Origin of the sequence: Streptosporangium sp. NPDC000509 (assembly GCF_042898365.1) — a bacterium.
GTDB lineage: Bacteria > Actinomycetota > Actinomycetes > Streptosporangiales > Streptosporangiaceae > Streptosporangium.
The window spans coordinates 1-114839 of sequence record NZ_JBIAYX010000014.1 but is presented as its reverse complement, the minus strand read 5'-3'; the positions used below and the strand labels follow the sequence as shown (position 1 = coordinate 114839).

Sequence of the window (114839 nt, the reverse complement as noted above, 5' to 3'; positions counted from 1 at the left end):
GGAATCCGGCTCGGCACCCCAGATGGCGGAGAAGATCAGGTAGAACACCGTGGGGAATCCCACCACGAAGATGATGTAACGCCTGTTGCGCAACATCCGCAGAACCTCGATCTTGACGTAGTTCGGCATCAGGGCTCCCGGGTGAGGGCGAGGAAGGCGTCTTCGAGGTCGGCGCCGATGATCCTGAGGTCGCGGATCTCCAGCGAGGTGCTCCGGTACAGGGCCGCCACGGTGGCGTCGGGGTCGGCGGTGCGCATCGTGGCGACCCCCTGGGAGATCTCCGCGGCGAGGACACCCGGCAGGCCGTCCAGCCCCGCGACCGGCTGCCCGCCCAGGGTGAAGCGGACGACGTGCTCGCCGATCCCCGACGTGATCTGGGCGGCGGTGCCGTCGGCCACCACCCGGCCCCGGGTGATCACGATGACCCGGTCGGAGTTCTCCTCGGCCTCCTCCAGGTAGTGGGTGGCGAACAGGATCGTCCGGCCCTCGGCGGCGTAGTCGCGCGTGCTCTTCCAGAAACGCAGCCGTGACTCCACGTCCATGGCCGCGGTGGGCTCGTCCAGCACCAGCAGTTTGGGCGCGCCCGCGATGGCCAGGGCGAACCTGACCCGCTGGGCCTGCCCGCCGGACAGCCTGCCGGCGCGCCGGCGCGCCAGTTCGGTGAGGTCGGCCACCCGCAGGATGTCGTCGAGGGCGAGCGGCTCGGGGTAGAGCCGCCGGACGAAGTCGACGAGTTCCCTGACCGTGAGCTCACCGATGAGCTCGCCGCTCTGCGGCATGGCCCCGATCTCCCCCCGGGCGACGGCCGCCTCGGGGGAGCCTCCCAGGATCTCGACCCGGCCGCCGCTCGGGCGGGTCAGACCCAGCATCATGTTGATCGAGGTCGACTTGCCGGCCCCGTTGGGGCCGAGCAGGGCGACGGTGTGGCCCACCTCGACGGAGAGGTTCAGGCCCGCTACGGCGAGCACGTCGCCGTAGCTCTTGCTCACGTCTGTGAGGGCGATGGCGTCCATGCCCCAACGCTAGGAGCGTCCGGCGGGAAACCTCAGTGCCGCTCCTCCTGGTTTGGGGATGACACTTGTCAGGTACGCCGGCACCGCCACCGGGTGGGCGTCCCGGTGGCGCGGAAGATCACGGACGACGGGTCAGAGACGGCAGGCGAAGATGGCGGTCACCAGGATGGCCTTGGCGCCCATCTCCCAGAGCTGGTCCATGATCTGCTGGTGTCCTCGGCGGGGGACCATGGCCCGGACCGCGACCCAGCCCTCCCGGTGCAGCGGGGAGACCGTCGGCCCCTCCATGCCCGGGGTGAGGGCGATGGCCTCCTCGATCCGCTCGGCGCGGATGTCGTAGTCCATCATCACGTAGTCGCGCGCCACCAGCACGCCCTGCAGGCGGCGAACCAGCTGCCGCAGGCCCGCGCTCTCCTCGGTGCCGATCCCCTTGATCAGCACGCCCTCGGAGCGGGTGATCGGCTCGCCGAACACCTCCAGGCCGATGTTGCGCAGCGTGGTGCCCGTCTCCACGACGTCGGCCACCGCGTCGGCCACGCCCAGCCGGATCGCGGTCTCGACCGCGCCGTCCAGCTTGATCACCCGGGCCTCGACGCCCTGCTCGGCGAGGTACGCCTCCAGCAGGCCCGCGTAGGCGGTGGCGATGCGCCTGCCCTTGAGATCGGCGACGGCGTCGAAGTCACCGGGGTTGGCGGCGAAGCGGAAGGTGGAGCGGCCGAAGCCGAGCGGGATGATCTCCTCGACCCGTGCCCCGGAGTCGTGGAGCATGTCGCGGCCGGTGATCCCGGCGTCCAGGGTGCCCTCGCCGACGTAGACGGCGATGTCCTTGGGCCGCAGGAAGAACAGCTCGCAGGAGTTCTCGGGGTCGACGACCACGAGCTCCTTGCTGTCCTTGCGGACGCGGTATCCGGCTTCCTTGAGGATCGTCTGGGCCCCCTCGGCGAGGGCGCCCTTGTTGGGTACGGCGAGACGCAGCATGGCGGGATTTCCTTACGTGTGGACGAGACTGCCTACGAGACCGGGAGCCGGGCGCACCGGCTCACAGATGCTTGTAGACCTCGTCCAGCCCGATCCCTTTGGCGATCATGAGGACCTGCACGTGGTAGAGGAGCTGGGAGATCTCCTCGGCCGTCCGCTCGTTCGACTCGTGCTCGGCCGCCATCCAGCTCTCGGCGGCCTCCTCCACGACCTTCTTTCCGATGGCATGGACCCCGGCGTCCAGCGCGGCCACGGTGCCCGAGCCCTCGGGCCGGGTGCGCGCCTTGTCGGACAGCTCGGCGTACAGCTCTTCGAAGGTCTTCATGATCTCTCTCGGAATCGTCGGATGTGCGCGTCAAGCCTAATGGTCCACCGGCCCCGACGCGCGCAGGTCCACTCTCTGGGACACGCGCCGCCCGCGCTCAGTCGTTGACGCAGCGCAGCACCGGGCGGGTGACGAGGGCGGCGGGGTCGGGCGAGCCGGTGACGTGCAGGGTGACGCTCTCGCCGGGCAGCAGGGTGATCAGCATGTCGTCGACCGAGGAGGCCGGATCGAGGCGGTCGGGGAAGAGGGCGAGGTCGCGCAGGAGGGTGCGGGCGGTGACGGTGACGTCCAGGCCGCCGCCCTCGTGGGGGGTCACCTCGGTGTCGTAGACGGCCGCAGGGAAGGCGACCCGCGGATCCTCGGCGAAGAAGCGGAGCGCGCGGTGCCCGTCCAGCCGTACGGACAGCAGCTCGGCCGACGGGTCGCGAGGGACGGCCACCGGGTCCGGGAGGGGGATCCTCGCCACCGAGCGGGGCGCCACCTCGACCTGGACGCTCTCCCTGGCCAGCGGCTCCCCGTCCAGGGCGAGTCGCCGAAGCTCCAGCTCACCCGTCCAGGGCTGCGGGCCGTCGTTGACCACGGCCACCGCGCCGTCCTGGACGGTGAGCAGGCGGTCGGCGTAGACGCGGCGCAGCGCGTACCACAGCGGCTTGCGCCGTCCGCGCCCGTCGACGGCCGACCAGGAGACGACCGGCCAGCAGTCGTTGAGCTGCCAGACGATCGTGCCCGCGCAGTAGGGCGCCAGGGAGCGGAAACGCTCGATGCCGAAGGTGATGGCCCTGGCCTGGTTGAGCTGGGTCAGGTAGTGCCAGTCGTCGTAGGTCCGCGGGGCGGGCAGATGCTCGCCGAGACCGCGCAGCAGCTTGGCGTTGCCCTCGTGCGCCTTCTGGTGGTGCAGGACCAGGGGCGCGTCGGGGGTGAGTTCGCCGCCGACGGCGTCGCGCAGGGTGGTGTGGGCGGGCGGGCCCTGGAAGCCGAACTCGGCGACGAAACGGGGGCGGTAGGCGCCGTAGCGGGTGTAGTCCTCACGGTTCCACACGTCCCAGATGTGCGTGGTACCGCGCGAGGGGTCGTTGGGCGCCAGGTCGGGGCTCCCCGAATAGGGGCTGCCCGGCCAGTAGGGACGGGTGGGATCCAGCTCGGCCACCAGGGCGGGCAGCAGCTCGTAGTAGAAGCCCGCTCCCCAGGTGCGTCCTTCCAGGCCGTCCTGCCAGCCCCAGTCGGCGTGGCCCTCGATGTTCTCGTTGTTGCCGCACCACAGCACCAGCGAGGGACGCCAGGACAGCCGGGTGACGTTCTCGCGCGCCTCGGCCTCCACCTCCGCGGCGAACGGCTCCTCCTCCGGATAGGCCGCGCAGGCGAACGGGAAGTCCTGCCACACCAGCATGCCGAGCTCGTCGGCCAGGTCGTAGAAGTCCTCGCTCTCGTACAGGCCGCCGCCCCAGACGCGCAGCAGGTTGACGTTCGCGTCGGCGGCCTGGCCGAAGCGCTCGGCCAGCCGCTCACGGGTCACCCTGGCGGGGAAGCAGTCGTCGGGGATCCAGTTGGCGCCGCGCACGAAGACCGGCACGCCGTTCACGACCACGGTGAAGGCCTCGTCGGTGCGGTCGAGACGGACGTCGCGAAAGCCGATCCGCCGCGTCCACGGCTCCCCCAGCGCCTCGCCGGTCCGCTCGGACAGGCGTACGGCCAGCTCGTAGCGGTCCTGACCGCCGTAACCGCGCGGCCACCACAGCCGGGGGCCGGGCACCCGCAGCGCCAGCACGGCCTCGCACTCGCCGGGGGCCAGCACCGTCCGCACCGGGACCCCGGCCACCTCCGCGGTCAGCGTGAGGGGCACGTCACGGTCGGCGCGCTCGACCGTGACGTGCACCTCGACCCGTCCGTCCCCGCTCACCAGCGGGCGCACCGACGCGAGCCTGGCCACGCTCCAGCCCTCCAGGCCGATGGGGCGCCAGATGCCGGAGGTGACGACGGCCGGTCCCCAGTCCCAGCCGAAGTTGCAGGCCATCTTGCGGATGAACTGGTAGGGCGCCTCGTAGGCGCCCGGCCGGTCGCCCAGTTCGGCCCTGCGCGCCTCGGCGTACTCCACCGGGGAGGCGAAGCGCACCCGCAGCGAGTTCTCGCCCTCGCGTAAGAGCTCCCGCACCGCGAAGCGATAGGAGCGGTGCTGGTTGGCGACGCGGGCGACCTCCACGCCGTTCAGCTCGATCGCGGCGACGGTGTCGAGGCCCTCGCAGACCAGGTCGGTGCGGTCGTGCCGGTCTGCGTGCCAGGCGAAGACCGTCTCGTAGTCCCAGGCCGAGCGGCCTATCCAGGTCAGCCGGTTCTCGTTGTCGTCCAGGTACGGGTCCTCGGCGAGCCCGGCCGCCAGCAGATCGGTGTGCACGCACCCCGGCACCGTGGCCGGGACGCCCGAGAGGTCCCCGCCCACCTGGTGAAGGGTCCAGCCGTCGTGTAGTGCCCTCAACTCACGCTCCCGCGGATGCCGTGGATGTGTCCTCGCCCCGCCGGACGAGGTGACCGGGTTCGGCCTCCACCAGCGTGGAGGGTCCCTCTCCTGTGTCCCCCGCGGGGGCGGTGGTGGGTTCGCCGTCCCACCGGGCGGTGAGTCTCGGCACCGACGACAGCAATTTGATCGTGTACGGGTGGAGGGGGTTGCCGAACACCAGGTCGGTGGGACCGGACTCGACCACCTGTCCCCGGTACAGGACCACGGCCCGCTCGCTGATGTAGTTGCCCAGCGACAGGTCGTGGGTGACGAACAGCACCCCGAGGCCGCGCGACTTCAGGTCGGCGAGCAGGTTGAGGACGTCGATCCTGGTGGAGGCGTCGAGCATGCTGGTGATCTCGTCGGCGACGAGGTATCTGAGGTCGAGCAGGAGCGCTCTGGCGATCAGCAGGCGCTGCAGCTGGCCGCCGCTGAGCTGGTGCGGGTAGCGGCCCAGGATCTGCCCGGGGTCGAGGCCGACGTCCTTGAGTGAGGTGTCGATCCTGCCGGCCCACTCGGAGTCGGCGACGCCGGGGAAGTACTCGTTCCTGATCATCTGGAGCACCCGGTCGGCCTTGAAGACCGGGTTGTAGCAGCTGAACGGATCCTGGAACACCCCCTGCACGTGCCGGTAGTAGGCCTTGCCCGGCCTGGCCGGCTCGCCGTCGAGGGTGATCCGGCCCTTCGTGGGGCGGACCAGCCCGAGTACGGTCTTGCCGAGGGTCGTCTTGCCGCTTCCGCTCTCACCGATGAGGGAGACCACCTCCCCCGGTGCCAGGTCGAGGCTCACGTCGTCCACGGCGGTGAGGGTCGCGGTGCCGAAGGCACCCACCCGGTAGGTCTTGGTGACCCCTTCGAGGCTCAACATCGTCCGAATCCTTCGGGTCAGGCCTTCCAGCAGGCGACGTGATGGCCGGGGGTGACCTCGACCGGCGGTGGGTCCTCCGCGCACCGCTCGAAGGCGAGCGGGCAGCGGTCCCTGAAGCGGCAGCCCGAGGGCGGGTCGAGCAGTGAGGGCGGTCTGCCGGGGATGCCCGACAGCCTGCGCTCGGCGTGGCGGACACCGACCTCGGGCAGCGAGGAGATCAGCATCCGGGTGTACGGATGGCGCGGCTCACCGACGATCACACCCGCCGGCGCCTTCTCGGCCAGCCTTCCCGCGTACATGACCATGATCGTGTCGGCGATCTGGTAGGTGAGCGAGATGTCGTGGGTGATGAAGATCATGCTGCGCACGAAGCCCCGGTCCCTGAACTCCACCAGGGTCCTGGCCACGGCCTTCTGGGTCGACACGTCGAGCGCGGAGGTGATCTCGTCGGCGATGAGCAGGGACGGGTCGAGCAGGGTGGAGACGACCATCACCATCCGCTGCTTCATCCCGCCCGACAGCTCGATCGGGTAGCGATCCAGGACGTCGCGGGGCAGCTCGACCAGGTCCAGGCGTCGCTCCAGCTCGGCGACGTCGAGGCGTTCGCCCCGGGAGGCGAGCAGCTCGGTGACCATCCGGCCGATCTTCCTGGTGGGGTTCAGCGCGCTCATGGAGTACTGCGGGATGAGGGAGACCCGGCTGAAGCGGAAGGGGTTCATCCGGCGGTCGTCACCGATCGGCAGCTCCTCGCCGTCCAGCTCGACCCCGCCCCCGGCCAGCCGCATCCGCCCGTCCATCCTGATGAGGCTCTTGCCGAGGGTCGTCTTGCCGCAGCCGGACTCGCCCGCCAGGCCGAGGATCTCGCCGTCGCCGACGTCGAAGCTGACGCCGTCGAGCGCCTTCACCTCGCCGCGCAGGGTCCTGTAGTGGACCCGCAGGTCGTTCACACGCAGAGTCATCTACAGCTCCCGCAGTTTCGGGTTGAACACCTCGTCGAGGCCGACGTTCATCACGTAGAGGGCTCCGACGATGGCGGTGATCCCGGCCCCCGGCGGGATGAACCACCACCACATGCCCAGGTGAAGGGCGCTCCAGCGAGCCGCGTTGTTGAGCATCAGGCCGAGCGAGACGCCCTCGCTCGGGCCGAGCCCGATGAAGTCGAGCGAGGCGGCGATCAGGATCGACCCGCCGAACAGCAGGATGAAGGTCATGAAGAGGTAGGAGCTCATGTTGGGGGCGATCTCCCTGGCGATGATCTTCCAGGTGCGCACGCCGCTGAGCCTGGCCAGGTCCACGAAGTCGCGCGAGCGCAGCGAGAAGGTCTGGGCCCTGATCGCCCTCGCCGCCCAGGGCCAGGAGGTGAGCCCGATGAAGAGCGCCTGCACGCCGACGCTGCGCACACCGAGGTAGGCGTTGACGATCAGCAGCACCGCCAGCGCGGGCAGGACCAGGACGATGTTGGTGATCATGTTCAGCACCTCGTCGACCAGCCCGCCCCGGTATCCGGCGGTGAAACCGACCGCCATGCCGATGATCGCGGCCAGCCCGCCGCCGAGCACCCCCACCTGGAAGGTGAGGCTGAGTCCGTAGACGAACTGGGCGAAGATGTCCTGGCCGAACATGGTGGTGCCGAACCAGTGCTCGGCCGAGGGCGGCGAGGCGGGGGCGGCGACGTAGGCGTTGGGGTCGCCCCCGACGATCACGGGGGCGGCCACGGCCAGGACGAGCAGCGGGAGCAGCACGGCGAGCCCCGCCAGCAGTTTTCCGTTGCGCATCGCGAAGTACAGACCCTCGCGGCGCCTGGCGGGCACGGCCGTCACGACGGCCTTCCCCTCCTGGCGCGGGTCCGCGGGCACGGCGGTCACGCGGCCTCCCCTCCCATCCCGGTCCTGGTACGCGGGTCGACCAGGACGTAGACGATGTCGATGATGAAGTTGGCGATCAGCACTCCCACGACGATGAACAGGAAGGTCCCCTGCAGCAGGAAGAAGTCCTGGTTCTGGATCGCCTTGAGGATGAGGTGCCCCAGTCCCGGATAGGAGAAGACGATCTCGGTGACGAGTGCCCCGGCCACGAGCACGCCGAGTTGCAGCGCCAGGCCGGTGATCTGCGGCAGGACCGCGTTCCTGAACGCGTAGCGCCGGATGAGCCGCTGGGAGGCCCCGAGCGAGGACAGGTAGGTGGAGTAGTCGGCCTCCAGCTCATAGATGATCATGTTGCGCATCCCGATCGCCCAGCCGCCGAACGCGACGAGGAAGAGCGAGACGAACGGCAGGAACCAGTGCAGCGCCAGGCTCCCGAGAAACTCCCACGACCAGTTGGGCCGCATGGAGAAGCTGTAACCGCCGGAGACGGGGAAGATCCCGGCCACGATGCCCAGTCCCCAGGCCATCAGGATGGCGAGCCACATGTAGGGCGTGGCGGTGAGCACGTACCCGATCGGCAGGGCCGTGTTGTCCAGCCACTTGCGTCTGGCCGCGAAGGCGCCGAACCTGTTGCCCGCCCACCAGCTGAGCAGGATGGAGGGGATGAGCAACGCCAGCGTGTACGGCACCGCCCGCACGATGACGTCGGTCACCGGGGTGGGGAACAGCCAGATGCTGGTCCCCAGGTCGCCCCGGAAGAGCGCCGCCCAGAAGTTGGCGTACTGCTCCCAGAGCGGCAGGTCGAGCCCGAACAGGTTCGAGTAGTGGGCCCGCATCGCCTCCACGGCGGCGGGCTGTGACACGTTCGCCCTGGCCAGCATGCTCTGGACCGGGTCGCCAGGCATGAAGCGCGGGATCATCCAGTTGATCGTGACGGCCACGAGGAAGGTGAGCCCGTACACGAGCAGCTTCCGGCCGAAATAGCGTCGCACGCGATCCTCCAGAATCGGCGAGATGGGCCCCTCCCCGCGCGGCCACGGAACCTGGCCGGCCGGTCGTCCCGCCCCGAGTGGGGCGAGGGCCGGGCGGGCGGCGCGGGAAGGGGGGTGAGGATCGCGGGGATCAGCCTCCGGCGGGCTTCAGCTCGGTCAGGGTGAGCACCCCGCCCAGCTCAAGCCAGTTGCGCCACATGGTCGGCGGGCTCTTGGGCGTCGCGGCGTCGGAGGAGGGCCAGTTGGTCCAGACCGCGTTGCTGGTCTGCGCCCACAGGCCGTTGTACCAGAGCGGGATCACCGGCAGATCGTCCAGCTGGATCTTCTGGATCTCCGAGGCGACCTGCTTCATGCCCTCGAGGTCGTCGGCCTTCTTGCCGTCGAGATCCTGGACCAGGTCCCAGACCTTCTTGTTCTCGTAGCGGCCGAAGTTGACGGTGTTCTGCTGCTTGTTGATCGGCAGCCGGAACATGTAGTCGTAGTACATCCAGGGGGTGTTGGACAGCTGCCGCTCGTTGTTGAGCAGCAGGTCGAACTTGCCGGACGCGCGCTGGTCGACGAGCGCGTTGTAGTCGGGGAACTCGGGGGTGAGGTCGATCCCGGCCGCCTTGGCGCCCTCGGCGATCACCCGGCTCGCCTCCATCCAGTCGGTCCACCCCGCCGGGACGATGACCTTCAGCGAGACCTTGGAGCCGTCCTTGTTCTCCACGAACCCGTCGCCGTCGCCGTCCTTGTATCCGGCGTCGGCCAGCAGCTTCTTCGCCTTCTTGGTGTCGAAGGAGAAGCCCTTCTCGCTCACCACGGCCTGGTCGACGTACTTGTCCCACTGGGGCAGCAGCCCGGTGGGGCCGGCCGCCTTGACCAGGTTGCCGTAGACACCCTCGACGATCTTCTTGGTGTCGACGGAGTTGGCGATCGCCTTGCGGAAGGCGGGATCGTCCAGCGGCTTCTTCTTGGTGTTGGGCACCAGGAAGGCGGTGTTGGCCGAGAGCATGTAGGGCGGTTCCGGATAGTAGGTCTTGATACCGAAGTTGCCCTTGACCAGGTTGGCCACCCCGGGCAGGAAGTTGTTGCTGAGGTCCAGGCCCTTCTGCAGCAGCAGGCCCATCGCGACCTCGTTGCTGGAGTTGACGATGTCGACGACGTACTTGGGCTTGACGTCCTTGCCCAGCGCGGCGGTGGCCCACCAGCCGTCCCGCTTGACCAGGGCCATCCGGTCCTGGTCGTGGCTGTGGTAGGCGTACGGCCCGGTGCCGACCGGCTTCTCGTTGACGCCGTTCAGCACCTCCTCCTCGGAGCGGCCCTCCCAGATGTGCTTGGGGACGATCGCGTTGCCGTAGACCCAGTTGGCCCACTGCTGGTAGTTGGCCTTGGAGAAGGTGAACCTGACCGTGCTCTGGTCGACCGCCTCGACCTTCTCCAGCCAGTCCCACAGGTTGGCGTAGGGGATGGTCTTCATCTTGCCGAGCTCGACCGTGAAGACCACGTCGTCGACGGTGAACGGCTTGCCGTCGGCCCAGGTGACCCCCTGCCTGATCTTGAGGTCGTAGGTCTTGTCGTCCGTCCAGGTGCCGCTCTCGGCCAGCCAGGGGGTGAACTCGTCCGTCTGGGGGTCGTACAGGAACAGGGTCTCGTAGATGAGCCCCTTGGTGCCGACGGCCGAGTCCCAGGTCCGCAACGGGTTCCAGTTCGCGGGGGGACCCCACTGGGTGCCACTGGTGTACAGGGTCTCGTTGCGGGGGAACGCGGCGTTCGCGTCGCCCGCACCACCCGCACCGCCGGACGGGGCCGCGGCGCCGGAACCCTGCGGCGCCGCGCTCGGGGCGGACGGCGTCGTGGATCCTCCGGTGCACCCGGTCGCGACCATGCAGGCCGCCATCCCGAGGATCGCGAACCTTCGTCGAATCCGCATCGACAGTCTCCTCTCCAGCATGGGAGCGCTCCCAACCGATCTAGACGCGACCGCATGCGCTGGCTGAACCGGATAAGTAACGTGACCGTAAAGTCAATGTGTCGGCACTGTCAATAGGCGACTGGACCGGTTCAGTTACAATCACCCCGATCGGGGGGAGTGACATGAGAAGACCGACGATCACGGATGTCGCCAGACAGGCCGGGGTCTCCAAGGGCGCGGTCTCGTACGCCCTCAACGGGCAGCCCGGCGTCTCGGAGAGCACCCGCGCCAGGATCCTGGCGATCGCCGAGGAGATCGGCTGGCGCCCCAACAGCGCGGCCCGCGCCCTGAACGGTGCGCGGGCCCACACCGTGGGCCTCGCCCTGTGCCGCCCGGCCCGCACCCTCGGCATGGAGCCCTTCTTCATGGAGCTGATCAGCGGCATCGAGAGCGAACTGTCGGCCCGTTCTTACGCGCTCACGCTGCAGGTGGTCACCGACCACAGGCAGGAGGTCTCGATCTACCGGCGCTGGTGGGCGGAAGGCCGCATCGACGGCGCCATCCTGGTCGACCTGCACGTGGACGACCCGCGCGTCCCCGAGTTCGAGGCGCTGGACCTGCCCTCCGTGGTGGTCGGTCATCCGTCGGGGGCCGGGTCGCTGGTCTCCGTCTGGTCCGACGACGACGGCGCCGTTCACGAGACGGTGGGATATCTCGTCGCGCTCGGCCACCGCAGGATCGCGAGGGTCGCCGGGCTGCCACGCCTGCTCCACACCGTGCTACGCGACCGTGCCTTCGCCCAGGCCTGCGAAGGCGTCGCCGAGCACGTGACCGTGCACACCGACTACACCGGCGAGGAGGGAGCCCGCGCCACCCGGCGACTGCTCAGCTCCGCCGACCGGCCCACCGCGATCGTCTACGACAACGACATCATGGCCGTCGCCGGGCTGTCGGCCGCCCAGGACCTGCGCCTGGATGTGCCGGACGACCTGTCCATCGTCGCCTGGGACGACTCCCCCCTCTCCCGCGTCGTCCGCCCGCCGCTCACCGCCCTGAGCCGGGACATCTCCGCCTACGGCGCCCACGCCGCCCGCAGGCTCCTCGCCCTCGTCACCGGGGAGGCCGGGGAGGAGGAGGGCCCGTACGAGGACGAGACCGCCCGCCTCACCCCCAGGGCCAGCACCGCTCCCCCGCCCTCCGAGGCCCGCTGAGCGACCTCCACGTCGGGGCCGCGAGCTCTTCTCAGCGCCTGGTCAGCATGACGAGCGGCGCCGGACGCTCCATACCTCGACATACCTCGGCGCGTTCGAAGCCCGTGCTCGCCGCGAAGACACGCCCGTCGCCCTTCCCGCACAGGATCCAGCGGCGCCACCCCGCCCGGCGACAGGGAAAGGGCCGGTACGACGGATGTCGTACCGGCCCTTCAGGGGCTCGCGGTGAAGCCCTCAGGTGCTACTTGATGATCAGCGCCCGTAGCGGCCGCGTGCGGAGGAGCCGCGACCGTCGGCGCGGAACTCCCCGCCGCGGAAGCCGCCCTGGCGCTCGCCGCGGAACGACTCGCGCTCGCCGGCCGGACGCTCGGAACGGTGACCGCCGGCCGAAGCCGGACGGTCGGCGCGGAACGGCTCGCGCCGCTCGCCACCGCGGTAGCCGCCGGCGGGACGCTCGGAGCGGAAACCGCCGCCCGAGGGACGCTCGGAACGGTAGCCGCCACCGGCGGGGCGCTCGGAACGGTACTGGCCGCCGCCGGAGGCACCACGGTTGTCGTCACCGAAGGAACGCTCACGGGACGACTGGCCCTCGCCACCGTGGGCGGGACGGTCGGAGCGGAAGCGGCGCGGGCCACGCCCACCACCGTTGCCACCGAAGCCACCGCGTCCCTGACGCTGCTTGGCGGCCGGTGCCGAGGGCTCCCAGACCGGGATCGGCTCGCCGCTGGGCATCCGCGCGCCGGCGACCTCCTCCAGGCGCGGGTGGCCCGGGGTCGCCTTGAGACGGAACGGCTTGATGCCCGCGCGGCGGGTCATCGCGTCGGTGGAGCGGCGCTCGTTGGGGAGCACCAGCGTCATGACGGTGCCCTTCTCCCCGGCGCGGGCGGTACGGCCACCGCGGTGCAGGTAGCTCTTGTGGTCCTGGGGCGGGTCGACGTGCAGCACGAGGCTGATGTTGTCGACGTGGATGCCTCGGGCCGCGACGTCCGTGCAGACCAGGACGTTGATCGCGCCTTCCTTGAACTCGGCAAGGATGCGGGTGCGCTGGTTCTGGCGCTTGCCGCCGTGCAGGCCGCCGGCGCGGATGCCGACCTGGGCGAGCTGCTTGCACAGCCGGTCGACCCCGTGCTGGGTGCGCACGAAGATGATGGTCCGGCCCTCGCGGTTCGCGATCTCGGCGGTCACCGGGAACTTGTCGTCGCGGTGCACCTCCAGCACGTGGTGCTCCATGGTGTCGACCGAGGAGGCGGCCGGAGCCATGGAGTGGGTCACCGGGTTGGTGAGGAAGCGGCGGACCAGCTTGTCGACGTCGCCGTCGAGGGTGGCCGAGAACAGCAGGCGCTGGCTGTCTGCCGGGGTCTGCTGCAGGATCGCGCTGACGACCGGGAAGAAACCGAGGTCGCACATGTGGTCGGCCTCGTCGAGGATCGTCACCTGGACCTCGTCCAGCATGCACTCACCCTGCTGCATGAGGTCGGTGAGACGGCCCGGCGTGGCGACGATGACCTCGACGCCGCGGCGCAGTGCCTCGATCTGGCGGCCCATGGACATGCCGCCGACAACGGTCTTCATCCGCAGCGACAGGCCGCGGCCGAGCGGCTCGAGGGCGTCGGTCACCTGCATGGCGAGCTCGCGGGTCGGCACCAGGACGACGGCGAGGGGGTGGCCCGGACGGGCCTTGGCGCCGGCGATGCGGGACATCATGGGCAGACCGAAGGCGAGCGTCTTGCCGGAGCCGGTCTGGCCACGGCCGAGAACGTCGTGACCGGCGAGAATGTCGGGGATCGTGGCCCGCTGGATGGGGAAGGGACTGTCGATGCCCGCACGGGAGAGACCGGTCACCAGCGGCTTCGGCAGACCGAGGAGGGTGAACTCGGACGGACCTGCGGGGGCCTGGGAAATCTCGGTGATGTCGGTGATTTCGGGCAGAACAGCGTCAAGCATGGTCACGAAGACTCGTGCCTTTCGATAGAAGAACGGGGCACGTCACTTCTGCGAAAGGACGAGCCTGGAACGCACGGCCTGAGGCCGCGCTGGATCAACACCCACATGAAGGGCGGTAGTGCGGTGCAAGTCGAGGCGCACCGCACGGGGCGGGTCTAGCTTACCCGCACGCAGTCAAACCACGATCAAGCATACCCGGCGTTCGCAGTGCCGGGTTCGGTCGGGGCGTCCGGCATGGGCCGGCCGCTTGTCCGTCGGTTGGAGTCAACACTCCGAGGCCGGGTTTTTCTTCCCGGCCTCGGAAATCCTCTCACACAATTGGCCACAGCCCGAACCGAGGGGGTGCGAGCCGTGCCACGAAGCGCCGCTCAGACGTTGAAACCCAGCATGCGGAGCTGCTCGCGACCCTCATCGCTGATCTTGTCAGGGCCCCACGGCGGGAGCCACACCCAGTTGATCTTGACGTCGGAGACCATGCCCTCCAGGGCCGAGTGCGCCTGGTCCTCGATGACGTCGGTCAGCGGGCAGGCCGCGCTGGTCAGCGTCATGTCGATGGTGGCGACCGGCAGGGCGGCCCCCTCGCCGCCCTCGGCGCCCTCACCGGCCCCCTCGGCGGCGTCCAGGTGGAGCCCGTAGATCAGGCCCAGGTCGACGACGTTGATGCCGAGCTCGGGGTCCACGACGTCCTTGAGCGCCTCCATGACCTCGTCATGGGTGGCGTCACCGTCGTACGCCGTGGTGGGGGTCTCTACAGCCTTGCTCATTTGGTGCTCCTCACGACCGCGTCCTTGTAGGCCATCCACGCCAGTAGCGCGCACTTCACCCGGGCGGGGAACTTGGCGACCCCGGCGAAGGCGACGGCGTCGCCCAGCACGTCCTCGTCCGCCTCGATCTTTCCCCTGCCCTGCATGAGCCGGGTGAACTCCTCCACGACACCGAGGGTCTCGTCGACGGTCGAGCCGGTGGCCAGCTCGTGCAGCACGGAGGCCGCGGCCTGGCTGATGGAACAGCCCTGCCCGTCGTAGGAGACGTCCTCGACCTTGCCGCCGTCGCCCAGCTTCACGCGCATGGTGATCTCGTCACCGCACGTCGGGTTCACGTGGTGGACCTCGGCGTCGTACGGATCGCGGAGCCCCCTCCCCTGCGGGTGCTTGTAGTGCTCCAGGATCAACTCCTGGTACATGGACTCGGCGATCATAGGGTCGTGCTCACCTTCTCGTTCGCTGCGCCGTGCGCTCGTGCGTCGCCGGACGCCGTGCGGCGGGCGTCCGCCGCCCGCCGTCCGCCCGGACGCCGTCTCGACTGCTCGGGCATGGCTAGGCGAACACCTTCCGCACGTGGTGGAGGCCGCGGACCAGTGCGTCGATCTCGGCCGGTGTGTTGTAGAGGTAGAAGGACGCCCGCGTGGTCGCGGGAATCCCGAACCTGAGGTGGAGCGGGCGGGCGCAGTGGTGTCCCACCCGCACGGCCACCCCGAAGTTGTCATCCAAGATCTGCCCGACGTCGTGCGGGTGAATCCCCTCCAGGGTGAAGGAGACCGTACCGCCCCGGTCGGCGAGGTCCAACGGGCCGACCACCCGCAGCCCGGGGATCTCCCCCAGCGCGCCGAGCGCGTACGCGGTGAGCTCGCGCTCGTGGCGCACGACGGCGTCCATCCCGATCTCCGACAGGTAGTCGACCGCGGCGCCGAGGCCGACGGCCTCGACGATCGGCGGGGTGCCCGCCTCGAACTTGTGCGGCGCGGGCGCGTAGGTCGAGCGGTCCATCCAGACCGCCTCGATCATCTCGCCGCCGCCCATGAACGGGGGCATCGCCTCGAGCAACTCGCCGCGGGCCCACAGCACGCCGATCCCCGAGGGGCCGACGACCTTGTGACCAGTGAAGGCGAGGAAGTCGACGCCCAGCGCGGCCACGTCCACCTGCTGGTGGGGCACCGACTGGGAGGCGTCGAGCATCATCAGCGCGCCGACCTCGCGGACCCTGGCGAGCACCGGGGCGACCGGGTTCACCGTGCCCAGCACGTTCGACTGGTGCACGATCGAGACGATCTTCGTGCGTTCGGTGACGAGCTCGTCGAGGTTGGACAGGTCAAGGCGGCCCGAGTCGGTGACGGAGAACCACCGCAGGGTCGCACCGGTGCGCTGCGCGAGCATCTGCCACGGCACGATGTTGGAGTGGTGCTCCATCTCCGAGACGACGATCTCGTCGCCGGGGCCGAGCCGGAAGCGGGGGTCCTCGCCGACGGGGTTGCCGAAGGCGTACGCCACCAGGTTGATCGCCTCGGAGGCGTTCTTGGTGAAGACGACCTCGTCGCGGTCGGGCGCGCCGATGAAGGCGGCGACCTTGTCGCGGGCGTTCTCGTACGCCTCGGTGGACTCCGCGCCCAGCACGTGCATGGCCCGGCCGACGTTGCTGTAGTGCATCGCCATGTGCTCGCGCATCGCCTCGACCACCTGGGTCGGCTTCTGCGCGGAGTTTCCCGAGTCGAGGTAGATCAGCGGCCTGCCGCCGGGAAGCTCACGGGAGAGGACGGGGAAATCCTTCCTGATCCTCTCCACGTCAAGGCCGGTGTCCATCAGGCGGACGCCTTCGTGTAGGCCTCGTAGCCCTCCGCCTCGAGCTTCTCCGCGAGCTCGGGGCCGCCCTGCTCCACGATCCGCCCGGCGGAGAAGACGTGGACGAAGTCCGGCTTCACATAGCGCAGGATGCGGGTGTAGTGGGTGATGAGCAGCACACCGGTCTCGCCGGAGCGGAAGCGGTTGATGCCCTCGGAGACCACGCGCAGCGCGTCGACGTCGAGGCCCGAGTCGGTCTCGTCCAGGACGGCGATCTTCGGCTTGAGCAGCTCCAGCTGAAGGATCTCGTGGCGCTTCTTCTCACCGCCGGAGAAGCCCTCGTTCACGTTGCGCTGGGCGAAGGCCGCGTCGATGGACAGGGCGTCCATGCCGGACTTGAGGTCCTTGGCGAACTCGCGGAGCTTGGGAGCCTCGCCGCGGATGGAGGTGACGGCGGTGCGCAGGAAGTTGGAAACGCTGACGCCGGGGACCTCGACCGGATACTGCATCGCGAGGAACAGACCGGCGCGGGCGCGCTCGTCGACCGTGAGCTCCAGCAGGTCGACCCCGTCGAGCAGGACCTGGCCGCTCGTGATGGTGTACTTGGGGTGGCCCGCGATCGCGTACGCGAGCGTGGACTTGCCCGAGCCGTTGGGACCCATGATGGCGTGGGTCTCGCCGGCCCGCACGGTCAGGTTCACGCCGCGCAGGATCTCCTTGTCGGCGACGGTGACGTGCAGGTCGCGGATCTCCAGGGTGGACCCCGAGGGGACTCGGCTCGTGTCAGACACTTTATGACTCCTTCGAGAGCGAGACGAGGACGTCATCGCCGTCGATCTTCACTCGGTATACGGGAACGGGCTTGTTGGCGGGCGGGCCGGTGGGCTTGCCCGAGCGCAGGTCGAAGCACGAGCCGTGCAGCCAGCACTCCAGGGTGCCGTCGTAGACCTCCCCCTCGCTGAGTTTCACCTCGGCGTGGGAGCACACGTCGTGCAGCGCGTGGACCTCCTCGCCCTGGCGGACCAGGGCGACGGGGGTGCCGTCGACCTCAAGGCCGATGACTCCCTCGTCGGGGATGTCCGCGAGCTTGCAGACCTTCTCGAACGTCACTTCTCAAGCTCCGCCTCGACCCGGGCGAGCACCCGCTCGCGAAGCTCGGGAACCTCGATCTTCTCCAGCAGCTGCGCGAAGAAGCCCCTGATGACGAGCCGGCGCGCGTCCTCGAAGGGGATGCCGCGGGCCTGGAGGTAGAAGATGTGCTCGTCGTCGAGACGGCCCGAGGCGCTGGCGTGGCCGGCCCCGGCGACCTCGCCGGTGAGGATCTCCAGGTTGGGCACCGAGTCGGCGCGGGCGCCGTCGGTGAGCAGCAGGTTGCGGTTGAGCTCATAGGTGTCGGTGCCCTCGGCCTCGACCCGGATGATGACGTCGCCGATCCAGACCGCGTGGGCGTCGGTGCCCTGCAGCGCGCCGCGGTAGTCGACGTTGCTGCGGCAGCCGGGCCTGGAGTGGTCGACGAGCAGGCGGTGCTCCAGGTGCTGGCCGGCGTCGACGAAGTAGAGGCCGTTCAGCTCGGCGTCGCCGCCGGGGCCGGAGTAGGCGACCGACGGTGACAGCCTGACCAGGTCGCCGCCGAGGGTGACCACGAAGCCGCGGAAGGTCGCGTCCTTGGCCAGCAGGGCGTGGTGGTGGGAGACGTGCACGGCGTCGTCGGCCCAGTCCTGCAGGCTGACGACCTTGAGCGTGGCGCCCTCGCCCACGACGAACTCGACGTTGTCGGCGTAGACGGCACTGCCCTGGTGGTCGAGCACGACCACGGCCTCGGCCATCGGCTCCAGCCGCACGACCGTGTGGCCGTACGCGGTGCCCTCGCCGGAGCCGAGGAAGGTGATCACGGTCGGCTTTGAGGCGACCGCCTCGCGCGAGACCGTGAGCACGGTGGCCTTCTCGAAGGAGGAGTAGGCCTGGGCGCTCACCCGGTCGGCGGGCACGTAGGCCTTACCGACCCGCTCGTCGTCGCGGCCGACGGTCTCCACGGTGACCTCGGGGGCGGCGTCGACGTGCACGACCACGTTCGCCGAGGCCGCGGCGCCCTCGTGCAGACCCTTGAGCCGGGAGAGCGGGGTGAAGCGCCACTCCTCCTCCCTGCCGGTCGGTACCTCGAAGTCGGCCACGTCGTACGAGGCCTTCTCGTGGAGGGTCGACAGGGGCTTTCCTGTGTCGAGACCCATCAGCCGACGGCCCCTTCCATCTGCAGCTCGATCAGGCGGTTCAGCTCCAGGGCGTACTCCATCGGGAGCTCGCGGGCGATCGGCTCCACGAAGCCCCGGACGATCATCGCCATCGCCTCGTCCTCGCCCAGACCGCGGCTCATCAGGTAGAAGAGCTGGTCGTCGGAGACCTTGGAGACGGTGGCCTCGTGCCCCATGGAGACGTCGTCCTCGCGCACGTCCACGTAGGGGTAGGTGTCGGAGCGGCTGATCTGGTCGACGAGGAGCGCGTCGCACTTGACGGTGCTGGCGCTGCCGTGAGCGCCCTCCTCGATCTGGACCAGGCCGCGGTAGGAGGTGCGGCCGCCGCCGCGGGCGACGGACTTGGAGATCACCGAGGAGCTGGTGTTCGGCGCGAGGTGCACCATCTTGGCCCCGGCGTCCTGGTGCTGGCCCTCACCGGCGAAGGCGACGCTGAGGGTCTCGCCCTTGGCGTGCTCACCCATGAGGTAGACGGCCGGGTACTTCATGGTGACCTTGGAGCCGATGTTGCCGTCGACCCACTCCATGGTCGCGCCCTCGTACGCCACGGCGCGCTTGGTGACGAGGTTGTAGACGTTGTTCGACCAGTTCTGGATGGTCGTGTAACGGCAGCGCGCGCCCTTCTTCACGATGATCTCCACGACGGCGCTGTGAAGCGAGTCGGAGGAGTAGATCGGCGCGGTGCAGCCCTCGACGTAGTGGACGTAGGAGTTCTCGTCCACGATGATCAGGGTCCGCTCGAACTGGCCCATGTTCTCGGTGTTGATCCGGAAGTAGGCCTGGAGCGGGATCTCCACGTTGACGTTCGGCGGCACGTAGATGAAGCTGCCGCCGCTCCAGGTGGCCGTGTTCAGCGCGGCGAACTTGTTGTCGCCGACGGGGATCACGGTCCCGAAGTACTCCTTGAAGATCTCCTCGTGCTCCTTGAGGGCGGTGTCGGTGTCGACGAAGATGACACCCTTCTCCTCAAGGTCCTCACGGATCTTGTGGTAGACCACCTCGGACTCGTACTGGGCGGCGACGCCGGCGACCAGGCGCTGCTTCTCCGCCTCGGGGATGCCGAGCTTGTCGTAGGTGCTCTTGATGTCTTCCGGCAGGTCCTCCCAGGAGGCGGCCTGCTTCTCCGTCGAGCGCACGAAGTACTTGATGTTGTCGAAGTCGATGCCGCTGAGGTCGGAACCCCAGTTGGGCATGGGCTTCTTGCCGAAAAGGCGCAGCCCCTTCAGACGAAGGTCCAGCATCCACTCCGGCTCGCTCTTCAGCGCGGAGATGTTGCGGACGACCTCTTCGGACAGGCCACGCCGGGCCGTCGCTCCCGCGGCGTCCGAGTCGGCCCAGCCGAACTTGTAATTCCCGAGGCCTTCCAGCTCCGGGCGGTCGGTGACAGTCACCTTCCGGTCTCCTTGCTCGATGTGTCGATCGTTTCGTGGATTGCCGGCGATCGCGCCGGATCGGGTGCCGGGGAGTCTCCTGCGCCCGGCCCCGGTGCTCTGTGAGGGCTGACGTGCGTGGTGCACACGCCGTCGCCGTGGGCGATGGTCGCGAGCCGCTGCACGGGGGTGCCGAGGATGCGCGCGAACGCCTCCGTCTCGGCCTCGCACAGCTGCGGGAACTCCGCGGCCACGTGCGCGACCGGGCAGTGGTGCTGGCACAGCTGCTCGCCGCCGAGGCTCGCCTTGCTCGCCGAGGCGGCGTAGCCGTCGGCCGACAGCGCCTCGGCGAGGACACGGACCCGCTGGTCGGCGGGGACCTCGCTCATCCTCGGTCTCAGGCGGTCGACCAGGCCGACCACCTGGGAGTGGGCGAACTCGGCCACGGCCTCGGGACCCACGCGCTCGGCCAGGAAGCGCAGCGCGCTCCCGGCGAGGCCGTCGTAGGCGTGCTCGAAGGCGCTGCGGCCGGCGTCGGTTATCGCGAACAGCTTCGCCGGTCGCCCGCGCCCGCGCTGACCTCGCGGCCTCGCGGTGCGGGCCTCGGCCATCCCCTCGGCCAGCAGGGCGTCGAGATGCCTGCGGACGGCGGCGGGGGTGAGGCCGAGCCGCTCGCCGAGGGCGGCGGCGGTGATGGGCCCGTGTTCCAGGATGAGCCGGGCGACACGCGCTCGCGTGCTGCGCTCGGCGGACACGCCGGAGGGCCGCGCGACGGCGGCTCCCTCGGTGTCCTGCATCCCGGTCACGTATTTCACAACATCAGTGTGCCGTAATTGCTTCCCGAGTTACAAACCCGATGTACGGTCGTCCGGAATGTGGTTCATCACGCAGGTAAGGCTTACCTAAGCTGGAGAAACGCTCCGCGCGGTCCCACGCAGCCCGGCGAAGGCGGCGAGCGCGGCGAGGGTGAAACCGGCCAGCACGACGGCCATCGGCAGTGCGGATCCCTCCCCGCCCAGCCCCACCAGCGGTGCGGCGACGGCGCCGAGCGCGAACTGCAGCACGCCCGTCAGCGCGGCCGCGCTCCCGGCGATCCGCGCGGGCTGACCGGCCAGGGCGAGCGCGCCGCTGCCCGGCAGGACGAGGCCCGCCCCGCACATCATCGTGAACAGCGCGGTGACCAGCACCGGCAGCGGCAGGTGGAACAGGGCCGCGGCGAGCACCCCGGCGGCTCCGGCCACGCCCAGGAACAGCCCGGCGAGGATGAGCCGGGCCGGGTCCAGGCGCCCGGCGAGGCGCCCGCCGACCTGGGCGGCGATGGTCAGGCCCAGCGCGTTCAGCCCGAACACCAGCGAGAAGGTCTGCGCCGAGGTGCCGTAGACGTCCTGGAGCACGAAGGGCGACCCGGAGATGTAGGCGAACATGGCCGCGAAGTTCAGCCCTCCGGCGAGGGTCGCGGCCATGAAGGGGCGGTCGCGGAGCAGGTGCCAGAAGGTGGTGAGGGTGTGCCTGAGCCCGCCCCTCTCACGCCGCTCGGCGGGAAGCGTCTCGCGTACCCCGGACAGCGCGAAGACCAGCAGCAGCAGGCCCGCGACGCTCAACGCGACGAACACCCCCCGCCAGGAGGTGTGGGCGAGCAGTTGCGCGCCCGCGATCGGGGCGAGGATCGGGGCGAGGCCGGTCACCAGCATGAGGGTGGCGAAGATGCGGGCGATGGCCGCCCCCTCGTACAGGTCGCGGACGATCGCGCGGACGATCACCAGCGCGGCGCCGCCCGCGATGCCCTGGAGCAGGCGGAAGCCGACCAGCCCGTACACCGAGGGCGAGAAGGCGCACAGCAGGGAGGCCGCGGCGTAGGCGGCGATGCCGATCAGGAGCGGACCCCGGCGTCCGCGCGTGTCGCTGATCGGGCCCGCGATGACCTGCCCGACCGAGAATCCGATGAGGCAGGCGGTGAGGGTGAGCTGCACCTGTGCCTGCCCGCTGCCCAGGTCGGCGGCGATGGAGGGGAAGGCGGGAAGGTACATGTCGATCGCGAGAGGGCCGACCGCCGACAGCGCTCCCAGGATGGCGAGCAACAGTCCCCTGCGCCGTACGATCGGCGCCACCTCCGGCTCGACGGCGGCCGCGGTCATACCCGTATCCCCTTTTTCGCAGGCTACGCCCCCACTGACGGGCGATGACGGCCCACAGGGGCCGAAGCGTCCCAACCAACAACCGGTCATCCGAATTCCTGCTTTTCGGAAATTTCCTCGAAAAAACCTTTAGGTGTGAACGGAGGCCGGCCGGGCGCCGCGCGGGAAACGGGTTCCCGGCGGCCGCGGACGCGTGGTCCGGGAGCGTGACCGGCGGGCACGGTCCCTAAACTCGTGGCCATGGACTCCCCAGCCGTCGAGATCGTCGACCTGGTCAAAAGATACGGCGGGACGACCGCGATCGACGGCCTGACCTTCAACGCCGCCCGCGGCGCGGTCACCGCGGTGCTGGGCCCCAACGGGGCCGGCAAGACCTCCACCCTGGAGATCTGCGAGGGGTTCCGCCGGGCCGACGGCGGCACCGTGCGGGTGCTCGGGCTCGACCCGTCGAGGCCGGAACTGCGGGCCAGGGTCGGGGTGATGCTCCAGGCGGGCGGCGTTCCCCCCGCGTCCCGCTGCGGGCAGTGGCTGCGGCTGATGGCCCGCTTCCACGCCCACCCGCTCGACCCCGCGGCGCTGCTGGAACGGCTGGGGCTGAGCGAGCACGCCCGCACCCCGTACCGCAGGCTCTCCGGCGGCCAGCAGCAGCGCCTGTCGCTGGCCGGAGCGGTCATCGGCCGCCCGGAGCTGGTCTTCCTCGACGAGCCGACCGCGGGCCTGGACCCGCAGGCCAGGCACGCCTGCTGGGAGCTGGTGAAGGACCTGCGTTCCAGCGGGGTCTCGGTGGTGCTCACCACCCACCACATGGACGAGGCGGAGAGACTCTCCGACCAGATCGTGATCATCGACCGCGGCAGGGTCGTCGCCGAGGGCACGCCCTCCTCCCTCACCGGCGCCGAGCGGCAGCTGCGCTTCCGCGCCCGCCCCGGCCTCTGCCTGGACGAGTTGCTCGCCGCCCTGCCCGCCGGCAGCACGGCCAAGGAGTCGCCGGCCGGGCACTACATCATCGAGGGGCAGGTCGTACCCGGTCTCCTGGCCACGGTGACGACCTGGTGCGCCGCCGAGGGCGTGACCGCCGACGACCTCAGCATCGAGCGGCGCACCCTGGAGGACGTCTTCCTGGAGCTGACCGGGCGTGAGCTCCGGTGACGCCCTCGAAACCCACCGTCGAACGCACCGTCGGAACCACCGTCCCGGCGACGCCCCCGGAGCCCTCCGCCCCGGTGACACCTTCACACCCCCTTCGCCACCCCTCACGCGTCCGGGCGCGGCCCGAACCTGAGCGCGCACCAGACCGCAGGAGAGCCCCATGACGACCCTGGACCTCACGCCGGCCCCCGGAGCCGCGCCGCTGGGCCGGATGGTGGCGGCCCAGGCGGGAGCGGAGATCCGGGCGATGCTCCGCAACGGCGAGCAGCTGCTGCTCACGATGATCATCCCGGTGCTGCTGCTCGTCGGCCTCTCCTCCGCCCCGATCATCGACGTGGGCGGCGGTTCCCGGATCGACTTCATGACCCCCGGCGTGCTCGCGCTCGCCGTGATGTCCACCGCCTTCACCGGGCAGGCCATCGCGACGGGCTTCGAGCGCCGCTACGGCGTGCTGAAGCGGCTGGGCGCGACCCCGCTGTCGCGGACCGGGCTGATGCTGTCCAAGACGCTCGCGGTGATCGCGGTGGAGGTCGTCCAGGTGACGGTCATCTGCGCGGTGGCGCTCGCCCTGGGCTGGCACCCCACGGGCTCGCCGCTCGCGGTCCTGGCGCTCATCGTGCTGGGCACCGCCGCGTTCAGCGGGCTCGGCCTGCTGATGGCGGGGACGCTGCGCGCCGAGGCCACGCTCGCCGCGGCGAACCTCGTCTACCTGCTCCTGCTCGCCTGCGGCGGGGTCGCCTTCCCGCTGGCGAGGTTTCCCGAGGCGGTGCGGCCGGTGCTGGAGCTGCTGCCGATCTCGGCGCTGACCGGAGGGCTCCGCGCGGTCCTGAGCGACGGCACGGGAGCACCGATCGCCGCCGTGGCGATCCTCGCGGCGTGGGCGGCTGTGTCGCTCTTCCTCACCTCCCGGACGTTCCGCTGGGAGTGACCCGCCCGGAAACCGGTGACCAGGGATCGCCTAAATCGGGAATTTCTCCACCTATCACCGCAAAAGATCAACCAGAATGATCGCCAAGATCTACCATCCTCCAGGTGATCATTACCGGAACGCGATCTTCATCCCGTCCGGCGACACGACATACGGGGCGAATCTGGCCAACTCTGGCCATGGGGATCGTTGCCACGCTTGTCTCCGTCGCGGGCTCGTCCACGGTCTCCCAGTCGGGGGACGAACTCGCCACTCTCAGCGCGGCCCGCCGCGGCGCCGCGGGACTCTGGGAGCTGGCCCAGCACATCGACGGGCACTTCCTGCCCTACTACGCCTTCATGCACCTGTGGCTGGAGTTCGGGCAGGCCGAGTGGTGGATGCGCCTGCCCTCGGCGCTCGCGACCGGCGCGGCCACCGCGCTCATCGCCGACCTGGGCCGCCGGCTGAGCTCGCAGCCCGCCGGACTGGCCGCCGCCGCCGTCTACGTCTTCCTGCCCTCGGTCTCCTACCACGGGCAGAACATCCGCCCCTACGCGTTCGCCGCCGCCGCCGCGGTCCTGGCCACCTGGACGCTGTACCGGGCGATCGAGGAGCCGGGACGGCGCGGCGCCTGGTGGAGGTACGCGGCCGCCGTCGCGCTGCTGGGCTGCACGCAGGTGTTCGCGTTGCTCGTCCTCGCCGCCCACCTGCTCGCGGTCGGGTCGTACGGGCGGGGCGTCCTGCCCAGGGTGCTCGCCTGCATGGCCGTGGGCTGCGTCCCGGGGGCCGTCTGGACGGCGGTCGGCTTCGCCGAGCGGCACGCGATCAGCTGGATCACCCTGCCGGGACCCGACGTGTTCCTCGCCCTGCCCAAGATGGCCGGGGGCACCGCCCTGGCCGGGTGCGTGGTACTCACCGTCGCCGCCGCCGCTCCGTTCCTGGGCCGGAGACACGGCGCCGACCGGCTCTGGATCGTCCTGCTCGGCTCCTGGGCGATTCTGCCGCCCCTGCTGCTGTTCGCCCTGTCCCACCTGGTCTCGCCGGTCTACGTCGACCGCTACCTGTTCGCGACGGTGCCCGCGTACGCGCTGCTCGCCGGGCTCGTCCTCGCCGCGCTGCCTCACCTGGTCACCGGGATCGCGCTGGCGGGCGTCCTGGCGGCCGGGCTCCCCGGCCAGCTGGACCTGCGCGGGGAGGACGGGCACCACGAGAACTTCCCCCGGGCGGTACGGATCCTCGCGAGCGAGGGCCGGCCGGGGGACGCCCTCCTCTACGGACGTTCCTCCCTGCGCGAGGGCTTTCGCTACTACGACCGGACGCGGCACGGCGGTAAAGGGCTGCCCGACGACGTGCTGCTCGCCGGGCCCGCGCCCCTGTCCCACTCCTTCGGTTACCCGGAGCGCTCCGACGTGGCCGCCGCCGTGGCCGGGCGCGAGCGGGTCTGGGTGATCTGGCGGGGCGGGTCGGAGGCGGCCTCGCGCGTCGGCCGGGTGATCACCCTGGTCAAGGAGGGGTTCGTCCGGGCCAGGTCCTGGCGGACGGGTCGGGTACCCGGCATGACCGTCGCGCTCTACACCCGCGCGCCGGACGCCGGACGCCGCACGACCGGCGAGACTCCCCTTCCCTGACAGTGAGGATGGAGGTGAACGCCTCCCGGTGAGGTCTGGCTCGTCGCCTGACGAACCATAGGAGCGTCCTTCCGGCGGAGGGCGAACCGCCGGAAACCCCTCCACGGGGTCGTCTCACGCCCACGCCCACCACCGATCAGGTGCCGTCTCACATCACGGACAGCCGTGAAAACGACGACCTCGACAAGTAAGGTGTCATATGTTGTTTTGCACATGACCAAGGAGAGTCATGACCGCCGATGCCCTGCACGGGCCCGCCGAGCCGTACAAGCCGAGGCTGCCCAGGCCCGGAACGCTGCTGAGAGCGGCCTCCGACGCCATCCCGCCGTCCGGTCTGGTGCTGCTGGCCATCCTGTCGGTGCAGGTGGGCGCGAGCCTGGCCAAGGACCTGTTCTCCCAGCTGCCGCCGAGCGCCGTGGTGTTCCTGCGGATCGCGACGGGTGCCCTGATCCTGGGAGCGGTCGTCAGACCCCGGTTGCGCGGCCTGTCCAGGGCGGACATCGGCGCCGGGGTGGCGTTCGGCGTGACGCTGGGCGTGATGAACCTGTCGTTCTACGAGGCGCTGGCCCGGCTGCCGATGGGCATCGCGGTGGCGATCGAGTTCCTCGGCCCGCTCGGCGTCGCGGTGGCGGCCTCGCGCCGCCGCCTCGACCTGTTCTGGGTGGTGCTCGCCGGATCGGGCGTGGTGCTGCTCGCCCCGTGGGGCGGGACCGCCTCCAGGATCAGCTGGGCCGGGATCGCCTTCGCCCTGGTGGCGGCGGTCTGCTGGGCCGGCTACATCCTGTTGTCGGCCTCGGTCGGCCGGCGCTTCCCCGGAACGAGCGGCCTCACCCTGGCGATGATCGTCTCCTGCCTGCTGGTCGCCCCCGTCGGGATCGCCTCGGGTGGCGCCGACCTGCTCCAGCCCGAGCTGCTGCTGATCGGGCTCGGGGTGGGACTGCTGTCGTCGGTCATCCCCTACTCGATCGAGCTGGAGGCGCTGCGCAGGATGCCCAAACGGGTCTTCGGCATCCTGATGAGCCTGGAGCCCGCGATGGCCGCGCTGGCCGCGCTGCTGATCCTGGGCGAGGTGCTCCAGATGCGCGAGTGGGCCGCCATCGGCTGCGTGGTCATCGCCAGCGTCGGTGCCACCCGCAGCACCGGCTGAACTCTCGGGTCCCACGCCACCGATTCGGTGACGGCGCCCCCACGACCCTTCCGACCCGCCCCGACACTTCTCCGGACCATGGCCCCGGCACAGAGGTGAGACGCCGGTGGAGCCGGTGCGATGCCTCGACGAGAATCCTCTCGGGCGGGCCACCGGAATGAGGCGGGAACCCTCACGGGCGACCGCGGATCCCCCGCGTTCACGAGGGGGAGGATGTCAATTCCCGGGCTGCTTCGGCCGGCTCGCCCAGATGCCGCGGACGTGCCGGATGTGGTCGCGCATCAGCCGCTCGGCACCGCTCGCGTCACCCTCCGACAGCAGCGCGAGCAGCGTGAGGTGCTCTCGGGCGGAGTCGGCGAGGGCGCCTTGCCGGTGCAGGGAGGACAGTCCGTACAGACGGGCCCGGTTGCGCAGGTCGCGCACCACCTCCACGAGGCGGGAGTTGCCCGCCAGGGCGAGCAGGTCCAGGTGGAAGCGGATGTCGGCGTCGACGTACGCGAGCAGGTCGCCACGCTCGGCGGCGTCGACGATCGCCTGGGCGAGCGGGCGCAGTGTCTCGAAGCTCGGTGCGCGCCCGGCGTCGGCCAGCTGGGCCACCGTGGGCACCTCGATGAGCCTGCGGATCTCGGTCAGCTCGTCCAGATCCCTGTCGGACAGCTCCGTGACCCGGAAGCCCTTGTTGCGTACCGCCTCGACCAGGCCCTCCTTGGCCAGGTCGAGCATGGCCTCGCGCACCGGGGTCGCCGAGACGCCGAACTGGGCGGCGAGCACCGGGGCAGAGTAGACCATGCCCGGCCTCATCTCACCGGTGATCAGGGCCGCCCTGAGCGCGTGGGCCACCTGCTCCCGCAGGCTCTGCCGCTCGCTCACGGGCGGCAGGTCGAGCCGGCCGTCCGCCCTAGGAGCCATACCGGAGCCTCTCGCGTCGCTCACGTCCACGCCTGATCGGCGGAACCCGCCACCCTCCCATCCTCCCAGGCCATCCGCCTGCCTCCGAACACCCGGGGGCCGATCCGCGGGGTACGGCGCCGACGGCGGATCCGCCGGTCACCCGCGTTCGCTCCCCCCGGTTCCGCCGAGGTAGGCCTCGACCACCCGGGGGTCCCGGCGCAGCTCGGCGGCGGGCCCTTCCAGGACGCACTCCCCGCTCTCGATCACGTAGCCCCGGTGGGCGATCCCGAGGGCGGCGACGGCGTTCTGCTCGACGAGCAGCACCGAGGTGCCCTGGGCGTTGATGCCCGCGACGAGCTCCATGATCGAGGCGACCACCAGGGGCGCCAGCCCCATGGAGGGCTCGTCGAGCAGCAGCAGCCGAGGGCCCGTGACGAGCGCCCTGCCGATCGCGAGCATCTGCTGCTCACCGCCCGACAGCGTGCCGCCCTGCTGTGCGCGCCGCTCGGCCAGGCGCGGCAGCAGTTCGTAGACGCGGTCGATCCGCGCGCGGATCTCCGCCTGGTCGCGGACCAGGTAACCGCCCAGCTGGAGGTTCTCGTGGACGCTGAGCGTGCTGAAGATCCTACGGCCCTCCGGCACGTGCACCAGGCCGCGCGCGGTGATCCTGTGCGGTTTCCGCCCGGTGATCTCCTTCCCTTCGAAGAGCACCCTGCCGCCACTGGGCCGCAGCAGTCCCGAGACCGCGCAGAGCGTGGTGGTCTTGCCCGCGCCGTTGTTGCCCAGCAGCGCGACGATCTCGCCTTCGGCGACGCCGAGGGACAGTCCGCGCAGGGCGTGTACGCCGCCGTAGTGGACGTCCAGCCCGTCGATGTCAAGCATCGGCGCCTCCCCCGGCCGCGTCACCCGTCGCGCTGTTTTTCGCGCTGTCCTTGCCCGTGCCCTCTTCGCCCGCGCCGTCCTTCTCCGCGGTCGTGGCTTCGCCGGTCCCGTCGTTCGCGGAGGTGTCGCCACCGAGGTAGGCCTCGATGACGGCCGGATCTCGCCGGACGTCCTCGGGGCGGCCGTCGGCGATCTCCCTGCCGAAGTTGAGCACGACCACGCGTTCCGAGACCTCCATGACCAGGCCCATGTCGTGTTCGATGAGCACGATCGCCACCCCCAGCGCCTGGATGCGCCGGATCAGGTCGAGCATCTCGGCCTTCTCGCCGTGGTTGAGCCCGGCCGCGGGCTCGTCGAGCAGCAGCAGGTCGGGGCGCCGGGCGAGGGCACGGGCGATCTCGGTGCGGCGCTGCTCCCCGTAGGGAAGGTTCCTCGCCTGTCCGTACCTGTCGCCGCGCAGGCCGACGAAGTCCAGCCAGTGATGGGCCTGCTCGGTGCACTCGCGCTCGGAGCGCCGGTAGCGCGGGGTGTGCAGCAGGGCGTCCAGGACGCTCTGGCGCAGCCACAGGTGCGATCCCGCGCGTACGTTGTCCAGGACCGACAGCTCGCCGAACAGCCGCAGGTTCTGGAAGGTCCGCGCGACGCCCAGACCCGCGATCGCCGAGGGCCGCAGCCCCGGCAGGTCCCTGCCGCGCAGGGTGATCCGGCCCGAGGTCGGCCGGTAGAAGCCGGTGACGCAGTTGAACGCCGACGTCTTGCCCGCCCCGTTGGGCCCGATCACGGAGACGATCTCCGCCTCGCGCACCGAGAACGACAGGCCGTCGATCGCCACCAGCCCGCCGAAGGTCAGGCGCAGGTCGGTCACGTTCAGCAGGCTCACGGGACCTCCTTGGAACGGGCCGGCCAGATCCCCTGCGGCCGCAGGATCATGAAGGCGATGAGCAGTACGCCGAACAGGAAGAACCGGTAGTCGGCGAGGTCGCGCAGGATCTCCGGCAGGATGCTGATCACCACGGCCCCGACGACGACGCCGGGCGTCGATCCCATGCCTCCCAGGACCACGGCCATGAGCACCAGCGCCGACGACAGGAAGGTGAAGCTGCCCGGTGAGATGGCCGACAGCTGCGCGGCGAACAGCACCCCGGCCATGCCGCCCCAGACCGCGCCCGCGATGTAGGCGGCGAGCTTGACCCGGTAGGTGTGCACGCCCATCGCCTCGGCGGCGTCCTCGTCCTCCCGGACGAAACGCCAGGCCCTGCCCAGGCGGGAGCGACCCAGCCGCGCCGCGCCGAGGACGGCGAGCGAGACGACGACCACGGTGAGGTAGTAGAAGAGCACCGGGCTCTCGACCAGATGCGGGATGCCGTAGATCCCCGAGGGGCCACCGGTGACGTCCAGGTTGTTGGCGGTGATCCGGATGATCTCACCGAAGCCGAGGGTGACGATGGCCAGATAGTCGCTGCGCAGGCGCAGGGTGGGGGCGCCGATCACGATCCCCGCGATGACCGTGGCCACGAGCACCGCGGGGATCGTGGCCGGCAGTGGCAGGTCGAAGCGGGTGGCCAGCACGCCGCTGGTGTAGGCGCCGACCGCGAAGAAGGCGACGTACCCCAGGTCGAGCAGGCCGCAGTAGCCGACCACGATGTTCAGCCCGGCGGCGAGCATCACGGCGATGGCCGCGCTGGTCATGACCGACAGCGCGTACGGCGTGGCGTTGACGAAGGGCGCCAGCAGCGCGATCAGCAGCCCGGCGAGCCCGGCCCACCGGTTCTGCATCAGCTTCGACGCCCTGCTGGGCGGTGAGTCGGTGCCGAGGCGGCGGACCTTGGTCGTCGTGGCTCCCGCGGGCCCGGCAGGCCCGGTGGGTCCGGCGGTCCCGGTCATACCCGCTCCGTGACGCGCTCGCCGAGCAGGCCGGTGGGCCGCACCGTCAGGAACAGGATCAGCACCCCGAAGGCGAACACGTCACGCCACTCACCGCCCAGCCAGAACGTGCCGAACGACTCCAGCAGCCCGAGCAGCAGACCGCCGAGCATCGTGCCCGGGATGTTGCCGATGCCCCCGATGACGGCCGCCGTGAAGGCCTTGAGCCCGATCAGGAAGCCCATCATGAAATCGATCTTGCCGTAGTAGGCACCGGCCATCACGCCCGCGGCCCCCGCGAGCGCCGAGCCGATGAAGAAGGTGCGGGAGATCACCGCGTTGACGTCGATGCCCATCAGCGCGCTGGTGCGCGGGTCCAGCGCGATGGCCCGCATCGCCCTGCCCTCGCGGGTGCGGGTGACCAGCAGGTTGAGCCCGGCCATGAGGAGCACCGCCACGCCGATCAGGACGATCTGCTGCACGGTGAGCCGGGCCCCGAGGATCTCCAGCGAGGTGCCGCCCAGCCGTACCGGGTAGACCCGCGGGTCGGCCCCGGCCACCGCGCGCATCCCGTACTCCAGCGCGAAGGAGGCCCCGACCGCGGTGATCAACAGGGACAGCCTCGGGGCGCGGCGGAGCGGGCGGTAGGCGATCCGCTCCAGGGCCACCCCGGCCAGGCCGGTGGCGAGCATGGTCGCCAGGAGCACCGCGAGCAGCAGCGGCAGTGCCATCGAGGAGGACACGCCGCCGACCGCGCCGAGGATGGCGAAACCGGCGAACGCGCCGAGCATGTACAGGTCGCCGTGGGCGAAGTTGAGCAGCTTGATGATCCCGTAGACCATGCTGTACCCCAGGGCGACCAGGGCGTAGAACGAGCCGACGAACAGCCCGTTCCAGACGAGCTGCGTCATTTAAGGGCGTCCTGCAGGGCGAACTTGTCGTCCTTGACGACGAGGATCTGGAAGCCGCCGTTCGCCAGGGTGTGCTCGGGGGTGAACTTCAGCGGCCCGGAGAACATCGAGAAGCCGTCGATCGCCTCAAGCGCCGCGATGACCTTGTCGCCGTCGGTGGCGCCCGCCTTGGTGACCGCCTCGGCGGCGAGCCGCACCGCGTCGTAGGCCTGGTTGGAGTACGGGCCCGGCTCGGAGGAGTACTTCTTCTGGTACGCCTCGATCCAGCCCTCGGCGCCCTGGAGGGTGTCGGGCGTCTGGGTCATCGTCGCGTACAGGCCCTCGGCGGCCTCGTCTCCGGCGATCTCGACCAGCTTGGGGGAGACCGAGCCGTCGCCCACCATGATGGAGTCCTTGTATCCGGCCTGCCGGAGCTGACGCGCGATCAGGCCGCCCTCCTGGAAGTAGCCGGTCCAGTAGACGAAGTCGGGCTTCTTGGCCAGCACGTTGGTGATGTTGGCGCTGTAGTCGCTCTCCTTCGGGGTGACCGCCTCGGTGATCACGGCCTCGGCTCCGCCGGGGGCCTCCAGGAGTGCCTGGGTGCGCAGCGCGATGTCCTTGGAGTAGCTGGTGTTGTCGTGCATGAGCGCGACGCTCTTGGAACCCTGCTTGGTGATCCACTTCTCCGCGGCCGCGGCCTGCTGGGAGCCCGTGCCGTTGATCAGGAAGACGTGCTTGAGCTTCTGGTCGACCAGCTCCTGGGAGTTGGCGGCCGGGATGATCATCGGGATCCCCGCCTTGCCGAAGATCGGCAGGGTGGGGAGCGTCGCACCGGAGCAGTAGCCGCCCACCGAGACGTCGATCCCCTCGGTGACCAGCTTGTTCGCGCCCGCCGCCGCGGACTGGGCGTCGCAGGCGTCGTCGGCGGTCTTCAGCTCCAGCCGTCGGCCGAGCACACCGCCCTTGGCGTTGATCTCGTCGATCGCGAGCTGCGCCGCGTTGCTCATGTAGGGGCCGATCGCGGCCTCGCTGCCCGACTGCGGGATCAGCATGCCGAGGACGATCGGCTCGTCCTTCTCCGCGGTCGCCTGGCCCGCGCCTCCGTCACCGAGCAGCCCCTGGCCGCATCCGGTGACCAGGAGACCGAGGACGGCCAGCGACGTGAAGCACTTCAGGGGGGTGGCACGCATGTGCGGCTCCTCACATCTAGTGATGTGTGATATTGCACGTGTAATGCAAGGACACGTCAAGGGCCGAAACAAGACCGTTAACGTTGAGACGCCGTTTCCCCGCGATGCGGGACCCGACGTGAGGAGCGCCGGAAAAGGCGGCGTATCCGCAGCTCAGACGGCTCGTACCGGGTCGGCGCGCTCTGCTGTCACAGCTTTCGGTGTCACAGCAGGAAACCTCCGGGGAACGGGTCGCGGGGGTCGAGGAAGTACTGGGCGGTGCCGGTGACCCACGCACGCCCGGTGATCGTGGGAACCACCGCGGGCAGGCCCCCCACCTCCGTCCGGGCCACGAGCCGCCCGACGAAGCGGGTGCCGATGAACGACTCGTTCACGAAGCCGGTCTCCAGAGGCAGCTCGCCCCTGGCGTGCAGCTGGGCCATCCGGGCGCTGGTGCCGGTGCCGCACGGCGAGCGGTCGAACCAGCCGGGGTGGATCGCCATCGCGTGCCGCGAGTGCCCGGCGTCGGAACCTGGCGCGACGAACTGCACGTGGTGGCAGCCGCGGATGCCGGGGTCCAGTGGATGGACGGGCTCGTCCCGCTCGTTGATCGCCTCCATGATCGCCAGACCCGCGTCGAGGATCCGCTGCTTGTGTGCGCGGTCGAACGGCAGGCCCACCGACTCGATGGGCAGGATCGCGTAGTAGTTGCCGCCGTAGGCCAGGTCGTAGACGACCTCCCCGAGGCCGGGCACCTTGACCGCGCGGTCCAGCCCGGCGCTGAAGGAGGGCACGTTGGTGATGGTCACCTCCGTGGCGGCGCCGTCCTCGACCCTGACCTCGGCGACGACCAGCCCCGCCGGGGTGTCCAGCCGGATGACGGTGACCGGCTCGGCGACCTCGACCATCCCGGTCTCGACCAGGACGGTGGCGACGCCGATGGTGCCGTGCCCGCACATGGGCAGGCAACCGGAGACCTCGATGTAGAGCACGCCGAAGTCGGCGTCCGGCCGGGTGGGCGGTTGCAGGATGGCCCCGCTCATCGCCGAGTGACCGCGCGGCTCGTACATGAGCAGGGTGCGGACGTGGTCCATCTCGGCGAGGAAGTGCTCGCGCCGCTCGGCCATGGTCGAGCCGGGGATGACCCCCACTCCCCCGGTGATCACTCGGGTGGGCATGCCCTCGGTGTGGGAGTCCACCGCGTGGAAGATCCTCTTCGTTCTCATCGACGCTCCTCGCGGGAAGGGATGTGGGGGCGCTCCACTGGACCGTCACACGACCTTGCCGGGGGAGGGCAGATCCGGCGGGAGCCGGTCACCGGGCGGCGATACCGGGGCGACGTTCGGGGACGACCCACTAACGCAGTCCCTCGGCGAGGGCCTTCTCCGTCGCGGCGCGTACGGCGGCCTCCTGTTCGGGCACCAGGGCGAGCCTGGGCGGGCGGCACGGGCCGCCGCGGCGGCCGGCCAGGTCCATGGAGAGCTTGATCGCCTGGACGAACACCGGTCTGGAGTCCCAGCGAAGCAGCGGGTGCAGCGCGCGGTAGAGCGGAAGCGCGGTGGCCGTGTCCCCCGCGGCCGCCGCCCGGTACAGGGCGACGGTCGACTCGGGCAGCGCGTTGGGGAATCCGGCCACCCAGCCGACCGCCCCGGCGGTGACCAGCTCCAGCAGTACGTCGTCGGCCCCGGCCAGCACGTCCAGCCCGGGGGCGAGCTCGGCGATCTCGTAGATCCGCCGGACGTCACCGCTGAACTCCTTCACCCCGACGATCAGGCCCTCGGCGTGCAGGGTGGCCAGCAACCGGGGGGTGAGGTCCACCCTGGTGTCGAAGGGGTTGTTGTAGGCCACCACCGGCAGACCGGCCGCGGCCACCTCGCGGTAGTGCTCCACCACGGTCCTGTCGTCGGCGCGGTAGGCGTTCGGCGGGAGCAGCATCACCGCGCGGCACCCGGCCTCACCCGCCTGCTCGGCCCACCGGCGGGCCTCCAGCGCCCCGTAGGCCGCGACACCCGGCATGACGCGGTCGCCGCCCACGGCGGCGACCGCGGTCTCCACGACCGAGGCCCGCTCCCGGGAGGTGAGCGTCTGGTACTCGCCCAGCGATCCGTTCGGCACGACGCCGTCGCACCCGGAGGCGACCAGCCACCGGCAGTGCTCGGCGTAGCCGTCCAGGTCGACGGAGAGGTCCTCTCCCAGGGGCAGCGCGGTGGCCACCGTCACACCGTGCCAGGGCTTCGCGGGGGTCGTCATCGTTCGTCCTTCCGAGGGGGTTCGGGCCGATCCGTCGCCGGGGCCGGCGGAGGTTCCGCATGTGCCGGACGCGGGAGAACCTCCGGTGCGCCCGTCTCCGCCAAGCTCTCCGCCTCCTCCGGAGCCGGCGGGGCCTCCCTTCGGCCGGGGGAGGCGGACGTCGCCGCCGCGAGGTCGCCGAGCCTGACGGGCTGGGCGATCGGGCGCCGGGGCGGCGCGGGGTCCTCCCCGGCGAGGCACGCGACCGCGTAGCCGCACATCCTGCCCTGGCACCACCCCATCCCCGGGCGCGCGAGAAGCTTGACGGAGCGCGCGTCGGCGGCCCCCATGGCCTGTGCCCGGCGTACGGCCGACAGGGGCACCTCCTCGCAGCGGCACACGAGGGTGTCGTCGCGGAGCCAGTCCTGCCAGCCGGCCCGTACCGGATAGGCCTCCTGCAGGGCGTGCGCGAAGGCGGAGAGCCTGGCCGCGCGCCGGGTCAGGGCCGGGTCCGGAGGAACCGGGCGGCCCAGGTCGGCGGCGGCGGACCGGCCCGCGAGGCGTCCCTCCACCTCGGCGAGCACGGCCCCGCCGACACCGGTGGACTCCCCCGCCGCGTAGACGCCGGGCACGCTGGTGCGCATGCCCGCGTCCACCGCGACGACCGGGCTGCCGTCGAGGTCGCGGCGGGTGGCGCAGTCCAGCTGGACCGGTAGGTCGAGCTGGGGGACGAATCCGTAACCGCAGGCGAGGGTGTCGCACTCGACGGTCCTCGTCGCCGTCGGCCGCCAGTCGCCGTCCAGGCTCGCCACCGTGACGTGGGTCAGCGCGGTGTCGCCGTGCGCGGCGACCACCGCCTCGCGGCGGCGGTACGGGATCCGGTGGCGGGCCAGGCGCGCCCCGTACCCGAGGGCCTCCCCCACCCGGCCCGCGGCGAGCAGCGGGTGCCTGGCGAGCCCGAACCCGCCGTTCGCCTCGTGGACGCCGAGCACCCGCGCCCCGGCGTCCGCCAGGCCCGCGGCGACGGGCAGCAGGAACGGGCCGGTACCGGCGACCACGACCCTGCTTCCCGCACCGACCAGGTCGCCCTTGAGCAGTGCCTGCGCGCCGCCCGCGGTGAGCACCCCCGGCAGGTCCCAGCCGGGGAACGGCAGCGGCCGGTCGTACGCGCCGGTGGCGATCAGCAACCCTCGCGCGGTCACCGTGCGGGGCCGCTCCTCGCGGTCTCCCTCCAGGCACCGTACGGTGATCGCGCCGTCCGCGCGCTCGACCGCCCAGACCCGGTGGCGCAGGAGCACCTCGGCGCGCTCGCGAAGCGTCTCCCACTGGCGGGTGAACCTGTCGAGCCCGCGGTGCAGCGCGCCGGGCCGCGCGGCGCGGAAGCCCTCGGCGGGGCGCCGGAAGTACTGGCCGCCCGGCCTGGTGGCCCCGTCGACCAGTACGACGTCCAGCCCTGAGAGGGCCGCGGTGAGCGCGCCCGCGACCCCGGCGGGACCGGCACCGATCACGGCGAGATCGTGAATCCGCGTCATCGGCCGCTCATCCCTCCCTCCGCGTATCGGAGACGCCGGGAGCACGAGGAGGGTGCGCGCCCGGGACGTCCTCCTCCATACCGGAGGTGCCGGAATCAGGGGAGACGTCCACATCCGGAGCGTACGCCCGCTCCCCCGGTCCGGCTCCGGCCTCTTCCCCGGGGTCTCGCGGGGCCTCCTGCGCGCCCTGGGACGGCGATGGAGGACCGCCGGTGGTCACCCGGTCTCCCGGGAGCGCCTCGGTCAGGCAGGCGCGCAGGGAGGGGGTTCCGTTCACCGTGACCAGGCAGTCGAAACAGACCCCGATGCCGCAGAACAGCCCGCGCGCTCGCCCGGCGAACCTGGTGGTGCGCCAGGAGCGGATGCCCGCGCCGTGCATGGCGGCGCCGAGGCTCTGGCCGGGGATCACCGGGACGGGAACACCGTCCACGCTGATCTCGAACTCCGGCTCGGGCCGCGCCCCCACCAGACGGTACGGATCCCTCATCGGGCACCTCCGTGGGAGGGATCCCGGTGGTGGCTCCGGTTCGAGTTCGGGCTCCGCTCCGGCTCCGGACCTCGGCTCGGGTTCCGGTTCAGGCTCGGGGAGCAGGTCAAGACGCCTCCCGGGTGAAGCGGTCGGGACGGAAGGGGGTGAGGTCCAGGTCGGGGCCCAGGCCGGTCAGGAGCTGGGCGATCAGGTGGCCGGTGGCCGGGGCCAGGCCGATGCCCGCCCCCTCGTGACCGCAGGCGTGGTAGAGCCCCCGAACTCGGGGATCCTCCCCGATCACCGGGAGATGGTCCGGGCAGTAGGGGCGGAAACCGCAGTAGGCGCGGATCACCCGGTATGCCGCCAGGGCGGGGAACAGCTCCACGGCCTGACGGGCGAGACGTTCGAGCACCGGGACCGACATCGTGCGGTCGAAGCCGACCCGCTCACGGCTGGCGCCGATGAGCACGGGCCCCGCCGGGGTGCTCTCCACGACGGCGGACGTCTGGAGCCCCTCCGAGTCGCTGGCCACCGCGGTGACGTAGGCGGCGGTGTAGACCTTGTGCCTGATCAACGGCCCGGCGAGCGGCTCGGTGACCAGGACGAAGCCGCGCCTGGGCAGGATCGGGACGTGCGCGCCGGCGAGCGCGGCGAGTTCGCCGCCCCAGGTGCCCGCGGCGTTGACGACGGCTCCGGCGAGGATGTCGCCGTGGTCGGTGGTGACCCCGGCGATCCGGTCGCCGTCCGTGACGAAGCCGGTCACCGTGACGCCCGTGCGCAGCATCAGGGCGCCGCGGCCGAACCGTTCCGTGCCTCTCCGGATGAGGGAGGCCGCCGCCAGCATGGGCTGGACCTGGGCGTCCTGCGGGTAGAACACGCCACCGGCGAGCCCTTTCGCCAGGTGGGGCTCGTAGTCGCCGAGTTCCCCCGCGGCGACGGCGACGTGCTCGACCCCCTGTTTTCCCGCCAGGTCGGTGAGCGCCTCCAGGATCTCGTCCGTCTCGGCCACCACCAGGCCGCCCTTGGCCTCGAACTCGAACCCGCCGCCCGTGACGGGCCGGTCCACGACGCCCGCTCCCGCACCGCCCGGTCCGGCGTCGGCGCGCTCGTCCCCCGGCGCGCCGTTTCGGGCCCCGCCCTCTGGCGCGGCCCCCGCCAGGTCGCGCCAGAGCCGGTTGGAGAGCAGTGCCAGGTCGAGTTCGGGTCCCGGCTCCTTGTCGGAGACCAGGATGTTGCCCTCGCCCGCACCGGTCGTACCGCCCGCCACCGCCCCCCGGTCGACGACCACGACGTCCAGGCCCGCGCGGGCGGCGTAGTAGGCGCAGGCGGCCCCCACGGCCCCGGCACCGACGACCACGACGTCCGGCATCTCTCACCTCGTTCCCGCACCTCGGGCCCGTCAGTACTATGTCACATACCTTTAAACGGATCAATGCACCTAAACGGACATCACACGCAAAACTTCGACTCAAGCCCACCTCTACCCCCAGGGGCGTACGGCACGCCGTCCCGTGGTACGCGCCTCGCGCCCGGTGACCGCCACCCGGGGTCCGCCGGGGTCCACGGTGGGACCACCCCCCTCGCCGCCTAGCATGTGAGCCGTGAACCACCTCCTTGACCAGGCTCGCCGGTATGCCGCCGGATCGGCGCGAATCGTGGGGCCGCCGACCTTCCTCACCCTGCGCCGCTGGGCGCTGGCGGCGGTCGTCGTCAACGTCGGGATCACGGTGACGGGCGCCGCGGTGCGGGTCAGCGGATCCGGCCTGGGCTGTCCCACCTGGCCACGGTGCACGCCGGAGAGCTTCATCCCGGTGGCCCACGACGAGATCTCACCGCTGAACATGGCGATCGAGTTCGGCAACCGGCTGCTCACCTTCCTGGTGCTCGCGGTCGGCGTGGCCTGCCTGATCGCCGCCCTGCGGCTACCGGCCCGCCGCCCCGACCTGGTGAGGCTGGCCTGGCTGCAGCCGATCGGCGTGGCCTTCCAGGGACTCTGGGGCGGCCTGGTCGTGCGCAGCGCGCTCAACCCGGTCACCGTGAGCGTGCACTTCCTCGCCTCCATCGGCATGATCGCCGCGGCGTACGCGCTGTACGCCCGCGCCGGCCTGAACGAGAGCCCGGGCGACGGCTCCCCACCCCGGCAGCGGATCCACCGCCATGTCCGCACGCTCGTCTTCGGGCTCGTCGCCGCCGTGTTCACCCTGCTCGTGGTGGGCGTGGTGGTGACCGGCACCGGGCCGCACTCGGGCGACGAGATGGCCTCCAGGTTCGGCTTCGACATCGAGACCGTGGCGAGGATCCACGCCGACGTCGCCTACGTGGTGATCGGCCTCACCTTCGCGCTGGCGTTCGCGCTGCACATCACCGACGCTCCCGGGTACGCCCGGCGGACCGCGTGGACGCTGCTGGGCGTGGAGGCCGCGCAGGGGGTCATCGGATACGTCCAGTACTTCCTGGGCGTGCCCGCGGCCCTGGTCAACCTGCACGTGCTCGGCGCGACCCTGGTCTGGGTCTGCACGCTGCGGGTGGTCTTCGCGACCGGCTCACCCGGGCCGCGGGACGCCTCGGAGGCGGTCACCGGCGAGCTCGACGCCGTCCGCGCCTGAGGCCCCTGTGACGCGGACGTGACGCGCCCCCGCGGACGAGGCCGCGTCTCCCGGCCCCGCGCATGAGCCGACCGTGACGCGCGCCCGCCTCCGAGCCGGTGGCCCGGCCCCGCGCTCCGATCCGCTACGGAAAGGTGATCCTCCACACCGGATCGACGCGGCCACCGACCCGCGACGACAGGACGGATGTCGCGGGTGCGAACACGCCCGGTGGAACCAGCCCGGTGGAACTAGTGGAACGGCCCGCTCGGCGGCGGGTGACCGGGACCCCCCTGAGAATGACCGGGGAGGCCACCCTGCGGATAAGGGGGGCCGTCCTGCGGGTAGGACGGGCCGGAGGCGTGGCCGGCCGGAGCGTTCCCCGTGACGGGCGGCCCGGAAAACTGGGCGCGGGCACCGGCCATGCACTCCAGCAGCGCCCGCTGCTCCTCGTTGAAGGTGGGCTCGTCGATCACGTGGCCCCTGGCCCGCTCGTGGAGCAGACCGAGTTCGGTGGCCGCGAGCTGGTAGTCGCTCATCGCCCGCAGGGCCGTCCTGCCCCCGTGCTGCTTGGCCCACTGCCGGGCGTGGCGGCGCCCCTGCAGGGAGGAGAGCATCACCACGTCGCCCGCGGACACCAGCCCCGTCGCCCAGTAGGCGGGCAGGTAGGTCTGGATGAGCCCGATGATGCGCTTGCGGTCGCGGAAGATGATCCAGATCAGCACGAACAGCACGACCATCAGCAGCAGGTAGGCCACAGCCAGGCCGCCGAGGCCGGCGTAGGAGACGAAGCCGTTCCAGATGCCGTGCAGCAGCATCGCGCCGACCCACCCGGCCGCGATGACGAAGAGCCGCCCGGGCCCCCGGCGCTGCGCCGCGTAGGCCACCGCGACACCGATCATGGAGGTGAACAGCGGGTGGGCGAACGGCGAGAGGACCCCGCGCAGCACCACGGTCACCGCCAGGCCCTGCGCGCCCAGCTCGTTGAGCGCGGCCACGTAGTAGCTGACGTTCTCGCTCATGGCGAAGCCGAGGCCGACCATGCTGGCGTAGATGATGCCGTCGGTGGGCCCGTCCAGCTCGGCGCGCCTGAACCTGAGCAGGCCCAGCAGGACCAGGCCCTTCATCGTCTCCTCGACCACGGGCGCGCCGAAGGTGGCGGCGATGTTGCGCGCGTAGTCGTAGCCCAGCTGGACGGTGTTCTCGATGTAGACGAGGTTGAAGGAGTTGATCACTCCGGCGACCAGGACCGCGACCCCCGCGCCCCAGGCGAACGCGAAGATCAGGTTGCCGCGCGGCTCGGGCTCGATGCGGTCGAGCGCCAGCACCGCGGCCAGCAGCACCGGGACGGGCGCCAGCGCGAGGCACAGGGCGATGAAGAAGTAGACCGGATCGCCGTTCAGCACGTCGAAGGAGAACGACACCAGGGCGCACACCCCGGTGAGGACGAGCCCGACGATCAGTCCGACCGACGGACGGTCCCTGAGCACCCAGCGGGGGTCACGGCCGGCCATGTGGCCACCGTAACCCTTGGTGTCCACCCCACGACTCGAATCGGGAGATTATCGGCCGAAGGTTGCCACACTTCGCCCCGCCGCCACCCCTCGGCCGCCCCCCGCCACGAAGCGGGCGAGGCCGGACGGGAGCCTCGAATCCGTGGACCGTGCCGGGCGATGAGCCGCGCTCGCGGCCGGAACCGGAATCAGGCTCCCGGGATTTACCGAAGACCACGAAACACCCTCCCCACGGTCAGGCCCACCCCAGGCCGGTCAAGAGAACATCTTCCCCCGGGAGACGTCTCCCCCGTCGCCGGGGCACGGAAACGGGCACCGCCCGAGGAGACCGCGCGAGACGATCCGGGTCTCAGACGAGCATCGAGTCGATGGCGACGGCCAGGAAGAGCAGCGCCAGATAGGCGTTGGACCAGTGGAAGAAGCGCATCGGGCGCAGGTCGACACCGGTCTTGCCCGCGTTGACCCGGGCCAGGAGGCGGTGGACCTCCCACAGGCAGGCGGCGCCGAGGACGACGGCCACCGCGGGGTAGAGAAGGGTGGTCCCGGCCACCGGCCACAGCAGCAGCGAGCACAACACCGTGGCCCAGGTGTAGACGATGCTCTCCAGCACCACGCGGCGCTCCGTGGCGACCACGGGGAGCATGGGCACCTTCGCCGCCGCGTAGTCCTCCCGGTAGCGCATCGCGAGGGTCCAGGTGTGCGGCGGCGTCCAGAAGAACACCACGCCGAAGAGCACCACGGGGGCCCAGTCGAGGCGGCCGGTGACACCCGCCCAGCCGATCAGCACGGGCATGCAGCCGGCGAGACCTCCCCACACCACGTTCTGCGAGGTCCGGCGCTTGAGGATCATCGAGTAGACGAGCACGTAGAACAGGTTCGCGGCCAGCGACAGGCCGGCGGCGAGCCAGTTCACCGCCAGGCCGAGCCCAACGGTGGACACCACGCCGAGGATGAGCCCGAAGATCAGCGCGTTCGTCGGCGGCACCAGGTCGCGGGCGAGCGGGCGGCGCCGGGTGCGGCGCATGGCGGCGTCGATGTCGCGGTCGATGTAGCAGTTCAGCGCGTTCGCGCTGCCGGCCGACAGGGTGCCGAACACCAGGGTGTTGACCGCGATCCACAGCGGCGGCAGCCCTTTGGCGGCCAGGAACATCACCGGCAGCGTCGTGATCAGCAGCAGCTCGATGATCCGCGGCTTCGTGAGGGCGACGTAGGCCTTCACGACGTCGCCGAAGGAGCGCGGCGCGGCCTCGGTGGCCGTGCCCGCCTCGGGCGGGGCCGTCGATTGCTTGTCGGTGAGCACCATCTAAGGTGCTTCCAGCACGTGCGGGGTCAACGCGTAACCTCTGATTAGAGCGGATCCGTGAATGCGGGCACCAGCCGGCCCTGAGGACTCACTGTAGTTGCAGGGGAGGCCGGTCCCGGCACGGGGTGCGGAAGCGGCGCGAGGGGACTCCCCGCGGGGGAGGCGCGCCGCCTGCCGACCCCCCGGACCCGTCTCGGGCCGACCTACGCCCCGGTAGCCAGGTCGAACCCGTTAGGGTCCGGTGTGGGCGGGAAATACCAGACCGGCGCCACCATCACACGATTAGATCCGGAGATCGAGCACTTGAGCACTGAACTCGTGCCAGCCCTCGAATGGAGCGACCTGGACCGCCGCGCGGTCGACGTCGTACGCACCCTGGCCATGGACGCGGTAGAGAAGGCGGGATCGGGTCACCCCGGCACCGCGATGAGCCTGGCGCCGGCCGCTTACCTGCTGTTCCAGCAGGTGATGCGACATGACCCGTCAGACCCCTCGTGGGCGGGCCGTGACCGGTTCGTCCTTTCGGCTGGTCACAGCAGCCTGACCCTCTACATCCAGCTCTTCCTCTCCGGCTACGGCCTGAGCCTGGACGACATCAAGGGGCTCCGCCAGTGGGAGAGCCTCACGCCCGGCCACCCCGAGCACGGCCACACCGTCGGCGTCGAGACCACCACGGGCCCGCTCGGCCAGGGCCTGGGCAACGCGGTCGGCATGGCGATGGCCGCCCGCCGCGAGCGCGGCCTGTTCGACCCGGACGCCACTCCGGGCACGAGCCCGTTCGACCACAACATCTGGTGCATCGCCTCCGAGGGTGACATCGAGGAGGGCATCAGCCACGAGGTGAGCGCCCTCGCCGCCCACCAGAGGCTGGGCAACCTCACCGTCGTCTTCGACAGCAACCACATCTCGATCGAGGACGACACCCAGATCGCGCTGAGCGAGGACATCGTCGCGCGCTACGAGGCGTACGGGTGGCACACCCAGACGGTCGACTGGACGCGGACGGGCGAGTACGTCGAGGACGTCCAGGCGCTGTACGAGGCCCTGGAGGCCGCCCGCGCCGAGACCGGCAGGCCGTCGTTCATCCGGCTGCGCACGATCATCGGCTGGCCCGCGCCCAACAAGCAGAACACCGGCAAGATCCACGGCTCGGCGCTGGGCGCCGACGAGGTCGCCGCCACCAAGAAGGTCATGGGCTTCGACGTCGAGAAGAGCTTCGACGTCCCCTCCGAGGTCCTGGAGCACGCCCGCGAGGTCGTCGAGCGCGGCCGGGCCGCGCGGGCGGAGTGGGACAAGCTCTACCAGGGCTGGCGCGAGGCCAACCCCGAGCGCGCCGCCGAGTTCGACCGCATCTCCGCGCGACGGCTTCCCGCCGACTGGACCGGGGCGCTGCCGACCTTCGAGATCGGCTCCTCCGTCGCCACCCGCAAGGCCTCCGGTGAGGTGCTTAGCGCCCTCGCGCCGGTGCTGCCCGAGCTGTGGGGCGGCTCGGCCGACCTCGCCGAGTCCAACAACACCACGATGAAGGGCGAGCCGTCCTTCATCCCCGAGGAGTTCCAGACCAAGGACTTCCCCGGCGGCCCCTACGGCCGCACGCTGCACTTCGGCATCCGCGAGCACGGCATGGGCGCGATTCTCAACGGCATCGCGCTGCACGGCGGCACCCGCCCCTACGGTGGCACGTTCCTGGTGTTCAGCGACTACATGCGCCCGGCCGTACGGCTGGCCGCGCTGATGAAGCTGCCGGTCACCTACGTGTGGACACACGACTCCATCGGTCTGGGCGAGGACGGTCCGACGCACCAGCCCGTCGAGCACCTGTGGGCGCTGCGCGCCATCCCCGGTCTCGACGTGGTCCGTCCGGCCGACGCCAACGAGACGGCCGCCGCATGGCAGGTCGTGCTGGAGCACAACGACCGCCCGGCCGCGCTGGCGCTCACCCGCCAGAACCTTCCGGTCTACGAGGGCACCCGCGACGCGGACAAGGTCGCCCGCGGCGGTTACGTCCTGCGGGACGCCTCCAACGGGCAGCCCTCGGTGATCCTGATCGGTACCGGCTCCGAGGTCGAGCTCGCCGTCGAGGCCCGCGAGCTCCTCGAGGCGGAGGGCATCGCCACCCGGGTCGTGTCGATGCCGTGCGTGGAGTGGTTCCAGGCCCAGGACGCGGCCTACCGGCAGACGGTGCTGCCCACGGCGGTGCGCGCGCGTGTGGCGGTCGAGGCGGGAATCGCGCTGGGCTGGCGGGAGTTCGTGGGAGACGAGGGTGTGGTGGTGAGCCTGGAGCACTTCGGTGCCTCGGCCCCCTACAAGACCCTCTACGAGCAGTTCGGCCTGACCGCCGAGCGCGTGGCCGCCGCCGCCAAGGCGAGCCTCGCCAAGACCGGAGCCGACAAGGGCGAGACGACGGGAAACTGATCATGAGTGAGATCCTGAAGAAGCTCTCCGAGCAGGGTGTCTCCATCTGGCTGGACGACATCAGCCGTGAGCGCCTGCGCACGGGCAACCTGCAGTCCCTGATCGACGACAAGCACGTGGTCGGTGTCACCTCCAACCCGACGATCTTCGCCTCGGCGCTGAGCAAGGGTGACGCCTACGACGGCCAGCTGCGCGACCTGAAGATCCGCGGTGTCGACGTGGAGGAGGCCGTGCGGGCGATCACCACCTACGACATCCGCTGGGCCGCCGACGTGCTGCGGCCGGTCTACGACGCCACCGGCCAGGTGGACGGCCGGGTGTCGATCGAGGTCGACCCCCGCCTGTCCAGGGAGACCGACAAGACCGTCGCCGAGGCGCGCGCGCTGTGGTGGCTGGTCGACCGGCCCAACCTGTTCATCAAGATCCCCGCCACCGTCGAGGGTCTGCCCGCGATCACGCAGGCGATCTCCGAGGGCATCAGCGTCAACGTCACGCTGATCTTCTCCCTTGAGCGCTACCGCGCCGTGATGGACGCCTGGCTGACCGGTCTGGAGAAGGCCAAGGAGGCCGGCCTGGACCTGTCGGCCATCGAGTCGGTCGCCTCGTTCTTCGTCAGCCGCGTGGACGGCGAGATCGACAAGCGCCTGGACAAGATCGGCACCCCCGAGGCGCTCGCGCTGAAGGGCAAGGCCGCGGTCGCCAACGCCCGCCTCGCCTTCGCCGCCTTCGAGGAGGTCGTCGCGTCCCCGCGCTGGCAGGCGCTCGCCGCGGCCGGTGCGCGGGCCCAGCGCCCGCTGTGGGCCTCCACCGGGACGAAGAACCCCGACTACCCCGACACCCTCTACGTCGACGAGCTGGTCACCTCCGGCACGGTCAACACGATGCCGGAGAAGACCCTGGACGCCACGGGCGACCACGGCAACATCACCGGCGACACGGTCCGCTCCTCCTACGAGGACTCCTGGAACACCATGGCGGCGCTCAAGGACGCCGGCATCGACTACGACGATGTCGTGCGCTTCCTGGAGGAGGACGGCCTGAGCAAGTTCGAGGCCTCCTGGAAAGAGCTGCTGGAGACCGTCTCCTCCGAGCTGAAGAAGGCGTGAGGACCATATGTCAGTGTCCGTGACGTTCAGCGAGGACGACTTCACCGAGCAGGCCTCGGAGACGGCAGGACAGCTCGCCGCCGAGGGGGTCCCCCAGGCCCTCGCCTCCGGCGACCCCACCCTGTGGGGTCCCGAGGCCGAAGCCGAGGCGGCGATCCGGCTCGGCTGGCTCAACCTCCCGCTGACGAGCAGGCAGCTGCTTCCCGAGATCGGCGCGCTGGTGGAGCGGGCCCGTGCCGAGGGCCTGGACCACGTGGTCCTGGCCGGCATGGGCGGCTCCTCCCTCGCCCCGGAGGTCATCACCACCTCCGCCGACGTGCCCCTCACCGTTCTCGACACCACCGACCCCGGCCAGGTGCGCCGGGCGCTCGAGGACCGGCTGGAGAGCACGATCCTGGTCGTCGCGAGCAAGAGCGGCGGCACGGTCGAGACCGACAGCCACCGGCGGATCTACGAGAAGGCCTTCCGCGACGCCGGGATCGACCCGGCGAAGCGGATCGTCGTCGTCACCGACCCCGGCTCGCCCCTGGAGGCGAGCGCCCGCGAGGCGGGCTACCAGGTGATCCTCGCCGACCCGAACGTGGGCGGCCGCTACAGCGCCCTGACCGCGTTCGGCCTGGTGCCCAGCGCGCTGGCGGGCGCCGACGTCGAGCGGTTGCTCGACGACGCGGCCGAGGTGGCGCCGCTGCTGTCGCGGACCGAGGGCAACCCCGGTCTCGACCTCGGCGCGGCCCTGGGCGCCGCCGCCGCGGCCGGGCGCGACAAGCTCGTGATCGAGGACAGCCTGTCGGAGATCAACGGCCTGCCCGACTGGATCGAGCAGCTGGTCGCCGAGTCCACCGGCAAGTCCGGCAAGGGCATCCTGCCCGTCGTGGGCGCCGACCCCGGTGACGCCGACGACGAGCTGCTCGCCGGGATCGACACCGACGGCGTCGTGACCGTCGCCGGCCCGCTGGGCGCGCAGTTCCTCGTCTGGGAGTACGCCACGGCCGTCGCGGGCCGCGTCCTCGGCATCGACCCGTTCAACCAGCCGAACGTGGCCGAGTCCAAGGAGAACACCGCCAAGCTGCTCGACCAGGCCGAGCTGCCGGTCGGCACCCCGATCCTGGTCGACGGCCCGGTGGAGGTGTACGGCGAGTTCCCCGGCTCCGAGGACGTCAAGGACCTGTCGGACGTGTTCACCCGGCTGCTGGAGGCGATCCCGGAGCGCGGCTACCTCGCGGTGATGGCCTACCTCGACCGTGAGGCGGCCTTCGACGCCCCGTACGCCGAGGGCGCCTCGTTCGAGGAGATGACGGACGTGTGGAGCGGCGCCGACCCGGCGACGCTGCGCGGGCTGCTCGCCGTCCGCACCGACCGTCCGGTCACCTTCGGCTGGGGCCCCCGCTTCCTGCACTCCACCGGCCAGTACCACAAGGGCGGCCCGCAGAACGGGGTGTTCCTGCAGATCACCGGTGCGGTCGAGGAGGATGTCGAGGTCCCCGGCAAGTCCTACACCCTGGGCCGGCTCCAGCTCGCCCAGGCCCTGGGCGACCTGGGCGCGCTGGCCAGCCGCGGGCGTCCCGCCGTACGGCTGCACCTGACCGACCGCGCCGCCGGAGTCGCGCGCCTGCTCGCCGCCTCGCGGGAGGTCTGATGGATCGCCGGAGGTTCGCATGAGCAAGGGGAGCTCCCGGGCGGGCGACGCGGCCGGTGCCCCGGCGTCGGCCACCGACACGGTCGTCCCCGTGACGGACGCGCAGGCGGACAACACGCCCACGACCACCACGGCCACCGACGTCGCGACCGCCGGTGTCACCGAGGCCATGATCGAGGCCAACCCGCTGCGCGACCCCAGCGACAAGCGCCTGCCGCGCGTGGCAGGGCCGTGCGTGCTGGTGCTGTTCGGTGTGACCGGCGACCTGGCACGCAAGAAGCTGCTGCCGGCGATCTACGACCTCGCCAACCGCGGGCTGCTGCCCCCTGGCTTCTCCCTGGTCGGCTTCGCCCGCCGCGACTGGAAGGACCAGGACTTCGCGCAGCTGACCCACGACGCGGTCAAGGAGCACGCGCGGACGCCGTTTCGCGAGGAGGTCTGGAAGCAGCTGTCGGAGGGCATCTTCTTCTGCCGTGGCGAGTTCACCGACGACGGTGCGTTCGACACGCTGGCGATGATGCTCAAGGAGATCGACCAGACCCGGGGCACCGGCGGCAACTACGGCTTCTACCTCTCGGTGCCGCCGAAGTTCTTCCCGGTCGTGGTCCAGCAGCTGAAGCGGACCGGCCTCGCCGACGGCCCTCCCGGATCCTGGCGCCGGGTGGTGATCGAGAAGCCCTTCGGGCACGACCTGCGGAGTGCCCAGGAGCTCAACGCGATCACCAGCGCGGTCTTCCCGGAGAGCTCGGTGTTCCGCATCGACCACTACCTGGGCAAGGAGACCGTCCAGAACATCCTGGCGCTGCGGTTCGCCAACAACCTGTTCGAGCCGATCTGGAACCGCGGTTACGTCGACCACGTACAGATCACGATGGCCGAGGACATCGGCATCGGAGGCCGGGCGGGTTACTACGACGGCATCGGCGCGGCCCGCGACGTGATCCAGAACCACCTGCTGCAGCTGCTCGCCCTGGTCGGCATGGAGGATCCGACGTCGTTCGGGGCCGACTCGCTGCGCAGGGAGAAGGAGAAGGTCCTCAAGGCGGTGCGGCTGCCGTCCGACCTGTCCCAGGCCACCGCGCGCGGCCGCTACGGGCCCGGCTGGCAGGGCGGCGAGCCGGTGATCGGCTACACCCAGGAGGAGGGCATCCCGCCCGACTCGATCACCGAGACCTACGCGGCCATCAAGCTGGAGATCGCCAACCGGCGCTGGGCCGGGGTGCCGTTCTACCTGCGCACCGGCAAGCGGCTCGGCCGCCGGGTCACCGAGGTGGCCGTGGTGTTCCAGCGGGCGCCGCACCTGCCGTTCAGCAAGGACGACACCGAGATCCTGGGGCAGAACGCACTGGTCATCCGGGTTCAGCCGGACGAGGGCATCACGGTGCGCTTCGGCTCCAAGGTGCCGGGCACCGCGATGGAGGTGCGGGACGTCTCGATGGACTTCGCCTACGGCGAGTCGTTCATGGAGTCCTCCCCCGAGGCCTACGAACGGCTGCTGCTGGACGTGCTGATCGGCGACCCGCCGCTCTTCCCGCACCAGCGCGAGGTCGAGCTGTCATGGAAGATCCTCGACCCGATCGAGGACTTCTGGAGCTCCCAGGGTCCGCCGGAGGAGTATCCCTCGGGCACCTGGGGGCCGGCCTCGGCCGACGAGATGATGGCCCGCGACGGGCGCGTCTGGAGGCGGCTGTAGATGACCAGCTTCATGCTCAGTGGCACGACCGCCTCGAAGATCTCCTCGCAGCTCACCCACCTGCGCCACCAGATGGGCACCCCGGCGGTCGGCATGGTGCTGACCCTCGTGGTGGTCTGCGGCGAGAGCGACCAGTACGACGCGGTCCGGGCCGCGACCGAGGCCGCCAGGGAGCACCCCTCCCGGATCCTGGTCGTCATCCCCCGCGACTCCGAGGAGCCGAACCGGCTCGACGCCGAGATCCGGTTCGGTGAGTCGACCCCGGGCGAGGTGATCCTGCTGCGCCTGTACGGAGAGCTGACCAGGCACGCCGACTCGGTCGTCAGCCCGCTGCTGCTCACCGACACCCCGGTGGTGGCCTGGTGGCCCACCGACGGCCCCGAGGTGCCGTCCAAGGACCCGATCGGCATGCTGGCCCAGCGTCGCATCGTCGACGCGCGGTCGGCGGCCGACCCGGTCAAGGCGATCGTCGGCCGGGCCCGCGGTTACGTGCCCGGCGACACCGACCTTGCCTGGACCCGGCTGACGACGTGGCGGAGCCTGCTGGCCGCCGCGTTCGACCAGCCGGTGGGCAAGGTCAAGCGGGGCGCCATCGAGGCCGTGCCCGGCCATGCCAGCGCCCTGCTGCTCGCGGCCTGGCTCGGCGAGCGTCTCGACGCCCCGGTGAAGGTCTCCGACTCCAGCGGGCCCGGCCTGACCATGGTCAAGCTGATCGCGGCGGACGGCGACATCACCATCACCCGCCCCGACGGCCGGCTGGGCACGCTGTCGCGTCCCGGCCAGCCTGATCGCAGGGTCGCCCTGGCCCGGCGCCCGACGTCGGAGCTGCTCGCCGAGGAGCTGCGGCGGCTGGACCCCGACGAGATCTACGCGTCGGCGATCCGGCGACTCGCCCGGACCCACAAGTCCTGAGCCGTGAGCGCCCCGCGGCGATCGCCGCGGGGCGCCTCCTTTCGAAAGAGAAGCCCCGTGAGCGTTCCCACTGTGATCATCCACCGCGACGCCGACGTGCTCGCCAAGGCCGTCGCCGCCCGGGTGATCGTCCGACTCGTCGACGCCCAGTCGGCCAAGGGCTCGGCCCACCTGGTCCTGACCGGCGGGACCGTCGGCATCGCCACCCTCGCCGAGATCGCCGCCTCCCCCGCCAGGGACGCCGTCGACTGGCGCAAGGTGGACATCTGGTGGGGTGACGAGCGTTTCCTGCCGGACGGCGACCCCGAGCGCAACGAGACCGGCGCCCGCGAGGCCCTGCTCAATCAGCTTGACCTCGACCCCGCGCGGGTCCACGTGATGCGCGGCCCCGACTCGGGCATGACCGCCGAGGAGTCGGCCTCGGCCTACACCGAGGAGCTTCGCAAGGCCGCGCCTCCCGAGGACCACGGCCCGGCCCCGTCCTTCGATCTGATGATGCTGGGCATGGGCCCCGACGGCCACGTCGCCTCGCTCTTCCCCGGCCTGCCCGCCCTGCACGACACCCGACCCGTGGTGGCGGTGCACGACTCTCCCAAGCCCCCGCCCACCCGTATCTCGCTCACGCTGCCGGTGATCCAGGGCGCCCGCGAGGTGTGGGTGATCGCCGCCGGCGAGGAGAAGGCCGAAGCGGTACGGCTCGCGCTGTCGGACTCGGGAACGATGCAGGTCCCCGCGGCCGGCGCCCGAGGCAGCCGGAACACCCTCTTCCTCCTGGACAGAGCCGCCGCCTCCAAGATCCCTTCTCCCTGAGCCGGATCCCCTCCCCATGATCTGAAAGCAGCCCGCTCTTCTCCTTTCGAATCCTCCCGAACGAGAAGAACTCGGTCCCTTCACCTCGAACCCGGGGCATCGAGAATCCTCGCAAATGAAAACTCATTTGCGAGGATTTTTCATATCGAGAATCGCCTTATGATTGCGACCACAGCGGCACCTGTGGAGGGATCATGACCGGCCGGAACTCCATCACCATTCTTCATGTTTCGGACATGCAGTTCGGAAAGGAACATCGGTTCGGTACGGAGGGCGTCACCGCCGGGGACCGCAAACACTCCTCATTGGCGGCACGGCTGCTAGAAGATGTCGCCTGGCTACAGGACGAACACGGCGTACGCCCCGATCTGGTGGTGGCCTCCGGAGACCTGGCCGAATGGGCTCTTCCCAGCGAATTCCGGAAAGTGAGGGAATTCCTCAGCGAGGTGACAGAGGGGCTCGGACTCGACAGGGGCCGGATCTCGATGGTGCCCGGCAATCACGATGTCAGCTGGAAGAAAAGCCGGGCGTACTTCGAGGACTGCGAGGGGGAAGAGACGAGTCCAACACCCCCTTACTGACCCAAATGGCAGCCCTATTTCGCCATGTTCAGCCAGTTTTATACGGGAATTCCGGGTATCGGGTTCCCCAAAGATCAGCCGTGGACGCTGTTCGAAGTGCCGGAGCTGGAAACGGTCATCGCGGGGCTCAACTCGACCATGGCCGAAAGCCACTTGGACTCCCACCACTACGGGTTCTGCGGCGAGGAGCAGCTGCGCTGGTTCGCCGACCGGTTGCGCACCTACGCCGGGCAGGGCTGGCTTCGGATCGGCGTGATGCACCACAACCCGGTGATCGTCAACCGGAAGGACGACGCCTTCCTCCGCGATCGAGACCAGTTCGGCGAGCTCGTCGCCCCGCACCTGAACCTTCTGCTGCACGGCCACACCCACGAGGGCCGGATCGACAGTTACGGCGCCGACGCTCTCACCGTGCTTTGCGCGGGCAGCACCGGGGTGCGCAACGACGCCCGCCCGGACGACGTACCCAACCAATACCAGCTCATCGAGATCACTCCCAAGGCGCTGAAAGTGTACGGGAGGCGCTACAACGTCTCCCGTTACCGCTGGGAGGGCGACACGGGCATCGGGATGGGCCGCGACCAGGCGACACGGGTATTACGGCGATCCTTCGACGACTGTGGCGCCACCTTTCCCGCCCTCACCTCCCAAGGGGATGACCGCGACGAGGAGGCGGATCCCCGAGCCCGCCACTCGCCGGAACGTCATCGAGACGACCTTCTCACCCGGGTGCGCCGGGTCTGTCAGGTCCGCTACCCGAACGCGGAGGTGGAGGAGGTCAGAGACGGCGAAGTGCGCTCCGGCTATCTGAGGGTCACGGTGCCGTCTGAGCCTCAGGTGTCGCTGTATCCCGTCGGGGTGTGTGAAAGATCGCCGGACCGCGAGGACATCGAGACCTTCCTGTCGGAGGTGGACGCGCGATACCGCGCGGGCGATCCGCAGCTGACCTCATACCTCGTCTACGAGGGCGAGGCCGCTTCGGAGGAGCTGAGGCTCTGGTCGAGCATGCGGGGGGTGCGCCTGCAGCGGCTGATGGAGTTTCAGGGAATGTTCGACCTGCAGCCGTACGCCCAGAAGCAGGCCGAGCGGCTGGCCGACAGCCAGATCTACCCGTCCGAGCTTTACGTCCCCCAGCGGTTCGGCGTGGTGGACGGTCAGGGGATGAGACGACCTGAGGTCGACCTCCTGGAGCGGCTGAGGGAGTGGATCGCCGACCACGACGGCCGGTTCGTCGTCGTGCTGGGCGACTTCGGCCACGGCAAGACCTTCCTGCTCCGCGAGCTCACGAGACTCATCCATCAGGAGGGGGTACCGCCGGTCATCCCGATCCTGATCCAGCCCAGGGACCTGGAGAAGGCCCATTCGCTCGACGAGCTACTGGCCGCGCATCTGACAGCGGGCGGTGAGGAGATCATCGACCATCGTTTACTGCGGTATCTCGTCCGGGAAGGGCGGGTGCTGCTGCTCTTCGACGGCTTCGACGAGCTGGCACTGCGCGTCACCTACGAGCAGTCCGCCGAGCACCTTAGCAACCTGGTTCAGGCCGCGCAGGGACGGGCGAAGGTGGTGCTGACCAGCCGCACCCAGTATTTCCTCTCCGACCGGCACGTGGAGACCGCGCTGAGTGCCCGGCTGGCCAACATGCCGGGCCGCAGGCTCATCAAGCTCCAGGAGTTCGACGACGACCAGATCCTCGCCTTCCTCACCCGCTTCCTCGACGGGGACGAGGCCGGGGCCCGAGCGCGACTCGAACTGCTGCGCGACGTGCAGGATCTTCTCGGACTGTCCAGGAATCCGCGCATGCTCAGCTTCATCGCCCGGCTTGACGAAAGGCGGTTACGCCAGATCAGAGACCAGGAGGGGGCGATCAGCGCTGCGGTTCTCTACCGGGAGCTCCTGGAACGCTGGCTGAGACTCGAGTACAACCGCGCCCAGCCGAAGGGCGCGATGCCGTCCCTGTCGGTCAGAGATCGCTGGACAGCGGTGCAGGCGCTCGCACTGGAATTGTGGAACACCGGTCAGGAAACCCTCGGCCTCGACAAGCTGGGAACCGTCGCCGAGACACTGCAGAGCCTCGTAGAGCTCCAGCTCACCTCCGGCCAGGCATCTCACATCATCGGATCCGGCACCCTCCTGGTCCGCCCGGAGGCCGGACGGTTCAAGTTCGTGCACCGCTCGGTAATGGAGTGGCTGGTCGCAGAACAGATCGCCAAGCAACTCAAGGAACAGGAACAGAACCCGCCCGAACTGCTGGTGCGAGCCCTCTCCGAGCTGATGGCCGACTTCGTCGCGGAACTGGCGGGGAGGTCCGCCGTGATCGCCTGGGCTCGCTCATCACTCGTGGCCGACGCCGACACGACGGAGACCACGAAGGTGAACGCCCTGACGCTACTGCGCCGCCTGAATGCTCCTCTACAGGTGGGAAACGACGGGCGACCGGTCATCAGACTCGCGGGGATGAACCTGCGCGGCGCCGACCTCACCGGAGCCGATCTCCGCGACGCGGATCTCTCCGGCGCGGACCTGCGGGAAGCCTTGCTCGATGGTGCCGACCTCACCGGCGCGGACCTGCGTGACGCCGTACTGCGGGAAAGCTCGGGGAAGAAAGCGCGCTTGAACGGCGCCGACCTGCGGGGCGCCGACTTCTCCCTTGCCAGGTTCTTCGAGGCCGACCTCACCGACGCGCGCTTCAAGGGCTCGCGATGGTTCCGGACGGTCCTGCTGGGCGCCGTCCTGCCTCCTAACTGTTTCGACAACTGCGACACCCGCGGCGCGGCCCTTCCCTCCCACTTCATCCCATCTCACGAACTGGCTTCATCACGCGGCACCCCGATCTATTCGGTGGCGTGGAGTCCCGATGGGGACATGCTGGCCTCCAGCGGCAGCAGTCACCGGGTGTATCTCTGGGACCCCGTCACCGGCACCGCAATCCGCACCATCAAAGGCCACACCGGCAGCGTCAACGCCATCTCCTGGAGCCCCGACGGCACCCACCTCGCCACCGGCGGCGACAACGGGACCATCCACGTCTGGAACCCCGCCACCGGCACCACAATCCGCACTCCCGATAGCCACACCGGCAGCGTCAACGCCATCTCCTGGAGCCCCGACGGCACCCACCTCGCCACCGGCGGCGACGATGGGACCGCCCGCATCTGGAGCCCCACCACCGGAGCCCACCTCGCCACGATGGTCCCCTTACCTGATGGATCCGCCGCCTTCGGGCCCGACGGCATGGTCTACAAGTTCAACGGCACCCCCTCCGGTGTGTTCTGGTGGGCCGTCAACCTGTGCACCTTCACCCCGGAAGAACTTGCCCCCTACGTACCTGGCCTGCGCCGCGTACCGTACGACTCCCCCCTGAGCGACCTCCTCCCCCGCTCCGAAGACAGGTGACCCCATGTCCATCGCCGACCCCGCTCCCTCCGCAGGCCAGATGTCGCAGGAAAACGATCCGGGTGAGCACCGCACATTCAGGCAGGCCGATCTGGTTGCCAGGACCTTTCCCCTGGTCTCGACCGAAGAGTGGCGGGCACCCGAGGAGGTCCTGCGCCGGATGTATCTCGAGGCCGAGGGCCGGGCCATCGAGGCGTACACCTGGTACATGCGAGACCGCGTCAGGAAGAGGGCCTCCTCCAAGATCTTGCGAGGAGTCGCCATCGTGCTGGCCGCCGCGGGCGGGCTCCAGCCGCTGGCCAGCGCGGCCGGCGCCGGAGGCGGTCTGGGATGGGGTTACATCCTGCTCGCCTCGGCAGGTGTCTGCGTCGCCTTCGACCACTTCCTCGGGCTCTCGTCCCGCTGGATGCGGGACATGGTCGCGGCGCAGGAGATCCAGTCGCGGCTGCACGACTTCCAGCTCGACTGGGCGGTGCTCAACGCACGGGACGCGCTCGATCAGCGCTCAATCCCCGTGGAGGAGTATCTCGAACTACTCCGGACCTTCATCACCGACCTGTCGGCGATCGTGACCAGGGAGACCAACGAATGGGTCACCGAGTTCCAGAGCGGCCTGGCCCAGCTCAACCTGCCTTCCACCCAAAAGTGACCCTCAGCCATCTGGTGCGATTCCGGCCACACCGACCACCGTGTTCACGGTGTGCGATCGAGCCATGACCGCTACGGTGGCCGTCGGTCCACGAAGGTGCCGCACGTACACCGCTGAATGGAGGGGATGATGGCCGAACCGTCCGACGTCACGCTGATGCCCGCCGAGCAGTTCGACGAGTTGGTCGCCTCACTCGACGAGCCGGATGAGGCACCCGTGCTCCGCCAGGCCCTGCGGCGGCGGCGCGTCTATCGCGAATCGGAATGAACTGACGGCCGCGATCTTCGAGATGGCCGTCATGGTGCCGTCTCGGGGTGCTGGGCGGCGACGGTGTCGATCTCGGTGAGGATCTCCTTCTTGCCCGCCGGCTCCATGGACGAGGCTTCGACCGCGTTGCGGGCCAGGGTGGCGAGGGTGGCACGGTCCAGGCCGAGGTGGTCGGCGGCGACGCGATACTCGCGGCTCAGGGTGGTGGCGAACATGGGCGGGTCGTCGCTGTTGAGGGTGACGAACAGGCCCTCCTCGATCATGCGGGGCAGCGGGTGCTCCTCGATGCGGGCGACCTGGCCGGTGCAGACGTTGGAGGTGGGGCAGACCTCCAGGGGGGTCCGGGTCTCGCGCAGGTGGGCGACGAGGCGGGGATCGTCCATGCAGGCGATGCCGTGGCCGATCCGCTCGGCGCCCAGGAGGTCGAGGGCCTCCCAGATGGTCTCCGGGCCGCTCATCTCGCCCGCGTGCGGCAGGCTGCGCAGCCCGGCGGCGGTGGCGGCGCGGAAGGCGTCGGCGAAGGCGTCCCGATACTTCGGGCGTTCCTGCTCGATGCCGGCCAGCCCGAAACCTACCAGCGCCTGGGGAGGTTCTGCGAGCGCGTGGTCCAGGGTGACGCGGGCCGCCTCGACGCCGTACTCGCCGGGGATGTCGAACACGTACGCCATCCGCACCCCGTGCTCCTCGTGGGAGCGGCGGGCGGCGAGGTCGAGCGCCTCGGTGACCTCGCGCATCGGCATGCCCACGAGGTGGTGCGCGTACGGCGTGACGGTCAGCTCGACATAGCGGCCGTTCTGCTCCGCGAGGTCGGAGGCGAGGCCGAGCACCAGGGTGGCCACGTCCTCCGGCTCGCGGACGAGGGCGTTGATCGCCTGGTAGATGCGGGCGAAGTGCGGGAAGTCGGTGAACCTGTAGAAGGCGCGCAGCTCCTCCTCGTCCGTGGGGACGCCGCCGCCGGGGTGGCGGCGGGCGAGTTCGAGCACGGTGGGGACGGAGGCGGAGCCGACCAGGTGGACGTGGAGCTCGACCTTGGGGAGGGCGTCGATGAAGGCGTTGATCGTCATGCGGGGACCCTACGCACGCCGACCTCGGCCGCGAAAGGCATTTACCGTGAAGCTGACACTAAAATGTCATTTTCCCCGGGAGAGGCTGAGGCCGCGCACCCCGACCTCTCCCGGGGAGGACTGTGGCCCCACGGAGAAACCGAAAAGTGCGACCTCCCCGCTTCGGAATCCCTGAGCGATCTCGAAACGGGAAGGTCGCGTGATGGGGTTCAGCTCGGGGACGCCGTCGCCATCACGCCCACGGCCAGCCTGGCTTCCACCACGCCGGGATCCTCGGTGTAGCTCAGGGTCGCGCCGAGCGAGACCAGGAGCCTGCGCATGCGGATGTTGTCGGACAGCAGCGTCGCCCTGACCTCGGCGAAGCCCAGGTCGCGGGCCTGGCGGACGAGCATCCCCGCCAGGGCTGTTCCCAGCCCCCTGCCCTGCCAGCGGTCCTCGATCAGGAACGCCATCTCGGCGGTGCCCGGGTCGGAGGTGAACATCAGGTTGGCGAGACCGACGACCTGGCCGTCGTGTCCGGCGACGACCGACTGACCCCGGGCGCGGTCGCAGAGCCGCTCGAAGACCTTCGGCGGCAGTACCGGCGCCGAGGTGAAGTAGCGGAACCTGCGGGCCTCGGGCGAGCAGCGGTCGTGCAGGTCGCGTACGGCCTCGCGGTAGAGGCGGGTGAGCGGGCGGACGTTGACCTCGACGCCGTCGGAGAGCGTGATGTCGCGGTCGGCCCCGGACTCTTCGACGGGTGGCTGCGCCAGGCGGACGAAGGAGGCCGCGCGGGCGGCCTCGGTCAGCGTGAAGGGCAGCTCGGCCCTGCGGACCCTGATCGCGCGGCGCGGAGCCACGGGCACGGTCAGCAGGGTCGGGTCCGGAAGATCACTCATCTCCGAACCGTAGACCCAGCGGGAGTCGTCGGCGCGCAGCAGCTCTCCCAGCAGCTCCGGCAGACGCCAGGGCGTCATGCGCAGCCGGGAGGCGAGCAGCAGGACGCGGGTGGGCTCGTCGGTCAGCTCGTGGGCGGTGGCGGCGACGACCTGGACCTGCCGTCCCCCGGCGGCCTCCAGCGCCTCGCGTACCGCCTCGGCTCCGGCGGGGATGTCCGTGACGAACTCGTCGACCGTGCCGTCCACGTCGGTCTGCACGCTCAGGCCCAGAATGTTGCCGCCCTTGGCGGCGAGCGCGGCGGTCAGCGAGGCCAGCCGTCCCGGCCTCTCGTCAACGGTCGTACGAATCCTCAGAAACCCCATCAGAATGCCCCTTCCGTCAGGGCATAGCCTGTCCCGGAGCTGTTACGGGACTGCTACACATGAGTGAGCCCATCGTTACGTCTGAGAAGATCACTCATTACGCGGCCGGACGGCGTTTCTGCAACGGTTTCCGTTGACAGGTGCACCCAGATAGACGGATACAGCAGAATGTGAGGCCATGAGCACGCGCGTTCCCCTGGCCGGGGACTTCGTCAACGGAGACGTCTCCTTCTGGTATCGCTCCCTCGGCATCCCCTCCCCCGGCGCCCCTCTCACCGGAGACCTCGACGCCGACGTCGCCATCGTCGGCGCCGGATACACGGGCCTGTGGACCGCCTACTACCTGAAGAAGGCGAGCCCCGGTCTGCGGATCGTCGTACTGGAGAAGGAGTTCGCCGGATACGGCGCCTCCGGACGCAACGGCGGCTGGCTGGTCGGCGAGCTGGCGGGCACCCCCGAGCGCTACGCCAAGACGCACGGCGCGGACGCGGCCAGGCGGCTGCAGCGGGTGATGTTCGACACGATCGACGAGGTCGTCGCCGTCGCCAAGGACGAGAACATCGACGCCGAGATCGTCAAGGGCGGTGTCACCACGGTCGCCACCAACGCCGCCCAGGACCGGCGGCTGCACCGGCTGCTCGCCCACGAGCGCCACTGGGGCTGGACCGAGGAGGACGTGCGGCTGCTCGACCCCGCCGAGCGGGAAGGGCGCCTGCGGGTGAACGGCGCGGTCAGCGCGATCTGGAGCCCGCACTGCGCCAGGATCCAGCCCGCCAAGCTGGCCAGAGGTCTGGCCGAGACCGTGAGAGGGCTCGGGGTGGAGATCTTCGAGCGCACCCCGGTCACCGAGATCGCCCCCCGCGAGGCCCGCACGCCGCAGGGGACGGTCCGCGCCGAATACGTCATCCGCGCCACCGAGGGCTTCACCGCCGAGCTGAGGCAGTATCACCGGACGTGGCTGCCGATGAACAGCTCCATGATCGTCACCGAGCCGCTGGGCGCGCTGTGGGACGAGATCGGCTGGGAGGGCAACGAGCTGCTCGGTGACATGGCGCACTACTACATGTACGCCCAGCGCACCGCCGACGGCCGGATCGCGTTCGGCGGGCGCGGCAAGCCCTACCTGTACGGATCCCGCGTGGACGATCGGGGCCACACTCACGAGTGGACGATCGAGGCGCTCTGGGAGCTGCTCACCGGGATGTTCCCCGCGGTCAGGGCCTCCCGCGTCGCGCACGCCTGGTCCGGCGTGCTCGGTGTGCCCCGCGACTGGTGCGCCACCGTGCACGTCGACCACACCACCGGCATCGGCTGGGCGGGGGGCTACACCGGCCACGGGGTGACCACGACCAACCTCGCCGGCCGTACCCTGCGTGACCTCATCCTGCGCGAGGACACCGACCTGACCTCCCTGCCCTGGGTGGACCGCAAGGTCCGCGGCTGGGAGGTGGAACCGCTGCGGTGGATCGGCGTGCACACCATGTACGACCTCTACCGCCGGGCCGACGCCAGGGAGAAGGCCGGGCTCGGCCGCACCTCGGTGCTGGCCCGCGTCGCCGACTCCATCACCGGACGCTGAACGCGGGGCGGACGGCCCCGGACGACCCCGCCCGTCGAACGCCGGACGTCGACGAACGGGCGGTGGACGGGTGATGGACGTCGGTGAGTGTGGGCCGACGTCTCCGGACCTCGGACCGGCGCCGGGAGAAAACTCACGCTGGACCTCCGCCGGTCGAGCGTGCAATGTAGGTGATCAAGCGGCATTCCGTGGCCTCAGCGGCCTTCGGGACATCGGCAGAAGGATGGTACGAAAGTGAGCGACCTGCTCTTCCGGGGCGGCCGGGTCTTCCTCGCCGCGGACGCCTTCGCCGAGGCGGTGCTGGTCCGTGACGGCCGGATCGCCGCCGTCGGCACGGAGGCCGACGTCGCGGGTCTCGCCGCCCCCGGCCACGAGGTGGTCGACCTGGACGGCCGCCTGCTCACCCCGGCGTTCACCGACGCGCACATCCACCCGGTCCAGGCGGGCCTGGAGCGGGCCAGATGCGACCTGTCCGGGGTCTACGGCCTGCCGGAGTATCTGGAGCGGATCACCGCCTACGCCGCCTCCCACCCCGGCCACGAGTGGATCGACGGCGGCGGCTGGGACATGTCGGCCTTCCCCGGCGGCCTGCCGCACCGCTCCCAGCTCGACGTCGTCGACCGCCCGGTCTACCTGATCCAGCGCGACCACCACGCCGCCTGGGTGAACAGCCGGGCCCTGGAACTGGCCGGGATCACCCGCGACACCCCCGACCCCGCCGACGGCAGGATCGAGCGCGACGCCGACGGCACGCCGAGCGGCGTGCTGCACGAGGGCGCGATGGACCTGGTCGGCCTGCTCACCCCCCGTCCCAGCGCCCAGGACATGCACGAGGCGCTGCTCGCGGCCCAGGACCATCTGTTCTCCCTCGGCGTCACCGGCTGGCAGGACGCCATCGTCGGCTCCTACGCGGGCTACGACGACCAGCTGCCCACGTACGTCTCGGCGGCGGCCTCCGGCGCGCTGCGCGCCCGCGTCGTGGGCGCGCTGTGGTGGGACCGGGCGCGCGGCGCCGAGCAGATCCCCGAGCTGCTGGAGCGGCGCCGCTCCGCCGAGGGCCTGGAGCGGTTCCGCGCGACCTCGGTGAAGATCATGCAGGACGGCATCGCCGAGAACTTCACCGCGGCGGTGATCGAGCCCTACTGCCGCTGCGGCGGCACCGGCCTGTCGTACGTGGACCCCGTGCTCCTGAAAGAGTGCGTCGCCGAGCTGGACCGGCACGGCTTCCAGGTGCACTTCCACGCCATCGGCGAGCGGGCCGTCCGCGAGGCGCTGGACAGCTTCGAGGGGACCGACCCGGCCAACCGGCACCACATCGCGCACCTGCAGATCGTCGAGCCGTCCGACGTGCCGCGCTTCGCCAAGCTCGGCGTAACCGCCAACCTGCAGCCGCTCTGGGCCACGCACCACGCCCAGATGGACGAGCTCACCCTCCCCTTCCTGGGCGAGGAGCGCTCCACCTGGCAGTACCCGTTCGCCGACCTGCTGCGCCACGGCACCCTGTTCTGCGCGGGCAGCGACTGGCCGGTCTCCGAGGCCGACCCGATCCAGGGCATGCACGTGGCCGTCAACCGCACCGAACCCGGTGGCTCGCTGCACGCGGGCTACCCGACGGCGCAGACCCCGTTCCTACCCGGCCAGAGACTCACCCTCGCCACCGCGCTCACCGCCTACACCGCGGGCTCGGCCAGGATCAACCGCGACGACGACGCCGGCACCATCGTCCCCGGCAACCGCGCCGACCTCGTCGTCCTGGACCGCGACCCGTTCACCGAACCGGAGGCCGACATCTGGCGCACCAAGGTCGCGATGACCTTCCTCGACGGCGAACAGGTCTACCAGCGCTGACCTCGTCCGACGGCCAACGGTGCGGCTCCCGGCGCCCTCGGACCTTCCTGCGGGAACGATACGCGCCGGACCGGAGGACACCTCCTCAGGAGACGAGCTCGCCGTCCAGGTAGGCGCGAAACTCCCGGACCTGAACGGTGTCGTGCGGCTCAAGGCGGCCGGATAACGCGACACCCCTCCCCCGCGACACACGGAGCGGCGTAACGACGGCGGCTGTCACAGGAGGACGCCGTACCATTCCCGAACAGCCGGGTCGTACCACTCCCGAACAGCCGGTCGGCGGAGGACATCGTGAACGATCTGCCCATCTGCGTCACCTGCGGGGTCCAGTACGCCGAGGCGCGGGACGACTGCCCGATCTGCGAGGACGAGCGGCAGTACGTCGGCTGGGAGGGCCAGCGCTGGACCTCACTCAACGAGTTGCGCGAGAGCGGGCACAGGGCACACCTCGCCGAGGAGGGCAGCGGGGTCGTCGGCATCGGCACCGATCCCGCCACCGCCATCGGGCAGCGTGCCCTGCTGGTCCGCACCCCCGCGGGCAACGTGCTGTGGGACATGGTCACCCACCTCGACGACGAGCTGATCAGGCAGGTCGGCGAGCTCGGCGGGATCGACGCCATCGCGATCAGCCACCCGCACTTCTACGGCTCGATGGTCGAGTGGGCACACGCCTTCGACGCGCCGATCCACATCCACGCGGCCGACCGCGACTGGGTGGCCCGTCCCGACGAGTCGGTGCTCTTCTGGGAGGGCGACACCCACGAGATCCTCGAAGGGGTGACGCTGGTCAACGCGGGCGTGCACTTCGACGGCGGCCAGGTCATGCACTGGCGCGACGCCGAGGACGGCCGGGGCTCGCTGTTCTCCGGCGACATCCTCCAGGTCGTCCAGGACCGCCGCTGGGTCAGTTTCATGTACAGCTATCCCAACCTGATCCCCGAGCGCCCCGCGACCGTCCGCCGCGCCCTGTCATTGCTGGAGCCGTACGCCTTCGACCGCGTCTACGGCGGCTGGTGGAAGCGGATCGTGCGCGCCGACGGCGCCGAGGCCGTCCGCCGCTCCGCCGAGCGCTACCTCTCCTTCGCGCTGGACGACTCCCCCTGGAGTCCTGCGCCTCCGTAAGAGAGCCGTACCTGCGGGAATCCTTCGACCTTCCACCGATCCACTGAGCCGGTACGACTCCGGCGCCGCGGATGTGCATCGCGGCGCCGGGTGAGGAGCGGGCTCGCTCCGCAGACCGGCCCCTGTGGGGACAGGGTCAAGGGGCGGTGAACAGCAAAGAGACGTTCTGGCCGCCGAACCCGAAGGAGTTGCACACCGCCGCGCCGAGGTGCTGTTTGCGGGGCTCGCCACTGACGACCTCAAGTTCGACGTCGGGGGATTTCCGGTCAAGGTTGAGGGTCGGCGGGATGACGCTGTTGGCGACCGACAGCAGGGTGATGATCGCCTCCACCGCGCCGGCGGCGCCGACGAGGTGACCGAGGCTGGACTTGGGTGCGGTGAGGACGACATCGTTCCCGAGCGCCCGCTGGATCGCGGAGGCTTCGCCGACGTCGCCCACGACGGTGGACGTGGCGTGGCAGTTGACGTGATCGACGTCCGCCGGCCGGAGTCCGGCGGACGAGACGGCCCTGAGGATCGCCTGGGTTTGGCCGGAGCCCGCCGGGTCCGGGCCGGTGATGTGATGGGCGTCCGAGGTGATGCCGAACCCGGCCAACCGGCCGATCGGGCGGGCGCCCCGCGCGGCCGCGAAGTCCGCCCGCTCCAGGATCATGACGCCGGCGCCCTCGCCGAGTACGAAGCCGTCACGGTCGACGTCGAACGGCCGTGAGGCGCGCTCGGGGTCGTCGTCGCGCTTCGACAGCGTGCGCACCTGGGCGAAACCGGCGATGGTCAACGGCGTGATGGCGGCTTCCGTGCCGCCGGCGATGACGACGTCGACCTCACCGGACCGAATGAGCCGGGCGGCGAAGGCGAGGGCTTCGGCGCCCGACGCGCACGCCGAGACAGGTGTGTACGCGCCGGCGCGGGCACCGTACTCCAGGCTGATCCAGGCGGCCGGTCCGTTCGGCATCAGCATGGGGACGGCGAGGGGAGAGATCCGCTGGGGCCCCTTCTCCTCGATCAGATCGTCCTGGTTCAGTAGGGTGTTGATGCCGCCGATGCCGGTGCCGATCACCACCGCGAGGCGCTCCGGGTCGACCGCGGGCGCGGCGGCGTCGGTCCAGGCCTGCTGGGCGGCGACGAGCGCGGCCTGCTGGCAGCGGTCCATGCGCCGGGTCGTGACACGGGGCAGCACCTCGTCGGGGGAGACCGCCATGGGGGCGGCGATCTTCACGGGCAGTTCACCCGCGTGGGCGAACGGAGCCACGAGGTCGTCGATCCGGCGGACACCGGAGCGCCCGGCGAGGAGTCCCTCCCACAGAGAGGTGACGTCCCCGCCGAGAGGTGTGGTCGCCCCCAGGCCGGTGACAACGACGTCCTGAACGCTCATGTCGATCTCCTCACCACGGAAACGGTGTCCGAGCTTGATCTCGTGGAGTTGTATCGCATACAAATATAGGGTGTCCACGAGCGATCCCCCACGAAGCCGCGGCCGACGCACCCGGGCGCAGCTTCTCGAACAGGCTGTGACGCTCTTCGCCGGACGGCACTTCGGCTCAGTGAGCGTGGCCGAGATCGCGGCCGCGGCCGGCGCCCACCCGAACCAGATCACCTACTACTTCGGTTCCAAGGACGCCTTGTTCGTCCACGCGGCGTTCCTGATGCTGCTCCGCGACGCCGAACGCCTCAAACCGGTCGGACACCGGCAGCGCACCCCCAGGGCGTTTCGCGAGGCGATGGCACGCACCGCGCTGGCACTGCCGGCCGTACCGATCGCCGTCCAGGCGATGTCGGTCACACGGCATCGGCCCGAGTTGCAGCCGCTGGCGCAACACAACCTCGACCTGCTCTTCCGCCTGGCGGAGCGTTACCTCACCGCGGTCCTGGAGCGCCATGACTGGGTCATCGATCGTCCCGCCCTCGTCGAGGCACGGACCTTCTGGAGCGCCGTCCTGGGAGCTCGACTGATCTCGGAGTCCGGCTTCGGCGGCAGCTCCAGCGACATCGATCTCGCTGGGGTCCTGACAGTTCACACGAAGTAGATCCCGGAAAATCCACCTCCATGACCATGCTCAACGCGGCCTTGCCGACCGATCACGTCACCTGCCGAGGTGGAATCGACGGTGTCGTGCTGCCGGTAGCGCTCCGGATCGAAGGCCCGGTAGCCGCCACCGGCGGATACGGCTCGATCGACGCCCGCTCTGCGTCCGTCGCATCGAAGCGCGCCACCTCCGAGCCCTGCCGGCCGCGACCGGCCCGTCACCGGGCCTCACCCGGACACGAGCCCCGGAACGGCTCCCAGATGATCCTTTAATCAGTGGAAAAACCCGCCCGGGATGAGCGATAGTCACCCCGTGACGCAGGCAGGGGGGCCGGAGACCGGGGGCGGGCGCCCGCTGTGGCGCGACCGCAACTTCAACGTCTTCTGGGGCTCCCAGACGCTCTCCGTCGCCGGGGACTCGTTCGCCTACATCGCCATCCCGCTGCTGGTGCTGAACGTGACCGGGTCGGTCGCGCAGATGGGCCTGCTGACCGGCGTGGCCGGTGCCGCGTCGGTCTTCGCCGGGATCTTCGCCGGCATCCTGGCCGACCGGCTCGACCGGCGCACCCTGCTCATCTGCTGCGATCTCGCCCGTCTGGCGCTGTACGGGCTCATCCCGCTCGTCTGGGCGTTCGGCCCGCAGGTCTGGCTGCTGTACGTGGTGCTGCCGCTCAGCGAGGCGATCGGGATGGTCTTCCAGGTCACCTACGTGACCGCGGTGCGCAACCTGGTCGAGGGCGACCGCATCACCGAGGCGAACGGACGGCTCTACGCGACCGCGGCGGCGGCCGGTGTCGGCGGCCCACTGCTCGCCGGCGTGGTCTCCGGGCAGTTCGGCCCGACCGCGGCGATCGCCATCAACGCGGCGAGCTTCGCGCTGTCGGCGGCGGGCCTGTACTTCGTCCGGTTCAGGCGGCCCGAGGCCGGTGCGACGGCCCCGCCGCGCCAGCGGCCCTGGCAGGAGATGCTGGCCGGTGCCCGGTTCCTCTGGCGGCACCCGGTGCTGCGCTCCCTGACGATCCTGCTCTCCTTCTTCATCTTCTTCACGCTCGGCATGACCGACGTGCTGATCTACCACCTGAAGCACGACCTGGGCCGCTCCGACGGCACCGTCGGCACGGTCCTCGCGGTCGCCGCGGTGGGCACGATCGCCGGGGCCGTGCTCGTGGCGCCCGTCCGCCGCAGGCTCGGTTTCGGCGTGACCTGGATCGGCGCCCTCGCGACGAGCGGGCTCGCGATGGCGGGCGTCGGACTCTCGGGCCGCGTCCCGGTGATCGCCGCCCTGATGGCCGTCTATCTCTGCGGCGTCAGCGTGGCCGGGATCTGCTCGATGTCCCTGCGCCAGCAGGTGACTCCCGACCATCTGCTGGGCCGCGTCACCTCGGCGTTCTGGACGATCCACTTCTCCCTGGGCCCGGTGGGCGCGGCCGTCCTGACCTGGGGTGCGGGCGGCTACGGCGTCACCGTGATCTGCCTGCTCGCGGGCACCGCCTGCCTCCTGCTCGCGACGGTCGCGCTCTTCACCCCCATCCGTCGGCCCGCCCCCGAACACCCGGGGCCCGCCACCTCATGAGGCATGCTCCCCTCGACAGGGCGACCTCGCCCTGTCGAGGGGAGCGACGGATCAGCCGTTCGCCGCGGTGAACGCGGCCGCCCCGCCGACGAGCGGCAGCGTGACCGTGCTCTTCGTCGTGTCGAGGTGCAGCTTCGCCCCGGGGGTGGGCCGGATGGTGTACTCGTAGTCGCTCGACAGCAGTACGACGCCGATGCGGTGCCCCGCCGCGAACACGTAGTCGTGCGGCTGCATGTCGAAGTCGAGGCGGTACGGGCTGCCCGGCTTGACCGGCTCGGTCTTCGAGATCGACTTACGGTTCTGCGGGTCCGTCCAGCCGCGAGTGATGATCTTCGCCTTGCCGTTCTGGTCGTAGTCGACGAGCAGCGCCGTGACGTTGGCGGCCGGCTGGCCGAAGGACATCCGCAGTGACACCTGCGGCGTGCCGCTGAGCCGGACAGCGTCGGTCAGCGCCCCCGACTTGTAGGCCAGGCGGTTGGGGGACGTCACGGCGTCGGCGAGGGCCAGTGCCCGCTTCGAGGCGTCGTCGACGATCGTCTCGGTCACCGGCTTGCCCTGGCGGGTCTTGTCGGCGGTGAGGGCACCCGCGGTGCCGTCCGTGCTGGGCGCCAGGTTGAGTTCGGTGTCCGCCGCGGCCGGTTCGGGCCACTCGGGGTATTCCACCAGCGTCCTGTTCTCGCGCTGGATCAGCGCCCGCTGGTCGTTCTCCACGCCGTTCTGCTGGCCCCACAGGTAGCGGGTGAACCAGCGGTTGAGCACGTTGACACTCGGGGAGCCGCCGTGCCCGCCCTGGTGCAGATAGATCTTGTGCGGCACTCCGCGCGCCTTGAGCGCCTCGTACCACTGCGCGGCGTGCTTGGTCTTGACGTTCCAGTCGTTGAGCCCGTGCGCGACCAGCGTCGCGGCGCGGACCTTGTCGACGTCGTTCAGGTAGTTGCGCTCGTCCCAGAAGGCGCTGTAGTCGCCGGTGACCCGGTCCTGCTCCTTGGCGAGCCCTTCGATGACGCTCCGGCACGCCTGCCTGTCCGCGCGGGTGTAGACGTACTCCGCGAGCACGTCGGCGTCCTCGCCCTGGTAGCCGCCCGGCGCGACGACGGCGCCGTTCGCGCGGTAGTAGTCGTACCAGTTGGAGATCGCCGAGATCGGCACGATGGCCTCGAGGCCTTCGACGCCGGTGCTCGCGACCGCGTTGGGCAGGGTGCCGTTGTACGACGTGCCGATCATGCCGACCTTGCCGGTCGTCCAGGTGGCGCTGACCTCTCTGCCCGCGGCGTCGTACGCCTTCGCGCGACCGTTCAGCCAGTCGACGACCGCTTTCGCGCCGATGGTCTCGTTGCGCCCACCGGTGGTGGGACAGCCGTCGGACTTACCGCTGCCCAGTGACTCGGCGTGTACCACCGCGAAACCGCGAGGCAGCCAGTTGGCCTCGTGGCTGGTGCTGATGACGGGCTGCGGCCCGGTGCCCGTGACGGCCTCGTCACCCCTGGCCGCCTCGGCCACACCGGCGGCGGCGAGCCGCTCGTCGGCCGCCGGGTCCTTCACCGAACCACCGCGGTTCATCCAGCCCTTGCCCGGGCGGAGCGCCTCGTGGAGCTCGTGGTCGACGTTGTGGTTCGCGACCGCGTTGCCGCCCGCGTAGTAGGGGCTCACCTCGTACACGACGGGTGATTTCAGACCGGCGGTCTCCGTCTCCCGCAGCCGGGTGACCTCGGCGTGTACCCGGTCGTTCCGCCCGTCGCCGTCACTGTCGATCGAGGTCTCGACCCACATCTCCTCGCGGATCCAGTCGTTGCGGTTCGACGAGAACACCGGCTGGGCCATGCCGTCCACGAAGACCGGTCCGACGGAGGGGTCGGCGGCCGCGCCGACGGAGGCCGAGGGCGCCGCGACCCCGGCCAGGGTCATGGCGACGGCGAGACCCAGCGCCGCCGCGCCGCGACGCGTCGATCTCGAACTGCGGAGGTTGGCCGGCGCCCCAGGGCCCGTCGCCAGAGGTGGTACAGACATCAAAAACCTTCCAGAACGATCAGTTCGGGGCGGGAAAAAACCCCGACCAAAGTTCAAGGGACAGTAAAGACTGCCCCAAGAAGGCTTGATGTTATGGGTCGGAAGTACGAAATGTCTATGGATGGGCATCCTGTCTTGATCAGGATAATTTCGACATCTATCGAGCTAGATATCGGTGAATCGACCACCTCTGCGGAGATCAGGAACCGGGCGCCCCCGGGACATCACAGGGCGCACGGCGAGCCCCGGACCATCCGACACGCGAGCGAGACCCGGCAGGCCGCCCACCACTTCCCGAACTCAGGGGCGGCACCCCCGGTCCGGCGATCGGGGATGCCACCCAGGGGACGGGACGATCAGCCGCGCAGCCCTTTCAGGCACCCGTAGACAGCCACGGCCAGCACCGCCTGCGGGTCGGTCAGGTCCGTGCCGAACCTGTTCCAGACCTCGCTCACGGCACCGGTGGCGCACCTGCCCGCCTTCCACCACACCCACTCGCCGGCGGCCTTCGCCGCGTCGACGATCTGGCGCCAGAACCTCTTGACGAACGCCACGATCGCGCTCCAGGAGCGGGGGGCGTCCTGGAACTCCTCGTCGGGGAAGCGGTACTCGTCCTGCGGGTCGCTGCTCACCAGCGACATCGCCATGGAGCGGGCCGTCGCCTCCGAGACGCCCGCGACCCGCGCCGCGGCCGCGAGCTCCCGGGAGAACGAGATCGCGCCGGCGGGAGCGGGAGCGGCGGTGACCATCACCGCCGCCGCGATCACCGCCGCCACGATCCCGGTTACGCGCTTGAACATGAGATGCCCTTCCTGTCGCGTGAGGATCAGCGGGACATGTCGCCCCGCCGTCACACACCGTTCCGCAGGTCACTCACCCGACAGTCACTTCACAATTACCCAGAGTCACAGTTGACCTTCGCGGGAGCCTGTCACGCCAAGCGATTGCCGCGCATTCAAGGCACATTTGACGTACATCCCTGATCACGAATGGCGATTTTATGATTACATTGAGTAATGGAAACGGAAGGCTCGGATCTCGAGTTCAGGATTCTGGGGCCGTTCGAGGTGCTGCGGGACGGCGTCCCGGTGCCGATCCGGGCGGCCAAGCTGCGGACGTTGCTCGTCTCGCTGTTGCTCGACGCCAACAAGACGGTCTCCGTCGAGACGTTGACGAACCATTTGTGGGGAGACGACCCGCCCGGAGGGGCGAGAAACACCCTGCAGAACTACGTGTTGCGGATCAGGCGCCTGCTGGGGTGCGCCGGGGACGAGGGCCCGCTGCTCACCTGCCCGCGAGGTTATCTGCTCAGGGTGGCCGACGACCGGCTCGACCTGCACCGCTTCGAGGCCCTCACCCTCCGTGCCAGGGCCGCCTTCGCCGCGGACGCGACGGAGCGGGCCGCCGCGCTGCTGGCCGAGGCCCTGGGGTTGTGGCGCGGGGAGCCACTGCAGGACGTGCCGTCCGAGACCCTGCGGCGGGAGGTCGTGCCCGTGCTGGCCGAGCGCGGGCTGGACGCGCTTCAGTCCCGCATCGAGGCCGACCTCGCACTGGGCCGCCACGAGGAGGTGCTCGCCGAGTTGCGCCGGCTGACCGCCGCGTATCCGCTCAGAGAGCGGTTCTGGGCGCAGCGGATGCTCGCGCTGTGCAGATCGGGACGCCAGGCCGAGGCTCTGCGCTGCTACCACTCCCTCAGCGAGGTCCTCGCCGAGGAGCTCGGCGTCGACCCCGGCACTGAGGTGCGGAAACTGCACCAGCGGATTCTCGACGACGATCCCGCGCTCACCGCCAGGAGATCTTCCGGCAACCTCCCCGGCGAGATGACCACGTTCGTGGGCAGACAGCGGCAGCTCGACGACGCCGCGCGGCTACTGGAGACCAGCCGCCTGGTCACGCTGACCGGGGTGGGCGGAGTCGGCAAGACCCGGCTGGCGCTGCGACTGGCCGCGCAGGTGTCGCCCACCTTCCCGGGCGGAGCGTGGATCGCCGACCTCGCCCCGCTGACCGACCCCGCTCTGCTCGACCGGACCGTGGCCCAGGCTCTCGGAATCCGCGACCACTCCGCGCGCCCCTGCCTGGACATCCTCGTCGAGCACCTGAGCGACAGCAGGACACTGCTGGTGCTGGACAACTGCGAGCACCTGGTGAACGCCGCCGCGACGCTGGTGACCGCGCTCCTGCGCTCGGCGCCCGGTCTGCGGGTGCTCGCCACCAGCCGGCAGCGGCTCGGCGTCCAGGGCGAGCACGTCCTGCCGGTACCGCCCCTCTCCGTACCGCCCACGACATCGGCGGACGCGGACGCCGAGCCGGCGCTGACCCACTACGAGGCGGTGAAGCTGCTCGCCGACCGCGCCGCGGCCTCGGCACCGGACTTCCAGATCACACGGCACAACCGCGACGTCGTCGCGCAGCTGTGCGGACGGCTGGACGGCGTGCCACTCGCGATCGAGCTGGCCGCGGTCCGGCTGGGAACGCTCTCCGTCCAGGAGATACTCGACCGGCTGGACGACCGCTTCCGGCTGCTCGCCGACACCGACGCCGAGAACTCCCCACGCCACCACCGGACCCTGGGCGGCGTCGTCGACTGGAGCCACGACCTGTGCACCGAACACGAACGGCTGCTGTGGGCCCGGTTGTCGGTTTTCGCCGGTGAGTTCGACCTGGAGGCGGCCGAGGTGGTGTGCTCGGGGACGGGCATCGACCGCCACGACGTCCTCGACCTCCTCACGGGCCTGGCGAACAAGTCGATCCTCGTCGTGAACGGCCAGGACGGCAGGACGCACTACAGCCTGCTGGAGACCATCCGCCGGTACGGCAGGCGGCGCCTGATCGACCTCGGCCAGGAGACCGTGATGCGGCGGCGTCACCGTGACCACTATCGGAGCACCGCCGCACGGGCCGCGGCCGACTGGTGCGGCCCTCACGAGGTCGGATGGCTGTCACGACTGCGGCAGGAGCTCCCCAACCTGCGGGCGGCACTGGACTTCTGCCTCACCGAGCCGGGCGAGGCGCGGAGCGGTCTGGAGATCACCGTCAACCTCACCAGGACCCGGTTCTGGTTCTTCAACAGCACCATCGGCGAGGGCCGTCACTGGCTGGAGCGCGGGCTCGCGCTCTCCCCCCGCCGGCCGGACCCCCTCCAGGTCGGCGCGGTGGCCATGGTCGCCTGGATCGCCCTCTGCCAGGGCGACAGGCAGGGTGCCGACGCCTTCATGGCCCGCTGCCGCCGCCTCGCCGCACAGCTCCCCGACACCGACGTCCCGGCCGCCGTCACCTGCGTCGAGGGCGCCCACGCGATGCTCGTCCACGGCAGCCCTCGCTCCATCCCGCTGCTGGCGCAGGCGAGAGACCGGTTCCTCGCCGACGGCGCGATCGGTGACGCCCACATGGCCACCATGCTCTGGGCGATGGCCTGCGCCTTTCTCGGAGACCGGGAGCTCGCCGTCACCGCCGCCGAGGCCTACCTCGCCGACGCCGAGGCCCTCGGCGGAACCTGGGCCCACTCCTGGGCGCTGTGGGGCCTCGGTCTCGCCGAGTCGCGCCACGGCGACCCGGTACGGGCCGCCACCCTGTTCCGCGACTCGCTGCGCCGCCAGTACGACATCGACGACCGCTGGGGACCGGTGTGGGGCCTTGAGACACTCGCCTGGACCGTCGCCGCCACCGGCCGTCACGACCGTGCCGCCGAGCTACTCGGCGCCGCGCACCGGCTACGGCGTACGACCGGGGTGGCGCTCATCGGCCTGCGGCCGTTTCACGACGCCCACGCCGAGGCCGAACGGCTGATGAAGAACGCGCTCGGGGCGTGTGGATACTCCCTGGCCTTCGAACGGGGGGCGAGGAACACCGATGTCATCGGCCTCGCGTGCGCGCCCCCGTGAGCCGGCACCGCCGACGGCCACCACGGCGATGAGCGGTGTCGTCTCCGCCCTGGATCGATGTACGACAGGCGGCAGGTCCCTTTCCTGACCGGTCTCGGCTCAGATGATTCCGCCGTTGACCCGCAGCACCTGGCCGTTGACCCAGCGGGCGGGGCCGGCGAGGAAGGCAACCGCCTCGGCGATGTCCGCGGGCCGGCCCAGCCGCTCCAGCGGCGGCTGGGCGGCCAGCCTGGCGACGGTCTCCTCGTCCTTGCCCTCCAGGAAGAGATCGGTGGCGGTGGGCCCGGGGGCGACGGTGTTGACCGTGACGTCCCTGCCGCGCAGCTCGCGGGCGAGGATGAGGGTGAGCCCTTCGACGGCGCCCTTGGATGCGGCGTAGGCGCCGTAACCGGGCGCGGCCAGTCCGATCACCGAGGTGGAGAAGGTGATCAGCGCGCCGCCCTCGCGCAGCCTCCTGGCGGCCTGCTGGGCCACGGCGAAGGTGCCGCGTACGTTGACGCGGAGCACGCGGTCCAGCACGTCCAGGTCGAGTTCGGCGACCGGGGTGGGCGGGTTCATGATCCCGGCGGCGTGCACGACGACGTCGACGCCGCCGAAGGTCCGTTCGGCCGTGTCGAAGAGCTCCGCGACCGCCCGCTCGTCACCGACGTCGGCTCGGACCGCGATCGCCCGGCCGCCCTCGTCGGCGACCTCCGCGACGACGGCCTTGCCCTCGGTGTCGTTGCTCGCGTAGTTGACCACGACCGCGTAGCCGTCGGCGGCGAGCCTGCCCACGACCTGGCGCCCGATGCCGCGTGAGCCTCCGGTGACGACGGCGACGCGGGCTGCTGTGCTGCTCATGATCGGTCACTCCTCCAAGAACTTATGTACACTATGTATATATATGAATGTAAACACAATGTCCATATATTCCATGGAGGTGGACGGTGACGCAGCAATTCCCCGCGCCCGCGCGTCGCGGACGCGGACGCCGCCCGGCCGCCGAGGTGCGCCGTGAGATCCTGCGGGCGGCCGGCGAACTCCTGCTCACCGAGGGGATGGCCGCCTTCACCATCGAACGGGTCGCGGCACTGGCGGGCGCGAGCAGGGTGACGCTCTACAAGTGGTGGCCGTCCAAGGGGGCGCTCGCGCTGGACGGCTACTTCGCCGCCGTCGGCCCCACCCTGGCCTTCCCCGACACCGGGGACATCGCCGCCGACCTCACCGCGCAGTTGCGGGCCTTCGTCCACCTGATGCGCGACACCCAGGCCGGACGCGTGATGCCCGAGCTCGTCGGCCACGCCCAGACCGACCCCGAGCTGTCGGCGCTGCTCCGCGAACGCTACTCGGCACCGCGCAGAGCACTCGCCGTCGAGGCACTGGAGCGCGCCAAGCGGCGCGGGCAGCTACGCGAGGACGTCGACCCCGAGGTGGTCGTCGACCAGCTCTGGGGCGCCTGCTACCACCGCCTCCTCATCCCCGACCAGCCTCTCACCGACGAGTTCGCCGAAGCCCTCGTCCGGAACCTGCTCGCCGGGATCGGCAGTGACCGATAAAACGGCTTACGAGAAACATCAGACCGATAATGTACGTTTCGCGACCCCGATAACGAGTCCAAGATCCCGGAGCGGCATGGGCGCTCTGACAGGCTGACCCGCCATCCGCAAGTGTGCGACAAGTGGGGGCCGCCAGGCTGGGCATCGGTCGCAGGCGGAAGAGGGGCATATGTTTGGGATCGTTCGCCCATGCAGGCACGGGATGTGCGGCGGGCTGTTCAAGGAGTGGATGGCGCACCTGTGCGGGCTCTGCCTGGCCCTGCGGGATGAGCACGGGCACGCCTCCCGGCTGGTGACCAACTACGACGGCCTGCTGGTGTCCGTGCTCACCGAGGCACAGGCACCGGCCCCCTCCCCGTACCGGCGTGCGGCCGCCTGCGCGCTGCGCGGGTTCAAGGGCGCGGACGTCGCCCAGGCCGAGGGGGTACGGCTCGCCGCCGCGGTCTCGCTGATCCTGGCCGCGGGGAAGGTCAAGGACCACGTCGAGGACGGCGACGGCGTCTACGCCCGCCGGTTGGTGGCGGCCGGCGCCGGGCGGGTGGCCGCGCGCTGGTCGGCCGCCGGATCGGGTACGGCCGCCGCCCTCGGATTCGATCCCGCCCCGCTCCTCGCCGCGGTCGAGGAGCAGACCCGGCTGGAACGGCTGCCGAACCCGAGCCTGCTCCAGCTCACCGCCCCCACCGAGGCCGCGGTCGCCGCCGCCTTCGGGCACACCGCCGTACTGGCCGGCAAGCCGCACAACCGGGAGACCCTGGAGGAGGCCGGACGCTACTTCGGCCGCCTGGCACACCTGCTGGACGCCGTCGAAGACCTCGCCCGCGACCGCGACCACGGGGCCTACAACCCGCTGACGGCCTCGGGCACCGACCTGGCCGCCGCGCGGCGGCACTGCGACGACGCCGTGCACGGACTGCGCCTCGCGATGGCCGAACTGGACCTGGAGCGACGTCGCCTGGTCAACGCCCTGCTGGTCGCCGAGACCGGCCGTGCCGTCGATCGGATCTTCGCCGAGGCCGAGCGGGAGAGCCCCGAGGCACCCCCTCGTGACCCGCGGCTGAAGCCCGATCCCGGCGGGCTGCTGTCGCTGCTGTGCATGTCGGCGGCCTGCTGCACCTGCGGACTGTACCGGCCGCCGTGGGACGAGGACCGCTACCGGTCGTGCGGCGAGCGCTGCGACCCCACCGGCTGCGACGCCTGCGGACAGTGTTGCAACGGCTGCTCCGGGTGCTGCGACTGCTGCGAGTGCTGCAACTGTGACTGCGGCTGACCGCACCGGCGGGCGGCTCGGCTTCCTCGTCATGGATGAGCAGTTCCTCGGGCGGCGGGCTCGACCCGGGGAACGACTCGGGGAAGAACGCTCCCCGCTCCAGGTGGGCCGTCACGTTGGCCCGGTAGAAACCGGGCCGCAGCGCGCGGAGCCTCTCCAGCGCGGTACGAAGCGAGCGCACCGAGGTGAGCGGGTCGAGTCCGTGACGGCCGGTGGGGATACGGGGGAACCTCACGGCTCTGGCGCGGAAGTTGAATCTGGTCACGTGGTGGCGCCTCGGCCGTGGACGTCGATGGGGGCGGAAACATCCCTAGCCGCTTGTGGAGATCCCGCACCGCGACGATATCCGTGTCGCCCGACGTGTGTGTCCGCCACCCGCAGCAGGCGCCAGGCGCAGCGCCTCTGAGACGACGGGCAGTCCACTGGCCGTGGTCATCACATCTTCTGGCGCAGGACCGGAGCCCGCCCGGGATGGGCCTCCGATCGCCTATGTCCCTGCTCCCCGTATCCGTACACACATCGTGGTGTAAGCCCTGGACAGGGCGCCTGAGGGCTATGTCGGATCTCCGCAGCCTAAGGATTTCATTATCTAGATTTGTAGCCATTTGGGCTCTTTAGAGCTTATGTCGGGTATATCGGTAGGAGTTCGCTTTCACAGCGGATCGTATTTCGCGTGAAACCGGAAGGGGGCATGGGTCATGACGAGACCCGCAAGCCTGGAGCATCACCCCGATCTCATCGAGATGCGGGAAAGGTACGAACGAGCGGGCTCCAGTTCGGTGGCCCAGGCCATCGAAGGACTGGGCCTTCTGGCGGGCCTGTATCTGGCGATCTCACCCTGGGTGGTCGGCTTCAACGGCCTGTCCAGGCTCTCGGTGAGCAACCTCGTCACCGGTATCGCGGTCGCCGCGCTGGCTTTGGCCTTCGCGTCCGCCTACGGCCGGACCTACGGGGTCAGCTGGGTCGCGCCGGTCATCGGAATCTGGACCATCATCGCTCCCTGGATCACCGGCTCGGCGACGAGGGGAACCATCTGGAACAACGTCGTCACCGGGATCGTCATCCTCCTGCTCGGTCTGGGAGCGGTGGCGATGGGATCCAAGAAGATGGCCGGAATGTCACACAAGGGGAATATGTCCCACCGAGGAGACACCTCCCACAGGACGGACATGCCCGGTCGAACGGACATGCCCAACCGGCCGGACTACCCCAACAGGCCCGACTATCCCAACAGGCCATAGACAGATGGATGTGAGATCAGCGCGACGGCTGCTCAACCCGGCCAGGGACCGGGTTGAGAGCGCCGTCTCCGGATAAGCCCGGCCCCGGCCGGGCTTTCGTCGTCTTCGGGGCATCCGTCCTCCGCCACGGACCCCGCCAGGAAGACGGGAGCCCGCCGGGAAGGCCGGAGGGGACGGTTCATTCGAACAGGGTGTGCCGCTCACCGCGTCGGCGCCTGCGGGCGATCCTGATCCCGACCACCACGATGTCCACCACCGCGACGGCCGCCAGGACGGCGAGGGCCACGGTGAGCAGGGTGAATCCGCCCTGAGCCGCGAACACCGCCAGAACCGTGCAGACCACCAGGCCGAAGATCGCCAGAACGAGCCGCAGGTTCAGCGCGCTCTTCGGATGGTCGTGCGTACCTGGCTGCTCCTTCATGGGACCACCTCCAGGGCGATGTCGATCCCCCACCTGCTCATATCTATGCGGGGGTATCTTTTCAGCCCCTACCCAGGACATCCCTCACCATCCACGACACCGGAGTTCGCCGAGAGGGCGCGGGGCCGGCCCGGTAAGCGGTTCCCGGCGATCGCGAAAACCCCCGGAACGCGGAAAGACCTCCGCGGGTGGATTCCACCCGCGGAGGTCTTTCCGCGTACTCGCCGTCGAGCCGTCCCCGAGGGTCCGGGACCCGAGGGACCGGCTAGTAGATCGGGCGTGAGGAGGAGCGCAGCCGCTCCAGGGCCTCGGCGAGGATCTGCGCGCCATCCTTGTCGCTGCGGCGTTCCTTCACGTACGCGAGGTGCGTCTTGTAAGGCTCGTTACGCGGCGGGGCGGGCGGGTTCGCCTCGTCCTGACCGGCGGGGAGACCACACCGGGGGCAGTCCCAGAACTCGGGGACGGCCGCGTCGCTGGCGAAACTGGGGCGCGTCTCGTGCATGTTCGCGCACCAGAAAGGCACCCGCACACGGGGGGCCGCCTCGCCGCGCTCCGCCTCCCCCATCGGGCCGGCACCGACACGGCTGCCACGGATCGCGTTGCCACTACCCACGGATGAACTCCTTGCTCGATGGCCCCGCCGCTTGGGGATGCGGGGACTGAACCACTGTCACGCCTGTCGAAGCCAGGTCAGGGCCGCAGAAGCAGGCCCAGCGCGATGATGCAGACGAACCAGACGACACCGGTGATGACGGTGAGCCTGTCAAGGTTGCGCTCCACCACCGAGGAGCCTCCGAACGACGACGAGAAACCGCCACCGAACAGATCCGAGAGGCCACCGCCCTTGCCCTTGTGGAGCAGGACGAGCAGCATCATCAGCAAGCTCGACAGGATGAGGGCGATGGAGATTCCGATTGTCACCGTTGACCTGTTCCCTATGTGCGCGTGACCCGCGTCCGGGCACGACCCTTGTGTACGCCGATGGCGTGACGATTCAAACCTGCTCTAAGAGGGTATGACGTGCTGTCAAGTCGCACCCACCGAATGGCTCAGTCAGTTCGACAATTCGCCGAAACGGCAAATCTTGACGAACTCCCCGGGATCGAGGCTCGCGCCACCGATCAGGGCACCGTCGACATCAGGCTGCGCCATGATGCCCGCGATGTTGTCAGACTTGACCGACCCACCGTAAAGGATACGGACACCGGCGGCCACTTCTGCGTCGTACAGCTCGGCGAGTCGCGCCCGGAGTGCCCCGCAGACCTCCTGCGCGTCGTCCGGGGTGGCCACCTCGCCGGTGCCGATCGCCCACACCGGCTCGTAGGCGAGCACGATGGAGGCGACCTGCTCGGCGCTCACCTTGCGGAGCGCGCCGTCGAGCTGCGCGACGCTGTGGGCCACCTGGTCGCCCGCCCTGCGCACCTCCAGGCCCTCCCCCACGCACAGGATGGGGGTGAGCGAGTGGCGGTAGGCCGCCTGCACCTTGGCGTTGACGACGTCGTCGTCCTCGCGGTGATACTGGCGGCGCTCCGAGTGACCCGCGAGCACGAAGGTGCAGCCGATCTTGGAGAGCATCGCCCCGGAGACCTCGCCGGTGTAGGCGCCGCCGTCGTGCTGTGACAGGTCCTGCGCGCCGTAGACGATCCGCAGCTTGTCGCCGTCCACCAGGGTCTGCACGCTGCGCAGGTCGGTGAACGGCGGCAGCACGGCCACCTCGACCCGGTCGAAGTCCTTGTCGTTCAGCGCGAAGGCGAGCTTCTGGGTGTGCGCGATGGCCTCAAGGTGGTTGAGGTTCATCTTCCAGTTGCCGGCCATGAGCGGCTTACGAGGTGTGCTCATCGTTCGCTCACCACTCCTTGTTCACTGGGCGGGCGGCGTCGGTCGTCGACCGGCCGCTCCGCTCGTCGCGTGCGTTCACTTTCTACCGCTCCAGCGCCACGAGTCCGGGGAGGGTCTTGCCCTCCAGGTATTCGAGGCTGGCACCGCCACCGGTGGAGATGTGGGAGAACCCGTCCTCCGCCAGGCCGAGCCTGCGCACGGCCGCGGCCGAGTCTCCACCGCCGACGACGGTGAAGGCCTCAGAGGCGATCAACGCCTCGGCGACCGCGCGAGTTCCCCCGGAGAAGGCCTCGAACTCGAAGACGCCCATCGGGCCGTTCCAGAACACCGTCCTGGCGTCGGCCAGCTTGCCCGCGAACAGCTCGCGGGTGCGCGGGCCGATGTCGAGCCCCTCGCGGTCGGCCGGGATCGCGGTGGCGTCGACCACCTCGTACTCGGCGTCCTCGGCGAACTCGACGGCCGCGAGCACGTCGACCGGCAGGACGATCTCGACCTCGCGCTTGCGCGCCTCGTCGAGGAAGCCCCGCACCTTGTCGAGCTGGTCCTCCTGGAGCAGCGACTTGCCGACCTCGTAGCCCTGGGCCTTGAGGAAGGTGTAGGCCATGCCGCCGCCGATGAGGAGCCGGTCGACCTTGGTGAGCAGGTTGCCGATCACGCCGAGCTTGTCGGAGACCTTGGCGCCGCCGAGCACCACGGCGTACGGCCGCTCGGTCTCGTCGGTCAGCTTCCTGAGCACCTCGACCTCGGCCAGGACGAGCCGGCCCGCGGCGTGCGGCAGCAGACCGGGCACGTCGTAGACGCTGGCGTGCTTGCGGTGCACCGCGCCGAAGCCGTCGCCCACGTAGACGTCGGCGAAGGCGGCGAGCTTGGCGGCGAAGGCGGCCCGCTCCTCGTCGTCCTTGGACTCCTCGCCCGCCTCGAAGCGCAGATTCTCCAGAAGCGCCACCTGGCCGTCCTGGAGGGCCTCCACGACGGCCTGGGCGGACTCGCCGACCACGTCGGTCGCGAAGGCGACGTCGGCACCCAGGAGCTCACCCAGCCGCTTGGCGACCGGGGCGAGGGAGTATTCCGGGTTCGGCTTGCCCTTGGGGCGTCCCAGATGCGCGACGACGACCACGCGGGCGCCTCGGCCCGCGAGCTCCTTGATCGTCGGCACCGAGGCGCGGATGCGGCCGTCGTCGGTGATGACGTCCCCCTCCAGGGGGACGTTGAGGTCGGCGCGCACCAGGACGCGCCGACCGTCCACGTCGAACTCGGAGATGTCCTTCATCAGAGGTCGGCGCCGACCAGCTCGATGAGGTCGGCGAGGCGGTTGGAGTAACCCCACTCGTTGTCGTACCAGCCGACGACCTTGACCTGGTTGCCGATCACCTTGGTGAGGGGCGCGTCGAAGATGCAGGACGCCGGGTCGGTCACGATGTCGGCGGAGACGATCGGGTCCTCGTTGTAGCTGAGGTAGCCCTTGAGCTCGCCCTCGGCCGCGGCCTTGATCGCGGCGTTGACCTCCTCGACGGTGGTCTCACGGCCGACCTCGACGGTGAGGTCGGTGGCCGAGCCCGTGGGGATCGGCACGCGCAGCGCGTAGCCGTCGAGCTTGCCCTTGAGGTCGGGCAGCACCAGGCCGATGGCCTTGGCGGCGCCGGTCGAGGTCGGCACGATGTTGATCGCGGCGGCGCGGGCGCGGCGCAGGTCGCTGTGCGGGGCGTCCTGCAGGTTCTGGTCCTGCGTGTAGGCGTGGATCGTGGTCATCAGACCCTTCTCGATACCGAAGGTGTCGTTGAGGACCTTGGCCATTGGCGCCAGGCAGTTGGTGGTGCAGGAGGCGTTGGAGATGACCGTGTGGTTCGCCGGGTCGTACTTGTCGTGGTTGACGCCCATCACGACGGTGACGTCCTCGTTCTTGGCCGGAGCCGAGATGATGACCTTCTTGGCGCCGTTCTCGGCGTGCACGCGGGCCTTGTTGGCGTCGGTGAAGAAGCCGGTCGACTCGACGACGACGTCCACGCCCAGGTCGCCCCAGGGCAGCTTGGCCGGGTCGCGCTCGGCGAACGCCTTGATGGTCTTGCCGTCGACGATGATCTCGTCGGCGGTGCTCTTAACCTCGTACGGCAGACGGCCGAGGATGCTGTCGTACTTCAGCAGGTGCGCGAGCGTGGCGTTGTCGGTCAGGTCGTTGACCGCCACGATCTCGATGTCCTTGCCGCTGGCAGCGACCGCGCGCCAGAAGTTGCGGCCGATGCGGCCAAATCCGTTGACGCCTACGCGGATGGTCACGGTGCCGATCTCCTCGTACGTCGATGCGCCGGTCTCTCGGATCCGGCGACTTGATGCGGGCTGAAACCTCAACCACGAACCTTATCGGACCCAAATTGGCCTAGACCACTTGAGGGGGTGCCCCGTTATTCGCTAACCCACGAACAGGTATCGCACCATTCAAGTAAAGTGCCCGACTCGTCACTACAAACACCCCAACCCCCAGGAGAAACTGCTGTGACAGATAACGACCCACACCTGGCGAACGGCCTGCTACCTGGCATCCTCACCGGCCTGCTGGGCACCGCCGTCGGCGCCGCGGCCTACGGCGCGCTCATCGCCTTCAGCGGGTACGAGATCGGCTTCGCCGCCATCGGCGTCGGTCTCCTCGTCGGCCTCGCCATGATCGCGGTGAAGCCGACCAGCCCGGTGCTGCCGCCGCTCGCCGCCTTCTTCTCCCTCGCCGGCGCCGCGCTCGGCCAGATCGTCGGATCCACCATCGCCTGGGCGCAGGTGTCCGGCGAGGACTACGGCCCCGCCCTCGCCAGGGTGCTCGACGCCTTCCCCGAGCTCCTGCGCCAGGACCCCATCTCGCTGCTGTTCTGGGTGGTCGCCGCCTACGCGGGCTTCAGCTTCGTGAACAGGCGCGTCAAGGCCGCCCGGGAGGCACACGACGCCCGCGCCGCCTCCTCCGTCTCGCAGCCGGACGAGGCCTCCGACCACACGAACTACTTCGAGCCCAGGAAGCAGCCCTGAATCACGGGTCCGGCCGAACGCCCCTGCCGGTGGTGCGATCCCGACGACGGCCTAAGGGGCCAGCATGTCGACGGTGAGATTGGCCTCGGTGTTGGGAACGCCGATGTCCTGGGCCCGCTTGTCGGCCATGGCCAGCAGGCGGCGGATGCGACCGGCGATGGCGTCCTTGGTCAGGGGCGGGTCGGCGAGCTGCCCCAGCTCCTCCAGGGACGCCTGCTTGTGCTCCACCCTCAGGCGACCGGCGATCACCAGATGCTCGGGGGCCTCCTCCCCGAGGATCTCCAGGGCACGCTGGACCCTCGCCCCCGCCGCGACCGCGGCACGGGCCGAACGGCGCAGGTTGGCGTCGTCGAAGTTGGCGAGCCGGTTCGCCGTCGCGCGGACCTCGCGGCGCATCCGCCGCTCCTCCCAGGCGAGCACGCTGTCGTGGGCGCCCAGCCGGGTCAGCAGCGCGCCGATGGCGTCGCCGTCGCGGACCACCACCCGATCGACGCCGCGCACCTCCCTCGCCTTGGCGTGGATCTTCAACCTCCGCGCGGACCCGACCAGCGCGAGCGCCGCCTCGGGCCCCGGGCAGGTGACCTCGAGCGACATCGAACGCCCCGGCTCGGTCAGCGAGCCGTGCGCCAGGAACGCCCCCCGCCAGGCCGCCTCCGCGTCACAGGTCGCCCCCGCGACGACCTGGCGGGGCAGGCCCCTGACCGGGCGCCCGTGGTTGTCGATCAGACCGGTCTGGCGGGCGAGCGCCTCCCCGTCGCGGTAGACCCGCACGAGGTAGCGCGAGCCCTTGCGCAGCCCGGCCGGGGCCAGGACGAGCACCTCGGCCTTGTGCCCGAAGACCTCGCCGATGTCCTTGATCAGCCGCCGAGCGGTGACGTTGGTGTCAAGCTCGGCCTCGATCACGATCCGGCCGCTCACCAGGTGCAACCCGCTCGCGAACCGCAACAGCGTCGACACCTCGGCCTTACGGCAGCAAGGCTTCAGGATCGGCAGCCTGCTCAGCTCGTCCTTGACCACACCTGTCATCGCCATGCGTGTTCGTCCTCCCCCATACAGACCCCTTGCGACCCGAGATAAATCGGGCTCACAGAAGTTTCTCGCACTCCTGAGCACCGCTGACCAGGATCAACGCTTCTCACGGAAAATCTCGTCCAGGACGGAGGCAAGACGTTGTGCATCGTGTCGCGGGGAGCCGTCCTCGTCCGCCACGGAGGCGAGGACCAGCCTCCCCCCGAGATCTGCCGCGGCCTTGTCCAGCTCATCACGGTCGTCGATCACCCCGGTGTCGGCGACGACGACGTCGATCTCCAGGGAGGGCGCGTGCTCGCGCAGCACCTCCAGGTGCTTCTGGGGGGAGAATCCGTCGGTCTCCCCCGCCTGCGGGGCGAGGTTCAGCGCGACCAGACGACGGGCGCGGGTGGCGTGCAGCGCCTCGGCCAGCTCGGGCACCTTCAGGTGGGGCAGCACGCTGGTGAACCAGGAACCGGGACCGAACACCACCCAGTCGGCGTCCAGGACCGCACGGACGGCCTCGGGGCACGCCGGCGGGTCCTCCGGGAGCAGCGAGATGGCCCGGACCCTGCCGGGCGTGAGCGCGCAGGCCACCTGACCGCGCACCGTGCTCACCTCGCCGTCCAGCTCGACCTCGGCGGCGATGTCGAGCGGCACCGAGGCCATCGGCAGCACCCGCCCGTGCGCGCCGAGCAGCCGTCCGAGCCAGTCGAGGCCCGACACCGTGTCGCCGAGCCGCTCCCACAGCGCCACGATCAGCAGGTTGCCGATCGCGTGGCCGTGCAGGTCGCCCTCGCTGCGGAAGCGGTGCTGGACGACCTCGCTCCAGGTGCGCCCCCACTCGTCGTCACCGCACAGGGCCGCCAGGGCCATCCTCAAATCCCCCGGGGGGAGCACACCGAGCTCGCGGCGAAGACGGCCGCTGGAGCCCCCGTCGTCGGCGACGGTCACCACCGCCGTCAGCCGGGAGGTGACCCTCCGCAACGCCGACAACGAGGCGTACAGCCCGTGTCCCCCACCCAGCGCGACGACCTTGAGACCTTCATTCACTCCCGGCCCACATCCCGATGGCTCACCTGCACCTCCATGCCACCCTTGTCGCGCAGCCGCCCGCCGATCTGCTCGGCCATGGCGACGCTGCGGTGCTTGCCGCCGGTGCAGCCGACGGCGAGCGTGGCATAGCTCTTGCCCTCGCGGGTGTAGCCGGAGGCGATGATGGTGAACACCTCCTCGTAGGCGTCGAGGAGCTCCTTCGCACCCGCTTGGTTGAGAACGTACTCCCGTACGGGAGCGTCCAGTCCGTTCATCGGGCGGAGTTCGGGGACCCAGTGGGGATTGGGCAGGAACCGGCAGTCGACGACCAGGTCGGCGTCGACGGGCAGGCCGTACTTGTAGCCGAAGGAGACGACGTTGACCCGCAGCCCTGGACGGTCCTCGCCGCCGAAGAAGGCGACGATCTTCCCGCGGAGCTCGTGGACGTTGAGGTTGGAGGTGTCGATCACCAGGTCGGCGTTCGCCCGCACCTCGCGCAGTATGCCGCGTTCGCGGGCGATCCCGTCGACCAGACGGCCGTCCCCCTGCAGCGGGTGCGGGCGGCGGACGTTCTCGAACCTGCGGACCAGCTCCTCGTCACTCGCCTCCAGGAACACCACGCGCACGGCGACGCCGCGCCCCTCCAGCTCCTCGATCGCGCTGTTGAGGTCGCTGGTGAAGGCGAGGCTGCGCACGTCGACCACCGCGGCCACCTTGTCGGCGGCCAGCTTGACCCGCCCCGCCTCCTCGGCCATGGCGAACAGCAACCCGGGTGGCAGGTTGTCGATGACAAACCACCCCAGGTCCTCCAGGGCCTTGGCGGCGGTGCTCCGCCCCGCCCCCGACATTCCGGTGACGAGGACGAACGCGGGCTCTCTTTCGCTCATGGGTTCTGCCCCTTCAAGGCCGACACGATCGTCTCGGCCGTCGAGGGGCCGATCCCGGGAACCTCGCAGATCTGTGCCGCGGTCGCCTCCCGCAGCCGCTTCACCGATCCGAAATGCTTGATCAACGCCTGCCTGCGGGCCGGGCCGAGACCGGGAACCTCGTCCAGAGCGCTTTCCTTGACACTCTTCGACCGTTTGGATCGATGGTAGGTGATGGCGAAGCGGTGGGCCTCGTCGCGTACTCGCTGGAGCAGGTAAAGGGCCTCGCTGGAGCGGGCGAGGATCACCGGCAGGTCCTCGCCGGGCAGCCAGACCTCCTCCAGCCGCTTGGCCAGCCCGCACACCGCCACGTCGTCCACGCCCAGCTCGTCGAGCGCCCTGCGGGCCGCCGCGGCCTGGGCGGGACCTCCGTCGACGACGACGAGGTTGGGCGGGTAGGCGAACTTGCGCGGCTTGCCGGTCTCCGGGTCGATGCCCGGCGTCCGCGGCCCGTCGCCGGCGCCCCGTCCTCCGCTTAGGCCCTCGGCCGTCTCCTCGGCGGGGCCCGCGGCCGACCCGTCGGCGGGATCGGCCCCGGTGTCGGCGTCGAGCTCCCCGGTGGCCGAGCGCTCCTCCAGGTAGCGCTTGAACCGGCGGGAGATCACCTCGTGGATGGAGGCGACATCGCCCTCGGTGGAGCGTACGGAGAACCTGCGGTATTCGCTCTTGCGCGCCAGGCCGTCCTCGAAGACCACCATGGAGGCCACCACGTCGGTGCCCTGAATGTGGGAGACGTCGTAGCACTCGATGCGGAGCGGCACCTGGTCCAGGTCGAGGGCGTCGGCGACCTCCTGCAGCGCCCTGCTGCGCGCGGTCAGATCGCTGGCCCGCCTCAGCTTGTGCTGCTTCAGGGACTCGACGGCGTTGCGCTCGACGGTCTCCATCAGCGATCTCTTGTCGCCGCGCTGGGGGACCCTGATCTCCACCCGCGCCCCGCGGTGCTCGCCGAGCAGCTCGGTGACCGCTGCGGCGTCGGGGGGCAGGACCGGGACCAGCACCTCCCTGGGCAACGCCTCGGCGGCCGCCTCGCCGTACATCTGCAGCAGGAACTGCTCGACCAGCTCGCCCGGCGCGGCCTCCTCGACCTTGTCGACCACCCAGCCGCGCTGACCCCTGATCCGCCCGCCGCGGACGTAGAACACCTGGACGGCGGCCTCCAGCGGATCCTCCGCGAGGGCGACCACGTCGCAGTCGGTGTTGTCGCCGAGGACCACGGCCTGCTTCTCCATCGCCTGCCGCAGCGCCTGGATGTCGTCGCGCAGCCTGGCGGCCCGCTCGTACTCCTGCTCGACGGCGGCCTCGCGCATCTCGCGCTCCAGCCGCTTGATGAACCGGCCGGTGTTGCCCGCCATGAACTCGCAGAAGTCGTCGGCCAGCGCCCGGTGCTCCTCGGCCGTGACCCGGCTCACGCAGGGGGCCGAGCACTTGTCGATGTAGCCGAGCAGGCAGGGGCGGCCGATCTGCGCGGCCCGTTTGAAGACCCCGCCCGAGCAGCTCCTGATCGGGAAGACCCGCAGCAGCAGGTCGACGGTCTCCCTGATCGCCCAGGCATGGGAGTAGGGGCCGAAGTAGCGGGTGCCCTTGCGCTTGGCGCCGCGCAGCACCTGGACCCGGGGGAACTCCTCCCCCATGGTGACCGCGAGGTAGGGGTAGGACTTGTCGTCGCGGTATTTGACGTTGAACCGCGGGTCGTACTCCTTGATCCAGGAGTATTCGAGCTGGAGCGCCTCGACCTCGGTGCCGACGACCGTCCAGTCGACGTCCACGGCGGTGGTGAGCATGGTCTGGGTGCGCGGATGCAGGCCCGCGAAGTCGGCGAAGTAGGAGTTGAGCCGCTGGCGCAGGCTTTTGGCCTTGCCGACATAGATGACCCGGCCTTCCGGGTCCTTGAACCGGTAGACGCCGGGGGACTCGGGGATGGACCCCGGCTTCGGCCGGAAACTCACCTGACCACCCACAGATCTCGCCACACGGAAAGCCTATCGGCCCGGACCGACAGGTTTCCTTGGAGCTTTCCGCGCGACCCCGCTGCCCGAGCTCCCTCGCGCCTTCGCCGAACCTCCCGCACAGTCCCTGCCCGAACTCCCGTATGCCTCCGCCCCCCGCGGAGTCCCTGCCCGGACCTCCTCTCGACGGGCGCCGAGCCTTCCGCCCGCGGCCGGTTCACCGCCCGCGTCGCCGCCTCGGAGTCGACCGCCTCACAGCCTCCTACCGAGCAGATCGACGGAACGGGCCGTGGCCCGGTCCCCGCCCGGGACCGGGCCACGGCCTCATGCGACGCCCGTCGCCTCCTACAGGTGCTTCTGGCCGTACGAGGACCGCCGTGTGAGACGCCCGCCACCGCCGGGACGTTCCCCGGTGGTGGGCTCGCGGCGGTCAGGAATCAGGCGAGGACGATGGAGTCGCCGTCCACCTTGATCGCCTTCTCCTCCAGCGGGTCGGTGGCCGGGCCGTTCGCCACGGAACCATCGGTGATCTTGAACTTGCTGCCGTGGCAGGGGCAGTCGATGGTGTCGCCCTCGATCTTGTCGACGTCGCACCCCTGGTGGGTGCAGACGGAGCTGAACGCCTTGAACTCGCCCGCGGCCGGCTGGGTGATCACGATCTTCTGGTCCTTGAAGATCTTGCCGCCTCCCTCGGGGATGTCCGCGGTCTTGGCCAGGGCGTTCGCGGAGCCGCCCGAGTCGGCGCCCGCGCTCGTCTCGGCCGCCTCCGGCGCCTGCGACGCGGAGGTCGCGGAGGTGTCCCCGCCGCTCTCCGCCGGCTCCCCGTAGCCCCCGCACGCGGTCAGCACCGCGGCCATCCCGGCCCCACCGGCGCTGAATATCACCGTACGACGTGTCGTCTCAGTCATCTATATCCTCCAGAATCATCATCTTCAGGTACGGCTCGCACCCCGATGACGGTTCAGCTTGCCGCACATCGTGTCAGGAGACTGTGAAGAATTACTCCCTCGGCCCTCTTCGTGGACCATCCGGAGAGCCCCCGCCAAACCCTCGTCACGGGCCTCGGCCCCGGCGCACCAGGCCCGACCCGGCGGATCCGCGCCTCCCCGGAGGAGAGGTCGGCGCGAACCGTCAGAGCACGATGATCCCGTCGCCCTCGACCTTCAGCGCGTACTGGACCAGCGGCGCCTCCGCCGGGCCCTTGAGACATTCTCCGGAGTCGACCGCGAACTCGCTGCCGTGACAGGGGCAGCGGATGACGCCGTCCCCGATCCTGCCGACCGCGCACCCCCGGTGCGGGCAGCTCGCCGTGAACGCCCTGAACACCCCCGAGGCCGGCTGGGTGATGACGATCTTCCACTTGGTGATCACCTTGCCGCCGCCCACCGGGATGTCGGCGGTCCGTGCGATCACCTTCCCCTTGATCCCCGGCGGCACGATGGCGGCGGCGGACTCCCCGCTCGCGCACCCCGCCAGCGCCGCACCGCACGCCACGGCCCCCGCGGCGGCGATCACCTGCCTGCGCGCGGGCATGGCGGAGGTTTCCTGCATGCTCATCGCGGCCCTTCTCGCAATGTCATCCCCGATCGGAACCGGGCTCCCTCGTCCAGGGTATTGACGGGGGAGCCCGGTCCCGAATCCGGCCCTCAGCTGCCGAGGATCTTGCGCAGGAAGCGGCCGGTGTGGCTCTCGTCGACGAGGGCGACCTCCTCGGGCGTCCCGGTGGCGAGCACGCTGCCGCCCCGCGAGCCGCCTTCGGGCCCCATGTCGATCAGCCAGTCGGCGGTCTTGATCACGTCGAGGTTGTGCTCGATGACGATGACCGTGTTGCCCCCGTCTACGAGCTTGCCCAGGACGCCCAGCAGCCTGCGGATGTCCTCGAAGTGCAGGCCGGTGGTGGGCTCGTCGAGCACGTAGATCGTGCGGCCGGTGGAGCGGCGCTGCAGCTCCGAGGCGAGCTTGACGCGCTGGGCCTCACCGCCGGACAGGGTCGTGGCGGGCTGGCCGAGCCTGACGTATCCCAGGCCGACGTCGTTGAGCGTCTTCAGGTAGCGCTTGATCGCCGGAATGGAGTCGAAGAAGTCCAGGGCCTCCTCGATCGGCATGTCGAGCACCTCGGAGATCGTCTTGCCCTTGTAGTGGACCTCCAGGGTCTCCCGGTTGTAGCGCGCCCCGTGGCAGACCTCGCAGGGCACGTAGACGTCCGGCAGGAAGTTCATCTCGATCTTGAGGGTGCCGTCTCCCGAGCAGGCCTCACACCGGCCGCCCTTGACGTTGAAGCTGAAGCGGCCCTTCTGGTAGCCGCGGACCTTGGCCTCGGTGGTCTGCGCGAACAGGTCGCGGACCTTGTCGAAGACGCCGGTGTAGGTCGCCGGGTTGGACCGGGGCGTGCGGCCGATCGCCGACTGGTCGACGTGCACGACCTTGTCGACCAGGTCCATCCCGTTGACCCGCGCGTGGCGGCCGGGGACGGTGCGCGCGCCGTTCAGCTCCTTGGCGAGCGCGTTGTAGAGGATGTCGTTGACCAGGGTGGACTTGCCGGACCCCGAGACCCCGGTGACCGCGGTCAACAACCCGAGCGGGAACTCCACGTCGACGCCCTTGAGGTTGTGCTCACGGGCGCCCTTCACGGTGATCTGCCGCTTCCTGTCGCGCTTGCGGCGGGCGGCGGGGATCGCGATCGTCCTGCGCCCCGACAGATAGGCGCCGGTCATCGAGTCTTCCGAGGCGAGCAGGTCGGCCACGGTGCCGGAGACGACGACCTGGCCGCCGTGCTCCCCCGCCCCGGGGCCGATGTCGACCACCCAGTCGGCGGCGGCGATGGTGTCCTCGTCGTGCTCGACCACGATGAGCGTGTTGCCCATGTCGCGCAGCCTGATCAGGGTCTCCAGCAGCCGCTGGTTGTCACGCTGGTGCAGGCCGATGGAGGGCTCGTCCAGCACGTACAGCACCCCGACCAGTCCCGAGCCGATCTGGGTGGCGAGCCGGATGCGCTGTGCCTCGCCACCGGCGAGAGTGCCGGAGGCCCGGTCCATGGTGAGGTAGTCGAGGCCCACGTCGAGCAGGAAGCCCATCCGGGCGTTGATCTCCTTGACCACCCGCTCGGCGATGTGCATGTCGCGCTCCGAGAGCTTCAGCCCCGCCAGGAACGTCGCGCAGTCGCCGATCGACATCGACGAGACGTCGGCGATCGAGCGGCCGTCGACCGTGACGGCCAGCGAGACCGGCTTGAGCCTCGCCCCCTTGCAGGCCGGGCACGGGATCTCCCGCATGTAGCCTTCGTACTTCTCGCGCATGCCGTCGCTGTCGGACTCGCCGTGGCGGCGCTGCACCCAGGGGATGACCCCCTCGAAGGTGGTGTAGTAGGAGCGCTGGCGGCCGTAGCGGTTGCTGTAGCGGACGTGGACCTGCTCGTCGTGGCCGTACAGCAGGGCCTTCTGCGCCTTCTTGGGGAGCCGCTCCCACGGGGTGTCGAGGCCGAACCCCATGGTCAGGCCGAGCGCCTCGACGAGGCGCTCGAAGTAGTCGCTGGTGTGGCCCCCGGCCCACGGCGAGAGCGCGCCCTCGCCCAGCGGCCTCTCCGGGTCGGGCACGATCAGGTCGGGGTCGACCTCCATCCGGACGCCCAGGCCCGTGCACTCGGGACAGGCGCCGAAGGGTGAGTTGAACGAGAACGAGCGGGGCTCCAGCTCCTCGAACGACAGGTCGTCGTAGGGGCAGTAGAGGTGCTCGGAGTAGAAACGCTCGCGGTTGGGGTCGTCCTCGGGCAGGTCGACGAACTCCAGGGTGATCGTCCCGCCCGACAGGCCCAGGGCGGTCTCCACCGAGCCGGTCAGCCGGCTGGCCGCGCCCTCCTTCACCGCCAGACGGTCGACGATCACCTCGATGTCGTGCTTTTCCTGCTTCTTCAGCGTCGGCGGCTCGTCCAGGCGGACCACGGTGCCGTCGACGCGGGCGCGGGCGAACCCCTTGGCCTGGAGCTGGCTGAACAGCTCGGCGTACTCGCCCTTGCGGCCGCGGACCACCGGGGCGAGCACCTGGAAGCGGGTGCCCTCCTCCAGCTCCATCACCCGGTCGACGATCTGCTCGGGGCTCTGCCTCGCGATCGCCCGCCCGCACTGCGGGCAGTGCGGCTTGCCGATGCGCGCCCACAGCAGGCGCAGGTAGTCGTACACCTCGGTGATCGTGCCGACGGTGGAACGGGGGTTGCGGCTCGTCGACTTCTGGTCGATGGAGACCGCGGGCGAGAGTCCTTCGATGAAGTCGACGTCGGGCTTGTCCATCTGCCCGAGGAACTGCCGCGCGTACGCCGACAGCGACTCGACGTAGCGGCGCTGGCCTTCGGCGAAGATCGTGTCGAAGGCCAGGCTTGACTTGCCCGAGCCGGACAGCCCGGTGAAGACGATCAGAGCGTCTCGCGGAAGGTCCAGCGAGACGTCCTTGAGGTTGTGTTCACGTGCACCACGCACGATGAGGCGGTCAGCCACAGCAGTCCCGACGTCGTTGGTAGAGGGTTGGAAGTAGTCGCGGGAAGACTAGCGAGAGGGGCCGACAATTTTCCGGACCGGCGTTCGGAGTCTTTCCGGACCGGCGTCCGGGGTCGTTTTCCCGCCCCCTCCAGAGTACGGTCTCCCCCCGGATATGGCAGGTGGCCCACGACTTCAACGACGTGAACACCCCCCTTATGCCCCGTCCGGCCCGCCGGGCGCGATGATGATGGTGACGAGGGCGGAGCGCGTGCCGCCCCGTCTTCCCGCGACCCCGTCCGAGGAGAATCCGTGACGTACACCGGTGACGTGCAGGTCGGCGGCCCCGCCGACCTGCGCGAACTGCCCGCCCTGACGATCGCCAAACTGGCCGTCGGCCCGTTCGACAACAACGCCTACCTGATCCGGTGCACCCAGACCGGCGACGGCGCCCTCATCGACGCCGCCGCCGAACCCGACCGCCTGCTCGAACTCATCGGCGACCAGCCGATCAGCAAGATCGTCACCACCCACCAGCACGGCGACCACTGGCAGGCCCTGGAGGAGGTCGCCAGGGCGACCGGCGCCTCGGTGATCGCCCACCCGCTCGACGCGGGGGCACTGCCGGTGCCGGTGGATCTGGAGGTGGAGAACGGCGACGGGGTCACCGTCGGCGTGGTCAGCCTGGAGGTGATCCACCTGCGCGGGCACACCCCCGGTTCGATCGCCCTGTACTACCCCGGCCACCTGTTCACCGGCGACTCGCTCTTCCCCGGCGGCGTCGGCAACACCAACAAGGATCCCGAGCGGTTCGCCCAGCTCTTCGCCGACGTGTCGGAGCGGATCTTCGACAGGCTGCCGGACGACACCTGGGTCTACCCGGGCCACGGCAAGGACACCACGCTCGGCGCCGAACGCCCCTCCCTGCCCGAGTGGCGCGAACGCGGCTGGTGACCTCCCGCCTCACTCCCTCCCCCTGCGTCGCCTGACGCGGGCATGGCAGGCCGGGGCAACCCCTCGGCGCCGCCCGGACACGGCCGGTGACCGCTCCCGGACGCCAGGACCGACACCCGCCCGCCCGGGGGGAAGGCCGTAGCCGTTCCCGCTCCCCCGCGCACGTCATCGAGGCGGTCCGGTTCGCGGAAGCACGGTGGGACGGTGGTAGCCGTTCCCACCGGGCTCGCGGACATCAGCCGCCGAAGACCCGGAGGATCCGATCCGCGGCCTTGGAAGGATCCTCCACCCGCTCGACCAGATCGCCCCATGACCAGCGGTAGAACCAGCCCTCGGCGAGCGGTACGCAGTCGAGGGTCTCGTTGAACATCGCCGCCTCGGGATCGGTGACCCGCAACGACGGCGGGCTCCGCCTGAGCGTCACGTTCATGCCTCTCAGCTCCAGCTCGCGAGCGAGCATGCCGAGGAAATAGGTGCGTGTGTGCTCGTGCGGCTCGGTTGCCATGAGGCAATTGAACGCACCCGCGCCGGGCGGGGAAAGCGGATCGGGACATTCCAGGGCGAGAACGGGTCGCGGCATGGGATGTCCGCGACCATCGCCCCACCGCCCGGGTGAACACACTCCGGGCGGCCTCGGGCCAGGCCTCAGCCGACCCCGGCGGACGCCTTGCGCTGCTCCTTGCGCTTCTCCCGCTTGAACATCAGAACCCGCAGCGGGATCGCCGCCACGATCGTCATCTGCATGACGGCACCGACCTTGATCAGCGTGTCGCCGCCCGCCAGCCCCGCGACCCAGATGGTGAGACAGGCGACATTGATCATCATCCAGGCGAGCACGGCGGCGGCGAGGTTGCCCTTGGGCTTGGGGTATTCGATCCGGCTCACCATGAGGTACGCCACACCGAAGACCGGCAGGATCGTCCAGACCGACGGGGGGAAGAGCAGCACGACCGAGACCACGGTCATCGCCCCCATCGGGATGGGCAACCCCATGAAGTCACCGCTCTTGGTCTTCACCGAGGCGAAGCGCGCGAGCCGGATGACGCCGGCCAGCAGCACCGACGACGCCGCGGCCATCACCAGCAGAAAGGGGATCTGCTGGTTGAACCCCGCCCAGATGACCACCATGAAGGCGGGGGCGAAGCCGAAACTGATCACATCGGCGAGGTTGTCCAGCTCGGCGCCCATCGCCGAGGCGCGGAACTTCCTCGCCACCAGGCCGTCGAACAGGTCGCAGGTGGCGCCGATCAGCAGGAGCACCACGGCGGTGCCGAAGAACCGGGGGTCCGCCGCGAAGGGCTTGGCCTCCTGCAGCGAGCTGATGGCCGACCAGGCGAGCACGCAGACCGCGAGGAAGCCGCAGAGGGCGTTGCCCAGGGAGAGGGAGTCCGCGGCCGACAGGCGAAACGCCTTGCCCACCGGTCCTCGCGGCTCGTCGTCCGTCTCGTCCATCGGCCAGCTCGCGTCAGCCGTGGTCAAGGCTCGTCACCCCCGCGACCGTCTTCTCGCCCACGGAGACGGCGGGCGCGATTCCCTCGGGAAGGTAGACGTCGACCCGGGAGCCGAGCCTGATCAGGCCGATCCGCTCGGCCTTGGCCACCTTCGCCCCCTCGGCCACGTAGGGCACGATGCGACGTGCGACCGCGCCGGCGATCTGGACCATCTCGATGTCGCCGAGAGCGGTGTCCAGGTGCCAGACGACCCGCTCGTTGGTGTCGCTGTCCTTGTTGAACGCGGGCAGGTATCCCCCGGACACGTGCTCCACCGAGGTGACCGTGCCGGCGAGCGGCGCCCGGTTGACGTGCACGTCGAGCGGGCTCATGAAGATCGCTACCCGGGTGCGGCCGTCCGGCCACGGGTCGATGCTCTGCACCACGCCGTCCGCGGGCGACAGGATCCGCCCGGTGCCCGGAGTGCGATCCGGGTCGCGGAAGAACCAGAGCATCCCACCGCTGAGCGCGGTCAGCGGAACCGCCGCCAGCGCCCAGCGCCGGTCACGGCGGCTGAGCAGTGAGGTCACGGCGGCGGCGGCGACGGTCGGGAGCAACCACGGGGAGACGCCACGTGCCAGGCCCAGCGGACCTGGTATGTGGCTTGCTGAATCGTGGGACACAGGGAACCTTTGTGATGTCTTGCGGCATTAGACCGGTATGTCTACCCGCTCTGGGGCAGGATGTTACCCATCTCTTAGCCTTTATAAGGCGCAATGAGACAAGCAAAGCGCCTCACACGCCGATTCGCTAGCCTTGCTCGACACTCGCCGGGGTGGTGTTTTCCTTGCCCGCGCGGACGTCACGCCGGACCTTGATCAAGCTGATCACCGTGGTGACGGCCATCGTGACGACGATCACCGACAGCGACACCCAGATCGGCACCTCGGGGGCCCAGGAGACGCCACTGGAGTGCAGCGCCTCGAGGATCAGCTTAACCCCGATGAAACCGAGGATGAACGCAAGACCGAAGCTGAGGTAGACCAGCTTCTGAAGCAGTCCGCCCAGCAGGAAGTAAAGCTGGCGCAATCCCATGAGGGCGAACGCGTTCGCGGTGAAGACGATGAAGGCGTCCGTGGTGAGGCCGAAGATCGCCGGAATCGAGTCGAGCGCGAACAGCAGGTCGGTGGTGCCGATCGCGATCATGACGATCAGCAGCGGGGTGACCAGGCGCCTGCCGTCGACCTTGACGGTGATCCTGGCGCCCACGTAGTCGTCGGTGTGCGGGAGCACCCGCCGTGCCCAGCGCAGCACCGCGTTCTCCTCGAGGTGCTCCTCCTCGCCGAACTGACGGACGAGCTGGACGGCGGTGTAGATCAGGAACGCGCCGAAGACGTAGAAGAGCCAGCCGAAGTTGGCCAGCGCCGCGGCGCCGATCGCGATGAAGATGCCGCGCATGACCAGCGCCATCACGATGCCGATCAGCAGCACCTTGTGCTGGTATATCTTCGGCACCGCGAAGCGGGTCATGATGATGTAGAAGACGAAGAGGTTGTCGACGCTCAGGCTGTACTCGGTGAGATATCCGGCGATGAACTGGCCCGCGGGGGTGGGACCCGCGATCACCCACAGCCCGATGCCGAAGAGCACCGCGAGTGTGACGTAGAAACCGACCCAGAACCCGGCCTGCCTGAGGGAGAACTCCCGGGGCTCGCCTCGGTCGACTATCCACAGGTCGAAGGCGAGGACGACCAGGAGGCCGCCGATCACGGCGAGCCAGACCCAGACAGGAACATTCACGGTTGATAAACCTCCGGCGGCGCGCATGACAGACTGCCGGAGGTCTCTCCCGCCCGCATGAAACCAGGTCGATGTGAAGCGGATCGACGATGCGGACCGACAGCCCCGGGGGCCTCGTGGAGCGAGACAACACCGTGATGACGAGACTGCCGCGAAGGGATACTCCCCCCCTAACCACGCCAGTATAGGCGTCTGGCATGGCGTCGCCTAATCCAACCTCGCGGCTCCTCCGCTTGTTCCATCGACCCCGAAATCGCCTGCCGACGGCCCCTTCCGGTCCTTCCGGCTCCCTTCCGGGACCGGGCGCGCGCCTTCCTTCTCCCCGCGTGACCGAGCACCCTCCCGCGGTTCTCTGATCGAAAAACCCCGCGCGCTCTCAGCCGGAGAGCCCCGCATAGACCGCGAGCACCGCCCCAAGCGCCTCTGCCTCGCCCGGCAGTTCGCGGCCCCGCAGGGCGGCGGCCCCGGCCAGCGCCGCGGCGAGCTCGTCGTCGGCGAGCACCCTCGCGACCGCGTCGCGCATCGCGGCGACATCCCCGTACGGCACCAGCAGCCCGGCCTCTCCCACCATCGCGGGGATGCCCCCCACGGCGGTGGCGACGACCGCCGTTCCCGCCCGCAGGGCCTCCTGCACGGTGAGGGGTTGCCCCTCCCAGCGGCTCGGCACCACCAGCGCCCTCGCCACCCCGAGCAGATCCCCCACGTCGGCGCGATCGCCGAGCAACCGCACCGGCAGGCTCTCCCGATCGATCCGCCCCTGCAGCTCCCCCCTCAGCGGCCCCTCCCCCGCCACCAGGAACACGACTCCGGGCGCGCGCTCCCGCGCGATCCGGCCGTGCCCGGGCTCGGTGGAGATCGCTTCCCGCGCGGGTTCCGCCTCCTGAGCCCCGCGCAGGGTCTTCGCGACGTCGAGCAGGGTCTCCAGGCCCTTCTGCTGGGCGAGCCTCGCGACCGTGAGGAAGATCATCCGGTCTCCCACCCCGAGCTCTCGCCGCATGTCGCCGGGCTCGCGTCCCGAAGGGGGCAACGGGGGCGCGGGGACGACCGCGGCCTCGACACGCGTGGCACCCAGGCTGCTCATCCGCTCCCCCAGGTCGGGGGAGACGACCAGGATCCGGTCGGCGCGACGGGCCACGATCCGTTCCAGGAGGCCGTGGACCGCGCCGACGGCGCCGCCCGCGGTGGCGGCGTTGTGCAGGGTCACCACCAGCCCTGTCCCGGTCCCCGCCAGCGCGATCGACGCCAGAGCCCCGGCCCGCAACCCGTGGGCGTGCACGACGTGCGCCCCGCGCAACGCGCGAAGCGCCAGGACCGCCCGCAGGTCGCCGGCCGGGCGAGGCCGGTCGGAGATCGGCACGGGCACGAAGCGCGCACCGAGCGCGGCGAAGCCGAAGGCCCGCTCCGTACTCGGCGGGCCCGCCACGACCACCCGGTGGCCGTCACGCACCAGCCCTCCGGCCAGCATCGCCACGTGCCGGCCGACCCCTCCCGCGCTCGTTCCCAGTACGAGTGCCACCCGCCTGCCCTCATCAGCCATCGGAAAGGCCACCCTCCTTCGCGACCCCTCGGCGGAGCCTCACCGCCAGCGCCTGGACGTCCTGCCTGTCGATCATCACGGCCACGGCCGCGAAAGCGACCACACCGGCCACACCGGCGGCCAGGCCCGCCGCCACGAACTCCCAGGTGGACACCGCACCCAAGGCATTGACCAGGGCGAGCCCCGCTCCCCAGGCGGCACCACCACCGGCCACGGTCGCGAGGAGAGTGCGTGGCGTCCCCGCCAGCGCGGCCGCTCCCCTGGTGCGAAGCACCGCGACGGCCAGGAGCAGCCCGCCGACGGTCATACCGACCGTGCTGCCCAGACCGAGCAGCCCGACCACGTCGGCCGGATTCCCCGCCGTGCGGGCGAGCACGATCTGGGCCACCAGCGCGACGGCCCACCCGGTCACCGAGGCCACGGCCGCCGACCGGCCCCGCCCGCAGGCGTACAGGACGCGGGCGAGGTGCAACATGAGCGCGTACCCGGCCAGGCCGGGCGCGAACAGCGCGACACCCCTCGCCATCTCGGCGGGGTCGCCGCCAGGGGTCCCATCGAGGAACACCCTCGACACCGGTACCGCGACCGCCGCCATCACCCCGGCCGCGAGCCCCGTGACCAGGAGCACGGCCCGGGTGGTGGAGGCGGTCAGAGCGTCGAAACCCGGCGTGTCCCCCTCGACCGCTCGGGTGGACAGCACGGGGAACGAGCTGGTGGCGATCGGCATCACGAGCACCGCGTACGGCAGCTGGTACAGCGCCCAGGCGTAGGTGTAGGCGGCGATCGCGCCCTCGCCGCCCAGTTCGTTGGCGAGGCGGATCACGACGATCAGCGCGATCTGCTGCGCGATCAGCACGGCGAGACCCGCGGTGGCGAGACTCCGCGCCCTGGCCGCGACGCCCGGCGGGAACGACAGCGAGGGCCGCAGTCTCAGCCGCAGCCGGGCCACCGGACCGATCACGGTGAGCACCATCGCAGCGGCGGCGACGGTCGCGCCGAGGGAGAGCGACAGCTGCCCGGCACCGCTGAGCTGCGACAGGTCCCTCGCGGCCTCCTCGTTGACCGCCTCGAACAACAGGTTGGAGGCGACGATGAGCAGGCTGGAGACCAGCGGCGCCAGGGCCGGGCCCATGAACCGCTGGTGGGCCTGGAGCACCCCGTACAGCACCACGGCCAGGCCGAAGAAGATCATCCGGGGGGCGAAGACGACGAGCAGGCCGGTGCCGGCCTCGACGACGTCCGCCAGGTCGCACGGGGCCGGATTCGCCACGAGCAGCGCGACGATCGGCCCGGCGAACGCGACGATGAGCAGCGTGAGCGGCACCAGGACGAGCATCGACCAGGTGAGCAGCGCCGAGGTGGTCCTGCTCACCTCCGCCCTGGCCTCGGGGTCGTCATCGGACCTGGAGGCCGCCGAGGCCAGCACCGGCACCACCATCCCGGCCAGTACGCCACCCGCGACCAGCTCGAAGACGATGTTGGGCACGTAGTTGGCCGTGTTGTAGGCGGTGCCCAGGCAGCTGTTGCCGACGCTCTGCGACTGGACGAGATAGCGGCCGAAACCGACGAGCCTGGCCAGGACGGTCACGACTCCGATGAGGAGCGCCGCTCCCGCGACCCCTCGTGCGATCCTCGTGCTCATCGGGTGGCGGGTGCCTGCTCCACAGGGCGACGGCCGAGCATGTCGAGGCGGTGCAGGACGGGGTTGCCCGCGATCACCTTGGTGAAGCTGATCTTCTCGGAGGCCGCGGTCAGCGCGACCACGGTGCCGAGCACGGCCAGGCGCCCCGGACGCCCCAGGGTGATGGTCGCGGCCACGCCGAGCAGCGCGCCCAGCGCGTTGGCCCCCGCGTCACCGAGCATCGCCCGCTCGCCGAGGTCCTCGGGCAGCAGTGCGGCGGCGGCCCCCATGGGGAGCGCGACCACGGTGGCCGAGGCCGGGTCGTTTCCGAGCAGCCCCGCGGCGAGCAGGGGCGCTCCGGCGAGGAGGCCCACCTTGACGGCGCGACCTGGCCGCAGGTCGAAGAGGTTGGCCAGGTTCGCGCTCCCCGCGATCAGCACACCGTTGACGGCGACGTCGAAGGGGTGACGGGAGGTGAGGGCGGCCGCGGCCAGGCCGGTCGCGCCGATACCGAGGAGCTTCACGGCCCCGCTGGTGACCTCGCCCTTGGCCAGGGCGCTCAGATGCCCCTTGAACCCCTTGGACGAGGTCGCGCCGTACAGGTCGTCGTAGGCGCCGAGCCCGCCACCACCGGCCACCGCCAGCAGCGCCGCCACGCGGACCCTGCCGGGAAGCCCGGGCATCGCCGCCGCGGCGGCACCGGCACCGGCGACGAACGCCAGGCCCTCAAGCAGGGTGATCGGCTCACCCCTGTGGTTCGTGCGGGCCCAGGTCTCCGTGTCGCCGACCGGAGGCCTGCGGGTGAAGGCGGCGTACGCGGCGCGCGCGGCGACCGCGCCGAGGAACGCACCGGCGAGGGCACCCGCGAGGGCGCGGGGAAAAGCGCGACGAGCCATCGGATCATCCTCCGGAGGTGGCCGTGGGGACCGTGGGGGTCGGCGTCGCGCTGGGCTCGATGCCGGAGACGCCGGGGCCGATGCCGTACTGGCCGGCCAGCCCGGTGAGTTGCTCTCGGAGAGCGTAGACCACCACGACGCGTCCTGCGGGCATATCGGCGGTGTCGACGCTGGAGACCTTCTCCGTGAAGGCCGCGTCCTCGCGGAGCGCGGCGATCACCCCGCCGGGCGCGACGGAGGTCTGCGTGCCGGCGATCACGGTGCCCTGGCCCGCGTCGTCGAGGCCGAGCGCCAGCGTCACGAGCGTGCCCGCCTGCGCGCTCGCGGTCTCCCCCGCGTACGCCTCCGCCGGGGCGATCATCAGGGCCGTCTCGGCGCGCCTGGCGGGCTCGCCGGTGACGGTGAGCAGGCCGGCACGCTGGAACGCGTCGAGGATGCCGGCTCCGGACGGGTGCTCCTTGCCGATCTGGCTGGAGTCACTGGTCAGGATCGCGCCGGCGAGCACCTCCGCCGCCTTGTCGTGCGCCGTGTCCTCGACGGAGAAGACGGTCTCGGCGGCCTTGGCCCCGACGGCCAGCTTGTCGACGAAGCCCGCCTGGGCTGGGTCGGTGTACCGCTCGGTGAGGGTGATCCGGCCGGTCACGCTCCCCCCGGCCTCCTCGATCACCTGCTGCGCCGCCTCGCGCACGCTCGCGGTGCTGCCCGGGGCCTCGACGATCACGACGCTCCTGCCGACGAGCGCGTCCTGGACCATCCGGGCGGTGCCGCCGGTCACGAAGGCGTCGTTGGCGGCCTCGCGCTTCTGCAGGGCGTCCACCTGGTCGCGAAGCTCGTTGTTGCCCTCGCGAAGCTGGTTGGCCAGCGACTCGCTCGCCTTGATGACGGGATCTTCGAGCAGGGTGGTGCCGAGCACGATCCCGACCGACAACGCGAGGAAGATCGCGACGATGGAGACGAGGTGATAGCGGAAATCGATCACGAGAAGAGTCCGACCAGCCAGAAGATGAAGCCACTCCAGACGTCGCGGACGCTGTCCAGCCAGATCTTGCCCACCGGGGAGACGACGATCGCCACTCCCATGGTGATCAGCGTGGTGGCGACGAGCAGGAGCAGGGACGGTGTGGAGATCCGGCTGCGATAGAGCCGGCTGACGCCTTTCGCGTCGACGAGCTTGCTGCCCACCCGCAGGCGGGTGAGGAAGGTGCTGGCCATGCCGGAGCGGCCCTTGTCGAGAAACTCCACCAGGGTCGCGTGGGTGCCGACGGCGACGATGAGATCGGCGCCCTTGTCGTCGGCGAGCAGCATCGCGATGTCCTCGCTGGTGCCGATCGCCGGGAAGAGCACCGCGGTGCGGCCCAGCTGCTGGACCCGCTCCAGCCCAGGCGCCCTGCCGTCGCGGTAGGCGTGCACGACCAGCTCGGCGCCGGTGGTGAGCGCCTTGGTGGAGACGGAGTCGAAGTCGCCGACGATGATGTCGGGCAGGTAGCCGGCCTCCAGCAGCGCGTCGGCGCCGCCGTCCACCCCGATCATGATCGGGCGGTATTCGCGGATGTAGGGGCGGAGGGCGGCGATGTCCTCCTTGTAGTGGTAACCGCGCACCACGATGAGGACGTGCCTGCCCTCCATCACGGTCCGGACGTCGGGAACGCCGATCCCGTCGATGAGGAGGTCGCGCTCGCGGCGGACGTACTCCATGGTGTTGGCCGCGAACGCCTCGATCTGCACCGTCAGCCCGGCACGGGCCTCGCTCATCGCGGCCTCGATGGACTCGGCCGTCTGCACGTCGCCCTTGCCGACCACCTCGTCGTCGAGGTGAAGGACGCCCTCGTGCAGCCTGACCAGGTCGCCGTCCTTGATCCGCTCGAACAGCTCGGGGGTGGCGTTGTCGACGAACGGCACCCCGGCCTCGACGATGATCTGCGGGCCGAGGTTGGGGTAGCGGCCGCTGATGCCGGAGGCGATGTTGACGACACCCGCCGCGCCGCACGCGACAAGAGCCTCCGCGCTCACCCGGTCAACGTCAACGTGATCGATAATCGCGATTTCCCCGGCCCTGAGGCGCTTGGTCAGCCTCTTGGTCCGCCGATCGATTCTCGCCACTGCCGTCACCCCGGGAAGGTCCGTGACCTTCCTGCGGCGGAGGTACCTTGTGAGCCTGTCTTGAAGCTCTTCAGTCGGCACCTTCATCACGCCCATCCTGCCAGAGTGAACGACCGGGAGAGCCAAACAGGCGGCAGCGTGTTAGATACGTCACCCGATACTCCTGAGACCTGCTCCCCTGGAACGCGAGGATTACTCCTTCAAGCCCTCACGTACCGCCTCGCTTCTCGAATCCGGCGTGTTCGGCCTGTTTCGGGTCACGCCTTGTCGGCGGCGGCGATCGAGAGGAGCTCCTGGGCGTGCGCGCGGCCCAGCTCGGAGTCCTCAAGCCCGGCGAGCATGCGGGAGAGCTCCCTCGCCCGGCCGTCCTTGTCGAGGGCGATCACGCCGCTGCGCACCACGCTCCCGTCGTCGGCCTTCTCCACGACGAGATGCTGGTCGGCGAAAGCCGCGACCTGCGGCAGGTGAGTGACGACGATCACCTGGGAGGTGCGGGCCAGCCGTGCCAGCCTGCGGCCGATCTCCACCGCGGCCTTGCCGCCCACGCCCGCGTCGACCTCGTCGAAGACGAACGTCGGAACCGGGTCGGCGCCGGCGAAGACCACCTCGATGGCGAGCATCACCCGGCTCAGCTCACCGCCGGAGGCGCCCTTGTTCAGCGGCAGGAGCGGCGAGGCCGGGTGCGGCGCCATGCGCAGCTCGACCTCGTCGACGCCGTGCGGGCCGAACTCGGAGGCGGCGGTGATCGTGACCGCGACCCTGGCGTGCGGCATGGCCAGCGCGGTGAGCTCCTCGGTCACGGCCTGCCCGAACCGCTCCGCGGTCGCCGTCCTGACCCGGGTCAGCTCGGCGGCCAGCTCGGTGAGGCGCGCGGTGAGCTCCTCGTGCTCGCGGGTGAGCTCACCGATGCGGTCGTCGTCACCGTCGAGTTCCGCCACCCGCGCGGCGGCCCGCGCGGCCCAGGCGAGCACCTCCGCGGTGTCCTGGCCGTATCTGCGGATGACGTGGATGAGCGCGGCCCGGCGCTCCTGCACCACCGCGAGCCTGCCCGGGTCGGCGTCGACCGACTCGGCGTACGCGGCCAGCTCGGTGGCGACGTCGGAGATCAGATAGCCCGCCTCCGCGAGCCGGTCGGCGATCCCGGCGAGCGAGGGGTCGAAGTCGCGCACCGCCTCGATGGCCCCGCGGGCCTCACCGACCAGCGCGATGGCGTCCGGCATGGCCTGCTCACCCGACATCGGATCGCCGAGCAGCGCCCGGTGCGCCGTCTCCGCGGCGCTCCTGAGGGAGTCGGCGTGGGAGAGCCGCTCCTCCTCCTCGCGCAGCTCGATCTCCTCGCCGGGCTTGGGATCGGCCTTCTCGACCTCGCCGAGCCCGAACCTGAGCTGGTCGGCCTCCTGTGCGCGTTCCCTCGCCTTGGTGGTCAGCTCGGCCAGCTTCTCCGCGGTCTCCCTGTGCCGCTTGTACGCCTGCTCGTAGGCACGCAGCGGCTTGACCAGCTCCTCACCGGCGTAGCGGTCGAGGGCGGCCCGCTGACGGCCCGGCTGCAGCAGCCGCTGCTGGTCCATCTGGCCGTGCACGGCGACGAGGTCCTCGGCCAGGTAGGTGAGCGTGCCGACGGGAACCGTCCGCCCGCCCAGCCAGGCACGGCTGCGCCCCTCGACGGAGACCGTGCGCGAGATGATCAGCTCGCCGTCCTCGACCACGCCTCCCACGTCCTGCACCTGCTGGGCGACCCGCCCGGCGGGGTCGACGATCAGCGTGCCCTCGATGGTCGTCTTGCCGGAGCCCGGACGGACGCGGGCGGGATCGGCACGGCCGCCGAACAGCAGCCCCAGGCCGGTCACCACCATGGTCTTACCCGCGCCCGTCTCGCCCGTGACCACGGTGAATCCCGGCGCCAGCTCCAGGACGGCCTCATCGATCACGCCGAGCCCCTGGATACGGACCTCCTCGACTCCAGGTCGCACTGGTCCCTCCCGTCACATCGAATTCACCGAACATCAGTGCGGTGCGCGGGCACGATCCTACGCGCTTGAGGCGTCGCCCGCCCGGACGAACTAGGGCCTCACGCGACCCCGCCACCCCTGTACGGGGAGATCGAACTTCGCGACCAGCCTGTCGGTGAACGGCGCCCCGGTGTCCTCCAGACCGTGCAACCGCGCCAGCCGTACCGGTAGCTCCGCCCGCCGCAGTTCCACCCTCGCACCGGCCGGCAGGTCGAACCTGCGGCGGCCGTCGCACCACAGCACCGCGCCCGCCGTCTCCGGCTGGACCTCCAGTGCCAGCTTGGAGCGGGGAGAGACCACCAGGGGCCTGGCGAACAGGGCGTGGGCGCTGATCGGCACGAGCAGCAGCGCCTCCACCTCCGGCCACACGACCGGGCCTCCGGCGGAGAAGGCGTACGCGGTCGAACCGGTCGGCGTGGCACAGATCACCCCGTCGCACCCCCAGCGCGACAGCGGGCGCCCGTCGATCTCGGCGACCACCTCGAGCATCCGCTCGCTCTTCTCGACGGTGACCTCGTTCAGCGCCCAGCTGTCGGCGAGCAGCTTGCCGTTGAGGCGGGCGGTGACCTCGATGGTCATCCGCTCCTCGACGTCGTAACGGCCGTCCACCACGCTGTCGACCGCCTCCGCCAGGTCCTCCACCTCGGCCTCCGCCAGGAAGCCCACATGGCCGAGGTTCACCCCCAGCAGCGGCACTCCCGCCGGGCGGGCGAGCTCGGCCGCCCGCAGGAGGCTGCCGTCGCCACCGAGCACGATCATCATCTCGACGGCGTCGACCGCCGCCGGACCCGCGGGTACCACGTCGGTCCCCGCGCAGGCGATCTCCTCGGCCTCGACGCTGAGGACCCGCACGGTCAACCCGGCGTCCACCAGCCGCTGGATCACCATCCGGGCGGTGTCGACGGCCGCCGCCCGCCCGGTGTGCGCGGTGACCAGCACGGTGCGCTTGGCAGTCATCGACTCTCCTTGAACGTGGAGATCCTCGCCCCCGGGTGGGGGAGGAAGTTGAGGTCTGAGTGGCAGAGGATTCGGAGGTTGAGGTCTGGACGGCCGGCAGGCTTCCGGGTGGCGGAGGTCTGGAGGGCCGAGGCCGGGCGCTGAAGGGCCGGGAGCCGGAGAGCTGGGCAGCGGCTACCGGGGGCCTTCCGCCACCGCTCGCTCGATCTCCGCGTCAAGGTCGGGGACCGGCGGAGCACCCTCTCCCCTGCCCAGCCAGATGACGTACTCGACGTTGCCGGACGGGCCCGGCAGAGGACTCGCGGTCACCCCTCGCACGGTCAGGCCGAGCGTCCGCGCGGCCTCGGCCACGTCCCTTACGGCCCCGGCGCGAAGTTCCGGATCGCGGACGACCCCTCCGGCGCCGACCCGCTCCCTGCCGACCTCGAACTGGGGTTTGACCAGCATCGCGAAGTCGGCCCGTTCCGCGGCGCACAGGACGAGGGCCGGCAGCACCAGGCGCAGGGAGATGAAGGAGAGGTCACCGACGATCAGCGTGGGCGCCTCGCCGAGCATGTCGGGTTTCAGGTCCCTGACGTTGACCCGCTCCATCACCGTGACCCTGTCGTCGGTCCGCAGCGACCACGCGAGCTGGCCGTACCCGACGTCGACGGCCAGGACGTGCGCCGCTCCCGCACGTAGCAGTACGTCGGTGAAGCCCCCGGTCGAGGCTCCCGCGTCCAGGCAGCGGCGTCCCTCCACGGTGAGGCCGAGAGGACCGAAGGCCTCCAGCGCGCCGAGGAGCTTGTGCGCGCCCCGCGAGACATAGTCGGGTCCCTCGGCCGCCTCCGCGACCACGATCGCCGAGGCCGTGTCGACCTGGGTCGCGGGCTTCGCCGCCACCTGGCCGCCGACGCTGACCCGGCCGGCCTCGATGAGCTGGGCCGCCTGCTCGCGGGACCGCGCCAGCTTCCGGCGGACGAGCTCGCTGTCGAGACGTGTCCGCCGGCTCACGGGCGCCGATCCCGGGTGCCGTCCACCGAGGGGCGCCCCTGCCCGGGAAGGGCGTGCGCCAGGGCCGGTCCCGGCCTCGGCACGCCGCCTGGCCTTGGCACGCCGCCCGGTGAGGTCGGTTCCCGCTCCGGGGCACCGTGCGCCGGGGCGGTGGCCCGCTCCGGAGAGCTGTCCGGCGAAGCGGACTCCCGCCCCGAGGTACCGTTCACCGCGGCGAGCGCCTGCTCCAGTCCGCTGAATACCTCCTCGAAGACGTCCGCGTGCGCGGAGACGGGCAGAGCGCCGAGACGGGTGAGCCCGCCCAGCGCGGCGTCCGCCCGCTCGTCGCCCGTCTCCTCCAGCAGGTCCGTCATGTGCCCCCTCCGGAACCGCTCCTGGCCGCTTCGGCCGTCATGGTCGTCTTCGCGGCCCTTGCCGCCGTACGAATGCGGCTTCCGCCGTACGAGCACCACGCTCACCGGCGCCGCGCCCGTGGATTCCCCGACCGTATCGGAAGCCGCGCCCCTCGTCGCCTCGGCGGGCTTTCCCGCCTTTCCGGCTTTCCCTCGCCCATGCACGGGCTCCCCTCCTCGACGGGTTCTCCCCACGCCGCGAATCCCGCCCCCTCCTTCCCTTGAACGCAGGGGGATCCGCGAGGGCCGACCCGCACAGACGCGGGGTATTCGCGGCGGCCGATCCGCACAGATACGGGGGGATCCGCAGCGGCCGATCCACACAGGTCGGCCCAGCGCGGGCAAGGAAGGGAGAGATCTTCCAAAGATGGGTAAACCGCGAACTATCGCGGGAACCTCGATCGTTGTCATGCCATTAAGGTCGGCGGCCGTCGGCGCATAACCCCGCGATGTCGTGAACGCCATTGCGGAAGCCTCTTTCTCCGGTGCCCCCGCGCCGGATTGCATGCCGTACCCATGTGGAACGCTACCGTCCGTACCTGAAAGGGATTCGGATCGGTCAGGGAGAAGAGAAGGGAGCGCCACGCGATGGCGACCGTCGACGAGTGCCGGGTGGCACTGCGCAAACTCGGCGAGCAGTTCGACGAGGTTGACCGGGAGAGCCGCGACAAGCACGTGGTCGAGCGCAGTATCAGCTGCCACATCAAGGATCTCGGCGTCACCTTCTACGGCCACATCCACCACGGCGGCCTCGGTCCCTTCGAGGATCTTTCCCCGGACGACCGCAGGCAGGCCGAGGTGAAACTGACCATCGGCAGCGATGATCTCATCTCGCTGGTCAACGGGGACCTCGACATGGGACGGGCCGTCTTCGGCGGCCGGATCAAGGTCGACGCCAGCTTCGGTGACCTTATCCGCCTGCGCAAGCTCCTTTGAGGATCCCGCCCGAGGGCGGGATCACACGGGCGGAGAGGGTCACGCAGGGCGACGGCCCGCCCGGCCCCCGGCCTCCCGGCCTGGGCTCGGCATCAAGGGGAGCACGTGAGGTCGCGCCGAGAAGGGGATGACGAGGGCTGGGCGGCCGTTGGAGGAGGCCGGGGTCGAGCGGCCGTCTCAGCCGGAGCGCGAGGCCCGTGGCGAGAGCGCTGAGTCGAGTGCCGCCTTCACCGCGTCCTCGTCCGCCCGGCCCTCGCCCACGGCCTCCCAGGTCGCCGCGGAAGCCGCGCGGAGCCCGTCAAGCGGCCCACCCCCGCCTTCGAGGGTGAGCACGCCCTCCTCCCAGCGGGCCGTCCACCCCTCGCAGGTCCACCCGTCCGCGATCCTCCGCACCTCGGGGTAGGGCCGGTGCAGGTCGGACAGATCAGCGGCGATGTAGGTGGGCCGGTGCCGGGGAGCGGCGGTCAGCACGTCGAGCGGGCCCGCCACTCCCGTCAGGACCAGCAGGCTGTCCACCCCCGCGTTGGTCGCTCCCTCGATGTCGGTGTCGAGCCGGTCACCGACCACCAGAGGCCGCTGCGATCCGGTGCGGAGCATCGACTCGCGGTGCAGGGGCGGCTCGGGCTTGCCCGCGACGATCGGCTCCACCCCGGTCGCCGTGGCGATGACCCTGACCATCGAGCCGTTACCGGGAAGCTCACCCCTGCCCGTCGGCATGGTCGAGTCGGCGTTCGCGGCGACGAAGAGGGCTCCCCCTCTCACCGCGAGCGTGCCCTCGGCCAGCAGGCCGTAGGAGAGATCGGGAGCGATGCCCTGGACGACCGCGACCGGCCCCTCCAGGGCGGTGCTGACCGGGCGCAGTCCGTGGACGCGCAGTGCGGAGCGCAGCCCCATCCCACCGACCACCAGCACCGCGGCGCCCGGTTCGACCCGCTCGGCCACGACCCGCGCGGCGGCCTGGGCGGAGGTCACGACGTCCTCGGGTTCCGCCGGGGCGCCCAGCGCGCGCAGGTGCTGGGCGATGGCCGCGGGGGTGCGTGAGGCGTTGTTGGTGACGTAGGCGAGACGTACACCACCCTCCGCCGCCCGGCGCAGGGACTCCGGGGCCGCCGGTACGGCGTTGCGCCCGAGGTACACCACCCCGTCAAGGTCAAGGAGAAGGGTGTCATACGGGTCGATCAGCGTATTCGTGTCCACCGGCCCATTTCATCACCCACGTTCCACCGCCCGCACCGCTCCCATGCGGCGGAACCGCCTGGATCACGTCCTGCGAACCCGCACGGATCAACCGGGCGAGCATCCTCGGTGCGTATCGGCAGGGCACCCACCGGTCGCGCCGACAGCAGGAACCGATCACACCGGCAAGGTCGGCACCGATCACATCCTGCGGGCGTTCGGGATCACAACGGCGAACTCGTACGGATCACATCCTGCGGGCACGCAACGTGGCGCGAACACTTTTCAGCGCGGAAACATAGTGCCGCAGGTCGGGCCGCATCGCGACGGCGATCGCCAGTGGCTCCTGAGCCCCCTCCATGTCCCCGGTGCGCCACAGGGCGAGCCCAAGACCGAAATACGCGTAGTCCTCAGCCGGATTGGCATCGATGATCCAGCGAAAGCTGTCGACGGCGTCGGCGTACTGCCGGGAGTTGAACTGTGCTCGGGCGAGGGCCTCCCGGATGCTCCGCGACTCCGGCTCCGCGTCGGCCGCCCGCTCCAGCAGCGCGGCCGCCGCCGCCGGACTGCCCTCGGCCAGCAGTTTCGTCCCTCGTTGAAACCATTCGTAGACGTCCCCGGCCGGAGCGCCCGTCTCGGGGCTGGGGGAATCAGACGGACCGCCGCGTCCTTGGACCATTATGTGAGGCCTCCTTCATCGACAGACGACAGATCTGGCCGATTTCCTGACGGACCAGGCACCATCGCAGACTCGAAGCGGCCCCCGGCCGTTTCAGGCCTTTATGGCAGCATGCCCTCTATGGCGAATCCTGAACTGCCGATACCCGGCGGGCTGGTGCTGCGCCCGTTTCACGGCGTGCGGTTCACGGTCGACGATCTGGCCGGAGTCACCTCCCCGCCGTACGACCTCATCGACGAGGCCGAGGTGCGGAAACTGCTCGACCTTCACCCCAACAATGTGGTGCGTTTGATCCTTCCCGGCACCGACCATCACAAATACGCCGAGGCGCGGGAGACTCTTCACCGGTGGCTCTCCTGCGGGGTGCTGACCGCCGACGAGACACCCGCGGTCTACATCTACGAGCAGTCGGGTCCTGGCATCCTGCAGCGCGGGATCATCGGTGACGTGGGCCTGGCCGGTCCGGAGCTGGGCATCATCCTTCCTCACGAGAACGTGATGCCCGGACCGGTCGCCGATCGGCTCGCGCTGATGCGCACCACGCAGGCCAACCTGGAACCCATCTTCCTGCTCTACGACGGTGCGGGCGGCGCCACCACACACCTCGTCGACCGCATCGCCGCGTCCCGGCCCCCTCTGACGGAGATGGAGACCGAGGACGGGGTCAGGCACCGGCTGTGGGCCGTCACCGACACCGGCGAGCTCGCCTCCATCGACGCCGACCTCCGCCCCCGCCAGGCCCTGATCGCCGATGGGCACCACCGCTACGCCACCTATCTCGCGCTCCAGCGGGAACACCGCGCCTCCGTCACTGCCTCCGTCACTGCCTCCGTCACGAGTGACGCCGCGACAACCACGTCCATGAAACCCACGACAGCCGTGGAATCGGTGACGCCCATGACGGACGGCACCCCCGTGGAGTCGGCGGAAGCCACGAATCCCGGGAAACCCACTAAAGCCACGGCCTCGGTGAGCCCGGTGGAACCCACGGAAGCGGTGAGCCCGACGAGCCCTCCGGAGCCCGGTCCGTGGGACTTCGGTCTCGCGCTCCTGGTGGACTCCAGCGCCTACCCACCGGATCTGAAGGCCATCCACCGGGTCATTCCCGGACTGCCGCTTGAGGAGGCGCTGGCCAAGGCGAGGGGCTCGTGGCAGGTGCACGACCACGCGGACCTCGCCGAAGGTCTGGCCGCACTGGAGGAGACCAGCGGACCGGCCTACCTGCTGTCCGCCGGCGGGTCCGCACACCTTCTCACCGACCCCGACCCCGACCAGGTCGAACACGCCATGCCGTCCGAGCATTCGGCCAGGTGGCGGGCGCTGAACACCTCCATCCTCGCGGAGTTTCTTCTGCCGAAGGTGTGGGGGATGCGGGACGACGAACAGTCGGTGCGCGTCGTCCACCACGACCCGGAGGCCGCCGTACGGCTCGCGCGGGCATCCGGTGGAACCGCGGTGATTCTGCGCCCGCTCGCGGTCGACGAGGTGCTCGCCGTCGCGGCTCAGGGGGAACGAGTGCCTCGCAAGTCCACCTCCTTCGGTCCGAAGCCCAGAACCGGTCTGGTTCTGCGCACGCTCACCCCGGGACGGACACCTTCCGAAGAAAACCCGCCCTCCGCGAAGTCAGGATCCTGAAACTCAGGAGGGCCGGACCCCTGAGAAGAGCCGGATGCCGCGGAAACTCCGAAACCCTGCGTTTCCCGGGCCTTGGAGGTCGGTCCGAGATCTCGGAAAGCCAGTCCGACATCTCGAAATCCTGCATGCTCTGGGGAAGTAGGGCGTCAGTTACCCGATCTCGCCGGGGTGAGCCGCGGCTCCTCCCCCCGGTCCCGTGGCCTCCTCCTCGCATGCAGGAGTGAGCGCACCGGCCGAGGCGGGACGGGCACGGGAACCTCCTCGTCACAGGCCAGGATCGTGATGACCTTACGCTCAAGACGTCTCACCGAACGCACTTCGACCTCGTAGCCGGACGACTTGGCCCCTTCGCTTCCCCACCATCTCCGACGCAGCGAACCCGTCACCTCGACGATGTCATCGGGAAGCCAACCGGCCACGGCCTCGATGACGTCGGTCTCGAACGACGCGCACGGAATGGTGTCGACCCGGGCGCCGCGCCCGCGGTGTCGCCGCCGGACGATGAGCCGCCAGGTGCCGAGCGTGCCTCCGCTCTGCAACGCCCTGATGTGGGCCACCTCAGGTAGGCGGCCCACGAGAATGACCTCGTTACGATCCATGCGATCCTCCCTCGATCCTGCCTGTCGAGGACGACTCTCTACGATGTGAGCTGCACCGGAATGGCCGAATACTGTTCTGTGGATACCGGTTCCAGTTATGAGGTGGCCTGTGGACAACATCACCGCCCTCGGCGGGGACGTCTATGAGATCGATACGAGGATGGCCGGGTACTCCAGCATCACGGCCGGATACCTGATCCTTGGAGACCGTCCCTGCCTGGTTGAGACCGGCACCTCCACCTCCGCCCCCGTGGTGCGTGATGCCCTCACCTCGCTGGGCGTCGGACCCGGAGATCTCGCCACGGTCGTCGTCACGCACATCCATTTGGATCACGCGGGCGGGGTCGGCGACATCGCCGGTTTCTACCCGAATGCGGAGATTGTGGTTCACCAGAAGGGTGCCCGGCATCTCGCCGATCCATCCAGGCTGATGGCGAGCGCGCGAATGGTCTGGGGCGACAAGCTCGACACCCTGTTCGGCGAACTCTCCCCGACAGAAGCCTCGCGGATCCGCGCGCTCGACGACACCGACACGATCGACCTCGGCAACGGGCGTACCCTGAACAGCCACTACTCGCCGGGGCACGCCAAACACCATGTCGGACTCATCGACTCCGGCACCGGAGACCTCTACGTCGGCGACGCGGCCGGGGTCTACCTTCCCGAGACGGGCGACCTGCGTCCCGCCACGCCTCCGCCGGACTTCGACCTGCGGACCGCGCTGGACTCGATCGCCCTGTTCAAAGCACTGGGCCCGCAAAGGCTGCTCTTCAGTCACTACGGACCGGTCACGGATGTGGAGGAGATCCTGGGACGCTCCGCCGAGGAGCTTCGTGTCTGGGTCGACCTGACCCGTCAGGCCCACACGGAGGGCATGGACCTGGATCACGCCGTTGCCATGGTCAGGGAGCGCACCCGCGACCGTTACGCGGCATTGAGGACGGACGAGGCGACCGCCGAACAATTCGAGCTGCTGAGCGGCGCCCCGTCCAACGTGGCCGGAATCCTGCACTGGCTGGATCGAATCCAGCCGTGAAAACGTGCCCTGCAAAGCTCGGGACCGTTGTGACTCCTCCGCTCCCCGAAAGGAGCGGCTTCTCGCCTCCCTCCGTCGAGGTAGGCGACGGCCAAGCCCTGACCGTTTCAAACACAGGGGCGGTGACAGGGAAGCGATTCACCGGGTAAACCTGGCAGTCTCCTCGCTGAGAACGATGGAGACACCTCCCGCATTCCGGGTGGACAGCTCGTCCACCCGGAATGCGGCGAAGGTTCCCTGGACTTACTTCTTCTCGGCCTTGCCCCGGCCCTGCTCGTCGTCCTCGCGCTGATCCTCGTCCTCATCGGAGTCGGTGTCGGAGGCGTCACTCAGAATGTCGCCGAAGTCGGGCTCGATGAAGGCAGGGCCGACAGCGTGCTCCACCTTGCCCGGCTTCTCCTCCGTCTTCCGCTCGGCGTCGGCCGCCTCGCCCTCGGAAGAGACCTTCTCGGGGGAGCTCATCTCGGCAGAGTGCTCTTCGTCGACGGCACCGTTGTCCTGAGCGTCATCGGCAGTGGGACGGTTCGCGTCGAAGTCGTCGTCAAAGAGATCGTCTTCGGCCTCGATCTCCTCGTCCAGAGCCGCGACGTCGTCGATATCGGCGTCATCGTCGACGTTGACGTCATCATCGCCCTCGGCACCGGCGTCATCGTCGGCGCGGGTGTCATCGTCGACGAAGACTTCCCCGTCCTCGATGTCGTCCTCTTCGATGTCCTCGATGTCCTCGATGACAGCGCCCGTCAGCTCCGCGTAACGCTCGGCCGCATCGGTCTCGCCGTCCTCGTCGAAGGTCATCGCCCGGCCGAACCACTCCGTGGCCGGCCCCGCGTGACCGGCCGCGGACAACGCGTCGGCGTAGGCGAAGGCGAGACGGGCCGACCAGGGCTGGGGACGGGTGTCACGCAGCTCGGGAAGGCGCTGGAGGGTGATGACCGCGGCGTCGTTCTGACCGAGGTCTCTCCGGGCGCCGGACTCCACGATGGCGAGCTCGATCTTGCCGACGCGGTCGAGTCGCTCGGCCTCCTTGGAACGGACCAGGTCAAGCGCACGCTCGGGGCGGCCAAGACCGCGCTCGCAATCCGCCATGATCGGCAGGAACGAGTCGGAACCTGTCATCCGGCGAGCCGCGCGCAGATCGCTGAGCGCCTCGGAGAAGTGGCCGGCACGGTAGGCCGCGATACCGACGGCCTCACGGATCACTCCGATCCTGGCCGCGAAGCGGCGTGCGACCTTCGTGTGCTCGTAGGCCCGCTCCGCGTCGTCCTCGCCAAGGGCCCTCTCGGCCGCCACGAGATGGCGGGAGATCAGATCCGCGAGGTCGAGCGGAAGAGAACGCAGCTCTTCGCGGATCTCCTTGTCGAGCTCCTCCGCGGTGATGTCCGGCGCGAGCTCGGGCAACTCCTCACGCTGGCCGCCGGGAGCCTCGTCGCGCCCCCCGGACCGGTCGTCCCGGCCATAGCGGGTGCGAGAACCCTCACCGTCGCGGTCGCGGTTCCCGAAGGGACGACCGCCGCCCGAACGATCGTCACGGTTGAACGACCTGCGCTCACCACCGCGGTCGTCGCGGTTGAACGGAGGACGGTCACCACCGCGGTCATCGCGGTTGAACGCGGGACGATCCCCGCGATATCCACCACCAGGACGATCATCCCGGTTGAAGGACCTGCGCTCACCATCCGGCCGCGAACCGTAGCGGCTACGAGTCTGGTCGCGATCACCGTACGAACGACGCTCGCCACCACGATCATCACGGCTGGACGACGGCCGATCATCACGGTTGAACGGAGGACGATCCCCCCCGCGGCTGTCACGGTTGAACGACCTGCGGTCACCACCGCGATCATCACGGTTGAACGACGGCCGATCCCCGCGATACCCGCCACCCGGACGGTCATCACGGTTGAACGGCCTGCGCTCACCACCGCGGTCGTCACGGTTGAACGGAGGACGGCCACCACCGGGGCGATCGTCGCGGTTGAACGGCCTGCGCTCACCACCATCGGGACGCGAACCGTACTGACCGCGCGACTGGTCACGGTCACCGTACGAACGACGCTCGCCACCACGATCATCGCGATTGAAGGGCCTGCGCTCGCCACCACGGTCGTCACGGTTGAACGGAGGACGGTCACCACCGCGGTCGTCACGGTTGAACGACGGCCGATCCCCGCGATACCCGCCACCCGGACGATCACCGTACGAACGACGCTCGCCACCACGATCGTCGCGGTTGAACGGAGGACGGTCACCACCGCGGTTGTCGCGGTTGAACGCGGGACGATCCCCGCGATACCCACCACCGGGACGATCGTCGCGGTTGAACGGCCTGCGCTCACCACCATCGGGACGCGAACCGTACTGACCACGCGACTGGTCACGGTCACCGTACGAACGACGCTCGCCACCACGATCATCGCGATTGAAGGGCCTGCGCTCGCCACCACGGTCGTCGCGGTTGAACGGAGGACGGTCACCACCGCGGTTGTCGCGGTTGAACGCGGGACGATCCCCGCGATATCCACCACCCGGACGATCATCCCGGTTGAACGGCCTGCGCTCACCACCGCGATCATCACGGTTGAACGAAGGACGACCGGAACCGCGGTCGTCACGGTTGTAGGACGGCCGGTCGCCACGATCACGGGCTCCGTAGGAGCCACCGCGAGACTCGCGGTCACCATAAGAACGCTGGCCCTCGCCACGCGGTCCTGAGGACCTCTGCCCGCCCCCTGCGCGGTCGTCACGGTTGAACGGAGGACGACCGGAACCGCGGTCGTCACGGTTGTAGGACGGCCGGTCGCCACGATCACGAGAGCCGTAAGAACCACTCGGGCGCCCTTCTCGGCGCTCACCATACCGGGGACCGTCACCCGGACGTCCCCTGTCACCACCTGCGCGATCGCTGCGGCGGCCTCCCTGGCCGCCGGATCCGCGGTTTTCGCTCTCTTCGCGACGGCCCGCGCCCTCAGGCCCGTTGTCACTGTTCACTTCTGGTCCATTCGTTGGGTCACTCTGCGAGCGCGTCCCATCTCCTCGTTCGGATGAGACGTTCGCTATCCGGGCGGTCTCCGGCCGCGGGGTGCGCCCCGTTCGCTATCGCTGCCCCGCCCCTATCGTGGTCTGGCGCGACGAAGGCCACCCGCTGGTGGGGTGGCCCGGCCCTTCCAGCCTAGCAAGCCCTTGAAAGTCCATACGCCCTTCCCTTGCACCCATGAATGATCATGGACATCACGGCGGCCCCTTCGCGGATGGCTTTTGAGAGAATCACGGAGCCATCCGAGCTGCCGGCCGGTACCTTGCCGCAGGAGTTGAAGATCGCTTGGCTAACACTGCTCATAACGCAAAAGGGCCCCTCAACGGAAACCCCCACGCCGAAAACTTCGAGCCCCGGCCTTCCAATACCCCGAGCGTCCTTTAGAGGGGCCTGGGGCATCGCTTGAAAAAGGCCCTGGAAAGCACGAAAGGGCCCCCACCAAACGGCGGGAGCCCTCTCATGAAAGATTGTCCGGCGGTGACCTACTCTCCCACACCGTCCCCGGTGCAGT

General features: G+C 70.2%; 100 protein-coding genes (1 of these 100 running past the window's edge). 30 read left to right on the top strand and 70 right to left on the bottom strand.

Annotated features, from left to right (window positions below; genetic code table 11):
* The 10 genes from ACFY3D_RS25310 to ACFY3D_RS25265 all read right to left on the bottom strand — a co-directional run.
* A protein-coding gene (locus ACFY3D_RS25310) for an ABC transporter permease (protein ID WP_389983357.1) crosses the window boundary here: on the bottom strand, positions 1-129 show its beginning. The gene continues 606 nt to the left of window position 1, outside the view; 129 of the gene's 735 nt are visible here — the first part of the coding sequence; its start codon is at positions 127-129; its stop codon lies beyond the left edge, outside the window.
* Positions 129-1013 (bottom strand): ABC transporter ATP-binding protein, encoded by an 885-nt coding sequence (locus tag ACFY3D_RS25305; RefSeq protein ID WP_389983354.1) that lies wholly within the window; start codon positions 1011-1013, stop codon positions 129-131. The genes ACFY3D_RS25310 and ACFY3D_RS25305 overlap by 1 nt, the downstream gene beginning before the upstream one ends.
* Before the next feature lie 132 nt (positions 1014-1145).
* Positions 1146-1991: an ATP phosphoribosyltransferase gene (hisG, locus tag ACFY3D_RS25300; RefSeq protein ID WP_389983351.1), complete on the bottom strand. Its 846-nt coding sequence runs from the start codon at positions 1989-1991 to the stop codon at positions 1146-1148.
* 61 nt (positions 1992-2052) lie between these two features.
* On the bottom strand, positions 2053-2316 hold the full coding sequence (locus ACFY3D_RS25295; RefSeq protein ID WP_350947730.1) for a phosphoribosyl-ATP diphosphatase: 264 nt from the start codon (positions 2314-2316) through the stop codon (positions 2053-2055).
* A gap of 97 nt (positions 2317-2413) precedes the next feature.
* Positions 2414-4786 carry a glycoside hydrolase family 2 protein gene (locus ACFY3D_RS25290; RefSeq protein WP_389983348.1) on the bottom strand — a complete coding sequence of 791 codons (2373 nt, stop codon included), beginning with the start codon at positions 4784-4786 and terminating at the stop codon, positions 2414-2416.
* Position 4787: 1 nt separating this feature from the next.
* Positions 4788-5675, bottom strand: a complete 888-nt coding sequence (locus tag ACFY3D_RS25285; RefSeq protein ID WP_389983345.1) for an ABC transporter ATP-binding protein — start codon at positions 5673-5675, stop codon at positions 4788-4790.
* Between the two features lie 17 nt (positions 5676-5692).
* Entirely contained in the window at positions 5693-6634 is a 942-nt protein-coding gene (locus ACFY3D_RS25280) for an ABC transporter ATP-binding protein (protein WP_362922730.1), read from the bottom strand.
* Entirely contained in the window at positions 6635-7540 is a 906-nt protein-coding gene (locus ACFY3D_RS25275; RefSeq protein ID WP_389983341.1) for an ABC transporter permease, read from the bottom strand.
* Positions 7537-8532: an ABC transporter permease gene (locus ACFY3D_RS25270; protein WP_350947735.1), complete on the bottom strand. Its 996-nt coding sequence runs from the start codon at positions 8530-8532 to the stop codon at positions 7537-7539. Before ACFY3D_RS25270 ends, ACFY3D_RS25275 begins: the two co-directional genes overlap by 4 nt.
* A 130-nt stretch (positions 8533-8662) precedes the next feature.
* A complete protein-coding gene (locus ACFY3D_RS25265; protein WP_389983338.1) occupies positions 8663-10444 on the bottom strand; it encodes an ABC transporter substrate-binding protein in 1782 nt (593 codons plus the stop codon).
* A gap of 164 nt (positions 10445-10608) precedes the next feature.
* Between ACFY3D_RS25265 and ACFY3D_RS25260 the strand changes: the two genes are divergently transcribed.
* Positions 10609-11637 carry a LacI family DNA-binding transcriptional regulator gene (locus ACFY3D_RS25260; RefSeq protein WP_389983335.1) on the top strand — a complete coding sequence of 343 codons (1029 nt, stop codon included), beginning with the start codon at positions 10609-10611 and terminating at the stop codon, positions 11635-11637.
* Between the two features lie 252 nt (positions 11638-11889).
* Here the strand turns inward: ACFY3D_RS25260 and ACFY3D_RS25255 are convergent, their stop codons facing one another.
* The 10 genes from ACFY3D_RS25255 to ACFY3D_RS25210 form a co-directional block, all read right to left on the bottom strand.
* Positions 11890-13581, bottom strand: a complete 1692-nt coding sequence (locus tag ACFY3D_RS25255) for a DEAD/DEAH box helicase (RefSeq protein WP_362897315.1) — start codon at positions 13579-13581, stop codon at positions 11890-11892.
* A gap of 368 nt (positions 13582-13949) precedes the next feature.
* Positions 13950-14345: a metal-sulfur cluster assembly factor gene (locus tag ACFY3D_RS25250; protein WP_350947739.1), complete on the bottom strand. Its 396-nt coding sequence runs from the start codon at positions 14343-14345 to the stop codon at positions 13950-13952.
* A complete protein-coding gene (gene sufU / locus ACFY3D_RS25245; protein WP_350947740.1) occupies positions 14342-14779 on the bottom strand; it encodes a Fe-S cluster assembly sulfur transfer protein SufU in 438 nt (145 codons plus the stop codon). Before sufU ends, ACFY3D_RS25250 begins: the two co-directional genes overlap by 4 nt.
* A gap of 118 nt (positions 14780-14897) precedes the next feature.
* Positions 14898-16157 (bottom strand): cysteine desulfurase, encoded by a 1260-nt coding sequence (locus ACFY3D_RS25240; RefSeq protein WP_362897317.1) that lies wholly within the window; start codon positions 16155-16157, stop codon positions 14898-14900.
* A complete protein-coding gene (gene sufC, locus ACFY3D_RS25235; protein WP_386207977.1) occupies positions 16157-16927 on the bottom strand; it encodes a Fe-S cluster assembly ATPase SufC in 771 nt (256 codons plus the stop codon). The genes ACFY3D_RS25240 and sufC overlap by 1 nt, the downstream gene beginning before the upstream one ends.
* A 1-nt stretch (position 16928) precedes the next feature.
* A complete protein-coding gene (locus ACFY3D_RS25230; protein WP_350947742.1) occupies positions 16929-17246 on the bottom strand; it encodes a non-heme iron oxygenase ferredoxin subunit in 318 nt (105 codons plus the stop codon).
* On the bottom strand, positions 17243-18364 hold the full coding sequence (gene sufD / locus ACFY3D_RS25225; protein WP_389983330.1) for a Fe-S cluster assembly protein SufD: 1122 nt from the start codon (positions 18362-18364) through the stop codon (positions 17243-17245). Before sufD ends, ACFY3D_RS25230 begins: the two co-directional genes overlap by 4 nt.
* Positions 18364-19776 carry a Fe-S cluster assembly protein SufB gene (sufB, locus tag ACFY3D_RS25220; RefSeq protein ID WP_344920891.1) on the bottom strand — a complete coding sequence of 471 codons (1413 nt, stop codon included), beginning with the start codon at positions 19774-19776 and terminating at the stop codon, positions 18364-18366. The genes sufD and sufB overlap by 1 nt, the downstream gene beginning before the upstream one ends.
* Entirely contained in the window at positions 19773-20552 is a 780-nt protein-coding gene (locus ACFY3D_RS25215; protein ID WP_389983673.1) for a helix-turn-helix transcriptional regulator, read from the bottom strand. Before ACFY3D_RS25215 ends, sufB begins: the two co-directional genes overlap by 4 nt.
* Positions 20553-20657: 105 nt before the next feature.
* A complete protein-coding gene (locus ACFY3D_RS25210) occupies positions 20658-21890 on the bottom strand; it encodes a multidrug effflux MFS transporter (protein WP_362897319.1) in 1233 nt (410 codons plus the stop codon).
* A 240-nt stretch (positions 21891-22130) separates the two neighbouring features.
* On the opposite strand from ACFY3D_RS25210, the gene ACFY3D_RS25205 reads away from it, so the two are divergent.
* The 4 genes from ACFY3D_RS25205 (at position 22131) to ACFY3D_RS25190 (ending at position 26721) form a co-directional block, all read left to right on the top strand.
* Positions 22131-23039: an ABC transporter ATP-binding protein gene (locus ACFY3D_RS25205; RefSeq protein WP_350947745.1), complete on the top strand. Its 909-nt coding sequence runs from the start codon at positions 22131-22133 to the stop codon at positions 23037-23039.
* A 160-nt stretch (positions 23040-23199) separates the two neighbouring features.
* Positions 23200-23967: an ABC transporter permease gene (locus ACFY3D_RS25200; RefSeq protein WP_389983325.1), complete on the top strand. Its 768-nt coding sequence runs from the start codon at positions 23200-23202 to the stop codon at positions 23965-23967.
* A gap of 179 nt (positions 23968-24146) precedes the next feature.
* Positions 24147-25574: a glycosyltransferase family 39 protein gene (locus tag ACFY3D_RS25195; protein WP_389983322.1), complete on the top strand. Its 1428-nt coding sequence runs from the start codon at positions 24147-24149 to the stop codon at positions 25572-25574.
* A 229-nt stretch (positions 25575-25803) separates the two neighbouring features.
* The gene (locus tag ACFY3D_RS25190; protein WP_389983319.1) at positions 25804-26721 is read left to right on the top strand and encodes a DMT family transporter; all 918 of its coding nucleotides are present in this window, start codon (positions 25804-25806) and stop codon (positions 26719-26721) included.
* A 216-nt stretch (positions 26722-26937) separates the two neighbouring features.
* Here ACFY3D_RS25190 and ACFY3D_RS25185 read toward each other — a convergent pair whose 3' ends face one another.
* The 11 genes from ACFY3D_RS25185 to ACFY3D_RS25135 all read right to left on the bottom strand — a co-directional run bounded on the left by ACFY3D_RS25185 (position 26938) and on the right by ACFY3D_RS25135 (position 38015).
* On the bottom strand, positions 26938-27630 hold the full coding sequence (locus ACFY3D_RS25185) for a GntR family transcriptional regulator (RefSeq protein WP_389983316.1): 693 nt from the start codon (positions 27628-27630) through the stop codon (positions 26938-26940).
* 138 nt (positions 27631-27768) lie between these two features.
* Positions 27769-28494, bottom strand: a complete 726-nt coding sequence (locus ACFY3D_RS25180; protein ID WP_389983312.1) for an ABC transporter ATP-binding protein — start codon at positions 28492-28494, stop codon at positions 27769-27771.
* On the bottom strand, positions 28487-29374 hold the full coding sequence (locus ACFY3D_RS25175) for an ABC transporter ATP-binding protein (protein ID WP_389983309.1): 888 nt from the start codon (positions 29372-29374) through the stop codon (positions 28487-28489). Before ACFY3D_RS25175 ends, ACFY3D_RS25180 begins: the two co-directional genes overlap by 8 nt.
* Positions 29371-30378 carry a branched-chain amino acid ABC transporter permease gene (locus ACFY3D_RS25170; protein WP_389775640.1) on the bottom strand — a complete coding sequence of 336 codons (1008 nt, stop codon included), beginning with the start codon at positions 30376-30378 and terminating at the stop codon, positions 29371-29373. The genes ACFY3D_RS25175 and ACFY3D_RS25170 overlap by 4 nt, the downstream gene beginning before the upstream one ends.
* Positions 30375-31268 carry a branched-chain amino acid ABC transporter permease gene (locus ACFY3D_RS25165; protein ID WP_389983306.1) on the bottom strand — a complete coding sequence of 298 codons (894 nt, stop codon included), beginning with the start codon at positions 31266-31268 and terminating at the stop codon, positions 30375-30377. The genes ACFY3D_RS25170 and ACFY3D_RS25165 overlap by 4 nt, the downstream gene beginning before the upstream one ends.
* Positions 31265-32437 (bottom strand): branched-chain amino acid ABC transporter substrate-binding protein, encoded by a 1173-nt coding sequence (locus ACFY3D_RS25160; protein WP_362922739.1) that lies wholly within the window; start codon positions 32435-32437, stop codon positions 31265-31267. Before ACFY3D_RS25160 ends, ACFY3D_RS25165 begins: the two co-directional genes overlap by 4 nt.
* Positions 32438-32640: 203 nt before the next feature.
* On the bottom strand, positions 32641-33642 hold the full coding sequence (locus ACFY3D_RS25155; protein WP_362897327.1) for a proline racemase family protein: 1002 nt from the start codon (positions 33640-33642) through the stop codon (positions 32641-32643).
* A 130-nt stretch (positions 33643-33772) separates the two neighbouring features.
* The gene (locus tag ACFY3D_RS25150; protein WP_350947755.1) at positions 33773-34666 is read right to left on the bottom strand and encodes a dihydrodipicolinate synthase family protein; all 894 of its coding nucleotides are present in this window, start codon (positions 34664-34666) and stop codon (positions 33773-33775) included.
* Positions 34663-36177: an NAD(P)/FAD-dependent oxidoreductase gene (locus ACFY3D_RS25145; RefSeq protein ID WP_389983301.1), complete on the bottom strand. Its 1515-nt coding sequence runs from the start codon at positions 36175-36177 to the stop codon at positions 34663-34665. The genes ACFY3D_RS25150 and ACFY3D_RS25145 overlap by 4 nt, the downstream gene beginning before the upstream one ends.
* 7 nt (positions 36178-36184) lie before the next feature.
* On the bottom strand, positions 36185-36664 hold the full coding sequence (locus ACFY3D_RS25140; RefSeq protein ID WP_389983298.1) for a (2Fe-2S)-binding protein: 480 nt from the start codon (positions 36662-36664) through the stop codon (positions 36185-36187).
* A 106-nt stretch (positions 36665-36770) separates the two neighbouring features.
* A complete protein-coding gene (locus ACFY3D_RS25135) occupies positions 36771-38015 on the bottom strand; it encodes an NAD(P)/FAD-dependent oxidoreductase (protein ID WP_389983295.1) in 1245 nt (414 codons plus the stop codon).
* A 232-nt stretch (positions 38016-38247) separates the two neighbouring features.
* On the opposite strand from ACFY3D_RS25135, the gene ACFY3D_RS25130 reads away from it, so the two are divergent.
* On the top strand, positions 38248-39252 hold the full coding sequence (locus ACFY3D_RS25130) for a heme A synthase (protein WP_389983292.1): 1005 nt from the start codon (positions 38248-38250) through the stop codon (positions 39250-39252).
* A 230-nt stretch (positions 39253-39482) separates the two neighbouring features.
* Here ACFY3D_RS25130 and ACFY3D_RS25125 read toward each other — a convergent pair whose 3' ends face one another.
* Positions 39483-40745, bottom strand: a complete 1263-nt coding sequence (locus ACFY3D_RS25125) for a PrsW family intramembrane metalloprotease (RefSeq protein WP_389983289.1) — start codon at positions 40743-40745, stop codon at positions 39483-39485.
* 349 nt (positions 40746-41094) lie between these two features.
* A complete protein-coding gene (locus ACFY3D_RS25120; RefSeq protein WP_350947761.1) occupies positions 41095-42048 on the bottom strand; it encodes a heme o synthase in 954 nt (317 codons plus the stop codon).
* A gap of 303 nt (positions 42049-42351) precedes the next feature.
* Between ACFY3D_RS25120 and tkt the strand changes: the two genes are divergently transcribed.
* The 10 genes from tkt to ACFY3D_RS25070 all read left to right on the top strand — a co-directional run bounded on the left by tkt (position 42352) and on the right by ACFY3D_RS25070 (position 55513).
* Complete coding sequence (gene tkt / locus ACFY3D_RS25115; RefSeq protein ID WP_389983286.1) at positions 42352-44463, top strand: transketolase; 2112 nt, start codon at positions 42352-42354, stop codon at positions 44461-44463.
* Between the two features lie 2 nt (positions 44464-44465).
* Positions 44466-45569 carry a transaldolase gene (tal, locus tag ACFY3D_RS25110; RefSeq protein WP_389983283.1) on the top strand — a complete coding sequence of 368 codons (1104 nt, stop codon included), beginning with the start codon at positions 44466-44468 and terminating at the stop codon, positions 45567-45569.
* Between the two features lie 7 nt (positions 45570-45576).
* Positions 45577-47205 carry a glucose-6-phosphate isomerase gene (locus tag ACFY3D_RS25105; protein WP_389983280.1) on the top strand — a complete coding sequence of 543 codons (1629 nt, stop codon included), beginning with the start codon at positions 45577-45579 and terminating at the stop codon, positions 47203-47205.
* A 169-nt stretch (positions 47206-47374) separates the two neighbouring features.
* On the top strand, positions 47375-48898 hold the full coding sequence (gene zwf, locus ACFY3D_RS25100; RefSeq protein ID WP_350947820.1) for a glucose-6-phosphate dehydrogenase: 1524 nt from the start codon (positions 47375-47377) through the stop codon (positions 48896-48898).
* Complete coding sequence (locus ACFY3D_RS25095) at positions 48899-49810, top strand: glucose-6-phosphate dehydrogenase assembly protein OpcA (RefSeq protein WP_389983277.1); 912 nt, start codon at positions 48899-48901, stop codon at positions 49808-49810.
* Between the two features lie 57 nt (positions 49811-49867).
* A complete protein-coding gene (gene pgl, locus ACFY3D_RS25090) occupies positions 49868-50620 on the top strand; it encodes a 6-phosphogluconolactonase (RefSeq protein WP_389983274.1) in 753 nt (250 codons plus the stop codon).
* 194 nt (positions 50621-50814) lie between these two features.
* Entirely contained in the window at positions 50815-51201 is a 387-nt protein-coding gene (locus tag ACFY3D_RS25085) for a metallophosphoesterase (RefSeq protein WP_389983271.1), read from the top strand.
* 96 nt (positions 51202-51297) lie between these two features.
* Positions 51298-54597 (top strand): pentapeptide repeat-containing protein, encoded by a 3300-nt coding sequence (locus ACFY3D_RS25080; RefSeq protein WP_389983268.1) that lies wholly within the window; start codon positions 51298-51300, stop codon positions 54595-54597.
* 4 nt (positions 54598-54601) lie between these two features.
* Positions 54602-55246: an SLATT domain-containing protein gene (locus ACFY3D_RS25075; protein ID WP_389983264.1), complete on the top strand. Its 645-nt coding sequence runs from the start codon at positions 54602-54604 to the stop codon at positions 55244-55246.
* A gap of 129 nt (positions 55247-55375) precedes the next feature.
* Positions 55376-55513, top strand: coding sequence for a hypothetical protein (locus tag ACFY3D_RS25070; RefSeq protein WP_389983261.1), 138 nt, complete (start codon positions 55376-55378; stop codon positions 55511-55513).
* Positions 55514-55542: 29 nt separating this feature from the next.
* On the opposite strand, the gene add is transcribed toward ACFY3D_RS25070, so the two are convergent.
* Positions 55543-56577: an adenosine deaminase gene (gene add / locus ACFY3D_RS25065; RefSeq protein ID WP_389983258.1), complete on the bottom strand. Its 1035-nt coding sequence runs from the start codon at positions 56575-56577 to the stop codon at positions 55543-55545.
* A 209-nt stretch (positions 56578-56786) separates the two neighbouring features.
* Complete coding sequence (locus tag ACFY3D_RS25060; RefSeq protein WP_389983255.1) at positions 56787-57818, bottom strand: GNAT family N-acetyltransferase; 1032 nt, start codon at positions 57816-57818, stop codon at positions 56787-56789.
* Positions 57819-57996: 178 nt separating this feature from the next.
* On the opposite strand from ACFY3D_RS25060, the gene ACFY3D_RS25055 reads away from it, so the two are divergent.
* The 3 genes from ACFY3D_RS25055 to ACFY3D_RS25045 all read left to right on the top strand — a co-directional run bounded on the left by ACFY3D_RS25055 (position 57997) and on the right by ACFY3D_RS25045 (position 62367).
* Complete coding sequence (locus ACFY3D_RS25055) at positions 57997-59397, top strand: NAD(P)/FAD-dependent oxidoreductase (RefSeq protein WP_389983252.1); 1401 nt, start codon at positions 57997-57999, stop codon at positions 59395-59397.
* Positions 59398-59631: 234 nt separating this feature from the next.
* Positions 59632-61245 carry an amidohydrolase gene (locus ACFY3D_RS25050; protein WP_389983248.1) on the top strand — a complete coding sequence of 538 codons (1614 nt, stop codon included), beginning with the start codon at positions 59632-59634 and terminating at the stop codon, positions 61243-61245.
* 291 nt (positions 61246-61536) lie between these two features.
* Positions 61537-62367, top strand: a complete 831-nt coding sequence (locus ACFY3D_RS25045) for an MBL fold metallo-hydrolase (RefSeq protein ID WP_389983245.1) — start codon at positions 61537-61539, stop codon at positions 62365-62367.
* 136 nt (positions 62368-62503) lie between these two features.
* Here the strand turns inward: ACFY3D_RS25045 and ACFY3D_RS25040 are convergent, their stop codons facing one another.
* Entirely contained in the window at positions 62504-63739 is a 1236-nt protein-coding gene (locus tag ACFY3D_RS25040) for a beta-ketoacyl-[acyl-carrier-protein] synthase family protein (RefSeq protein WP_389983242.1), read from the bottom strand.
* A 70-nt stretch (positions 63740-63809) separates the two neighbouring features.
* On the opposite strand from ACFY3D_RS25040, the gene ACFY3D_RS25035 reads away from it, so the two are divergent.
* Together ACFY3D_RS25035 and ACFY3D_RS25030 are read left to right on the top strand one after the other, a co-directional pair.
* On the top strand, positions 63810-64391 hold the full coding sequence (locus ACFY3D_RS25035) for a TetR/AcrR family transcriptional regulator C-terminal domain-containing protein (protein WP_389983239.1): 582 nt from the start codon (positions 63810-63812) through the stop codon (positions 64389-64391).
* A 312-nt stretch (positions 64392-64703) separates the two neighbouring features.
* Positions 64704-65963 carry an MFS transporter gene (locus ACFY3D_RS25030; protein ID WP_389983236.1) on the top strand — a complete coding sequence of 420 codons (1260 nt, stop codon included), beginning with the start codon at positions 64704-64706 and terminating at the stop codon, positions 65961-65963.
* A gap of 51 nt (positions 65964-66014) precedes the next feature.
* Here ACFY3D_RS25030 and ACFY3D_RS25025 read toward each other — a convergent pair whose 3' ends face one another.
* Both ACFY3D_RS25025 and ACFY3D_RS25020 read right to left on the bottom strand, forming a co-directional pair.
* A complete protein-coding gene (locus tag ACFY3D_RS25025; protein ID WP_389983233.1) occupies positions 66015-67970 on the bottom strand; it encodes a Xaa-Pro dipeptidyl-peptidase in 1956 nt (651 codons plus the stop codon).
* Positions 67971-68326: 356 nt separating this feature from the next.
* Positions 68327-68770, bottom strand: a complete 444-nt coding sequence (locus ACFY3D_RS25020; protein WP_389983230.1) for a hypothetical protein — start codon at positions 68768-68770, stop codon at positions 68327-68329.
* A 216-nt stretch (positions 68771-68986) separates the two neighbouring features.
* Between ACFY3D_RS25020 and ACFY3D_RS25015 the strand changes: the two genes are divergently transcribed.
* Complete coding sequence (locus ACFY3D_RS25015) at positions 68987-71851, top strand: BTAD domain-containing putative transcriptional regulator (RefSeq protein ID WP_389983227.1); 2865 nt, start codon at positions 68987-68989, stop codon at positions 71849-71851.
* 99 nt (positions 71852-71950) lie between these two features.
* On the opposite strand, the gene ACFY3D_RS25010 is transcribed toward ACFY3D_RS25015, so the two are convergent.
* Entirely contained in the window at positions 71951-72691 is a 741-nt protein-coding gene (locus tag ACFY3D_RS25010; protein WP_389983224.1) for an SDR family oxidoreductase, read from the bottom strand.
* An 86-nt stretch (positions 72692-72777) separates the two neighbouring features.
* On the opposite strand from ACFY3D_RS25010, the gene ACFY3D_RS25005 reads away from it, so the two are divergent.
* The 3 genes from ACFY3D_RS25005 (at position 72778) to ACFY3D_RS24995 (ending at position 75894) form a co-directional block, all read left to right on the top strand.
* Positions 72778-73386 (top strand): TetR/AcrR family transcriptional regulator, encoded by a 609-nt coding sequence (locus ACFY3D_RS25005; RefSeq protein WP_389983221.1) that lies wholly within the window; start codon positions 72778-72780, stop codon positions 73384-73386.
* Positions 73387-73555: 169 nt separating this feature from the next.
* A complete protein-coding gene (locus ACFY3D_RS25000) occupies positions 73556-74653 on the top strand; it encodes a DUF5685 family protein (protein ID WP_389983218.1) in 1098 nt (365 codons plus the stop codon).
* A 698-nt stretch (positions 74654-75351) separates the two neighbouring features.
* On the top strand, positions 75352-75894 hold the full coding sequence (locus tag ACFY3D_RS24995) for an SPW repeat protein (RefSeq protein WP_389983214.1): 543 nt from the start codon (positions 75352-75354) through the stop codon (positions 75892-75894).
* Positions 75895-76072: 178 nt separating this feature from the next.
* Here the strand turns inward: ACFY3D_RS24995 and ACFY3D_RS24990 are convergent, their stop codons facing one another.
* From ACFY3D_RS24990 to gap, 6 genes are all read right to left on the bottom strand, one after another.
* On the bottom strand, positions 76073-76315 hold the full coding sequence (locus ACFY3D_RS24990) for a DUF6343 family protein (RefSeq protein WP_389983211.1): 243 nt from the start codon (positions 76313-76315) through the stop codon (positions 76073-76075).
* A gap of 265 nt (positions 76316-76580) precedes the next feature.
* Positions 76581-76928, bottom strand: coding sequence for an RNA polymerase-binding protein RbpA (locus ACFY3D_RS24985; protein ID WP_012892502.1), 348 nt, complete (start codon positions 76926-76928; stop codon positions 76581-76583).
* Positions 76929-77005: 77 nt separating this feature from the next.
* Positions 77006-77236: a preprotein translocase subunit SecG gene (gene secG / locus ACFY3D_RS24980; RefSeq protein WP_030905020.1), complete on the bottom strand. Its 231-nt coding sequence runs from the start codon at positions 77234-77236 to the stop codon at positions 77006-77008.
* Positions 77237-77368: 132 nt separating this feature from the next.
* On the bottom strand, positions 77369-78154 hold the full coding sequence (gene tpiA / locus ACFY3D_RS24975; protein ID WP_362897373.1) for a triose-phosphate isomerase: 786 nt from the start codon (positions 78152-78154) through the stop codon (positions 77369-77371).
* A gap of 82 nt (positions 78155-78236) precedes the next feature.
* Positions 78237-79424, bottom strand: coding sequence for a phosphoglycerate kinase (locus tag ACFY3D_RS24970; RefSeq protein ID WP_389983208.1), 1188 nt, complete (start codon positions 79422-79424; stop codon positions 78237-78239).
* A complete protein-coding gene (gene gap, locus ACFY3D_RS24965; protein ID WP_350947784.1) occupies positions 79424-80428 on the bottom strand; it encodes a type I glyceraldehyde-3-phosphate dehydrogenase in 1005 nt (334 codons plus the stop codon). The genes ACFY3D_RS24970 and gap overlap by 1 nt, the downstream gene beginning before the upstream one ends.
* 216 nt (positions 80429-80644) lie before the next feature.
* Between gap and ACFY3D_RS24960 the strand changes: the two genes are divergently transcribed.
* Positions 80645-81163: a hypothetical protein gene (locus ACFY3D_RS24960; RefSeq protein WP_389983205.1), complete on the top strand. Its 519-nt coding sequence runs from the start codon at positions 80645-80647 to the stop codon at positions 81161-81163.
* A 51-nt stretch (positions 81164-81214) separates the two neighbouring features.
* Here ACFY3D_RS24960 and whiA read toward each other — a convergent pair whose 3' ends face one another.
* From whiA to uvrA, 7 genes are all read right to left on the bottom strand, one after another.
* Positions 81215-82195 carry a DNA-binding protein WhiA gene (gene whiA / locus ACFY3D_RS24955; protein ID WP_350947786.1) on the bottom strand — a complete coding sequence of 327 codons (981 nt, stop codon included), beginning with the start codon at positions 82193-82195 and terminating at the stop codon, positions 81215-81217.
* A 93-nt stretch (positions 82196-82288) separates the two neighbouring features.
* A complete protein-coding gene (yvcK, locus tag ACFY3D_RS24950; protein WP_362897376.1) occupies positions 82289-83224 on the bottom strand; it encodes a uridine diphosphate-N-acetylglucosamine-binding protein YvcK in 936 nt (311 codons plus the stop codon).
* Entirely contained in the window at positions 83221-84093 is an 873-nt protein-coding gene (rapZ, locus tag ACFY3D_RS24945) for an RNase adapter RapZ (protein ID WP_389983202.1), read from the bottom strand. The genes yvcK and rapZ overlap by 4 nt, the downstream gene beginning before the upstream one ends.
* The gene (gene uvrC, locus ACFY3D_RS24940) at positions 84090-86090 is read right to left on the bottom strand and encodes an excinuclease ABC subunit UvrC (protein ID WP_389983669.1); all 2001 of its coding nucleotides are present in this window, start codon (positions 86088-86090) and stop codon (positions 84090-84092) included. Before uvrC ends, rapZ begins: the two co-directional genes overlap by 4 nt.
* A 425-nt stretch (positions 86091-86515) precedes the next feature.
* Entirely contained in the window at positions 86516-86986 is a 471-nt protein-coding gene (locus ACFY3D_RS24935; protein ID WP_362897377.1) for a Rieske (2Fe-2S) protein, read from the bottom strand.
* A 223-nt stretch (positions 86987-87209) separates the two neighbouring features.
* The gene (locus ACFY3D_RS24930) at positions 87210-87635 is read right to left on the bottom strand and encodes a Rieske (2Fe-2S) protein (RefSeq protein WP_350947790.1); all 426 of its coding nucleotides are present in this window, start codon (positions 87633-87635) and stop codon (positions 87210-87212) included.
* Positions 87636-87724: 89 nt separating this feature from the next.
* Entirely contained in the window at positions 87725-90565 is a 2841-nt protein-coding gene (uvrA, locus tag ACFY3D_RS24925; RefSeq protein ID WP_389983199.1) for an excinuclease ABC subunit UvrA, read from the bottom strand.
* A gap of 291 nt (positions 90566-90856) precedes the next feature.
* Here uvrA and ACFY3D_RS24920 point away from each other — a divergent pair, with 291 nt between their 5' ends.
* Positions 90857-91498, top strand: coding sequence for an MBL fold metallo-hydrolase (locus ACFY3D_RS24920; RefSeq protein ID WP_350947792.1), 642 nt, complete (start codon positions 90857-90859; stop codon positions 91496-91498).
* A gap of 235 nt (positions 91499-91733) precedes the next feature.
* On the opposite strand, the gene ACFY3D_RS24915 is transcribed toward ACFY3D_RS24920, so the two are convergent.
* The 13 genes from ACFY3D_RS24915 to ACFY3D_RS24855 all read right to left on the bottom strand — a co-directional run bounded on the left by ACFY3D_RS24915 (position 91734) and on the right by ACFY3D_RS24855 (position 105194).
* Entirely contained in the window at positions 91734-92003 is a 270-nt protein-coding gene (locus ACFY3D_RS24915) for a hypothetical protein (RefSeq protein WP_350947793.1), read from the bottom strand.
* A gap of 140 nt (positions 92004-92143) precedes the next feature.
* Positions 92144-92977: a CDP-diacylglycerol--serine O-phosphatidyltransferase gene (pssA, locus tag ACFY3D_RS24910; protein ID WP_350947794.1), complete on the bottom strand. Its 834-nt coding sequence runs from the start codon at positions 92975-92977 to the stop codon at positions 92144-92146.
* Complete coding sequence (locus ACFY3D_RS24905; RefSeq protein WP_389983195.1) at positions 92964-93611, bottom strand: phosphatidylserine decarboxylase; 648 nt, start codon at positions 93609-93611, stop codon at positions 92964-92966. The genes pssA and ACFY3D_RS24905 overlap by 14 nt, the downstream gene beginning before the upstream one ends.
* A 127-nt stretch (positions 93612-93738) precedes the next feature.
* On the bottom strand, positions 93739-94728 hold the full coding sequence (locus tag ACFY3D_RS24900; RefSeq protein ID WP_389983192.1) for a TerC family protein: 990 nt from the start codon (positions 94726-94728) through the stop codon (positions 93739-93741).
* Positions 94729-95104: 376 nt separating this feature from the next.
* Positions 95105-96265 (bottom strand): glycosyltransferase family 4 protein, encoded by a 1161-nt coding sequence (locus tag ACFY3D_RS24895; protein WP_389983189.1) that lies wholly within the window; start codon positions 96263-96265, stop codon positions 95105-95107.
* Complete coding sequence (gene murJ, locus ACFY3D_RS24890; RefSeq protein WP_389983186.1) at positions 96258-97907, bottom strand: murein biosynthesis integral membrane protein MurJ; 1650 nt, start codon at positions 97905-97907, stop codon at positions 96258-96260. The genes ACFY3D_RS24895 and murJ overlap by 8 nt, the downstream gene beginning before the upstream one ends.
* Positions 97904-98782 (bottom strand): hypothetical protein, encoded by an 879-nt coding sequence (locus tag ACFY3D_RS24885; protein WP_389983183.1) that lies wholly within the window; start codon positions 98780-98782, stop codon positions 97904-97906. Before ACFY3D_RS24885 ends, murJ begins: the two co-directional genes overlap by 4 nt.
* Positions 98783-98786: 4 nt before the next feature.
* Entirely contained in the window at positions 98787-99761 is a 975-nt protein-coding gene (locus ACFY3D_RS24880) for a copper transporter (protein WP_389983180.1), read from the bottom strand.
* On the bottom strand, positions 99758-100969 hold the full coding sequence (gene steA, locus ACFY3D_RS24875; protein WP_350947800.1) for a putative cytokinetic ring protein SteA: 1212 nt from the start codon (positions 100967-100969) through the stop codon (positions 99758-99760). The genes ACFY3D_RS24880 and steA overlap by 4 nt, the downstream gene beginning before the upstream one ends.
* A 170-nt stretch (positions 100970-101139) precedes the next feature.
* Positions 101140-102852, bottom strand: coding sequence for a DNA repair protein RecN (gene recN, locus ACFY3D_RS24870; protein ID WP_389983177.1), 1713 nt, complete (start codon positions 102850-102852; stop codon positions 101140-101142).
* 90 nt (positions 102853-102942) lie between these two features.
* A complete protein-coding gene (locus ACFY3D_RS24865; protein WP_389983174.1) occupies positions 102943-103848 on the bottom strand; it encodes an NAD kinase in 906 nt (301 codons plus the stop codon).
* Positions 103849-104022: 174 nt separating this feature from the next.
* Positions 104023-104841 carry a TlyA family RNA methyltransferase gene (locus ACFY3D_RS24860; protein WP_362897384.1) on the bottom strand — a complete coding sequence of 273 codons (819 nt, stop codon included), beginning with the start codon at positions 104839-104841 and terminating at the stop codon, positions 104023-104025.
* Positions 104838-105194 carry a hypothetical protein gene (locus ACFY3D_RS24855; protein WP_389983171.1) on the bottom strand — a complete coding sequence of 119 codons (357 nt, stop codon included), beginning with the start codon at positions 105192-105194 and terminating at the stop codon, positions 104838-104840. Before ACFY3D_RS24855 ends, ACFY3D_RS24860 begins: the two co-directional genes overlap by 4 nt.
* Positions 105195-105821: 627 nt before the next feature.
* On the opposite strand from ACFY3D_RS24855, the gene ACFY3D_RS24850 reads away from it, so the two are divergent.
* Positions 105822-106169 carry an SCP2 sterol-binding domain-containing protein gene (locus tag ACFY3D_RS24850; RefSeq protein ID WP_389983168.1) on the top strand — a complete coding sequence of 116 codons (348 nt, stop codon included), beginning with the start codon at positions 105822-105824 and terminating at the stop codon, positions 106167-106169.
* 177 nt (positions 106170-106346) lie between these two features.
* On the opposite strand, the gene ACFY3D_RS24845 is transcribed toward ACFY3D_RS24850, so the two are convergent.
* Positions 106347-107366, bottom strand: coding sequence for an HAD-IIA family hydrolase (locus ACFY3D_RS24845; RefSeq protein WP_389983165.1), 1020 nt, complete (start codon positions 107364-107366; stop codon positions 106347-106349).
* Positions 107367-107592: 226 nt separating this feature from the next.
* Positions 107593-108024, bottom strand: coding sequence for a tetratricopeptide repeat protein (locus ACFY3D_RS24840; protein ID WP_350947807.1), 432 nt, complete (start codon positions 108022-108024; stop codon positions 107593-107595).
* Between the two features lie 111 nt (positions 108025-108135).
* Here ACFY3D_RS24840 and ACFY3D_RS24835 point away from each other — a divergent pair, with 111 nt between their 5' ends.
* Positions 108136-109659 carry a DUF1015 family protein gene (locus tag ACFY3D_RS24835; RefSeq protein WP_389983162.1) on the top strand — a complete coding sequence of 508 codons (1524 nt, stop codon included), beginning with the start codon at positions 108136-108138 and terminating at the stop codon, positions 109657-109659.
* Between the two features lie 146 nt (positions 109660-109805).
* On the opposite strand, the gene ACFY3D_RS24830 is transcribed toward ACFY3D_RS24835, so the two are convergent.
* Positions 109806-110258, bottom strand: coding sequence for a single-stranded DNA-binding protein (locus ACFY3D_RS24830; protein WP_389983159.1), 453 nt, complete (start codon positions 110256-110258; stop codon positions 109806-109808).
* Between the two features lie 97 nt (positions 110259-110355).
* Here ACFY3D_RS24830 and ACFY3D_RS24825 point away from each other — a divergent pair, with 97 nt between their 5' ends.
* Entirely contained in the window at positions 110356-111294 is a 939-nt protein-coding gene (locus ACFY3D_RS24825) for an MBL fold metallo-hydrolase (RefSeq protein ID WP_389983156.1), read from the top strand.
* A 243-nt stretch (positions 111295-111537) separates the two neighbouring features.
* Here ACFY3D_RS24825 and ACFY3D_RS24820 read toward each other — a convergent pair whose 3' ends face one another.
* Positions 111538-112692, bottom strand: a complete 1155-nt coding sequence (locus ACFY3D_RS24820) for a hypothetical protein (protein WP_389983153.1) — start codon at positions 112690-112692, stop codon at positions 111538-111540.
* Positions 112599-114275, bottom strand: a complete 1677-nt coding sequence (locus ACFY3D_RS24815; RefSeq protein ID WP_389983145.1) for a hypothetical protein — start codon at positions 114273-114275, stop codon at positions 112599-112601. The genes ACFY3D_RS24820 and ACFY3D_RS24815 overlap by 94 nt, the downstream gene beginning before the upstream one ends.
* Positions 114276-114839 lie beyond the last annotated feature (564 nt).

What these genes read in the sequence shown, in the direction of transcription:
- ACFY3D_RS25140 (WP_389983298.1), bottom strand. Translation starts at nt 36,664, where the DNA reads ATGAGGGATCCGTACCGTCTGGTGGGGGCGCGGCCCGAGCCGGAGTTC.
- ACFY3D_RS25125 (WP_389983289.1), bottom strand. Translation starts at nt 40,745, where the DNA reads ATGGCCGGCCGTGACCCCCGCTGGGTGCTCAGGGACCGTCCGTCGGTC.
- ACFY3D_RS25135 (WP_389983295.1), bottom strand. Translation starts at nt 38,015, where the DNA reads ATGCCGGACGTCGTGGTCGTCGGTGCCGGGGCCGTGGGGGCCGCCTGC.
- ACFY3D_RS25305 (WP_389983354.1), bottom strand. Translation starts at nt 1,013, where the DNA reads ATGGACGCCATCGCCCTCACAGACGTGAGCAAGAGCTACGGCGACGTG.
- ACFY3D_RS25055 (WP_389983252.1), top strand. Translation starts at nt 57,997, where the DNA reads ATGAGCACGCGCGTTCCCCTGGCCGGGGACTTCGTCAACGGAGACGTC.
- ACFY3D_RS25240 (WP_362897317.1), bottom strand. Translation starts at nt 16,157, where the DNA reads ATGGACACCGGCCTTGACGTGGAGAGGATCAGGAAGGATTTCCCCGTC.
- add (WP_389983258.1), bottom strand. Translation starts at nt 56,577, where the DNA reads ATGACGATCAACGCCTTCATCGACGCCCTCCCCAAGGTCGAGCTCCAC.
- tpiA (WP_362897373.1), bottom strand. Translation starts at nt 78,154, where the DNA reads ATGAGCACACCTCGTAAGCCGCTCATGGCCGGCAACTGGAAGATGAAC.
- tal (WP_389983283.1), top strand. Translation starts at nt 44,466, where the DNA reads ATGAGTGAGATCCTGAAGAAGCTCTCCGAGCAGGGTGTCTCCATCTGG.
- rapZ (WP_389983202.1), bottom strand. Translation starts at nt 84,093, where the DNA reads ATGAGCGAAAGAGAGCCCGCGTTCGTCCTCGTCACCGGAATGTCGGGG.
- ACFY3D_RS25155 (WP_362897327.1), bottom strand. Translation starts at nt 33,642, where the DNA reads ATGAGAACGAAGAGGATCTTCCACGCGGTGGACTCCCACACCGAGGGC.
- ACFY3D_RS25260 (WP_389983335.1), top strand. Translation starts at nt 10,609, where the DNA reads ATGAGAAGACCGACGATCACGGATGTCGCCAGACAGGCCGGGGTCTCC.
- whiA (WP_350947786.1), bottom strand. Translation starts at nt 82,195, where the DNA reads ATGGCGATGACAGGTGTGGTCAAGGACGAGCTGAGCAGGCTGCCGATC.
- zwf (WP_350947820.1), top strand. Translation starts at nt 47,375, where the DNA reads ATGATCGAGGCCAACCCGCTGCGCGACCCCAGCGACAAGCGCCTGCCG.
- ACFY3D_RS25180 (WP_389983312.1), bottom strand. Translation starts at nt 28,494, where the DNA reads ATGCTTGACATCGACGGGCTGGACGTCCACTACGGCGGCGTACACGCC.
- ACFY3D_RS25210 (WP_362897319.1), bottom strand. Translation starts at nt 21,890, where the DNA reads ATGACCGCGGCCGCCGTCGAGCCGGAGGTGGCGCCGATCGTACGGCGC.
- ACFY3D_RS24850 (WP_389983168.1), top strand. Translation starts at nt 105,822, where the DNA reads ATGGCGACCGTCGACGAGTGCCGGGTGGCACTGCGCAAACTCGGCGAG.
- sufU (WP_350947740.1), bottom strand. Translation starts at nt 14,779, where the DNA reads ATGATCGCCGAGTCCATGTACCAGGAGTTGATCCTGGAGCACTACAAG.
- hisG (WP_389983351.1), bottom strand. Translation starts at nt 1,991, where the DNA reads ATGCTGCGTCTCGCCGTACCCAACAAGGGCGCCCTCGCCGAGGGGGCC.
- ACFY3D_RS25120 (WP_350947761.1), bottom strand. Translation starts at nt 42,048, where the DNA reads ATGGTGCTCACCGACAAGCAATCGACGGCCCCGCCCGAGGCGGGCACG.
- ACFY3D_RS25285 (WP_389983345.1), bottom strand. Translation starts at nt 5,675, where the DNA reads ATGTTGAGCCTCGAAGGGGTCACCAAGACCTACCGGGTGGGTGCCTTC.
- ACFY3D_RS25070 (WP_389983261.1), top strand. Translation starts at nt 55,376, where the DNA reads ATGGCCGAACCGTCCGACGTCACGCTGATGCCCGCCGAGCAGTTCGAC.
- ACFY3D_RS25040 (WP_389983242.1), bottom strand. Translation starts at nt 63,739, where the DNA reads ATGAGCGTTCAGGACGTCGTTGTCACCGGCCTGGGGGCGACCACACCT.
- ACFY3D_RS25185 (WP_389983316.1), bottom strand. Translation starts at nt 27,630, where the DNA reads ATGGCTCCTAGGGCGGACGGCCGGCTCGACCTGCCGCCCGTGAGCGAG.
- ACFY3D_RS25020 (WP_389983230.1), bottom strand. Translation starts at nt 68,770, where the DNA reads ATGTTCAAGCGCGTAACCGGGATCGTGGCGGCGGTGATCGCGGCGGCG.
- ACFY3D_RS24990 (WP_389983211.1), bottom strand. Translation starts at nt 76,315, where the DNA reads ATGAAGGAGCAGCCAGGTACGCACGACCATCCGAAGAGCGCGCTGAAC.
- ACFY3D_RS24840 (WP_350947807.1), bottom strand. Translation starts at nt 108,024, where the DNA reads ATGGTCCAAGGACGCGGCGGTCCGTCTGATTCCCCCAGCCCCGAGACG.
- ACFY3D_RS25195 (WP_389983322.1), top strand. Translation starts at nt 24,147, where the DNA reads ATGGGGATCGTTGCCACGCTTGTCTCCGTCGCGGGCTCGTCCACGGTC.
- ACFY3D_RS24930 (WP_350947790.1), bottom strand. Translation starts at nt 87,635, where the DNA reads ATGAGCATGCAGGAAACCTCCGCCATGCCCGCGCGCAGGCAGGTGATC.
- ACFY3D_RS24885 (WP_389983183.1), bottom strand. Translation starts at nt 98,782, where the DNA reads ATGGCTCGTCGCGCTTTTCCCCGCGCCCTCGCGGGTGCCCTCGCCGGT.
- sufD (WP_389983330.1), bottom strand. Translation starts at nt 18,364, where the DNA reads ATGGGTCTCGACACAGGAAAGCCCCTGTCGACCCTCCACGAGAAGGCC.
- ACFY3D_RS25105 (WP_389983280.1), top strand. Translation starts at nt 45,577, where the DNA reads ATGTCAGTGTCCGTGACGTTCAGCGAGGACGACTTCACCGAGCAGGCC.
- ACFY3D_RS24835 (WP_389983162.1), top strand. Translation starts at nt 108,136, where the DNA reads ATGCCCTCTATGGCGAATCCTGAACTGCCGATACCCGGCGGGCTGGTG.
- ACFY3D_RS25200 (WP_389983325.1), top strand. Translation starts at nt 23,200, where the DNA reads ATGACGACCCTGGACCTCACGCCGGCCCCCGGAGCCGCGCCGCTGGGC.
- ACFY3D_RS25085 (WP_389983271.1), top strand. Translation starts at nt 50,815, where the DNA reads ATGACCGGCCGGAACTCCATCACCATTCTTCATGTTTCGGACATGCAG.
- ACFY3D_RS25250 (WP_350947739.1), bottom strand. Translation starts at nt 14,345, where the DNA reads ATGAGCAAGGCTGTAGAGACCCCCACCACGGCGTACGACGGTGACGCC.
- ACFY3D_RS25255 (WP_362897315.1), bottom strand. Translation starts at nt 13,581, where the DNA reads ATGCTTGACGCTGTTCTGCCCGAAATCACCGACATCACCGAGATTTCC.
- ACFY3D_RS25295 (WP_350947730.1), bottom strand. Translation starts at nt 2,316, where the DNA reads ATGAAGACCTTCGAAGAGCTGTACGCCGAGCTGTCCGACAAGGCGCGC.
- ACFY3D_RS24915 (WP_350947793.1), bottom strand. Translation starts at nt 92,003, where the DNA reads ATGGCAACCGAGCCGCACGAGCACACACGCACCTATTTCCTCGGCATG.
- ACFY3D_RS24825 (WP_389983156.1), top strand. Translation starts at nt 110,356, where the DNA reads ATGAGGTGGCCTGTGGACAACATCACCGCCCTCGGCGGGGACGTCTAT.
- ACFY3D_RS25025 (WP_389983233.1), bottom strand. Translation starts at nt 67,970, where the DNA reads ATGTCTGTACCACCTCTGGCGACGGGCCCTGGGGCGCCGGCCAACCTC.
- ACFY3D_RS25095 (WP_389983277.1), top strand. Translation starts at nt 48,899, where the DNA reads ATGACCAGCTTCATGCTCAGTGGCACGACCGCCTCGAAGATCTCCTCG.
- ACFY3D_RS25145 (WP_389983301.1), bottom strand. Translation starts at nt 36,177, where the DNA reads ATGACGCGGATTCACGATCTCGCCGTGATCGGTGCCGGTCCCGCCGGG.
- ACFY3D_RS24935 (WP_362897377.1), bottom strand. Translation starts at nt 86,986, where the DNA reads ATGACTGAGACGACACGTCGTACGGTGATATTCAGCGCCGGTGGGGCC.
- ACFY3D_RS24995 (WP_389983214.1), top strand. Translation starts at nt 75,352, where the DNA reads ATGACGAGACCCGCAAGCCTGGAGCATCACCCCGATCTCATCGAGATG.
- ACFY3D_RS25060 (WP_389983255.1), bottom strand. Translation starts at nt 57,818, where the DNA reads ATGGGGTTTCTGAGGATTCGTACGACCGTTGACGAGAGGCCGGGACGG.
- ACFY3D_RS25265 (WP_389983338.1), bottom strand. Translation starts at nt 10,444, where the DNA reads ATGCGGATTCGACGAAGGTTCGCGATCCTCGGGATGGCGGCCTGCATG.
- murJ (WP_389983186.1), bottom strand. Translation starts at nt 97,907, where the DNA reads ATGAGCACGAGGATCGCACGAGGGGTCGCGGGAGCGGCGCTCCTCATC.
- ACFY3D_RS25190 (WP_389983319.1), top strand. Translation starts at nt 25,804, where the DNA reads ATGACCGCCGATGCCCTGCACGGGCCCGCCGAGCCGTACAAGCCGAGG.
- ACFY3D_RS25010 (WP_389983224.1), bottom strand. Translation starts at nt 72,691, where the DNA reads ATGAGCAGCACAGCAGCCCGCGTCGCCGTCGTCACCGGAGGCTCACGC.
- ACFY3D_RS24830 (WP_389983159.1), bottom strand. Translation starts at nt 110,258, where the DNA reads ATGGATCGTAACGAGGTCATTCTCGTGGGCCGCCTACCTGAGGTGGCC.
- ACFY3D_RS25205 (WP_350947745.1), top strand. Translation starts at nt 22,131, where the DNA reads ATGGACTCCCCAGCCGTCGAGATCGTCGACCTGGTCAAAAGATACGGC.
- ACFY3D_RS24970 (WP_389983208.1), bottom strand. Translation starts at nt 79,424, where the DNA reads ATGAAGGACATCTCCGAGTTCGACGTGGACGGTCGGCGCGTCCTGGTG.
- ACFY3D_RS25280 (WP_362922730.1), bottom strand. Translation starts at nt 6,634, where the DNA reads ATGACTCTGCGTGTGAACGACCTGCGGGTCCACTACAGGACCCTGCGC.
- ACFY3D_RS25015 (WP_389983227.1), top strand. Translation starts at nt 68,987, where the DNA reads ATGGAAACGGAAGGCTCGGATCTCGAGTTCAGGATTCTGGGGCCGTTC.
- ACFY3D_RS25150 (WP_350947755.1), bottom strand. Translation starts at nt 34,666, where the DNA reads ATGACGACCCCCGCGAAGCCCTGGCACGGTGTGACGGTGGCCACCGCG.
- ACFY3D_RS25160 (WP_362922739.1), bottom strand. Translation starts at nt 32,437, where the DNA reads ATGCGTGCCACCCCCCTGAAGTGCTTCACGTCGCTGGCCGTCCTCGGT.
- ACFY3D_RS24855 (WP_389983171.1), bottom strand. Translation starts at nt 105,194, where the DNA reads ATGACGGACCTGCTGGAGGAGACGGGCGACGAGCGGGCGGACGCCGCG.
- ACFY3D_RS24865 (WP_389983174.1), bottom strand. Translation starts at nt 103,848, where the DNA reads ATGACTGCCAAGCGCACCGTGCTGGTCACCGCGCACACCGGGCGGGCG.
- ACFY3D_RS25215 (WP_389983673.1), bottom strand. Translation starts at nt 20,552, where the DNA reads ATGCAGGACACCGAGGGAGCCGCCGTCGCGCGGCCCTCCGGCGTGTCC.
- ACFY3D_RS25000 (WP_389983218.1), top strand. Translation starts at nt 73,556, where the DNA reads ATGTTTGGGATCGTTCGCCCATGCAGGCACGGGATGTGCGGCGGGCTG.
- ACFY3D_RS25075 (WP_389983264.1), top strand. Translation starts at nt 54,602, where the DNA reads ATGTCCATCGCCGACCCCGCTCCCTCCGCAGGCCAGATGTCGCAGGAA.
- ACFY3D_RS25170 (WP_389775640.1), bottom strand. Translation starts at nt 30,378, where the DNA reads ATGACCGGGACCGCCGGACCCACCGGGCCTGCCGGGCCCGCGGGAGCC.
- ACFY3D_RS24895 (WP_389983189.1), bottom strand. Translation starts at nt 96,265, where the DNA reads ATGGCTGATGAGGGCAGGCGGGTGGCACTCGTACTGGGAACGAGCGCG.
- ACFY3D_RS25165 (WP_389983306.1), bottom strand. Translation starts at nt 31,268, where the DNA reads ATGACGCAGCTCGTCTGGAACGGGCTGTTCGTCGGCTCGTTCTACGCC.
- steA (WP_350947800.1), bottom strand. Translation starts at nt 100,969, where the DNA reads ATGAAGGTGCCGACTGAAGAGCTTCAAGACAGGCTCACAAGGTACCTC.